Raw genomic sequence first — 86,107 nt, forward strand, 5'->3', positions numbered from 1 at the left:
AGGCTCGACAAAGACCATGAAAAGACCACTAAAAGCGCAGAAGCATGGGTACTATGGCAGAATTGTCAGCTCATTCTTAACCGGATTGACTAAAAATCAGAACGTTACAAATTTAAACATGCTCTAAGAATCAAATTGCTTTAAAATGAGAACGTCTTATATTTTCATTGCGCTGGCGGCTCTTCTGGGTCTAGTTGTATGGGGCTTTTTGCAATATGATTTCAGAGGTGAAGCCAATGAGCAAAAAGAAAGAACAGCAAGTGTAGCCAGTGGAACACAGGTTGCTTATGAAAACGACAGTATTGCGGATAAGCTACAAGCCTACAACCTGGCTACTGATTTTGTGATAGCGTCTCTTCAGGAACCTTCCACAGCTGAATTTCCAAATACAAAAGAAAGGCTAAAACATGTAAAGCAGTTAGGGGAAAAAAGGTACCAGATAGATTCCTGGGTCGATAGCCAGGACACCTATGGCGCCATGAGAAGAAGAAGCTTTAGCTGTACCATTAGGATGCAGGATTCCAGCGCAGTAAAAGAAAAATTTACGATAGAAGAACATGGCTATATACCCACTAATAAACTATAAGCCTGGTTTGGGAAAGGATGAACTCTTTGAATAAAGTTTCAGTACCTGTTTTGCCTTTATCCTAATAAAGCTTTATCTGGTTCTCACAAGAACAAGTTTGTATTTTCAAAACGACACGATAGCCAAACAAGAAATATGCTTCAGGGCTTTAAGGCATCATGAAAGAGAAGCTGCTGAAATACGATCAACCTTCATGGGATAGTTCATACTTCAACAGCTTCATGACAAAGACAATAAGTTAGCCTAGGCTTCTCCTAACACTGGCTCCTGTCCTGTTTTCTGCTTTTTATTCCACTCCACACCCGTGTTTTTCCAACTTCTTTCAGCTGCCGAGTCTAAAACTGCCTGGCATACCTTCTGCGTTTCAAGGGCCTCTCTGAAATTCGGAGAGCATGGTTCTCCTGTCTCCAGGCTCTTCAGGAAATCGGCTACATGGTGAAGGAAAGTATGCTCGTATCCAATGCTTGTGCCGGGTATCCACCACCTGTCCATATAAGGCTGGTCGCTGTCAGAAACATGTATGGAGCGCCAGCCGCGGACAATGGATTCATCCGCATGATCAAAGTATTCGAGGCGGTTCATATCGTGCAGGTCCCACCGGATGGAAGCATGTTCGCCGTTGATTTCAAAGGTATACAAAGCCTTATGGCCGCGGGCATAACGCGTAGCTTCAAAGAGGCCCAAGGCTCCGTTATCAAAATGGCAGTGGAAGATGCAGGCATCATCGATGCCCACTTTCTGCACCTTTCCCGTTTCCTGATGCATACGTTCTTTGATAAAGGTCTCGGTGAGGGCAGATACATCCTTTATACCACCGTTCAACCACATGGCGGTGTCGATACAATGGGCAAGGAGGTCTCCTGTCACACCAGAACCGGCTGCTTCCGCGTCCAAACGCCATGTCGCGGTGCCACCCTGCGGCACATTGGCATTAATTGTCCAGTCTTGCAGGAAGTTAGCCCGGTAATGAAAGATCCGTCCGAGTTTGCCTGAATCTACTATCTGTTTCGCCAACGTAACTGCCGGCACACGACGGTAGTTGTACCATACCGTGTTGTTAACTCCTGCCTTTTCAATGGCATCCACCATTTGCTGTGCTTCGGGCAAGGTTCGGGCAAGAGGCTTTTCACAGAGAATCATTTTACCGGCCTCAGCAGCTGCAATCGCTATTTCTGCGTGCATATCATTCGGTGTGCAAATATCCACGGCATCAATATCATCACGCGCGATGATAGCCTTCCAATCTGTTTCGATGGATTCGTATCCCCACTGTTCGGCAAACGCCCGTACTTTGTCCTCGCTGCGGGAGCAAGCAGCCTTCAACACTGGCCGGTACTCCAGCTCAGGGAAGAAGTCATTCGCGCGTTTATACCCGTTGGTATGGATGCGCCCCATCAGGCCACAGCCAATCAACCCGATTCGTAGTTCTTTATTTTTTCCCATTTATCCGCTATTTGAAGGTTATCTAACAGTTGCCGCTACAGGCTTTTTCTCCGGCTCGTACCAGCCATGTAACTGGCGAACTTTTATCATAGTAGCCAGAATGTCGTTCCAGGTCTGCTGCTGTTTCATCACGTCATTAGAGAACATGCATCCGTCCCAGCAGATGTGTTTGAACGCCTTTGTAAGCTCCCCCTTTTCATCGCGGAGCCAGTGACCTGCGTCTTTCGCAATGTCCAGCTTTCCGTTCGGATCAAGTGCCTGGCAGTGGCGTCCTGTTTTATCATGTGAACCTGTTCCATGTACGGTGCCATCGTTCTGGGCAACGTGGAAATCTATCGTCCAGGGGCGGAGTGCATTGGTCAGCGTTCTGAGTCCATCCGTTAAAGCTTCGCGGTCGCTCCACTCGAAGTTCTTCGGCAGAATACGGTCTTCTGGCCTGTTATAGCCCAGCAGGTATAACAAGGTATGCGACATGTCGGCTTGGAAGCCAATGTTTGGTCTCTCAACGGCTTCTAAGGTATCGATCATCGTCTTCCAGCTGTGCATGCCTCCCCAGCAAATCTCACCCTCTGCTGCCAGCTTTTCGCCATAATCGGCAGCTACATCGCAAGCTTCCCGGAAGGTCTGGGCAATCAACTTTGTGTTAGCAACCGGGTCAAGGGCCCAACTCTCCGGCGTACTGGCAGAATCGATGCGAATAACCCCGTGCGGACGGACACCCATTTCGCGCAGCTTGCTTCCAAAAATGCAGGATTTACGCACCTGTTCGATGAACTGGGTCCGCTCTTCTTTACTGCCCATGGCCGGGCCACCCCAAATAGGCGCTACCAGCGTGCCAATGTTCAGGTTAAATGATGATACTTTATCTGCCAGCCGTTTTATACCATCATCCATGTTATTGATATCAACATGAGGCTCTAAAAGCCCAACGTCAACACCATCAAACTTTACCCCGTCTACCTCAGCAGCAGATGTCATCTCGAGCATGGAATCAAAAGAAATGGGTGGCTCTGAATCAGGACCTTTTCCCACGATACCAGGCCAGGTTGCATTGTGAAGCTTCGGATAATTATTCTCGTTCATAAGCCAATAAATTTTATCAGGTTTAAAAAACAATTATAAATAGTGAAGAGGAGTTTTATGCCTCCTTCTCTTTTGGGTTTGCCAGCTACAACACCAGATCAGGATTGCCTGGGCCAAAGTGCTTCAGCATCACAATCGGATCAGTCGAGGACGTGTTCACTATTTTAACACCCTCTCTGGCAGCTTTTTCACTTACAAAAAACTCGTCGTTGGTTAACTGCCCGTAACGAATCAGAGCAGGAGTCTCTATGTCCCAGACGCCCATTTTACCGTGCCCCTGCATCATGATAAGGCCGTAAGCAGCGCTGTCTTTTATTTTTACCGTAGCTCCCGGAGAAACAGTAAGCTCTTTGGCACTGAAAGCGTCTGATTTATAGCACACCCAGGTTTCGGTGTATCCTTCGGCTTCCATTTCTTCTACAGGTCTTACAGGCTTGGGAGCCATAAACCTGTTTTCCATCATGTAAGGATCCACATTCAATTCCCAATCGAGCACCTCCAGTAGCTGGTCAAAGTCTCCTACTCTATCCTCTGGAGTACCATTCCACAATAGTTCTTCCGGTATGATGGCTTCATTTACCAGCGATTGGTACATCGCAAATACATCAGAAGCTTTCTGCGGCTCGTAGGTGCACATACTTCCAGGGGCGTGAAGCAGTCCTGGCGGAACATCCCAACCTGTGCCCGGCTCCAGGCGGAAAGCCTGCGAGTAGTTTGTTATTTTGTTGTCGCCTTTAGAGAAGTTCTCCAGGCACTCGCGAATTTTTCCTTTTGTTGTGCCCGGCGAGATGCCGAAAAAGGTATAAGGGAAATCACCTCCATGGTTATTCAGCTGTGGGGGGAAGTAGTAAGCTTCCGGTTTACCCATCTGGCCGATGAGCTTGGCATGTTCGTCGTTATGATGCACGTGATGCGGCAGGGGACCCATGTTATCAAAGAACTTGGAATACATGGGCCAGCTGCCATGCTCCTTCCATAAGCGGTCTCCAATCAGTTCGCCCTTCAGTTCATCAACGGCATCCTTTAAAAGTATTTTCTCTTCGTTGGCACCATCATTGAAAACGATGGCGCTTAAGCCTTCATTTTCTCCGGTTAACGGACCATTTTTCGCTGGCGTGGTGGATGAAAGCCAACGCTCGTCGATACCGCCGCGCTCCCCTCCCAATACATAGTAATCGTCAGGGTGCAGCTTTATTCTTCGACCCGGTACACAGAATGAACGTGGCACCCAAGTGGGGGCTAAACGAAGAATACCTTTTCCTTGCTCTAATGCCTTTGCAGCTAGGCTTACTTTTTCTACTGTTTCCATTTTTTCTATTACAGTTAGCTTAAGTTGTTATCTAAAAAATCATTGATTTTTTCTTCATGGTTAAGTACTTCAATTTCCAGGTTGTATGTCCTGCTTTCTCCCGGTGACAGGTATATGAGTTCGTTTTGCTCCCTTGCCTTTGCCTGCCCTATGGGTGGGTTTGTACCTGGTTCCAGGCCTGTCACGTACTCGCCCCTTCCCCAATGCTGCCAGTTCGTTAACCAGGGCAGTTGCTTTTTCTGAAACCGCAGCGCAAGCGCAATACCGATTTGAGCGTTGTACAGCCCGCACACGCAAGCTCCCGCATTATCAGGTGTCACATCAATGAAAGCTGCTTCCTCTCCTCCTCCAGTATGTTCTTCTAAAGGAGCGGAGCATTTCCGGAAGTTGTTTCCCTCCCGGAAAATTTTGTTGTATGGTTCACCCTCCCGCGATTCCCATGCTCCCTGCCAGATAATATCCGTGCCTTCATCTACTAATGGCCAACCAAAGTTGAAATGATATAGCAGCATATGAGGAGCAGGCGTGTTGCCCCGGTTTAGCACTTCATCATGAATACTGATGGATGCTTCTCCAATCCTTCCTGATATTGTTCGTCTCAGCTCCAGGTTCGGCCCAAACAACTGGGTTTGCTTGATTCTCCCTGTGATGCTCATCTCCATTTTACCGGCTATGGGATCAGGCTGAAGAATCGATTCGATTTCAGCAGGTGTGTTGCTGATTTGCCCGTGCAAACCACGCTCACCATAAGCGTCTGCCTCCGGACTACCCACATGCGTTAAGCCACACGTAACCAGCAAGCCTCCCCCAAACGTTCTGATCCAATCTATCCCCTTATCAGAAAATGGTTCGGGAGGGGTAATACCCGAGTGGCTCAACCAGGCAAGGCTATGCTGGTTGTAGAAAGCATCCGCTATATCCATGGCCCGGTCGATTACCACCTTGTAGCGCAAACCTGTACCCGTGTTGATCCAGGCAATACGGGTTCCGCGTCCAGCACCGTTGTCTATCACCGAAGTCTCTATGCCTCCCAGTTGTGCAGGGTTACAAATCTTGTTTTCCCAGGTTTTATGAGCCAATGTGTTATTAAGGATTAGGATGATGAAGTAATTTTGATTCGACTTCTGCTGCTTTGCTTTTCCTTGTTGTTATGATGCTTACTGAACTTTAGCTACACACCAGGTACAGACAAAAGCTACAGCTGCTTCAAGCGCAGGTTCCGGTATTCGACCTTCATGGGTGGGCCTACGTGCACCTGCACCCCCAGCAAACCTGAAAGCTTCCGGTTGATGGTGTCATTGTCCGTTACATCGCTCATCAGCACATCATTCACATAGTGCTGCATCCTGTTACCCTTTACAACTAAATGCACCTCGTTCCAGTCATTGCTTTTGATATGGGCTTTTAAAGAGTCGGAAGCACCCAGCGATTCTGTTACCGTAGTAGCTGTCCAGGCATTGTTTTTAACGTTGTCTCTCAACGACTTTGACTGATTTCCAGGAGAATTTACCTCCACTTTCTGTCCCCGGTACGCCAGCGTTGTTCTCCCCCGTTCTTCGTAATTCTGGCCAGTGTAGCGCTTGCGGCCATCTATATCTGCCTGGTACCCACTTAGTGCGTAGGGAATACTATCTACCTCAACACTTCTGTAATTAATGCCGCTGTTACCGTTTTCTGTCAGGCGGAACTCCCCTTTCAGTTCAAAATCCTCTGTTTGCCCTCCCCGCCAGATAATGAAAGTATTGTTCTTCAAAAGTTTATCCGGCGTCACCTCCCCTACTAAATTGCCATTTTCTGCTCTCCAATAGGCAGGATCTCCCTCCCAGCCTTTCAGTGTTTTACCGTCAAATATTTCCACAAAGCCATCTTCATCTTTAAGACTTCCCTGAGCCAGCACCCACACAATAGTAAAAAGAATAAAAGGAGGCAGCAGCGCCCACATCTTCTTATTAATTAAGAGTTTATTCATATCAGTTGTTTTTATTTCAGGACTGAGTTGGTCATAACAAACTAAACACCTTGCAACATTTCACCTCCTTTATACTTGCTTGTCAGTTAAATCTACTGTAATCCCGGCAGCTAACTGTCATGGTCTGTGCTGACCCTATGCAGTTCTTTCGAAGTGCTAAAGCAATTTGCCGTTTCACCGAGTTATTAGTCAGAAAGTATACTTATGACTTTAGAAATATTGATTAAACAAAAAAATTCTATATTGCTTTTTTAAGATACTTTTCTTAACTCGAAATAAGGCATTTACTAATCTTCCTGAGCGGCTGCCTTGAACGTATGCCTTCACGAACGTGGAGCACATAGAATCAACTTTAGAAGGTAGGAAAGGCGGAGGGCATGCAAAAACTATCTATTTTAAGCGAAGTATGACATAGTAGTACCCAGCTTAAACTGATCGGAACTAATTCAGTCTAGCAATAAGCTCTTCTACTGAAACAGGAGCTACAGATATCCTGCAGGTTCTATAATGAAGTGCGCCGAATCATATAAAAAGAGTTTTTTACCTTTATCTGCTTCTTGTTTAACAGCAAGTTAGCAGCAGTCTGCCCCATAGCCTCAAAATCAGTGGTAATTATGGTAACAGACAGCACCTCCTTTAAAGCAGTATCATTAAATGAAATAATGCCTAGATCCTTACCTGGAGTAAAATTCAACTGTTTAATCTTTTTAAATAAATCCCCGAGATCCGATTCCTCTATGGTTATATAAACTGTACCTATATGCGGCACTTCTTCAGCAAGGTTATTGATGATAGAAAAATTCTTATTATAACATAGGCAGAAGTAACGAAATCCATTCAGGATCTCAATTGGATATTGCCCGTCAACGGGAAATATTAGTGTTAACTTTTGATATTTATTCAATAAATCTAAAGCTGACTGAAGGGCGTTAAAAATATCCTTCTCAAAATCCTGGTATACCGCCAGATACTTTGAGTTTAAAGAAGGAAGGTCTTTATCCAGTAGAACTAGTTCCTCACTTGGGATACTTTTAAGTATTCGCTTGTATTCATTCTGATCTGCGTCATAAGAGAAGTGAGGCATAATGACATAGTAATTATACTTGCCCAAATTCTTTTCAATGATATCCTTAAACACCTGAACATCATAATGGTGAATATGCAGATCCAGCGTGGCTTTATCACCAAGTGTTTTCAGAAAGGAATAGTAGATAATTTTTTTGTAAGAACTCAGTTTGTTAAATACCAACAGTATTTTTAGCTTTTTGGCACCAGTACCAGCAATGAAGTTACCCTTCCCCTGAATTGAGGTAATAATGCCCTGCCCCCTTAACTCCCGATATGCTCTCTCTACAGTATCACGTCCTATCCAGAGTTCTGCACTTAAATCATTGATAGAAGGTAGTCTCTGATCTTTTTTCAGAACACCTTTTTCTACATCGTCGATAATAGCCTGAAGGATCTGCTTGTATTTCGGGGTTTTACAAGTACTGCTTATTTTAGGATAATACATAAATATTCAGGGGCTTGTAGTATATAAAAAGTTATTTTATATCAAGCTGTAGACTCTCTCGGCTACTTAGTCTTGCAGCAACAATGACTTAAACTCCACTACAATCAGGACCTTTGAGTTGATATCACGTTACCCATAGGATTGAGACTCCCAACAGACATGAGCTATTAATTTGCTTTCATCGCCATAAAACACATGGTCCAATGCATTTCCCGCCCTAGCTTGCTTAATATATCTATCTAAATATAAGACCTCTACCTATAAATAAAAATATCCAACATAAAAAAGTGACTAATTACTCAAATGACGTTGCGGAAGAGTCTTAGCGGGAATCAAAATTAAATGTGCTCTGGTGTTGCGTAACGTCAGTTACTCCAGTTGCTACAACTAGTTGTGCAAAGCATATTCGCAATTGACTGTAGTAGTGAGCAGATGTAAGATGTCTCAGGGGTGGTTGTTCATTAATTTTGAAAAGATGATGCGTTATGCATCAAAAGACCGCTTCGCCCCTATCGCCGCTAATAACCTGCTTGTTAATCCGGCTATTAATTGCTTTAGTTTATCACTTTCTTTAATTATGTGTTTGATACACGCTTCTATTAGATCATGAGATACCAACCTTTTTCGATTCTCTTCTTTCTGATGCTCACCAGCTTTGCCAGCATGGCACAGACAAGGGAATTACCTAACACAACCGTTTCCCTTCAAAACCTGGAAGACTTCAGGCCTGCAGCAGCCAACTGGCAGCTGGCCGGGGATGTCTATTATGACCTGCGCAAAGCCGGAAGGGGGCAAATACAACAAGGCACCGGCGTGCTGGTAAACGAACTGTCAGCCCGGAACAAAGACAACCTGTTCACTAAAATGGAGCATGGCGACATAGAACTGGAGCTTGACTTTATGATGGACAAAGGGTCGGATGCCGGCATCTACCTGCAGGGGCGCTACGAGGTGCAACTGTTTGATAGCTGGGGCGTGCAAAACCCGACAGCCGCTGACTGCGGTGCCATCTATGAGCGCTGGGATGAAGACCGCCCCGGAGACAGAAAAGGGTATGAAGGCCACCCGCCCGCCGTAAATGTCAGCAAGGCCCCGGGGCTGTGGCAGCATTACAAAATTGTTTTCAGAGCACCCCGTTTTAATGCGCAGGGTCAGAAAACGGCCAATGCTGTATTCGTGCAGGTGATTCATAACGGTGTAACCATTCATGAGAACGTGGAAGTGACAGGGCCAACGCGTGCCGCTGCTTTCCAGGATGAGCAGCCGCTTGGCCCACTGATGATACAGGGCGACCATGGCCGCGTCGCCATCCGTAACATCAGCTACAAAGCATTCGGTACAGAGCCTGTCACCTTGACGGGCTTGACCTTGAAAGCCTATGAAGGTGAGGTGAATGAGGTATCTGCCTTCGACACCCAAACGCCTGTGAAGGAAATGGACATTCGGGCACTGGCCCACCAGGGTTCCGGCACCCGCGACAAATTCGGCGGAAAAATAAACGGAACCCTTCATATACCGCACACCGGCGAATACCTGTTCAACCTGAAGCTGGACTGGATACCGGAAGACAACAACTACCCTGAAAGGCCGAACGGTGCCGGGGAGCTAGTCATAGGTGGCAAAAAAGCAATTGTGATTGACGGCGAGCACGGAGATGCCACGGCCATGGTACAGTTGGAGGCAGGCGAGCACCCGGTAGAGCTTTCATACCTGAAGAAATTTGGTTATTGGTATGCCCAGAGCAACGACTTCACACTTTCTGTGGAAGGCTCAGGCGTGCCTTATACCACGCTGAACACTCCGCTGCGTGCAGCAGAGCCGGTAGGTGCCATTATGGTGTTGGCTGAAAACGAGCCGGTGATGCTCCGGAGCTTTATCATGCATCATGGAGAGAAAAGAACACATACCATCTCTGTAGGAGAACCCGGCAATGCGAACTACACCGTAGACTTAGGTACGGGTGATTTCCTGCAGTTCTGGCGCGGCAATTTTCTGGAAACCACCCCGATGTGGCATGAGCGGGGCGAGCCCCAACTAGGCGTACCGATGGGAAGCGTGATCGAACTTGCCGGCAACCCCACGCTTGCTTTTCTATCAGATGCAAATATGGCATGGCCTGACTCTAATACTGCTTATAACTACATCGGTTATGAAGTGGATAAGAACGGCCGGCCATCCTTTAAATACGATTTGGGCAGAGCCAGTGTAAGAGAGGCTTTTGAAGTAATTGAAGGAGGAAGGAAACTGGCCCATTCACTGGCAGTAATACCCGGCCAGCAGCAGGAGGCACTGTGGTGCAGAGTGGCAGAAGGAAACGAAATCACAAAACTGCCTAACGGGCTTTATGCCATCAACGATAAAGAGTACCTGATAGAATTGCCGCGCAGGGTAAGGCCTATTATCCGGACCACGGCAGAGAACAGGAAAGAGCTGCTACTGCCCGTGAAGGCCAGAAGAGGCATCGCAACGGCACAGTATAACATTGTTTGGTAGGCGTAAGCGCAACAGAAGGAAAGACATCATCATGAGAATAAAATCACATTTAATACATCTTACAAAGGCTACGCTTGTTGCGCTCTGTTTGCTTTCCCTGGGTGGGCAGGCAGGTATGGCGCAGGAAAATGTCGAAACAGGAAGTATCCCAACCACATCTGAAGACGCTATTCCGGAAGTGGAAGACGATTTTTATAAGTTGATTTCGCTGCCGATACCGGAAGGGGTGATACTGGAAGTCGGGGGCCTAGCCACATTACCGGATGGCAGCATCGCGGCCTGTACCCGGCGAGGAGAAGTATGGATTATCTCTAATCCGAATGTTTCAGGCAACATCAAACCAACCTACAGGCGTTTTGCCTACGGGCTGCATGAACCGCTGGGACTGGCTTATAAAGACGGCGACATCTACGTAACACAGCGCAGCGAAATCACGCGTCTCCGCGACATGGATGGCGACGGAGAGGCGGACGCCTACGATAAAGTATACTCCTGGCCGCTGTCAGGCAACTACCACGAATACTCCTACGGCCCCCTGTTTAAGCCAAACGGAAACATGCTGGTAACCCTGAACCTGGGCTGGAGCAATAGCCTCGGACATGGCGTCAGCCTGGTCCCGTGGCGCGGCTGGATGTTGGAAATTACCCCTGACGGGCAAATGACGCCTGTAGCTGCCGGGCTGCGTTCGCCTTCCGGATTCGGGTTTAATGAAGCCGGGGATGTTTTCTACACCGAGAACCAGGGCGATTGGGTTGGCTCCGGCCGTATCTCGCACATAGAAAAGGGTGACTTCCTGGGTAATGCCGAAAGCCTTCGCTGGACGGACCTGCCAGGATCACCTCTCAACATCAAACCACAGGACATTCCTAATACCGGAGAGCCCCTTTATGATGTGGCGAAACGTGTAGAAGCCCTGAAGCCGCCCGCTGTATGGTTGCCGCACGGCATCCTGGGTATCTCTACTTCCGGCATCCTGAATGACAACACAAACGGAAAATTCGGTCCTTTCAGCAACCAGTTCTTTGTGGGAGACCAGGGGCAGAGCAAAATTATGCGGGTGGCCCTGGAGAAAGTAAAAGGCCAGTACCAGGGTGTTGTATTCCCTTTCCGGGAAGGCTTCTCTTCTGGTATCCTCCGCCTAATCTGGGGCAGCGATGGAGCCATGTTCAGTGGCATGACCAGCCGCGGCTGGTCCTCTACCGGAAAAGAACTGTTCGGCCTGCAGCGCCTTGTCTGGACCGGCAGAACGCCTTTCGAGATGAAAACCGTGCGTGCCATGCCCGATGGTTTTGAAATAGAGTTTACACAACCTGTAAACCGGACACTAGCAGCAGATCCTTCTGTTTATCAGATTACAGGTTTCAATTATAAGTATCAAGCCGAATACGGAAGCCCGGTTATCAACAATGAAAAATGCACGGTGCGTGGCGTCGTCGTGTCGGAAGATGGATTAAAGGCCCGCCTGGTGGTAGATGGCCTGCGCGAAGGCTACATACATGAGATTACGGCAGAAGGTGTGCGTGGGGCAGACGGCAAACCCCTGCTGCACCACGTAGGCTACTACACGCTCAACCAGTTTCCGGACGGAGAAAAACTGGCTATTGCAGCGCCTGCTCACAGCAGTCATGCTGCTATGGCCTCCTCTGCCAAACCAGCTGCAACTAAATCTGCTGCTGCAAAGCCAGCCGCTGGCACAATGGCCAAGCGTATTACCAAAAGGCCTGCTTCCTGGACGAAAGAGTCTGATATTACCATTAACGTGGGCACTAAGCCCGGGCTTAAATTCGACCCTTCTCAGATACGCGTAAAAGCGGGCAGCAAGGTAAAAGTGGTTTTCCACAACAATGACGACATGCTGCACAATTTTGTAGTGGTGTTACCGGGCACTGCCATAGAGGTAGGTGAAATGGCAATGAAACTGGGGCTGGAAGGACAGGAGAAGGACTATATTCCGCAAACAGACAAATTGCTGTACCACACAAAGTTGCTGCAGCCCGGTGAAACGGAGGCAATTTATTTTGAAGCACCTGATGAGCCCGGCGATTATACTTTTGTCTGCACAGTGCCCGGACACTTTTATGTGATGCAGGGTACATTTAAGGTAGTGCAATAGCTTAATGAATATTGAAAGTACGCTAATTCAGCATCAGAAGATAAGAGCTATAATTTAGCTTCACTTTTACCTCATAAAAAAGCCCATACTGAGACATTTCAGTACGGGCTTTTTTTGGGCCTACACAGGCTTTAATGTATTTCTAATGCAAGGCATGGTCTGCAGGAAAATCCTGACCTGTCCAGGCCTTTACGGCTGTCCAGGGAGCTGCCGGCGCTGACCAGAAAGGGTCTGATTGCGGCAAGCCGAGTGGGAGGAAAATCGTGGCGCAGAGGTAGAGGCTGCCGGTGGTAATGTAAAAGTCCGCTGCATCCGGCTGGTAGCCATACAACCCTATATTAAGCCAGCCATCTTTTGTAAAGGAAGAAGGTGCATCCAGTGTTTTCTTGTTAACTGCTGTTAAAGCACTCCGTACCTGCCCGGGGGTAAGAGACTCCGGCAGTTGCTTCCGCATCGAAATATCTGCCAGATGATGAAATGCCCCGCCACGGTAGGCAATGGATCGGCCGATAACAGGGAAAGAGCCATCTGTGTTGATGTATCTTTCCTGTATCTCGGCGTAACGCTTGCTGATCTTGTCGAACTTGGGCGCATAGCGCTCATACCTGTTGTTTTGTTTGGCAGCAACTTCGAGTATGGTTGCCATGTAAGGCTGAATAACATAGCTGTTGTAGTAATCCAGCGCGAAATTCATTCCATCAGAGTACATGCCATCTCCTACATACCAGTGCTCTGAAAACTCCCTGATTCCGTATTCAACCCGGACGGCATCATATTCTATTCCATAGTTAGCAAAGAAGGCTTCTATCATTCCTGAAAACAATATCCAGTTAGAGTAAACCGGAACGGTGTTTCGTGTCGTTTTGAAAGCTGTAATCACCTGATCCTGCACTTTGCTATCCAGGTTTTCCCACAACCAGGGGCACTTTATCAGGCCCAGGGCCAGGAAAGATGCATCCACTAAGGGTTGTCCGCCATTCCACTCCATGTAGTCTTTCGCAGCCGGATTTACAGCGTTGGCCACAGCTTTCAAAGCCCATTGCCGGTACTGGTTTCGTAAGGCTACCTCTTCTTTCGAACCGCCTTCGAGGTTGAGCCATGGGCCTATGCCGCTCATGACCCTGCCAAAAGCCTCCAGGTAAGCTACCTTCTCCCGCGACGCCTTATTGTCAATTTTCTCAGACAGGGCTACGGGCATTTTCTCTTTTAACTGATCCGCTGCCAGATTAAACATAACCGGCCTGGCTACTTTGTCCATATACTGCAGCCATACTTCTCTTTCGTTGGCAGCGGCTGCTTTCTTTTTCTGTGCCAGTGCTGGCTGCGTCAGGCAGCATAGCAGTAGCATTAAAAAGGTAGTGTATAATTTCGAACTCTGTTTTAATGATATCATGGTGAGTTATATCAACTATAAAATAAAGACGCTCCATAAAGTAAATCTCTAAAAATGCTTTGGAGATTTGCTTTATGGAGCGCCAAGTTAAAAAATTATCTGCTCCGTAACATTCCTGGTTTAGTAACCTGGGTTTTGCTCCAGCACAGCATCTTTGTTCAGGTCAATTTCATTCTGCGGAATTGGCATCAGCAAGTGCATTTCTGACAGCCCGGTGATTTGCCTGTTTTCTGGCAGTCCTGGCACATTAGTGTTTAGCCTGTTAGCTCTTTCTACTAGCGTACCCGTGCGCATTAGCGTGAAGCGGCGGTTTTCCTCACCTAGCAGTTCCCTTGCTCTCTCGTCTAATATAAAGTCCAGTGTGATGTCGGCGGCAGAAACAAGCGGCGCATCAGCTCTTTCCCTCAACATGTTGATAGACTCAGCAGCTTCAGCCAGTTTACCTTGTTTGAACTGAGCCTCTGCTCGGAGCAGGTACGTTTCGCCCAGGCGCATCAGGATAAAGTCTTTCCACATACCATATCCAAACACATCCTGCGGATCAAAATGGCCCCATTTCATGGTATAAGGATTGATGATGAAAAGCGTATCCGGACCTTCATAAGGTACTCTTGTTTTGTAAATATTACTGTATTTCGGATCAGGATCGTTATAATACAGCTTTCTGTTGATGTTATATTCTGAGTTGCGGATATCATTCTCATCATACAGGTCATACAACACCCAATTGTTCAGCCTGATTCTGGCAATTCCCCTGCCGCCAAGTGAATCAGCCGGAGTCATTCCTGGCCTGCTATGGTAAGAAGCTACCCACACACGGCGCTGCTGCGGATTATCTGTCATACCGCCTGGCACGTTTCTCGGGTTCTCAGCTTCCATTACCCAGATTGCCTCCGTGTTTCCTTGTCTTCTGCGCTGGTTTCCATACTTAAACATATCAGAAAAGGGATCACCTGGTTGGTTTGCCACCACACCATAACGTTCCGTTACCAAACTGAACGCGCCGCTGTTAATGACAATGTTTGCCTGCTCTTCGGCTTTGGCAGGCTCTCCAATTCTAAGGTAAACCTCTGCCAGTAGCTGGTTTGCCATATATTTGTTGGCTCTGGCTTGCATCGCTGCGGGTATATTATTTATATCCGGCAAATGCTCTGCTGCAAACAGTAGATCCGTTAAGATCTGGTTGTTCACATCCTCCAGCGGAGCACGCACAAAGTCTGTTTTAGGAGCAGTTAGTGGCTCTGTCACCAGCGGAACGCCACCAAAAGCAGTGGCTAAGGTGTTGTAGGCAAGCCCTCTGAAGAAACGTGCCTCTGCACTAATCCTGTCTTTTTCAGTATCTGGTACGCCTGTAAGATCAGGGCTTTCAACGTTCTGGATTATAACGTTGGCGTTATTGATCATGGCATAGCCCCAGTTCCAGGTATGGTCTGCGGCCCCATCCAGAGGTGTCAACGTATTATAGTTATAGTAGGGGTTTTCAATACCTTGTGGTTGCGCAGGCCATGCCACATCAGTACCTACATGCCAGACTGACGGCCACCCCTGCGCCCAACTTACGCTGTAAAACGTGCTGTTATGGTTATAAAGGCCTACCAGAGATGCTTCTAAACCTGGTAAGTCCCGCAACGTTGTTGGCGAGTAGGAGCTTAATACTTCTTCATCCAGGAAAGAATCATCGCATGCTGTAAAGGCTGGCAAGCCAACACAGGCGCAAACAAATATCTTTATGTATTTTTTCATCTGTATCAAAAGTTAGTGTTTCGTTAAAGTGTCAGGTTAAGTCCGAAAGAAACTGTTCTGACAAGGGGGTAATTGTTTGCCCAGTTTCCTGAGCCTCTGGAAGACTGGTTGCTTTCCGGATCCCATCCTACCCAGTCTGTGAAAGTATGAAGGTTTCTGCCAGCTGTGTATATTACAAGCCCATTGATACCATATTTATCCAAGAAGGCCTGCGGCACTGTATAGCTTAAGCGCACGTCTTTTATCCTTACATAACTGTTATCTCTGGCGAAATTATAGCCATGCGGATTTCTGTAACTCAGTGACGGAAACTCGGTGCTTCTGTTTTCAGGGGTCCAGTAGCCAACCGCAGCCGGGATGTTTCTTCTGCCGGCTTCATCACCGTAGTAGATGTCAGGGTTGCCTTTCATCGATCCTTGTTGAGTCTGCAGGAAAACACTCAGGTGAAAGTTGCTGTAATGAAACGTGTTAGTAAGACCTCCATACCACTTTGGTAGCGTAGTTCCTAAGTATACTCTGTCATCACCGGTTATTCTGCCATCACCGTCAATATCTTCAAATCTCAGGTCACCTGGTACAGCATTCAAAGACTCCGGGATGTCATCTCCTTCCTGCCATACACCTAACCAGTTATAAGAAAACACAGCTCCCAGTGATTTGCCTATAAACCACCTGTTGTTTATGTCATCCTCTCCATCGCCATACAGCTCTACAATTTCGTTTATGTTTCGGGTAAAGTTCAAGTCAGTTTCCCATCTGAATTTACCAGATTCCACGTTCACGGTGCTTACAGAAAACTCAACTCCTCTATTCCTTACTTCACCCAGGTTGTAGAAGACACTGGAGTACCCTGTAACATTTGGAATATTCCTGCTAAGCAGCAGATCATTTGTTCTTGAATTGTATACTTCCACAGTACCTCTGATTCTGTTCCCCAAGAATCCATAATCCAGGCCTAGGTTTGCCGAAGTAGTCGTCTCCCAGTTCAAATCAGCATTTCCGAGTCTTCCGGCCAACACACCAATGGTACTTGCTCCACCAAACGGAAAGCGAACCGGGTTGTACAAGGTAGCAGTCTGGTTCACGCCGATAGCCTGGTTACCTGACTGACCGTAAGAAAACCTTAATTTAAGCTGGTTTACAAAGTTGGCATCCTGCATAAAGCTTTCATTGGCAATATTCCAGCCTAAAGCCATAGACGGGAAAAGACCGTATTTATCTGTGTTTGCTCCAAAAGCAGAATATCCGTCTCTTCGGGCAGTTAACGTTAATAAGTAACGGCTATCATAAGAGTAGTTCACTCTTCCCATCTGAGAAAGCAGCGAAGTCCTGTCTCCATAGGAAGAAGAGGTTCTGTTTTCAGCTGCCCCAAGATTATAGAAGGACAACTGATCATTGATAAAGGTATTAGCATCCGCACCAGACCGGAAATAATCTGTTTCCTGCGCACTGTAAAGCCCGGTTATGTCTATATGATGCCTGCCAAAGTCTTTCGTGTAAGTCAGGATATTCTCAAGCACCCAACTGTTGGTTTCATTATTATTGGCATAAGCACCACCTACCCTGTTGTTGGCTGGTCGCCCTGCATAGCCTGACTGCCTGCCGATTTCATAGGTGTAGGAAGCATTCAGACGGTACTTCAGGCCTTCTGCGAAACCAGGCGTTAACTCTGTATAAGCCGTACCCGTTATGTATTTGCGTCTGTCCACTCTATCAGTTGTCAGGCCTAGCAGCGGGTTTTCAAACAATAGCTCGGGATTCATCGGGAAAATCTCATAGTTGCCTGCCTCGTCATATACTTGTCCATAAGGGCTCATAGCTGAGGCGAACAATAAATTAGCCCGGCCACCGTCAGAGTTATGATCTGCAAAGTATAATGAAGTACCCGCTTTCAAATAGCTTGTAAGCGTAGCGTCTAGGTTAGAACGAATGCTTGCCCGCTGAAACTCATATCCTTTCACTACACCATCTTGGTTAAGATAGCCACCTGTAAGGTAATACTGTACCTTGTCGGTACCACCAGATATACTCAGGTTGTGCTCTGTAATCTTGCCTGTTTGTGAAGCCGCATCCAGCCAGTCTGTCGTAAGGCCTGCGTTATAGTTGTCTACTTCGTAAGTATTCGGCAGTATCTGTGTTTGCGCAAGTCCCTGCGCTATCATATAGTCTTCGTATTTCTGCACATAGGCTTCCGGAGACATTGGCTCTAACCTATTAGCCAGACCTTCTACTCCATAGTAACCATTGTAGCTGATTCTTGGCTGCCCGGTCTTACCTCTTTTCGTCGTGATCAGAATCACACCGTTGGAACCTCTCGTGCCATAAATCGCTACCGCAGAGGCATCTTTTAAGATTTCAATTGATTCAATGTCATTCGGATTGACGTCATTGATTTGGCCAAAGAAGGGAGCGCCATCCAATACAATAAAAGGAGAGGTGTTTGCACTAATAGAGTTTACACCCCGTATGCTTATACCACCGGAGCTACCTGGCACGGAAGAGCCCTGCGTAATATTCAATCCTGCCGTTGTACCCTGTATGGCCTGCGTTATGTCCGTAACGGGAAGATTTGAGAGCCTTTCCTTTGGAACAGATGCTACGGAACCCGTTACATCAGAACGCTTCTGCGTTCCGTAGCCTATCACCACCACTTCTTCCAAAGCCTTGGCGTCGGCACCCATTTGTACATCAATGGTGGTTCTGTTGTTAATTTCTACCTCCTGTGGTTCAAAACCGATATAAGTGAAGACCAATGTTCCTTCACCAGACGGAACATTAATGGAGTATCTGCCTTCTGCATTAGTAGGAGCAGCCGTGGAAGTGCCCTTCAACAAGACAGTAACACCTGGCAGGGCCGCCCCGCTATCGTCTGTTACCCTACCTTGCACCGTCAGGCCCTGGGCTAATGCCCCGACAATTGATAAGAGAAAAAGAGGAAGAACCAGTACGAATCTTAGCTCTTTAAGTAAATAATGTTGCATAAATCATTAATTAGTTTTGGGTAAAATGAATTATTAAGATTAGTCAGTGAAATAGTAACTTCTTATTTTGTCCTCTTTCAGTTCAGGCAAACCCAGTGTACTTGCAGGTTGAGCCTTCATCAGTGTTAAGAGTTACAGCCAGGCTCGACCACTCACTCATATCTACAAAGAGACAGCCTCAGAGCCAATTGGACACGATGTTCAAACTTTTTTCAAAAAAGAACCAGCTATATAAATATTAGGATGTAAGCCATTTATTTAAAAGCTACAAGACCATGGCTAAGCTTTGTCTTTGGTTTGCAAGGGTGCCTTACCAGAACCTGAGGTGAACTTTCTTTTTTGCATGAAGGCTGCTAAAAAGAAAAGCCTGACACGTGTCAGGCTCCTCATTCTCTACATGTATGAAATAATTTTAAATTCTTCTTTGCGAAGGGATGCTCGGAAAGCATAGCAGCACCCTTACGCCGTAAGTCAGCAACCATGAACTACGCCTGTCTTATCCATCACCGCATTAATTCTATTGACTGCCTTGCTCAAACTTATAGTTTTCCTGTCGCCGTTCCGGAATAAAACTTTTATTCCGCAGGACGGGCAGCTGGAGGATTGCTATAACTAGTATTAGTTTTTGTCCACGTAGCGGTACATCTCAGAGGCTGCCAACAGAACTGCTCCCACTCCAAATCCAGAAGTAGAGTTCACATCCACCACCTGCCCCGGAATGGCCCTTTCCCCTATGGGCTGCACATAGCCGATCTTGCCGCTTGGCTGCAAAGCCACGGTGGTGAGGTAATTATATCCTTTGGCAGCAGCCGGTAAGTAGGCTTCTTTATTTAGATAGCCGTTGTTTATACCCCAAAGCAGGCCATAGGTAAAGAAAGCAGTGCCGCTGGTTTCGGGGCCGGGCGCATGCTCCGGGTCCAGGATGCTGCGGGTCCAGTAGCCTTCCGGTTGCTGCGATTTCACGATAGCCGCTGCCATGTCTTTATACCTGCTCATATAGAACTCCCGGTGCGGGGCGTTCTCTGGCAGGTCCTGCAGCACTTTGGCCAGGCCGGCAAACACCCAGCCGTCGCCACGCGCCCAGAAGTCTTTTTTCTCGTTTGCGCTTTTGTGTTTCGGGTAAATATATTTGGCGTCGCGGTAATACAGCTGCTCCTCCTGGTCATACATCACAGAGTCGGCATAGCTGTAGTAGTCGTAAAGCTTTTCCAGATACTGCGCATTGCCGGTTACCTTGTAGAGCTTCGTCATCACAGGCATCACCATGTACAGGCCATCCGCCCACCACCAGTAGTCGTTGTTCGGGGTGCTCATCTGGTACTCCATCACCTCCCGGGCACGGGCAATCTTTTCAGGGTCCTTTTCCTTATCCAAGTTGTATAAATCGATGTAGGTCTGGAAGGCAATCTGCCAGTCCCCGAACAGCACGTAGTCATCTTTCTCGCCGTAAGAGTATTTCCAGTTTTCCTTGTCGGCAGACTTGGCCCCCATCCATTTGTTTTTTTCGGCCCACGCTTCAGAGTACTGCCTGTACTGCTCGTTCTGCGTTATCTTATAAGCTTCCATGTTGCCGGTGTGGTAGGCGGCAACATCCCAGAAAGCCCATCCGTGGTTCGGGTTTGACTCCTGCCAATAGTTGTTCACCTTGTTTATGACATGGGCAACCGCCTCTTTTGAATTGGGTAGCAGCGGGTTCTTTGATGCCGTTTTGTTAGATGTTGCGCAGGATAGGAGCAACACAACCAGCAGGGTATAATAAGCAGACGTTCTGGTCTTCATGTTTGTCTATAGTACTGAGATTATCGTTTTCTTTTATCTTGATACAAACCCTCCTCTTTTCAGAAGGCAGGCTTCCACTCCACTACCTGTATCGGCTGCGGCGGAATATTGGCCTGGCCTTCGCCATCTACCTGCTCTACTTTCTGCACAAACAGGTTCAGGATACCTTTTTCTTTCCAGAGCTCTGTATCGTAGGTGGGCTCCCATGAACCGAGTGACTCCTGCGTCAGGTCCACGATGCTCCACTCGCGGTCTGACAGCTTGTCGATGACCACGGCAGAAGCTTTGTTGCCTCTTTCCTCATCCCGGAAAAGCATTAGCACGGATGCATCTTTGCCGGTGTTCTTTACCATCACCTGCGGCCTTGCAATGGGTATGCGCTTGGTCCCTACCCCGCTCAGGCTGAAGGGAGTTTTGCGGAAGTCCAGTTGGAGCGCTTCCCAGGTGCTGCCGTTATGGTACACCAGGTGGTACTGCGGAATATCGGAACCTGCCTCTCTCCAGTAAGTAGCAATGAAAGGATTGCCTTTGGCATCGGCTCCCATCGATGTCTGGTTGATCAGCTCACTGTTCTGTGGAATTGCCCATGCCTGTTCTCCTGTGGCTTCTGTGATGGGCAGCGTATACTTTTCTCCGGTAGATTTCTCCCAGGTTATGCCCCCGTCGGTGGAGCGGGCATAGCCCAGATCGTGGTTACTGGCCACATCGGGGCTCTCGCGCCATACCCACGACACATGGATTGTGCCCTGCTCATCGATGTAGGACTGCCAGTAAGCGTTGCGCTTCCCTTCGCCGTCAATTAGGTTGCTGTGCAGTTGAGTCCACTGCCGTGCATTGGTGTCGTAGCGGTTAATGACCATGTTACCCTGCCCGGAGCCTCCGTCGCGGTAAAAGAACAGGAGGTTGCCGTTTTGCAGCCGGTAAAACTCCGGGTAAGAAACGACCTGCTCGTTTTGGCCCGTCATGGGCATTTTCTCGCTCATCTGCAGGGCGCCGGGGCTCACGCTGCGGGCATAGTTCAGCTTGTTATTATGGTGGTCCCAGGAGAGGTGCAGGTAGCCTTTGCCATCCACCATGATACTGATGGTATTGTGAGCATCTGCTGCATTGCCTTTGAAGTCTGTCTTGCGTATTTCCCAATCATCGGTTCCGTTTCTCCTTTTGGCCAGCATCACCGAACGGTCTGCATCATACCAGGCAGTGTACTGCGTATCCTGAAAAGTAACAAGTGAGTTCTTGCGAAACACCACTACATTTACTGAATTATTCGCCCAGCCATCTGCCACGGTTGAAGTGGTAGGTTCAGACAAGCGGGTTGTTGTGCAGGAGGTGCTTAATAAAAGGGCAAAGACGGCAACGGCAGCATGCCTCCATACCATAGCAAGGTTCTTATATGTCATGTAATTAGGTCCATAGACTTACCTTAGTTGCTGTTCCGGAACTCTTCGCGTTACCGAAGCGGGATGTTTTATGGTTTTAATGAATTTACCGGAAGTCAAAGCTTCCGGCTGCGCCTTCAAACCACAGGATACCACCCTTTCTATTTCTATAAGAGTTCTGCCTCCCGCCTTTTGGACAATTTTGCAGACATTTTTACAAATCTGTTGCTTCTAAGCTGAGAGAATGGCACCAGAACGGCTGAGGCATCAGCCGTTAAAAAAGCCACACCTCATACAGCGTATTCTAAAACTGCCTCTAAAGTTTATTGTCACCATTGCTTTTCAGGTCCACGGCCTTCACCCCCTGGTGCGTCGGTGTCACTTGCCTGATACTGCCGTCGTTGTTAAACTCTAGTTTATCAATACTGACTTCCCGGTTGTATCCGGCAGCATCCCCCATGGTGATTCCCTTCGGATAATTAAACCGGTGATAGACAATATACCACTCATCCTTGCCAGGCACCTGTAAAACAGAGTTATGGCCCGTCCCGTAAATACCAGCCGCTGTGTCCTTGGCGATAACCAGGTTATTCTCCGGAACCTTTATTTTCCCCATAGGAGTAGTAGACGTGCCATAACGCACCCGGTAATTTTCGCTTCGCGTATCATCCTCAGACCATAAGAAATAATAAGTGCCGTTCCTGTAAAACACGGTGGCACCTTCTCTGAAAGTGGCATCTGGCGTCATGACTTTCGTTGTACCCGGCTTAATGGAAACCATGTCTTCATTCAACTCGGCACCGGCCATATAGCCGTTGCCCCAATACAAGTAGTTCTTCCCTGTTTTCGGATCTGCAAACACCTCCGGGTCAATCTGCTGTCCACCCGTCACGCCCTCCGGAAAAGCATCAATTAAAGGTTTTCCAGAATCCACAAAGGGACCTGTCGGATTATCGGCCACAGCAACACCTATCTTTTGCGCGGCTGTGAAGTAATAGAAATACTTGTATTCGCCGTTTATCTCTTTTTCAATGATGCTGGGCGCCCAGGCGTTTCTGTCTGCCCAGCTCACGTCCTTATGCAGGTCCAGTATCACGCCTTCATCCTTCCAGTCAACTAAATTCCCGGAAGAAAAGGTTTTAAAGTATGTGCCAGACCAACCGGTAAAGCCGTCACTTGTCGGGTAGATATAGAATTTGCCTGTTTTTTCAGAATACAGCACATCCGGGTCCGCATAAAAGCCTTCCAGTACCGGGTTGTGGGCCTCTCTTGCAGTTACCTGGTAGTTCTGTGGCTGCTGTCCTTTTATTTCGACCGTATAAGTTACCGGGCCGGAGGTAAAATCCTGTGCAGACTGGGGAGCAATGGTTACACCGGGAAAGGCGATGAATTCAGGGTCAAAAGCACTTAGATTGGTGCCCGGTTTTACAGGCAGGTAGAGCTGCTTCGCGGCCGTGTCTAAAGCGATGTTTGTCTTTTTCAGACCGCTTGCCCTGGCAGACCCAATAACATCATCTGCCGTTCCCCATTTGCCCATCAGCCTTGCCGCTTCCTCTGCCGTAACAGGCAGCACAGTGCCGTGGCGCGGATGGAAATTCATACTTACCTCTTGATCTATGATTTCGAAATGTTGCAGATCTCTGCTTTTCGTAAACTGGTATTTGCCTTTGGTATACACATCATACATCAGGATGTAGTCGTCGCTGTTGTTGAGTTTGAAAACACCAGAGCCTTCTACCGGGTCTTTCGTTTGCTGCACATACTTGTCCTGCAATTCATATCCCTCTGTCAGCTTGTCGGAAGTGGCGATTTTTATACCCGATCCTTCCCCTTCCGTTTTAAAGAACAAGTGATATTTGCCGTTCCTGAAAATGATGTCGCCATCAATGGCGGCGCCGCTGGTTGGGCTGAAGAAGAGTTGCTTCGGCGTAGTTTCCAATGCGGTGAACTCCTCATTGGCATAGGCATAATAGATTTTGTCCGGATCCTCTCCGTGTTTCATCGAAAAGTATACCATGTATTTTCCGGCTTCGGGATCGTAAATGGTCTGCGGCGCCCACACCCTGAGCAGGTCTTCGTTTCCAGGAAATTGCTCCTGGATGTTAACAACACTGGAAGTCCAGTTGATCAGGTCAGTGGACTTCAAAAGCACCATGGCCCTGTTAGAACTCCAGCCGTTGGCCGACACCATATCGGTCACCACCATGTAGAACGTCTTCCCGTCGGCGCCGCGCAGAATATGCGGGTCACGCACGCCTCCGGTAGAGCTAATGTCTGCTGAGCTAATAACTGACTTGTTGTTATTCAGTGCTCTATAGTTATACCCGTCGGTGCTCAGGGCAAAGCGAATCGCTTCTTCGTCGTTGCTGTTGCCGGTGAAGTAAGTAAATAAATACGCGCTATACTCTTCCTCCGGAGCCTTTTCCTCAGTTCCACTACTCCCACTACTTGTTATTTGCTGTCCGCAGCTTGATAAGAGTATACACGATACTACTCCAGAAAACAAGCATCTTTTTATGTAAGCTATTTTATTCTGATAACAATGCTGTTTTGTTAAAATACTATATCTCATATTTATCTGCTTCTATTACCTGGATGGCACAGCCTGTTTCATCAGAACTTGCGGTATCTGCCTGTAAATTATAAGCTGAGCGTACAGCTCTTTATTCCTGATTGATTCTTTAGTTCTTCTTCCCGGCAGCATCTTTCAGCGTCCACTCATCCTGCCATTTTAAAACAGGCTTACCGTCTTCAAAGGTCAAAGGCAACCAGATGTAACGACCATCTATGGGGTTTTTCGGACGCCACCTGTCAGCCATGAAAATAAAAGTGTCTTTTTTCCCCTGAACCGGGAGTATGAATGTGCTCTGCGACTCAAAGGTTGTACTCTTTTGCTCCTCGGTTCCCCGAACTGGGTTTCCAAGCTGTTTCCACCCTTTCATCATATGGTCACTCACAGCAGAACGTGCCGGGTTGGGTGCCCACCCTGTCAAACCCGACGTTATCATATAGTACTTGCCATCTTTCTTGAGAATGGCAGGAGCTTCATTTCTTCCTCCGGGAAATACACGGACATACTCATCGGTAAAACTTAGATAATCGTCCGTCAGCTTACTGATATGAAGCGTCCTGTTTTCTTCAGAAGAGGCAATGTGATAGGCGGTACCATCATCATCCACAAACAGTGTCATGTCGCGGGACATTTGTCCGCCTTCAAAATCTCTTTGCAAAAAGGCGCCTGCTGCTACTTTCTGCTCCCACTCCGGATCATTTTCAGTGACTTCGATAGGTTCTGTTTTATGCGACTCGGTAGCATTTTCAGGCCACACCCCTGGATGCGGGCGCAAACTTTTCAGAAAGGTATAAGGCCCTGTTACGTTGTCTGCGGTAGCAACAGCGGTGCGGGCGGCCGCATACCCCTGCCCTTTTAACTCCAGGTGAAACCACATCACAAACTTGCCTGTCTTCTCATTGTAAATCACCTTGGGGCGCTCAATCACAGCCCCTTTCTCTATGTCAGAGCCGCTTCCCTCTGCGGCAACAGGAAGCGCAATGCCTTCGTTTTTCCAGTTATACAGATCAGAGGAGGAGTAGCAGTTCACGCCCACCATGGCCTTGTTTCCGTCTTTGCCCTCTACCTTGTGTTCCCCGAACCAATAGTACTTGCCGTCGTGGAAGATAATGCCGCCCCCATGCGCGTTAATGTGCTTACCATCCGTATCCGTCCAGATTTCGCCTGGTTTAAAAGAGGTATGCGCTTTCGGTTGCTGGGCGAACGCTGGTATGCTCAACCAGAGCAGCATTACGAACAAATGGCTTAGTCTCTTCATCTACTTATATCTTTTATCAAAAAATGAAATTGGCAATCTGCTTTATCATTTATCGGCAGGCCCAAACATTACTCAGGAGGATTTGCCACTCTGTTTTTAGCTACCAGTGCTATGTTTTATCTCAGGCTTTCTTAGTTCTTTAAATAGCTGCCCTCTGTTATGTTCCTTTAAAAGTTCAGCGTTATCCTTTGCATCAGACTCCTCTTTAGACTTCTGGATTTTCTCCCAAAGTGTGTTCACCTTTTTGTCCTCCAGTTTGTACTTACCGACATTTACCTGCAGCACCAGAGCCCTTGCCTGCTCTATTTCTTTCGCTTTGTCAGGGTTATCTGCTATAAACTGCATCCAGAAAGTCTCTTGTTCCGCGTCTTCTTTGAGCACCCAAAGCCAGAAATCTTTATCATCTGCAAACTCCTCTGAAGAGTATTGTTTGTATTTTAGATTATTCATCTCCAGCTTTCCATATACGTTCATGTTTCTTATAACCAAAGAGGTCCCTTTTGTACAATTTGGACATTTTTGGCCGGATAATTTATAAAATTATACAAAAACAATAAAATTGGGAAAGCAGACACTGAAGTATCTCAATAGGAAAGGATAGCTGTCGTTGTAAACAACGTTATTACTGCTGTGTTCCACAAGCGAGCCCGAGGGAGCGGCCTGCCAATAGAAGTAAGCTTTATATACATTCACTCCAGCGGAGCAGCCTGTTTAAGGTAGACTCACCGGCCGCACCGCTGGAGTTAAGGGTGCTGATAGAATTTGGCTAGCAACAGTTCATACCGTTGTGATTTAGACCGCAGCAAACGTGGTGCTATGCAATAGCAGTTAGTAAGCAATATTGAAATTCTTCACGTTCTTTTTAAGCGCCGCCAACCCTCTGCTGACCAGTTTATAGATATTGTCGGTGCTCATGTTCATTACGCCGGATATCTCCTGGAAAGAGAGGTTCTTGTAAAACTTCAGGAGAATTGCTTTCCGCTGGTTTGCAGACAACTGCCGCAGCCCCTGCTTCAGGTAGGCCTTCTGTTCTGCTTTTCCCTGTCTGCTGATGAGTTGGTCTTCTATGGAGGCGTTAGTTTCTTTTAAAGCCGCTTCAAGATTCGAGTAGTCGTCAAACAGGATGTCTTTTCTTTTCAGCACCTCTTTGTAAATTCTCCTTTTGATACAGGCATACAAGTAAAAACGAACAGAGGTAGGCAGAGACAGGTTTGTCCTGTTCTTCCACATATCCAGAAACAGGCCGTGAATACAGTCTTCTATCAGTTCCTCGTCATCAGAGAACTTTCTGGAGTAGTTGTAGATTACCTGCACGTAGTTTTTGTAAATTGTAGCAAAGGCATCCTCATCTCCAGACTGGAACAGTTTCCAAAGATTTTTCTCTGCCTCACTTTTTGATATGTTGCCTGCTACTCTTATCTCGTTTTCTGTTTGTAAAGCTACTCTCATTGTTAAACCTGTTTTATAGATCCGAAACTTTAAACACACCCCTAAGTCCTGCTGCGGCGCTTTTTATAGGGTAATTATTTGTAGTATTTTCCCGCGGCCGGCTAAGGCTCAGGCCCTGCTTCGTACTCCGGAGCAGCAGCAGTTAGCTACCAGCCCTCTCCATGTGGCTTACCGATAGTGGCCGGTATGCCGCCGTCCATATACAGTATCTGCCCGTTTACAAAATCACTGGCTCTTAATGCCAGTAACACAGTGGCACCGCCCAACTCATCCGGGTCACCCCATTTGCCTGCAGGTGCCCTGTTAATGATGAACTCGTTGAAGGCATTTCCCTCCACTCGCAGGGGCGCTGTCTGGCTTCAAAATAGACCAGCCCTTTGGTTTGTCTTCTTTCGATTATCTTAATTCTGTTACCTGGCACTTGTCCATGTCATTGTAGTCCAGGTTCTCGCCTGCCATTCCCCAGATAAAGGTATAGTTGGTCGTTCCGGCTCCCGCATGAATAGACCACGGAGGAGAAATCACCGCCTGCTCGTTTTGCATCCAGATATGCCTGGTCTCGTTTGGCTGCCCCATAAAATGACAAACCGATTGCCCCTCTGTCACATCAAAGTAAAGGTATACCTCCATTCTCCGGTCGTGGGTGTGCGCTGGCATGGTGTTCCAGACGCTTCCGCTCTGAAGTTCTGTCATGCCCATCTGCAGCTGGCAGGTTTCGATGACGCCTGAGATGAGAAGCTTCGTGATGGTCCTGCGGTTGGATGTTTCAGTGCTTCCCAACTCCACCACTTCAGCCTGTTCGCGAGTTACTTTTTTAGCAGGATAGGCATGATGCGCCGGTGCCGAGTTGAGGTAGAACTTGGCGGGATTCAGTGAGTTTTCGCTTGCAAAGCGCACCTCCTGCGTTCCCCTGCCCAGGTACAAAGCCTCCTTGTTCTGCAAATTATAGGTAACCCCATCAGCCTCCACTGTACCAGCACCGCCTACGTTAATAATGCCCAGCTCGCGCCTTTCCAGGAAGTAAGAAGCTTTCAGAATGTCTGTTGCCTGCAGGGAGAGAGATTCTCCAACCGGCATTGCCCCGCCTGCCATATAGCGATCGTATAGGGTATAGGTAAGGCAAATGCGGCCCGGGCTGAAAATCTCTTCAATCAGGAAGTTTTCCCGCAAGGCCTCCGTATCCATTTGCTTTGTCTCGGATGGGCTTACTGCGTAGCGTATGTCTTTTTCTTTGTTCATGTGGATTTGTTTGATTTCCATATCATTCAGCTCCTGCAAACGTTTGCAGAGGCTTATTAAAAATAACTACAAACGTTTGCATAGAGGCTACAACAGCAGGCACTGCAAACGTTTGCATAGAACCCATAAAATCAGTATTACCCGCTATGGTAGTAGCAAAAAGTTTGATGGCTAACATATAGGTCATACAATATTTTGTGTTAGATTTCCCTGCCTTGAGTACTTACTTTTAATGTAAATACACTGATCTTGTGAAGGATTACTTTCTAAAAGTATTAAATGTTTTCGCGACACCAAAAAAAACAGCTGCTTTTTTCAGTAAAAAAAATGAGCACACACTCACTAAAATCTCAGAAAATCATCCTCCGGCTAAAGAGAAAATTGCACTCACTAAGGAGCCTTTGTAGCACCTGATAAACAATAATTAGCTATCGAACTATAGCAAAACCGCATATATGCTAATTAATTAAACATACTGCTACAGCACATAGCTAAACTGCACAGGCAGGAATTGTATGTTCAGAACACGGTCGCACTGAAAAAACAGGCTCTGAGTATGGCTATTGATAACTGACGTTACGCAAGAGTCCCAGCGGGACGACCTGTGGATAGAAAAAGAGTCGCACTATTCTTTAGCTCCAGCGGAGCGGCCTGTTGGGAATAGGTTAACAGGCCGCTCCGCTGGAGCTAAGGGTGATTTTAAACATCGGGATATTAACAGGTCGTCCCGCCGGGACTTGAAAGAATTACGATCTGGTGTTGCTTAAAGTCATTCAATAACTGCTGGAAGGAAAAGTTTGGCAGTTCACTTGTTAAAAGACACGGCAAGGGCGTTGGGAGATGCTATTAGCAAATGTTTCTTTCAAGTTGACAGCTTTCGGGATTAGGAGTGGGCCTACAGCATCAGGTGATAGTCCGATACTGGATAACGCAACTATAGCTACCAATAAATGAGCTTACCTAAACCACCGCATTTTACTAGCGGTTTACCTTTGCCTGTTTGATGATAGCAAGCTGGCATTTTCAGCTAAGCCTGACTCGCTTATGGCTTTACTGGAAGCTCGCGTTATCAACTCAACCGGCGTGGTGATGGAAACATAGTTGCTGTCTTCCTTCATTTTGTGCTGAAGCAGGTCCATCATCAGGGTGGCTGCCTGATCCCCCACTTCATAAGGAAACTGCTCCACAGAGGTAATAGACGGCGTGATGATTTCTGAGCGTGGGTCATTTGAGTATCCTGTAAGCTTTAAATCCTCTGGAATGTGAACCTGATGCTTTTTAGCGTACTCCAATACAGCAATCGCAGTGGTATCGTTACAGGCAAAAATGGCGTCTGGCAGAGAGACACGGGAGAAAATAGCCTCACATGTCTTCAGGGCGTTTTCTTTTGTCAGTTCATGAAAGAAAACAATCTCTTCATCTACCGGCACATTATATTCTTTCAAAGCATCCAGGTACCCATTATACCTGTTCTGATAGATGCTACACGTTAACGGACCGCCGATATGCGCAATCCTTCGGCAGCCCTGTTGAAGCAGATGCAGGGTAGTCTCGTAACCGCCGGAATAGTCATCGCCTTTCACTTTGTGGGCATCGTAGTTGGTAGGCACCCTGTCATAAAAAACGAGCGGGATCCTGCTCTTTGAAAAGATATCGAAATGCGAAAAATCAGCGGTATGCATGGCAGACGACACAATAAGCCCCTCCACCCTGGAGGCATACAGCACGTTCACCAGTTCCTTCTCCATGGCCGGCGAATCGTTCGACTGGCAAATCATCAGGTTATAGCCGTACTCATGCAGTTTGTTCTGGATGGCAGTTGCCACCGTAGACGGAAAGTATTGTGACAGCCGGGGTAGAATCAGCCCAATGGTGTTAGACCTGCTGTTGCGCAGGCTGGCAGCCAGGGCGTTATGCCTGTAGTTATGCTTCTCCACCAACTCCCGCACGCGCACTTTTGTGTCCTCGCTTATGTGCGGGTGGTTATTCAATGCTCTGGAAACAGTAGACACAGACACGCCCATCTCAGCTGCTATATCTTTGATCGTGTACTCTGGCTGTTTGCTCATTCTAGTGGATAACGTTTACTCAATCTAAACCTAATGTATGACGCGTGTTGCACTACATAATAATTCTTATTGTACGGCTTCAGGACATGCAATGTATACAAAAGCAGCACCACACCCTAAAAAGGCACTTTTTACCTTCTTCTATCTGCGAAAATAACAGCGCTTGCAGCCTCTTTGTTTGTATACTCTTAAAAGCTGACCTCTAATGGCGAAGCTATCCGTTTTGCAAAGTCAGCCAGGTACTGATCCCACGCTTCTTTTGATTTGAACTGGCCGCTCTTTTCCCAGCCGAATCCGGCATAGTATGCCAGCTTGTTATTTTCCGGGTTGGTGATAACGTACAGGTGGCTCTGGTCTTTCGTTTCCACGCGGTGGTCTTTATAATCCTCCACTACATCCGGGGCAAGCACAATACCTGTGCCTAGGTTAGAGTCATCCATCGGTTCCCAGTAGCGGAACCAGCCTTGCTCCGGGTTGGCTTTCACTTCGCCTTTCTTCTCGTGCAATGTAATTCCGATGGTGGCGTTTGGCAGGGGCCCGTCCGCCTCCAGGTGATTTTCGAAGCGTGTCATGTTACTGCCTAAGTCCAGGCTGATGCGTTTCTTTTCAGTAATGGTGCGGCCGTTCGCCTCCCACGGCGCATACGTTAGCTCAAAGACAGTGCGGATTGGGCCCTCTGCAATGGTGGTATACCCAGTGAAGTTTTTGGACACGTACAGCGAGTCGTTCTCCAGCACACCAGTGCCTCCAATGCCCCTGCTGGCCCCTACGTGGTATGGGTCATACCCTTCGCCCTTGTCTACGTGATAAAAGTTGGGGTCTTCCTTATACCCCTCATACCACTTGTTGATGATAGGGTAATTCACACGCTTCAGCCAGACATCCATACCGCTGGTGAGTGTACCGCCTGGCCTCCCTTCCTCTACCATCTGCTGCGCCACAGGCCCATAAGTCCGGAAAGCGACCCGGTCGTTTTCCCAGGTATAGTCGTCGGTGCGCTCCGGCACAAAACGGGAGTAGGTGGTTAGTTTGCTCTTTGGTTTTTGTGCGGCACCGTCCTCAGCACCTGCCAGGAGAAACGTCTTTTCCTCATTTGCTTTGATGTTTGTCTGGAAAAGAATTTCATCGACCGTACCGTCTGCATCGCTGTCCAGCACCTGCGTCACCAGCAGGCTGTCTGTCTCCCCGTCCCTGATCAGGATGTTCTCAGCACCGAATTCATTTACCAGGGCCTCCACCTCACTGGCAGGAACACTGACAGTTTCAGCTTTCCGGTCCATATCCAGGTTATTCTTCACCGTAAAGGTTTTCGAGCTACGCTCTTCCTGCTGGCAGGAGGAGAACATTACAGTTGCAAGTGCGATACCTGCCCACGCTATTTTTCTTTTTTTCAAAGTGTAAATCATTTTAATTGAAAACTTAAGGAAATACAGTGTTGGTTTTATTTAGCCTTACAGGCTATGCACGCGTATGTAATGGCCTTTACGTCTTCTAAAACATAATACTTTTAGCAACGGTTAACTGCTCCAGAACCTGACGGCATTGACCTTTGCAATTAAAATTTATATTCAAATATACTATTATTATTGGCAAGGTTTTCATGGTTAATGAGCCAAAGAAAAAAGAGAATTCAGCACCCTATTAGTAAAAGCCTTGATCATCCCATTTTTGGACATGTTCACAGCATATCTAAAGTAAAATTACTTTGCATCACCCAACAAACTTTAGCCCCAACAAATGGTTTTTAGCTAAACCCCACTTCTGACCTTACTGAGGAAGGGAATGTTGCCTTTAAAGACTGAATGAAATTCGCTAGATTGAATGAGTGATGGTATTACTCAGGGAGGTGCCTGTTAAGATATCATGTAAGCAAACAAAATAGCCGCAGAAGAAAGCATCTCCTGCGGCTATTTGAGTATGATGTAGTGTTATGATTCAAAATCCCAACACTAACCGGCAACCCTAATTCACTTAAACACCAGAAGGAACGTATTCATTCTGCCTGTTCAGCACGCTGTTAAACAGCTCCTCCCCGAGCAGATCGTTGACTGATTTGATGATGAAGTCCGGGGAATAGGCGTACTGCGTAAGATGCTTTTCTTTTGTTACGCCCGATAAGGTGAGCACTGTTGTAAAACCCATGGAGCCTGCACCCAGTATATCGGTACTCATCGTATCGCCAATCATAATGGTTTCAGCAGTAGTGAGCTGCAGCGTTTTTCTGGCCATGCGCATCATTACAGGACTTGGCTTGCCAACGCTGAATGCCTGTTTGCCTGTTGCAAACTCAAGCATGGCGACAAAAGCGCCACATCCCGCCCTGTATTTCCCGTTTCCGACCGGGCAGTTAGGGTCCAGGTTGGTTGCGATGAGTTTTGAGCCGTTCATCACCATATTAATCGCTTTGTCTACCGACTCCAGCATTATGGTTCTGCCTTCACCAATGATGACATAGTCCGGGTTATCATCCACTATGGAGTAGCCCACCTTGTGCAACTCGTTGAGCAGCCCGCCTTCCCCGATAACGTAGGCAGTGCCAAGTGCCTTTTTCGAAGCGAGAAACCTGGCTGTCGCCATTCCACAGGTAAAGATGTCTTCATCGTCTACATTAAACCCCAATTGCCGGAGTTTATAACATACATCCCGGCTTGTCCGCTGGCTGTTGTTGGTTAGAAACAGGAAAGGATAGTTTTCGCTCCGCAGCTTATCTATAAACTCTACTGCGCCGGGTATGGGCTCCTTTCCTCTGTATATCACCCCATCCATGTCTATTAAAAATCCCTTTTTCATACCTTTAAGATTAAATTTTACTTATTGATGGTTACTTGGCGAAACAATCGCTTTTGCAGCAGCCTTGTCACTTTCTGGATTAATAGGAGCCGGTTCGCTCCTTCGTTTGAATTGTTTTGAGTTAGCATGTTACGACAGGAAAAAGAAACCACCCCTGAGCTTCACACCAGAGAGAAAACTCCATACACCGGAGGAGCCAGGGGTGGGTTACCATTGTCAGGTTTTATCTGATATTAGAGGATTTCATTATTTTACCTGCACCTGCGACAGCTTTGTGAATGCCTGGCCTTTGTGGGTCCCGGACCACTCTAACCGTACAGAATTGCCTGGCTGGGGAGAGGGGAAGCCTAGTTCGGCCCAGGTCTTTGTCAGGTTCACTTTTCCTGCGGCGTCAGTTGTCAGCACTCCCATTTCCACACCGTTCGCCAGTATGGCAAGGGGAAAATTCGAGAGCGGTATAGAGTCTACTCCTACCGTGTGGTCCAGAATTCCGCTCTTGTCTAGCTCAAAAACAGTGGCCGTTACGCTTACCGGCTCACTTGCCTGGAAAGACGCTCCTTCCACCGTAATCAGCACAGGCGACTCTACCCGGTCTACGACCATGTCCTCTTCTTCACAACCCATCAGGAAAAAGCTCAGGAAGAACAGCCTGGTAAATGTTTTAATGATATCGTTAACTTTCATCTCTTTCTAATTTTAGTTGTTACATATTCAGGATGCTTCGCCACTTATTCAGCCCACCACATCTCTGTTTTCTTATCGTCTGCTCCACCATTCAGCTTAATCCCTTCCTCCAGCTGCACTGCATTTAAAGAATACTCGGAGCCAGGGTATTGCAAACGGGTTGGCAGAACGCCATCGTTCATAAAAATAGCCCTGGTGTCAGGCGCTGGTAGCGTAGGGTAACCTGTTCGGCGGTATTCGGTCCAGGCTTCTACACCCTGGCCAAACAAGGCAATCCATTTTTGGGTGATGATGTTTTCCTTAGTAGCCGGGCCGGCGGCAGCCAGGTATTCGTCTGGCATACTGAGCTCATACTGTTCAAAAGAGGCGGCAATGGCTTGCTCATAGTATTCCTGTGGGTCGCCAGCTATATCACCATCCAGGGCGGCTTCAGCCAACACAAAAAGCAACTCTGCATACGTCATCACGACACTAGGCGTAGTAGGCTCGGTAAAATAAGAACCTAGTTTGGCGCTGCCCGCGAGATAGGTCGTGGCAATGGCATCCGGTAAACCGTTGGGTACGCCAATGTACTCGCCACCCACTGCTTCTCCGTAAACAGCTAAGCGCGGGTCATCCAGGGCCTGCAGCTTGTCTACCAGGGTTTTGCTCAGGTTCCAATCTGTACGGCTTCCCTGCACCATTACCTCATGCCATTCGTTATTACTGGGCCTCACATCGGAATGCTGTAGCGCAACAATGTCGCTGTTACTTTCAAAAATAGGGTATGTCGCCGGGTCACCTAGTATCTCAACCATCACAGCTCTTGACTCGGCAGGTTTTTTGGCAGCCTGCCGGTTGGCCAGTTTTAGCCGCAGCGAGTTGGCAAATTTCTTCCAGCGGAGAACATCGCCATCAAACAGGATATCGCCTGAAATCGCCGGACCGCCCACTACCAGTTTCTCATTCGCCAGCTTCAGGTCGTTGAGCAAACCCGCATACACAGCTTCCTGAGAATCATAAGCGGGGGTATAAACAGGCGTTTCTGCCGTGCCCTGCAGGGCCTGGCTATAGGGTATCGCCCCGTACAAATCTGTGAGCAGCGAAAAAACCCAGGAACGCATCACCAGCCCGACTCCCTCGTAATTCGTGTTCGGCAAGGCTCCGTCAGGGCCCGACTGCACGATAATGCGCTGAAAGTTTAGCTGCGCATCGTTATAAAAGCCCTGCCAGTTATTTATGTAATAAGCTGGACTCATGTTGTAGTTGTCGCCTTCGTCGGAATAGATGTTGCGGGCCAGGTACTGCACCCACAGCATGCCGCCATCCAGGTTAATACGCTCAAAACGACTGCGGTGGCCCCAGAAGCGGTCGACGCTTGACTCTATGCCGGCAGGCAAAAGCACTGCCGAGCTTACCACATTCGGTTTGTTGGGGCTGATGTTCATTTGCTCAAAGTCTTCCGTACAGGCACTTGCCATAAAGACCCCGGCCGTTATACATACCGCTTTGATTAGTGTGTTATATACCTTCATATCTCTGATTCTGATGAAAATTGAAATTTAAACATGCGCCTCATTAGAACTTCACATCCAGGTTTACTCCCAGGCTTCTGCTGTTTGGCAACTGGCCGTAAGTAAAGCCCTGCGCATTGCCGCCCTGAGAGTCTATTTCCGGGTCGATGTGCGGATTGTTCCTGAAGAGAATCGCCAGGTTGCGGCCTACAAAGGATATCCTAGCCGACTGGGCTTTGATTTTACTTGTCAGGAAAGTGGGTATTTCAAAACCGAGGCTCACCTCCCGCAGCTTCACATAAGTGGCATCAATGATAGCGGATTCATGGTAGGTGCGGGGGTTGTTGTAGCTGTAGAAAAGCTTGGCATCCACTATTACATCGTTGGGCACATACACAGGCGCTTCCTCCGAACCCACGTTCTTCACTCCTTTCCCTATAACGCCTTCTTCACGGCCTACGGCTGTTTCAGCGTACTGGCCTGTCCAGCGGGCCGTTCCGGTTCCTTCATCGTAAATATCCCCGCCCGCTCTCACATCAACCAAAGCACTTAAGGTGATTCCTTTGAAAGAAAGGGTGTTGGACATACCACCGATCCAGTCGGGTTGGATGTTGCCTAATACCTGCTGTCCTGACGCTACCTGAGGCCGGCCATCCTTGAAAACAAGCTCTCCCTCCGGTGATCGCAGGAAGGCAGTGCCGTAGAAGGTGCCGTACGGCTGCCCCACACGCGCCTCCGAAGACATGCCGCGGGTAGCGTGAAGGGTATAGGTTGTCAGCCCCTCAGCCAGCTCCACTACCATACTGCGGTTGCGGGCATAGTTTAAGGCCACATCCCACTGCAGGCCATTACCCAACTGAACGGGCGTGCCCGATACCATCACCTCCACCCCTTTGTTTGTCACTTCTCCAGCATTCAGGAAACGGCGGTTGTAGCCGCTTGCTTTGGATATCTCTACCCCCAGAATCTGATCCTCTGTAGTTTGGCTGTAGTAGGTGGCGTCCAGGCCAATCCTCCCGTCCAGGAACCGCAGATCAACTCCGAGCTCTTTGCCGGTTGTTATTTCCGGCTTCAGGTTGGCATTGTTGATATCCGTGCTTTCGCCGAAGGCAGGCAAAGAACCATTCCAGGGGGTTTGCGCATTGTAAAGCTGGTAGAGTTGGTAAGGGTCCGCATCGTTTCCTACCTGCGCCCAACTAGCCCTTACTTTAGCAAAAGAAAGCAGGTTGCTGTTCAGGTTCAGCAGGTCTGTTACCACGCCACTCACCGACACAGAAGGATAGAAGAAAGAGTTGTTGCTTGCCGGAAGCGTACTCGACCAGTCGTTGCGCCCGGTCACGTCCAGGAACAGGGCATCGCGGAAGCTAAATTGGGCTGCCCCAAAAAGGCTCTGCACGTTAAACTCTTCGATGGCACTTTGATTCGTGTTCGGAACGGCATTGTTGTCAAGCGTGTACAGGCCGTCGATAACCAGCCGCGTGACAGCAGCATAGTTGCGTTTGAAGTAGTTGCTGCGGTACACGCCACCTGCCTGCGCATTGAAAGAAAAGTCCGGCGTTATATCCTGCTTATAGCTTAGGATGGCGTCATGGTTTGTCTCCTGGTTACGGATCACTTCCTCGCTGTAAGCCCCATACAAGGGGTTGCCGTTCGATACCCGTTCCCATGCATTGACATTGATGCGCGTGTCAGTCCAGAAATCAGTGCCGCTTCTGACCATCAAACTTAGTTTGTCATTAAAGTCATAGGTCAAGGACGCATTTCCCCGTAGCCTGTCCTTAGCATTGCCATATGTGAGGAACTCCTGCGAGTAGAAAGGATTTGTGAAGAAAGTGTGCTGCCAGTTGGGAGGCAAATTGTCTGATGGCCGCTGGATGTGCGCATCCTCGTAATCACGCCAGTTCTTTAACCGCTCCCACGACACATGCCTGTGCGACCATATAAACTGCTGCCCCGACTGGTAAGAGCGGTTGTCAGACCCCGACTCTACGTATTCGCCACTCACTACTGCTTTCAGCTTAGAGGTAAGGTTGTAAGCTGAGTTGATGCTGAAGTTATTGCGCGTGAAGTCGTTGTTATACATAATCCCTTTTTGGTCTAAGCGGCCAAGAGACAGGCGGAAACTGCCTTTGTCGTTGCCACCTGTAAGCGCCACTGAATTGAAGAAGGTCTTACCTGTATCCCAGAACTCGTCCCAGTTATCCGGTTGGGGCGTTAAGGGGGCTACGTCTGTTCCAGTCCACCACTGCCGCACCAGGCGTCCGTCCATCGGAGCACCCCAGCTTTCATCCGTACCCGCTGTACCGCTTAGCGGCGCATTGGGGCCGTATGCCGCACGATACTGGTCTATCTCCAGAGGGTCTGTAATGGCACCGCTTCTGCCGTTGGTATACCAGGTGCGATACCCGTTGCCGCCACCGTAAATATCCTGGAAGTCCGGCTTCACCAGTGGTCTTTCAAAAGTGGCGCTGGAGCTTAGCTCTACTCCTATTCCCTGCGTACCCGAACCGTTTTTGGTGGTAATCAAAATAACGCCGTTGGCAGCCCGCGAACCGTAAAGGGCAGCGGCGTTTGGCCCTTTCAGGATAGACATGGAAGCAATGTTATCCGGGTTGATTTCCGAGATACCGCCGCCATACCGGTTGTCGTTCGATTGCTGCAGGGGCACACCATCCACTACTACAAGGGGCTGGTTGTTGCGGCTAACGGAGCCCATGCCCCGGATAATAATGTTGGAACTGCTGCCCGGACCGCCGTTGCTGCTCACCTGAACCCCAGCCACGCGGCCAGACAGGTTGTTCACCACGTTCGATGTCTTTACCTCCGTCAGCTCTTCCCCGCTTACTTCCTGCATGGTATATCCCAGGGCCTTTTTCTCCCTTTCGATACCGAAGGCCGTGACCACCACTTCAGAAAGCTGCCTGGAATCAGGCGCCATTACAACATTATAAGCCGACTGGTTACCAATGAGCACCTCCTGCGCCAACATGCCAATAAAGGAGAAGACAAGGGTACCGCCCTCTTCAGGAACGGAGAGATTGAATTCCCCTTCCACGCCCGTGACTGTTCCTTTTGTAGTTCCTTTTAAGACAACGCTTACACCGGGTAGCGGCAGGTCGTCTTCCTGTGAGGTTACCGTACCGGAAACCATTCTACTTTGTGCTACTGCATAGCTGCTATGCAGTAGCCAAATAACCATTACAGCTAGTAAAGTTTTGTTCATACGTGGTAAAATTTAAAGTGGAAAAGAAAATATATCCAGAGCAACAAACAGGTAAGCGCAGGGGAGTCAGAATCTATCTCATATAAATTATCCTATTTATATGATGCGATAGTTTTGATTGTTGTTGTATCAATATTAAACTAACAAATTAACAAACACAAATTAAATTTTAAATTATTTTAAACTAAATATACTTTTCATTAAAAATATGTTAATTAAATAGCTGAATTACTGTATTGTTTATAATAAAACAGCAAAATGTTTGAAAATACAAAGTGACCACTTACCTTTTATGATGATTACTCAATTACCCCCCTATAAAATCAGGGGGTAATATTACCAAACTACTTATATAATATATAAACAGATTAAAAATTCATACCCTATAATATATATTATTAAAAATTTATCACTATTATTGATATAAACATACATCAATCATTATTTTAATCTAAAAGAAATCAGTTATGAGATCTAAAATCAACAACCTTGTTTATTTTATATTATTGCTATTTAGAAGACTTTACACCTGTATTTGTCTTCTGGCAATTGGATTTACCATCCTGGCTGCACCTAGCAGTTATGGTCAGAATGATCCGGCTTCACTCACGATGGAGGATTACAAGAAATTCTCATCTTATAAAATTGATAGCCCGGAGGAAGACACTTACATCAAGTTTGAGAACACTTATGTATTGGATCGGGAGGCAAAGCCATATGTATTCAACTACAGCGATGGGGTTGAAAGAAGAATTTATGTATACAAGATGCTGAAAGGAGCAAATAGAGATGAGGTTGGCACTATGGCCATGTATGCTGCACCGAAAAGTGGCAAGACTATCAAGGTCTGCATTCCGGGAGCCGGGGCTGACAAAAAGGTTTGGGACTATTACATAGATGAACTGAAACTGAATGGTGAGCAGGAACAGGGCTTCCTGTCTACACTGGCGTTTGTGCTCTCCAGAGAATACTCCCGCGAGCATGCCAACGCAGGCAAAGGCCCCAGCACTGCGGCAAAGGAAAACACGGACTATGACTTCTGCTTTCCGGCAGGTGCCCTTGTAGCCTTAGCGGACGGCACTGCCAAACCCATTGAGCAGGTAAAGGCAGGTGATGAGTTACTCGCGTTTGATTCAGTTTTGCAAGGCACCCGCGAGACAACTGTAACAGGCGTACAGTCGCATTATAAAGAGCAGGGCATACAGATAACTAAGCTGGTGCTGTTGCCAACCGAGGAGCTTTTTGCGTCTGTTAGCGCCTGGGCACCGTCAGCACCTATCGAACTGGAGGCCACAGGGAACCACCCGGTTTACACAAAAGAAGGCAAAAAAGAGATGCGCCAGGTAAAGGAAGGCGACATCCTGTATCACTTCGACAGCGCGATTCATGGGTTCAGGGAATACAAAGTAACCGCGAAAGTGCAGCAAGCGCAGCAACTGGTAAAGCAGGTTTATAACCTGGAAACAGAAGCTGGCAATTATCTTGTAAACGGCACAGTGGTGTTGGATAAGTAATAAAGTCCTTTCTACAAACAGCTTCATAAACAAAGGCGCCGCGGGCGTAATTTTACCCGCGGCCCCTTTGTTTTTAAGGAGAATCATACTCCTTTCAGCTAGGGCTAACGCAGTTTTAACATAAAAAACCTCCTGATCTCGCCATTAATTGGCACGCGCTACTACTCCATTCACAAGATATCTATTATCAAAAATACGGCAGCACAAGGCTTAACAAGTAAAAAAAATCCACCATACACCCTATGTTATCAATAAACTATTAAGTGAGTATGCACTCAAAAATACACAATACTTTCTTTGCTGTGTTACATACACTCTGTTTAACTCGGAGCCATGGCAATGAGAAAGCCCTTTCCTGATTAAAAGGAAAGGGCTTTGCATTTACTCCCAAAAAAATTATTCAAAAAAAAAACAGGTAAAAGATAATCTATATACTAACACTGGTTAAGATATTTGCTTGAAGGCATCGGCGAACAGCTTCATATCCTCCATTGTGCCCAAACTTACCCGGCACCACTGCTGATCGTAGAACTCCCAGTTCCGCAGCCCGACACCTCGCTTCAGCATCTCCTCACTAAATTTCTTACCGTTCATCTTCAGCGGGAACATGATAAAGTTAGTGTGAGAAGGCAAATAAGTATATCCCTCTTTTTTGAGCACACCGTAAGTGAAGTCTTTGGCTTCCTGGTTCTTCTGCACACAGAACTTTGTAAACTCTTTGTCTTGCAGGCTCGCAAGGGCAGCGCTGGCTGAAGTGGCACTCAGATTACCCGCACCGTTGGTATACTTGCCAAGTTCTTTCACCATTTCAGGCTGGGCTACCACATAACCAACACGCAAACCGGCGAAACCGTGTACTTTGGAGAAGGTTCGCGCTATAATCACGTTCTGGCCTTTTTGCACCAGGTCTACCATAGACTGCTTCTTCGGATCTGCCACGTAGTCAATGTAAGCCTCATCAATGAATATAGGCTTGCGTTTTGATACCGATTCGCAGAAAGAGCGGAGTTTATCTGATGGCGTGATAGTGGCTGTGGGGTTATTGGGGTTCACAATATACACAAGGCTGATATCGTCGTTCACTTTTTTCTCCATGGCGTCCAGGTCGTGGGCGAAATCCTTGGTAAGCGGCACCTTTACCCAACCAGCACCAACATCTACCGCCGACCGCACCAGAGACGCATAAGTGGGGTCGGCAGACAGAATAGAGCCTCCCTTGCTGGAATACTTAAGAGCGGCAGCTAATAGCAGCTCACTTGAGCCTGCTCCCAGGAGGATATGCTCTTCTGACACGCCCTCCTCTTTGGCAATAGCAGCCCGCAGTGCCATCACGCTATCCCGTGGGTAGCGGTTGCCCGAATTAACGGCTTCCATCAGCGCCGCTTTGGCTTTTTCAGAGGGCCCAAAGGGATTCTCGTTGGAGGTAAGCCGCGCCTGCATTCTCGGCAGGTCGGCCAGAATTTTGTGCATGTCCGCTCTTGGAGGAACAAGTAAGGAAGCAGGAGCTGCTTTCGCCAGCTTAGGCAAACCAACTGCGTATAAGCCTGCTGCGATCAGTGCACTAGACCTGATCCAATCTCTTCTGTTTAATTCTGTTGCCATGTTTGTAAAGATTTAAGATTCATAAAATCTGTTGAAATGTTAATAAGTATAGAGGACAGTGAATCGGCCTGACTGGCAGGCAGTGGAGAGCAAGTGTACTTTTATCTACTGGTGTATCTAGTTTAGCCTTTTCGCCCCACCTGCGCCTGCTGCGTATGCATTACCCGCTCATGCAGGTCGCGCACAGAGCGCCTGGCCGACTCAAACGCCCCGGCCATCCATGCCGTGAGGTAGGTGGTGTGTTCCCCGGCAAAATAAACCGGGCCGTCGGGCTGCAGAAGCGCCGGGTAAAAGCGCTCCCTGCTCTCTGCGGTGTAAGTGGCAAAAGCACCCTGGCTGTACCTGATCTTGTGCCAGGCAAGCGAGAAGGAAGACTCAAACTCCTGCTTATACTGCGGATGGATTTTGCTTCCCTGTTCAAGCGCCAGCTTCTCGCGCTCAGCGTGCGGCAGGTTCCCCACTTTTACTGCCTTGTCTCCGAAGTTATAGTAACCTACCAGCGTGCCCTTTTTGGACAGAAAGCCGTTTGACGGATAGAAGATCTGGTGAATGTCCATGTTGGTGCGGGAAATGCCGCCATAGATATGATCATCCTCTTCCCAGAAACGGCGCTTAAACTGGAGGCCTATCTTTCCGGCCTCATAATAGGAGACACTGTCAATAGCGCGCAAAACAGCAGAAGAAAAGTCTGACTTAATACTGGAAAGCACGGGCAGCGGAATGGTACAGATACAGAAATCACCTTCTAATTCTTTTGTCTTGCCTGCACTGTCGGCATATACCACGCGGGCACCTTCGGCTGTTTTCCGGATCTCGCGCACTTCCGCTTTGTACTGAATGTCCTTGCCTACCTTGCGCTCAAAGGCTTTGGTTATCATATCCATTCCGCCTACCGGCTGCAGCATCGTCATTTGCTGCTCGTATATGTAGTCGCCGATGTTGTAGAAGGAATGCCCGATTAAGCCAGACCGCATAATTTCTGAAAGCTCGTAGGGGTCCGCCAGTTTACCCGGGGCGTCGCCTGCCCCCGGTGGTGTAACATACCCCCGGCGGGATGTTCCTTTGTATAGCTTGTCCGGGTCCAGTTCCCCTTCCGATCGCAGGTATTCAATCAGTATCTCCTTGTCTTCAACCGTCATGGGTTTATCCAGCGCATCTTGGTCCACAGCCTTGGCCAGGAGCTCACTGGTGTAGCCCCGCATATCGTTGTGTATCTCCCGTATCCGGATTGGCTTGTTGGCAAGTGCCCCCTGCCCATCGTTGTAAATAAAGCCTGCTTCGTTTATGTTGTTGTAGGTCTCCAGCTGCACGCCCAGTTCCCGGCAGTAGTGCATCGAGAGTTCGTGGTGGTGCGGGATGCGGGCGGCTCCAGCGTTAAAGTACATCCCCTCATCGAACTTTGCCCGCTGCTCCATACCATCCAACTCAATTTCCCTGGTGTTATTCCGAACTGTCCAGATGCGCCCCCCGGAACGGTCCCTGGCTTCTAGGATGGTGCATTTATAGCCTAGCTTTTTCAGCTCATAGGCAGCTGCCATGCCAGCCAGCCCTGCACCCAGTATGATAACATGTTTTCCGGTGCCTTTTCCCTCCAGATTAAATGCCTCTGCGGGTGCAGCTTTCAGAAGCCCTAAAGCCATCATAGCCGGATAACTTGAACCAGCTAACAGAGAGGCTTTCGATATAAAGTCGCGACGTGATATACCTGCCATAAACAATTATAATTTGATTGAAACTGCTTAAATAATATTTACAAAAAACACTATAAATCAGAAAGTGATTAACAACTTACTAATAATATAAGCTATCTATTGAAATATAGTTAATATAATTGACATAATAAACAAATTTTGATAATTCATATTATTCAGAGAGATTTGCTAACACAGCGGAGCCTGTTGGTAGTGAATTGCTCCCGCTATAGCCTGTTTTTTGTAAAATGAAAAGGAACGGAGATATTGCCTGTTGCGGTGGGGCTCCACTGCAACAGGAGGAAATGCAACAGACCTAGCTCATTTGAACACAAGCAGAAGCAGTGATAGGTTAATATTCAAGGAGCTTGAAAAGCTTAGTATGCCAACTGTTCTTTATCCGGATTAAGTCGCATGCACGTGTTTCACTTACAGTCAAACGGAGGTGCGCTTTTAAATAAATCTTTGTCCAGAACCGGCAACTGAGTGCCTTGCTTGGTTTGGAGGGCTGTAAGTTTATGAAGTATAAGGTGGGTATTATCAGGTTCTTTCAGGTTTAAAAGAACTCAGCATTGATGATGCATGAACGGTAGTACCAGCAAAACTTTCTGGCACAACACGAGCACCAATGTCATGGCTGCAAGCTAAGAGGAAGTATAAAGACGCTTATTCTTATTCAACCGCCCTTCTCTGAGGCGTTTTTTATACGCCATGTATACCATCAAGGCGATACTCAGAAACATCACCGCCAACAGCACCCGCGATGCATTTACATAAAACAGGGTATCCTGTAGCCGCTCAATCTCTAACGGATCCACAGCGTTGGCTAATTGCTCTTTTAAGCCACTGTTCATCAGTTTCCGGACGATAGAACTGTTGTCCAGTTCCCAGTTTCCACTGAACGCAGCAGTCCAGTTATTGTCCTTCGGGGTGAACAGCGACCCCAGAAAGACCCAGAGCAAGAGCAGTGGCGTCACATACTTTATGATGTACTTGTAGATATGGGGCACCCGTATGTCGGCACCGGAGGTAATTTCACGCCAGCCTTTATCCATGCCGAACACCCAGGCAAAAAGGATAGACTCGAATAAAGCAAAGACAACCAAAGAGACAGTACCCGCCCAGTAATCGTATTCATCGAACACACCGTAGTTAAAGAAAAACACAGTGGGCAAACCCAGCACCAGCACAATCAGGCCAAACGACCAGGCAGATGGCTTCAGCTTCCAGTTAAACTCATCCTGCAGAAAGCCTATCCAGGGCGTGCCCATCGACAGCGAGGAAGTGATTCCTGCGAAAAACAAGAGGCCGAACCACATGAACCCAGCGATGGCACCTAACACATCCCCCCACTGAAAAAACAGGTAGGGTAATGTCTTAAACCCCAGCCCAAGTCCGCCCAGCTTTACCAGTTCCGTAACGCGGTCAATCCCAAGGTAGCCGATGGAGATGGGGATAAGGATGGCGCTGCCCAGTACCACCTCCACAAATTCGTTCATCCAGCCGGCAGACATCGCGCCCAGTGCAATGTCATCCTTTCCACGCACATAAGCTGCATAGCAATGGATAGTGCCCATACCCACGGCAAGCGTGAAGAAAATTTGCCCGGCTGCTGCCAGCCACACCGTCGGCGACCACAGCTCATCGAAGTTTGGTGTCCACAGGTAGTTTAGCCCAACAGCGCTATCGTTTATGGCCCCGTTTTCACCGGCAGTAATAGTGACACCTTTATAGGCTAGAAATATACCGAACAGAATCAGCAGCGGCATCCCAATCTTGGCCACACGCTCCACTCCCTTTGCCAGCCCCAGCGACAGAACATAAGTGTTGAGTAGCAGGCAAAGCACAAAGAACACGATGGGCTCATAAGGCAAACCCAAGGTAGAGGTACCTAAATTCACATACGCATTAAAGAAATTTGCAACGCCGTCCTGGTCGAGGTCGCTGAAGGTGCCTATCAGGGAGTGCATCATGTAAGACAGTGTCCAGGACTCCAGGTAACAGTAGTAAGCAGCGATGGCAACATTGGTCCAGATGCCGAATACGCCAACGTATTTCCAGAGGCGGTTCTTACCCATGGTATCCACAATAAACGGGGTGGAGTGGTGCCCATATTTGCCACCAAAGCGCCCCATCGCCCATTCAATCCAAAGAAGCGGAATGCCTATCACTAAGAAACAGATTAAGTAAGGAATTATGAAAGCTCCGCCGCCATTCTGCACTGCCTGCACAGGAAAGCGTAGGAAGTTACCCAGCCCAACCGCACTCCCCGCCATCGCTAATATGAGGCCCATGCGGGAGCCCCACGATTGTTTGTTAGTACTCATAGTGTATGAGATTATCAGTAATTTCAGATTAATAGTGGTTCCGGACAGAAGTGCTATCCTGTTATTTGTAAGCTTTAGGATACTGTTCTGTGCAAGGTTGAAAGAAATATACTGAATATATGCTATCAGATTATCCTATCGTAGTACTATACTATATTGAAAATAAGGCTACCAAAAAAAGTCTCTAAGCTAGTTGAGGCAGAACCATGGTCACAGCGGCAAAGTAAGAGAAGCCTTATCGGCGGGCGGGTCTTACGTTGCGCCCATAGTACACGTCTGCGGGAATATGGTGCCCTGGGTAAACGCGTTCTAAAATATTGTAGAGCGTCGGGTCGTATGCTTTCAAATCAGCCGGTGACTGTACGCGTGTCTCCCCGTCGTAAAACTCATAGTTAGACCAGAACCACCACTGACTTCCTTCTGCCCAGTACTCTGCTACTGTGTTGATAGCATACTGGCCCTCGTACAACCCTTTGGTCCTGGCCGCCTGGTAAGCCGGCTCAATTTCCGCATAAAGCGCCGGATCTGCCTGACGAAGCGCGCCCATAATGTTGTGGCTAAACTCGTGCACGAGAATGTTCTCTCCATAGTAGCGCGTATCCGGGTAGCCAAGCAGATTTTCTTCCGCGCAGGAGGTAACGGTGCCTCCCATTCCGCGGGCGCGCTTGTTCCAGTATTCCTTGTCCGTCATGCTGGCAATGCCACCTGGCTTATCATAGTTTTCGCGCTCGCCCGGGGTGAGCCGTCTGTCATCTTTTGCAGGTTTCTTCCAGTCGCTCCGTTCCGGCAGGTCCGTCTCCATCTCTGTCTCCGCCATCACCAGCACACGAGCGCCACGATCAATCAAGGCGTCCCGGATATCCATCCGCTTCATGAGCATATAGTTCACGATGTCGCGTGCCATAAGCAGTGAGGTGTTGGGCACTTTTTCAGAAGAGGTGATTGGAATTCCAAACGCATCGGCATACTTCCGGTAAAACGGATCCAGGTTCAGCGAATCAGGTGGCGCGGTGACCATGGCCTGCTCATATTCCTGCACCAGGGCATTATCCGGAACGGATACATTTTCAGATGGCCCACCAGCTGTTTCTGGCTGTGTGGTTGTGGTAGCCTGAACCTGTGGCTGTGTGTTAGAGCAGGAGAAAAGCACCAGGGCCACTGCAGGAATGGCAAAGACTTGTTTTACTTTCATATCTGGTTTCCTTTAAACTGCCTGTCCTTGTTTCCAATCATCCCATCCGGTACCTACTGCTGTTCTCTTAACCTGCCTCCGGGCGGGCAATGTTGCTTCAGGTAATTTGTGAACAAAGTAGAAAGATGCTCGTTAGTGCCTTCCCCTTCCGATATACCATGCGTGCGGTTGGGGTAGGGCATCACCTGAAACTGCTTATTATGCTTTATCAGCTCGTTGATGAGCTGCTCCGCATTGTTGTAGTGCACGTTATCGTCGCCTGTGCCGTGGATGTAGAGCAGGTTCCCCTGCAGGTTCTTGGCATGTGTGATAGGCGAGCCTTTTACAAAATCCTCCAGGTTCTCCTGCGGCAGCCCCATGTAGCGCTCTTGGTAAATATTGTCGTAGGTGAGTTGGTTCGCTACGGCCGCAACGGATATTCCTGTTTTGTATATGTCCGGGTGCTGAAACAGCAGGTTGAGTGTGGCAGAACCGCCGCCGCTCCACCCCCATACTGCTACCCGGCTGGTGTCTACATAAGGCAGTTTCAGGATTTCCTGCGCTGCCATGGCCTGGTCCTGTATGTTGAGCATGCCCACTTTCCGGTAGATACTCTTGCGCCACTCCCTTCCTTTGGGAGCAGGAGTACCTCTGTTGTCGATGGAGGCATAGATGTAGCCGTCTTCTGCCATGTTGCCTTTGTAAAGGTGATTGATACCCATACCGTACCTATCCAGCACTGTCTGCCCGGCAGGCTCGGTGTATACCTGAAACACGATGGGGTATTTCTTATTCGGGTCAAAGGGAACAGGCTTCACCATCCAGGCATCCATTTCCACACCTTCACTGGTCTTCACTTTGATGAATTCTAAGGAGGATTTTGATTTATCTGCCTGTGCTATTGCCTGCGCTACAGCACTGTTGCCATCCAGGGCATTGTGCGCTGGCAGCGACACCCACTCAGATGCTGGCCTTGTGTAGTAGTTGGAGAACCGGTGAAAGGCAAACTTTGTGTCGGGAGACAGTTCATATGTGTGGGTACCGGCCTGCGTGTTGGGCGACAGTCTCTCTGCGTTTCCTTTGCCATTCAGCCGCACGCGGTAGAGGTACTGCTGGGTGGCATTGTCTGGTGAAGCCAGAAAGTATATGTAGCCAGTCGCTTCGTTTACGGCTGCAATATCCATGACATCATAATTACCCTTGGTGATGAGCGTTTCTTTTTTGCCGTCGCGGCTAACCCGGTATAGGTGCCGCCAGCCATCTTTTTCACTTGCCCACAGAAATTCTTTGCCGCCGTTCAGCCAATTCCAGCCGCCAAACCGGTAGTCGCTGTCCCAGGTTGGCATGATATCTATCCAGGCTGCGTCTTGCTCAGCGTAAACCTGCTTTGCCTGTCCGTTGGTGATGTTACAGAGGAATAGCTTGCTCTCGTTCTGCTTACGGTTTAGTTGCTGCAGTATCAATTCATTTGCATTGGCAGCCCACTCCATACGGGGCACATAATGCTGCTGCGGGTCGCCTGGTACCTTCATCCAGTTTGTCTGTGCTGTGGCTACGTCAACCACGCCGATTTTGTAAGGAGAAGGCGCTTCCCCTGCCACAGGGTACTCCACCGGTATCACCATTGGATAAATGGAATCGGTGTGGTTTATCATCAGGTAGTCTTTTACCTCGGTGGCATCAATCTGCCAGAACGCAATGGCCTTACTATCCGGACTCCAGCGGAAGCCGTCGCGGCTGTAGAATTCCTCTTCGTAAGCCCAGTCAAAAGTGCCGTTGATGCGTTTTCTCGTACCGTCTTTTGTGAGTTGCTTTACCTCTTTGTTTGCCAGGCTCTCTGCATAAATATTGTTCCCGCTCACGTAGGCCACCTGTGCTCCGTCCGGGGAGAACTTGGCAAACATAAGGGAGGAGGCAGGACGGTTTTCACCTACCTGAGACAAGGCTTGCTTTTGCAGATCATATACCCAATAATCGCCCTTTGTATCGAGACGCCATACTTTAACCGCGTTGGTATAAAGGATCAGTTTCTGCTCGTCCTCTGAAAAAGCAAAACTACGCACATCCAGTGGCTCCGACCTGCCTGCAGGCACTAGTTTTTCCTTTGCCAGTATAACCTGCTTCTCCTGGGATGGCAGCGTGTTTTTTACAACGTCGCCGTTTTCCTGCTGCGCATAGGCATTGCCGGCCTTTAGCCAAACTATTCCACCTCTGCTTTGTGCCGTACTTGAATAAGAAAAGAACGAAAGCTGCAGCAAGAGCAGCAGCAGGAACAAGGATTTGAAAGCTTTCACAGGCATAAGGCAGTTACGGTTATTTGTTGCTTATCTACTTTTTGTGGAGGTAGCTTTTCGGCTTCTTTCCGGCGATACCGGCGCATTGTAAAACTTCCAGCTGGTTTGGTAATTCTTCGGAAGCTGCTGGTCTGTTAGTATGGCTCTGACCATTTCTACAGGCAAGCTATTTTGATGCAACACAGCATCATGGAACTGCTTGTTTGTCATTTTGCCGCTGCCAACCAGTTCCTTTTGCAGGGCATAAAACTGCAAACCGCCCATCATGTAAGCGACCTGGTACAGTGGGCTGTAGCGGCCCTCGAAAGAACGGCGTACTTCGCCTTCCGCGTTTGCGCGCTCATGCCCTACACGCTCTACCAAAAAGTCTATACTTTCCTGAGGGGTCCATTTGCCGAGGTGGTAATTGAGCGAGAAAATGATGCGGGCACAGCGGTGCATGCGCCAGAACAGCATACCAATCCGGTCTTCTGCCGAACGCGGGAAACCCTGATCCCACAGCAGCATCTCCCAGTACAAGGCCCACCCCTCTGTCCAGAACGGTGTTCGGAAGTTGCGGTACTCTTTGTAGCGGTTATTCATGAATCCCTGCAAATGATGTCCCGCAATCAGCTCATGGTGCACAGTGGCTCGGGAAAAGTGCGGGTTGTTGCCCCGCATGCTCATCAGCTTATCTTCTTGTGCCATGGTATGGGTTGGATAGGAGATGCTGAAAACCTCCCCTCCGGTAAAAAACGGATTTATGAGCTGCCGTTCAGGCGTCATCATTTGCATACGCCAGGTCTCTTCGGCTATAGGCGGTATGGTTAGCAGGTCTTTCTGCTTCAGAAATTCGACTGACTGGTCATATAAATCCAGCATAGCCTCCGGCTGCTGCCCTTCCGGCACATAAGTGTTCTTCACTTTCTCCAGCGCCTGGTGCCAGTCATCGCCAAAACCAAGCTCACGAGAGGCCTTGAGCATTTCACGGTCGCACCAGGCATATTCCTTGTTGGCGATTTCAATGAGTTCCTCCGGGGTATAAGGAATCATCTCGTACTCGAGTTGTCTGATGAGCTCTTCTCTCCCGATGGGGCTGCCCACTATACCGCTCTGGTCTACTTTCTGGTTTTTGCCGGGCACCCTGCCTTTCTTTTCAGCCAGGGCAGCATAGGTTGTCAGCAAAGTATCCACGCGCTTATAAGGCTCCGGCACCCACCAGGTAAAGCTTGGCTCGTACTGGTTATAAAAAGTATAAACGCTTTTTAATCCTTCCTGCAGGTTTTTCACAGTACCCTGCAACCGGAACCCCAGGTCCCTGTTCAGTGAGGCTTCTTTTTCCAGGGCTGCCTTCGAGGCGATAAGTTCTTTCTCGATGCTGGTCAGTTCAGCCGCTATCTGCTGACCGTTTATGTTGAGACCTCGCCTGCGCGGCTTTTCGAGTGCGTAAATCTTTTCCGCGAAAGGTACCCATTTGCTTATCTGTCTGTACTCGTCTGCCGCTACATTCAGCAGGCGCAGTTTATTCTCCAGGTCCCGCTTTGTGAGCAGGTAATCTACCCGGCTGCCTGCATTCATACCCTCATAGTCCAGGCTGTTCAGTTGTTGCAGGTAGTTGTTGTACAGTTGCTGAAAACGCGTTGTGTACTCCGGCGTGTTTTTCATGAAGTAGAACCGGTTCAGGCTGCCTTCATCGGCCTGCAACTGCACCATCAGGTGATGTACATCGCTGGTCTGGCTATATAAGCTTTTCTCCTGGGCCTGGCTGCTTGTGGAGGGGGCAAGGCAACAGCATAACAGCAGAAAAGAAAGTTTCAGGAAGTTTATATCAGGAAGTTTCATACATCATTTTTTTGTAGCGTGAACTCAGTTAGCGTATGACTTGAAAGTATGAACTTAACTTTGTCTAAGCTTTGTAGCGATAGTTCATCCAGCGACTCATAAATGGCCTTTTGCATTGAGATAACTTAGCGCTCCACGTCCGCGGGGGCGCGTTTTCATATTCAGCGCTGTGTACATTCCCTGCCTAACGGCTGCCACTATCGTGGCACCGGAAATCTACAAGGCGCTTCACATGAAAACTGGAAATACTTTTTGCTTCGAGCTACCTAATTACTATTTATTTGATAATAGGTAATCGTCGCTGTATTAGTTGCTGATTACACCTCATTTCTGCTTCTAACTACTTCTTCCTTGTACTATGCTGTAGAGAAATCAATTGTATCTATCAGGCGAGAAGGCATCGATTAGAACAGATGCTTTCCTGTTCATCAGTTCTTCCGCCAGCAGTTTCCCTGTGGCCGGGGCCAGGCTGATGCCCATCATGCTATGGCCGGTTCCGAAAAGCACGTTGTTCCAGCGCTCGGTAAAGCCAATATAAGGCAGACCGTCTGGTGAGCAGGGGCGCAGCCCGCTCCATACTTCCTTCTTTTCCGGAAACTCACACCCAAAGCCTCCATAGTACTTTGAGATAGAATCGTGGATGCCTTTTACGCGGTTCATGTTGATTTTTTCGCTGTCACTCGTGATTTCCATCGTGCCTCCAAACCTTACTTTATCGCCGAAAGGCGTTACGGCTACACGCGCCTCCGTGAGTATGGCCGGGCGCTGAATAGCTGGTGTGTTATCCGCCAGAAAGCTGTAGCCTTTGCCGCCCAGCATGGGCATGCTTATTTTTAGCTTCCGGGCCACTTCACCAGACCAGGAACCAGCCGCAATAATGACGTAATCGCCGGAATAGTCTCCCTGGTCTGTTATAACAGACGTAACTTTTCTGCCGGAGAAGGCAAAATCGAGCACCTCGGCATTGGCTACAAACTTCACTCCTTTACATTTCAGGTGCATCACCAGAAAAGTGTTCAGCTTGGCAGGGTTCAGATGCGCATCACCCGGAAAAAACACCCCGCCCAATACATCCATGCCTGCGTTGGGCTCTAGCTGCTGTACTTCCTCTTTCGAAAGCACTTCTGCCTCCAATCCATGCCGGCTCGCCAGTTGTGCGAACTCCACCTCCTCATGTGCTGCCTCCTCTGTTTTGTAAAGCATGAGCAGGCCTTTCTCTTCCAGCCCCAGATCAACTGCATTGTGCTGTTCTCCCAAGCCCACATAAAGGCTTTTACTGAGCAGGCTCAGGTTCTTCAGGTACGGTATACTATACTCTACATGCTTTTTGGTGGCAGACTTATAGAAAAGCAGGCACCACTGTGCCAGGCGCATGTCAAGCTTTGGGTGAATGTAAAATGGACTCGTAGAGGAGAACATCCACTTCAGTCCTTTTGTAATAATTCCGGGAGAAGCCAACGGGACAATATGGCTGGGCACAATCATACCTGCATTCCCGATGGAGCAACTGTTCGATAGGTCGCCTTTATCCAGTACGGTTACTTCAAAGCCCTCTTCTGATAAGTAATAAGCGGTAAAAAGACCAATAATTCCTCCTCCGATAATCGTAACTTTGCTCATATTATATCACTTGAAACCCGTGTACATAAGGGTCTTCCTCATCCAGGAAAATGGTGTTCAGACCCGTTACGATGGCCCAACCCTCAATGCCCGGAAGTATAGCGGGCTTGCCTCCTACGTTGGTTTCTGCCTCTATTGTACCTTTAAAAATGGAGCCGATATAGCTTTCGTGTATAAAATCCTGCCCCGGCTTTAGCAAGCCCTTTGCATACCATTGCGCCATACGGGCCGAAGTACCGGTGCCGCAGGGCGAGCGGTCGATGGCTTTATCGCCGTAAAAAACAGCATTACGGGCAGTAGATGTAGGCTGTAGGGTGTCGCCAGCCCATAGAATGTGTGACAGACCTCTTATCGTTTCGTTCTCGGGGTGCACGAAGGTATACTTTTCATTCATGCGCTTCCGAATGGTACGGCTCCAGGAAATCAGCTTGTCTGCCGTGAAGTCCTGCAGGCCCGGGAAGTTTTCCTGTGGGTCGATGATGGCATAGAAGTTGCCGCCGTAGGCCACATCGAGTGTCAGTTCACCTAACTCAGGGCACTCAATTGTAAGCGCCTCGGCCTCTAAATAGGAGGCAACATTCGTCAGCTTCACTGTCTTTACTTTACTGCCCTCCTGTGTGTAACTCACTTTTACCAGGCCGGCGGGTGTTTCCAGGCGCAGTTGCCCGGGTATTTTAGGAGTGACCAACCCTTCTTCCAGCGCAATGGTCACCGTGCCAATAGTGCCATGGCCACACATCGGCAGGCAGCCACTCGTTTCTATAAAGAGTACAGCGACATCATTTGCCGGGTCGTCAGGCGGGTAAAGGATACTGCCGGACATCATGTCGTGGCCGCGTGGCTCGAACATCAGACCTTTTCTAACCCAGTCATACTCCCGCAGGAAGTGCTGCCGCTTTTCACTTATATTGGCTCCTTTCAGAATTGGACCACCTCCTGCCACCAACCGGACTGGATTACCACAGGTATGGGCGTCGATACAAAAGAACGTTTTTCTTGCCATCGTTGAGTTCGAGTTCTGACTACAAGCTGTCCTTAGTTAACTGTCCGTTTATAGTGCGCCAGACAGACAGCGTATTTGCATCTTTTAACTCTTCAGGCAGCAGCTCCTGCGGTGCCGATTGAAAGGTAACAGGTCGTGCAAAACGCTTGATGGCGTAAGTCCCGACAGAGGTGCTGCGACTATCAGTTGTAGCAGGAAAAGGGCCGCCGTGTGTCATGGCATGCGACACTTCAACTCCTGTAGGAACGCCTTCAAAAAGTACCCGTCCGCATTTTTCCCGAATAATGTCCGTCAGTGTTTCTGCCTGACTAAGTTCTGATTTACTTCCCCAGATGGTACAGGTAAGCTGCCCCTGCAATTGCTCTGCTGCCTGCTCCAGTTCTTCCAGGCCATTATAGGTAACCACTAAAGTAAAAGGCCCGAAAACCTCCTCCTGCATCTCCGGGTTCTGCAGCCACTCCTGTACAGATGTTTTGGCCAGCGCTGCTTTGCCTGTCAGCACATCCTCATCTGGTGTTACCAGCTTTTCGATGCCGCTGTGAGCTGTTAATTTGTTGAATCCTTTGTAATAATTCTCGCAGATGCCTTCGTGCAGCATTTTATCACCTGCAGCTTCTCCCAATTTTTCAGAGAGCCTTCCCAGAAACAATGTTGTAGTGTCAGACTCCGGATAGAAGATAAGACCAGGATTTGTACAGAACTGCCCTACGCCGAGCAGAACGGACTGTGCCGCCTGATCGGCTAATTGCTGGCTTTCTGCTTCGGCTTTTTCGGGTAAAACTAAAACAGGGTTTATACTTCCCATTTCGGCATAAACAGGAATGGGCTGCTCCCGCTGGCATGCCAGATCAAAAATAGCTTTCCCGCCTTTATAGGAACCTGTAAAAGCAACAGCCTTTGTTTTCGGATGCCTTACCAGTTCCTGGCCAGTTTCTATACCGCCACTCACATGCTGGAAAACACTTTCTGGCAAGCCGCAAGTCTGCAGTGCTTTTTTAATAGCGCCATATACTAGCTGTGATGTTTTAGGATGCCCCGGGTGCTCTTTGTATACCACCGTGCAACCCGCTGCCAGCGCAGAGGCAGTGTCTCCACCTGCAGTAGAAAAAGCTAGTGGAAAGTTACTGGCTCCAAACACGGCCACTGGTCCGAGGGGTATCAATATTCTGCGCAAATCCGCTCTTGGCAAAGGAGTCCGTTCAGGCAAGGCAGTATCAATGGTCGCCTCTAGCCAGACTCCCTCTTCCAGCAATTCAGCAAAAAGTTTTAACTGGTTCATTGTCCTGCCGCGCTCACCCGTCAGGCGGCCTGCAGGCAGGTTAGACTCCATACTTGCTGTCTGTATCAGATTATCACCAAGCGCTTCTATCTCGGCAGCAACTTCTCTTAGTAAACTAGCCTTCGTACTGGCTGAAACTTTTTTATATACCTTGAATGCTTCTTCTGATTGTATAAGAACTTGTATAATTGGCATATTCCGTGATGTTAAAATGTTGGTTCATATTTATACTATGTAGGCTTAAGCAACCCCTACATTACTTAAGCCTACAAAATATACTCAAAATATTTTACCTTTAAGAATACAGGAATATTCTATAAGCTTCTTTTAATGTATTATTGGGCAGCAATTTAATCTTTCAGAACAGCTTGTTCCTGCAGTCTTTCCATTATCTGCTCTAGATTAGGCCTTGTTTTTAAGGCCTGTTGGATGATGGTGAGCACCTGCTCGCGCTCCTCGCCTTCCAGTGGCATCCTCGGAAGCCGCACCTGCTCAGTGCCGATGCCCGTGTGCACCTCGGCCAGTTTGATGTTCTGCACCAGTTTGGGGTGCACGTCCAGTTCCAGCAGCGGGAAGAACCAGCGGTTTATCGCCACCGCCTCTTCCAGCCTATTGGCCTTCACCAGTTCATATATCGCCACTGTCTCAGCAGGGAAGGCGCATACCAGGCCCGCTACCCAGCCGTCAGCGCCCAGCACCAGGCTCTCCAGCGCCAGCGTGTCCACACCTGATAGGATGCTGAACCTGTCGCCAAACCGGTTGCGCATGCGCGTGATGTTGCCTACCTCCCGCGTCGACTCCTTCACCGCCTGGATGTTCTCACACTCCACCAGCTCGGCAAACATATCCAGCGTTACCAGGATGCGGTAGTCGATGGGGTTGTTGTATATCATGATGGGCAAATCAGTGGAAGCGGCTATAGCTTTGAAGTAAGCCACCGTCTCCCTGTCATCGGCCTTGTAGCGCATGGGCGGAAGCAGCATCAGTCCGCTCGCTCCGTTCCTTTTGGCAGCGGCGGCCGCCTCAATGGCACCTGCCGTTGTCTGCTCGGCGATGTTGAGGATAACCGGCACTCGGCCCTCCACATGCGCCACCGTCTCCCGCACCAGCACGGCCTTCTCCTCATCGCTCAGTGTGCTGGCTTCTCCCAGGGTGCCCCCCAGTATAATGCCGTTCACGCCGGCAGCGAGCTGCGCGTCAATGTTTTTAAGAAAGGCGTCGATGTCGAGCTTGTCGTCTGATGTGAACTTGGTGGTCACTGCCGGGAAAACTCCCTCCCATTGTACTTTCATAAGTCTGAATGTTTTGTTGTAGATGATATATTTCTCCCTCCCTTGTTTAACTGTTTAAGCTTTGGGAATGTATGGTTTCAGATGATGCGAAGCGTATGTTCGAAGCTCAGCTTGTTAGCGGGCACATGTGCTCCTGATTTAGGCAAAGCTAGGCTGAAACCCGCTCTCATATTTTCAGTATTTCACCCTTTCGTAACACTATACTACCTCCTTTTACCTTTCTTACCTTCATTATCAGGTAATATTGTTGCAAATCAACATAACCAGGAGAAGGGGTTCTATCTTAAGTTACCATTTTTGAGTAAAGAATCCGAATTACTAGTCTTCAGTTTGGCATGGAAAAAAGAAAGACTGTGCTCCCACAAAAGAATTTTAGTGTATGCAGTAGCTACTAATTCCTTTCTCTCCCTTTGTCTTAGAGCATGTTAACTCAACACCAGTATATTACTTTATAACTCAAGTTGCGCTATGCACATTTCATTGTTCCGCTACCGTTAAAGACCCACCCCTGCCCCTCCCAAGAGGGGAATTTCGAACTAGAAGAAAGATTAGCCCCGGAAGGGTTAAGCGTGGGTTCATTTCAGATGCGAATAACAAATCACAACCTGATTTTTATAATTTAGCGGATGAATCATCGGCAGCTTTTTCCCACTCCGGCGGCTCTACCCCAAGCAGGTGCTTCACGAAGAAATCCCGTCGCTTTCGCTCACCGTAATCTCCGCCAGAGGTATGGCCTGCCCCAGGTATCATCAGGAAATCGAAGTTCTTGTTTGCTTTGATGAGCGCATTGACCAGTTGCAGCGTGGAAGCCGGGTCTACGTTGTCGTCCAACTCTCCCAGTATCAGCATCAGCTTGCCCTCTAGCTTGTTTGCGTTCTCCACGTTGGAGGAGGAGGCGTAGTGGGGCCCAAGCTTGCCCATCCACTGCTCATTCCACCACATCTTGTCCATGCGGTTGTCGTGGCAGCCAGAGGAGGAGACGGCTACTTTATAGAACTCGGGGTGGAAGAGCAGCGCACCCGCTGAACTCTGCCCACCGGCAGAAGTTCCGAAGATGCCGACTCTTTCGGTATCCAGGTAAGGGTACTTTTGTGCCGCGTCCTTTATCCAGGCTATCCTGTCGGGTAAGCCGGCGTCTTTGATATTTCTCCAGCACACGTCCTGGAAGGTCTTTGAGCGGTTGGAGGTGCCCATTCCGTCCATTTGCACGACAACAAAGCCTAGTTCAGCTAATTCATGCAGGTGGCGGGCACTTCCAAACGATTTAGGCACAAAGGAGCTGTGGGGGCCGGCGTAGATATATTCAATAACCGGGTACTTTTTTGCAGGGTCAAAGCTGCTGGGCCTGATAATGATGCCCCAGATGTCTGTCTCCCCATCCCTTGCCTTGGAGGTGAATACCTCCGGGGCCTTCCATCCTGCCGCATACAGCCCTGCGGTATCGGCCTTTTCCACCTCCAGCACAGCCTTGCCGTCGGCAGCATTTCGAAGCACCGTGACAGGGGCTTTATCTACCCTGGAGTAACTGTCTACAAAATATTTGTGGTTTGGTGAGAAGGTGGCTGAGTGGTTGGCATTCTCCGTGGTAAGCGGCGTCAGGCCGCTGCCGTCAAAGCTTATCTTATAGTACTGCACCAGGTATGGGTCCTGCCCTGCTTCCCGGCCGCTGCCGGCAAAGAGGATGCTCCGCTGCGCCTCATCTACGTGCACCACCTCGCGCACGACCCAATTGCCTTTGGTTATCTGGTTCTTCACTTTGCCCGTCTCTCCGTCGTAGAGGTAGAGGTGGTTCCAGCCGTCGCGCTCCGAGGCCCAGATGATTTCCTTGCCGTCTCCTACATCGTGGCGGTATTTCTTGCCGCTGTAGTCGATAAAGGTTTTGCTTTCTTCTTCGATAAGCTCCTGCACCTCCCCTGTCTGCCCGTCCACCTCCAGCACCTTATAAGCCTGGTGGCCCCGCTGGTTATACTCCACCGTGAAAGCGCGTCCATCTTTGCGCCAGCTTGGGTTGGAGAGGCTGTATTGTTCTCCGGGGCCGAAAGGCGCAGGGTTTACACTTATTTGTTTCTTTGAATCGAAGAGGAAGAGCTGCGGGGACTTCTGCGGCAATGCATCGCCTGGCTTCAGGTAATGGCGCGTTTGTAGTTTAGGCTGCAGCTGGTCTTCCGGCGAAGACTCCAGCAGGTAGAGCAGGTGCTCCTGACCCGGCCGCACTTTATTGGTGGCAAGCTTCTTTGAGTCAGGGGACCAGGAGATGTAGGAGGAGTAGTGTTCTCCAGCAGAGCCATCGTAGCTCAGCTGGTATTCTTCCTTGCTCTTGTTGCTATCAGAATACTTAACGTAAACGTTGTAGTTTTTGATAAAGGCGACCCACTGGCTGTCGGGCGAGGCAACAGGCTTGTTGCCTAACTCATCCCTGGCCCCGCCCCAGTACCTGTTCGGCCGTTTCTCCGCCTCTCCCTTTTCGCGCAGCTTGTAGGACCCCAGTGACAGGCCCCATGCTTTGCCCCCATACTCGAAGTCCAGTTCTTTTCCTTTATCGGAGAAAGTGATAGAGGAGAAAGGCAGTTTGTAGGGAGACACCTCTTTGCCCGTAGCCGCGGAGAGCAATTTGGCCAGCCGCTCCTGGTTGAAAGCCGACTTTCTGGTACGCTTCGCGGCGTCCACCAAAACAAATTCTTTGCCGCGCGGAGTGGTGTTGATGTACCAGAACTTCTCTTCTCCTTTAATCCAATGAAAGCTCCTGGGAGCATTATAGATTTTGCTCTCCATGGCCTCCTTCTGCGCCTCGGCCCGTCGGTAATCCGCCTTCGTGCCCTGCCCCATCAGAGAGAGTGAGCAGCATAACAACAGCGCAATCAGCAACCAGGAATGAAGCGTCATAGCACGTGCCAGTGCCGTGATAGAAAAATTTACGCCAGTAGAAGTGCCAGGTGTATCCATAGGTTTTCTGCTTATGGGTTAATGCTCTGGCAATAAGCACCTAAAACAGCAAAAACACCTTCTGCATACTAACCAATCATGATACTATGTTAACCTCCAGCGGAAAAATGGTGCACCTCTATGGGAGGTGCCTGCTTATGATTCAGGGAACAAGAGACACGTCTGCGGCTTCTACATAAAAGTTAGGGTCTACTTGTAAAGCGTTCTTCCCTTTGTAGCCTTTGAGTTCCTGCCAGTTTGTGGTGGGCTCCAGCCATTTCTCTTTGCCGTTCACGGATACCTTCACCGGCATATGGAAGCCTGCTACGCTGTTACCCCATCTATACCTGAGTTTATTGCCGGCAAACTGGTACTCCAGCTTTGGGATTCTGGTATCGCGCAAATACTGGTCAAAGAAGGCAGAGAGATCGCGGCCGGTGTGTTTGCTGAGGTAGCTTTCAATTTGCTGCGTCGTCACGGTCTGGTGGTAGAAGTCGCGGTTGAGGCCGCGCAGGATACCACGCCACTTTTCATCGTTGTTCACCACCTGCCGCAGCGTGTGCAGCATGTTGCCTCCCTTCGGGTACATATCGCCGGAACCACGGTAGTTCACTTCATACTGGCCTATGATGGGCTTGTCGTTTTTAATGCCTTGCCTTGTACCTATCACGTATGCATTGCCCGCTTCCTTACCATAATGATAGTCTACAAATAGGCCTTCTGAGTAATTTGTGAAGCTTTCGTGGATCCACATATCGGCAATGTCTTTGTAGGTGATGTTGTTGGCAAACCACTCATGCCCGGACTCGTGGATAATGATGAAATCAAACTTCAGGCCCCAGCCAGTGCCGCTTAAATCTCTCCCTCTATACCCATTCTGATACCCATTGCCGTAGGTAACGGCACTCTGGTGCTCCATCCCGAGGTAAGGAACCTCTATGAGCTTGAAGCCGTCCTCGTAAAAGGGGTAAGGGCCGAACCAATGCTCAAAAGCCTGTAGCATGCGCGGTGCATCTTTGAACTGAGCTTTGGCTTTGTCGAGGTTTTCTTTCAGCACATAATAGTCCAGCTCCAGCTCCCCCTTCTCGCCTTGATATGTTTCTGAGAAATGAGCGAAATCGCCTATACTGATGTTCACTCCATAGTTGTTAATAGGATTAGAAACAAACCAGTGAAACGTTTTCGTGCTGTCGTTCCTTTCTTCCACTCCCCGGAGTTTACCATTCGACACATCCATTAAATGCTTCGGTACAGTTACACTGATGAGCATGCTGTCCGGCTCATCATACATGTGATCCTTGCAGGGCCACCACAAACTCGCCCCATCGCCCTGGTTGGAGTTCGCGACAAAGGGATTTCCCTGCGCGTCTTTTTTCCAGGTCAGGCCACCACTCCAGGGCGGATTTTCACTTACCACGGGCTTTCCTCCAAAGAAAACATCCAGCTTGTTCACTTGTCCTTTTTTTTGGTCTTCGCTTATTTGAATAAAATAGGCATTGCCGTCTCTTCTGAAGGCTAACTCCTTCCCGTTCTGCACCACTTTATCAATACGCATAGGCGGTTGCAGGTCCACCTGCATCAAACGGCCTGGCTCCAACACCTTGTACTGTATGGTGTTGGTTCCCCGGATGGTGCTGTCGCCAGGGTTTACATTCACATCCAGGTGATAATACGCCAGGTCCCACCACGCTCTTTCCTCTGTAATAGAACCACGCAGCGTATCCTGGCGCGTAAACGCAGGAGTCTGGGCATAGGCACCAGCCGTGACGGCTATGAACAGCAGCATGCCGCATGCTTTAAACATCGTTTTAACTATCATTGACTTTATCATTCTATAAGCATTCAGGTTCTGATTGAATTTTGTGTTTTATTATGGAGCCGTACTGATGCACCGCCCGTTTTCCAGCTGAATCACCCTGGTGACACATTCCGGAATCTCATGCTGGTAGTGGCTTACATAAATCAAGGTCACGTCACCAGCTTCGCATATGGCATTGATCACGCTTTTGAAATGCCGCTGCTGCCCAGCATTAAACCCATGGCAGGGTTCATCGAGGATGAGCAGGGGCGGGTTTTTCACCAGTGCACGCGCAAGCAGGCAGAGCCGCTGCGTAGTTGCTGTTACGTTGCTGAAGGGTTTCGCGGCCAGCGCCTCTATCCCGAACAATTCCATCCAGCGCAGCGCTACGGCTCGTTTTTCAGGATCACTTTCCTGGTATAGCCCTAAGGAATCATAAAAGCCTGACTCAATCACGTCGCGGCAGGATTGCCCGCCAGGAAAATACTGAAACAACTCAGGAGAGACAAAGCCTATGTTTCGCTTTATATCCCAGATACTTTCCCCGCTTCCCCTTCTCCTGTCGAAGAGCGTGATGTTATTGGCATAGGCCTGCGGATTGTCTCCGTTTATCAGGCTTAATAAGGTAGACTTGCCTGCGCCGTTATGCCCCACCAGCGCCCACTTCTCCCCTTGCTTTACTTCCCAGGAAATATCATCCAGCACCGTTTTGTCGCCGTACTTAATGGAAACATTTTCCATCTTTACTATCGCTTCAAAAGACGGAGTGGCCGTTGCAGAAAGAAGCGACGCTAACCCGGCTCTGTCCAGCGTTACCGGCTGCTCATTCTTTTGTTTGCCGATGGTCAGTTGGTCTTTTAACATGGCTACCATCTCCTGCCCCTTGTTCCAGACAGCGACATGCGTGATGGCATCCGGTATCTCATCCGGGGAGGTGACCATCACGACTGTTATTCCGGAATCCGTAATCGCTGTTATCAACTGGTTAAAGCTTTGCCTTGCCCCGACATCCAGCCCCGACAAAGGATTATCCAACAGAAGCACAGACGGGTTGCGCAGCAGGGCAGTCGCCAGAAGTACCCGCTTTGTTTCCCCGTTCGAGAGCTTTATCAATTCTTTGTCCAGCAGATGCTGCAGGCGCAACGCCACCACCACTTTATCTAACGTCCAGAAAGGGTTATCAGGAAAAGGAATGATCTCGGAAAGGTGTTGCGTTACGGTAGGTGCGTCCACGGCATAAGCGGCATTGTACCGTTGCTGGTAAAAAAGCGTCTCTTTGCCGGACAGGCTTGAGAAACAATGGCGCGAAGAAACAATGCTTACGGGCTTTTGCCATAAAAAGCGGGGCGACTGCACCGGGTTCTGCTGCTGGTAGTGCTCATAAAAGCCAAAGTGCGCCTTCCCGCTTACAATAGGAACATTACCGGCAATCGCGTCTAACAGCAAGTGTTTTCCTGTTTCGTTGTCGCCTGTTAGTACCCAGTGTTCCCCTTTCTTTATTTCGAAAGTAGTATTGTTCAGAACAGTCTGCCCCATAGAACGAACTGCTATGTTTTCGAAAGACAAAATAACGTCAGTCACTATAACTCTGCTTTTTTAAAGTATTTCGTTTTTAATGATGGCGCTATGGCGGGAAACTTGCGCATCATGAATTTATATTACTCCCTCCACCTTAATAAAGGCATAAATATGCAGGAAACCTACGAAACCTGTACGGTGAATTTAACTGAGCGGCAGGTTTTGTTTTGATTTTCCTAATGTATACCTGCTATTCTTCATCGTTATTTACCCATATCGTCTTCGGTTCTGCCTCAGGAAAAAAGCCCAGCATGCGCATGACAGCCTTGCCCGTATTTCGTACCTCGTGTACATTCAGGGGTGTTATCACAGCTACACTTCCTGCCGGGAAGTCATAAAATGTATCGTCCATAATCACCACCCCATGCCCTTCCAGGCATACCAGTAACTCTTCCGTGCGATGATAGTGCGGTGGCACGAACCCTCCCTCCTCAAAGTAGTTTTCTATCAGGGCCGTACTTGCTGTACCAGATTGCCCGTTGGCGAGCCACTGCCGCGTTCTACCGGTACTTAACTGTTCAAGTTCCAGCGCTGATTTAGAGATGATGAAGCCCATGGCTGTTTCTTATTTGTATTCTGCGCCCGTTTTCTTTGCTCTTCTTTAAGGTGTGCGGGATGGTAACCGTGGCATTTACTTGCATCTTGGGTGCGCAGAAATCATCGTGCACATGCACATGTGTGAAGGGCACCGGCTGAATGGGATAATCATGATGCTGCGCAACGGACGCAGTCTGCGTGAGCAAAGACACCCCGATGGCACAAGCCAGTATGCTATATAGTTTCATATTATTCTAAATCTATGCTGGAGATACACTGGCAAACAATACCTATTTTATCTATACAAATATACTTTTAATCCAAGCCTCTTCCTGACTATATATTAACATATAATGCTACCATATTAACACGGTAGCATTATCAGCTGCTTTTGCGCCATGCTGTTATTCTTACAGAAGCATAGTGGTGGTTTGTGCAGAAAGGCAAACACAGAGGATTCTAAATATTGTTTCTTAATGCTTCTATACCTTCCACTGTTTTAGGCAAGGGTTTGCCCAGCAGGCGGCTTCCTTCCGGTGTAATCAAAAAATCCTCCTCTATTCTAATTCCCCCGAAATCCCGGAAAGCTTCCAGTTTATTGTAGTTGATGAATTGAGTGAATTTGTTTTCCGCTGCCCACATGTCCATCAGGTTCGGGTTAAAGTACAGTCCTGGTTCTACTGTGAGCACAAAGCCTTCCTCCAACGCACGCCCCAGGCGCAGCGACTTCAGACCGAATTGGGTGCTTTTCTTAAGGTCTTCTGTATAGCCGACATACTCTTCGCCCAGGTTTTCCATGTCGTGCGTGTCCAGCCCCATCATGTGTCCCAGGCCGCAGGGGAAAAACTGGGCATGCGCGCCCTGGGCCACCGCCTCCTGCACGTCTCCCTTCATCAGGCCAATTTGCTGCAGCTCCTCTACCAGCTTCTCGCATGCCTCCAGGTGCACATCTTTGTACAGCACGCCTGGCTTCAGCATGTCAACGGCAGAAGTATGGGCATGTAAAACGATTTCGTATAGCTCCTTTTGCTGATTTGTAAACTGCTTGTCCACAGGAAACGTGCGGGTCAGGTCGCCGCCATAGTGCATGGCCGTTTCTGCGCCACTGTCACAGATTACCAGCTGTCCTTTCTGTAGCACTGTGCTTGTATAATGGTTGTGGAGTATCTGCCCATTTACAGTTAGAATAGCCGGGAAAGCTAGCTTGCCTCCTGCACGCACGGCCGTTTCATACAGCTGGCTGGCTACTTCGGCCTCAGTCATTCCTGCTGCGGCAAAACCGGCAGCTGCCAAATGCATGTCAACCGATATATTCACGGCTTTCTCAATCTCTGCAACCTCTTCCGGAGATTTGATAGAGCGCTGCGCCACCACCGCCTTGATAAGGGGAACAGATGCCTTCTTCTGCACGAGATGAGGCGGAACACCCAGCCAGGAACTTAACTTCAGCAGGTGCTCCGGCCTGTAAGGCGGAAGAAAATGGACAGGTTGCTGTCGGCTAACTGCGTTTTTTACTTCAGAAGCCAGGACGCCTGAAGGTTTTGTTACAGACACACCGGCTCCTTCTGCCTCTTCCCGTAGCGACTGTTGTACACCAATCCATACAATATCGTCTACTGTGGCTTCATCGCCATATATGGTCACGGTGTCTTTATCGATGTCTATAACAGCGGCTAAGCCGGGCTTGTCCAGCCCAATGAAGTAGAGAAAGGAGCTGTCCTGCCGAAAATGATACCAGTTGTCTTTATAGTTCATGCTGCTCTCTTCATTCCCTAAGAGCAGAATAAGGCCGCTTCCTACCTGCTTTTTCAGTTGTGCTCTTCTTTGTACGTAATCTTCTTTATGAAACATTGTTCGGATTTGATTTTTGGCACGTGTTTGCCGCTCTGGAGACAAGGCGTAAGCAGCGCTTGTGAATAAACAAAGCTAATCTTTATACACTTTTTTTATTTCCTCTATTTCACCCTTTCGTAACACTATACTACCACCCTAGCCTGTTTTATGCTTAACTTATGGGTAACATTGTTGTGGATCAGCAAACTGGGACTATGAAACCTGTATACTTTCAAATACCAAAAACTTCAGGCGAAACCATACGCGTGCAGTATGAGGAACAGCCTCATTTTTACGATAACCTTCACTTCCACCCCGAAGTACAGATTATGTTTATCTGCGAGGGCTCAGGAACCCGGTTTATCGGCGACAGCATTGGCAGCTTCAGTTCAGGGGATATCCTGCTCCTGGGCCCTAATCTTCCGCACGTGTTCCGTAACGACAAAAAGTATTATGAGGAAGACGCTGGCCTTCAGGCCCGGAATATCTCCTTGTTTTTCCAAGTAGAATCATTCGGAGAGGCTTTCCTTTCTTTACCTGAAGTCTTCCCTATTCATAAACTGCTACTCAGCAGCAAGCGGGGCATTCATATCAAGGGCGAAACAAAGAAGAAAGTAACTGCCTTAGTCCAGCAGATGCTCCACCTGGAAGGCTTCGACAGATTCATTCAGCTTTTCAATATCCTCAACCTGCTATCGTTGTCTAAGGAACTGGAGCCACTCTCCTCCGTCGGCTTCGACGGACCTCAGAATGACACAGACAGCAAGAAGATCAATGATGTGTTCAAATACATTATGAATAACTTCTCGGAAGAGGTGAAACTGCAGGAGGCCGCTAATATTGCCAATATGAGTGTTAATGCCTTCTGCCGCTATTTTAAACAGCACACCCGTAAGACCTTCTCCAGCTTCCTGAACGAAATTCGCATCGGCCACGCTTGCCGGCTGCTGATAGAGGACAAATGGAATATTCGGGAGACAGCCTTTGAGTGCGGATTTGACAATATTTCCTACTTCAATCGCCAGTTCAAGGACATTACCTCCTACACCCCCTCAGAGTATGTGAAGCTGTACAGGGAGAAGTATTCATCTCCGCTGCCCCTGGTTTAATTTATTGTGTTGCCTGAAGAAGAAGCCTCTATAAAGAAAAACTGCTCGCCGTTTTACCTCCTTTGCGAAAGGAGGCACCAGCGAGCAGAATCAATCTCACAAATTAACATGATGCTTTAATATCCTGGATTTTGTTTCAGGTTCGGGTTGGTGTTTCGTTCAGCCTCTGGTATCGGGAACAGAATCTTGTAAGGTTCACTTGGTCTGTGGTTGAACCACGCTTTTGTTGTAAATACCCCGAAGCGAATCAGGTCCTGCCAGCTGTAGCCACCCAGCACAGTAAAGCGGTGCTTGTCTATTGTTTTTGCATTCCATACAGTGTCTGAAATAAAATGTAAGGCAATAATGCACACACTATGATTATCTTGCTTTGAGAGTAGTCCTGAAGACGCAGTTTTTATGCAGGAGGGGAGAATCCTAGGGATTGAAAATTCTATTAAATCATTCTTAGGTGCATTATACAGAGATAAAGTTGATAAGTTTTCGCATGGGTTACATGCTACTTGTTTTTCAGCAGCAGTACTGATGCAACGCTGATAGATAAAGAGTTTTTCGAGGTAAAAGCATAAAAAAATGAGCAGTGGCCACTCATAAGATGGTCGCTGCTCATGGAGGGTCTAATTTTAAATTGTTCCCTGCTTCTGTCCGGTTCTTTGTATCATCTAAAACATATGAAACCACAGTAGCAAATTTACCAGGTTAGCCTCAGCAATGACACTCCCTGTCGGGGTAGCAGCATTTGTATGGTAGCTTCTCCATCTTTTGCCTTTACCCACTGAGGCGAAGTCAGCAATTTTAATTGTCCCGCTTTTTCAAGTTCTGCTATTTGTTCAGCGCTTGGTTTTTGAGGCGATCCCATTTTTTTCCAGACCTCATAAGAATTACTGTTTTCCTTATCAATGCGGTAATGATGCAGCAATACCTGGCCCGATGGAAGACCTTTCATGCTCACTTCCACTGGCGAGGCAGGTGCTTCCACATTATCATCGTGATAATTCCATACCATGACGGTGGCGGAATTTTTATCTTTGGCAGCAAGGGCATTTATATCTGTTCTTTCTCCTCTTACACTTGAGTCACGAACCTCCTTGAAATCGTAAGCTAACCCACTGTTCTTATTTGCACTTGCAGTTAGATTACCGTTGGCTGGCGCTGCTGTTTTATTACTGCTCACTTCCACTCTGTTTCCCTGCATCATGCCAAACATCCTGAACACATTCAAGACCGGCTTGTCCACGCCATTAGTGGCCATATCCCGAAAGCCTGCAAACCATGGCTGGTCCTCAAATTCAAATCCCCAGGTTACTGCCCCAAGCAGGTTGACACCGTGGTGATCAGCCAGCTCGTATTTCCTTGCAAAAGAAGCCGCTGTATAGCTGGAGTACATCGTCCCGTTACGGTAAGCGTTATGTGGATAGTCTGCCTCTGAACAGGCAGCGCATCCTTCAGGATCAGATTCTCCGATAACAATAGGCAAATTCTTTAACTGAGGATAGGAGGCCACTATCTCGAAACCTTTGTCAATGTCACGCAACTGGGCTCCCATATTCATTTGTACGACTCCATTCACCACTTTTGGACTTCCCTTGGCATGGAAGGTGATGAAATCAAGAGGAGCACCCGTTTTACCGGTGGCATAATTCTTTCCACTGACAACATGATCCAGAAAAGTTTTGAGAAAATCGGCTGCCTTATCCCATCCCGGTCCGGTAGTTTCCGGTCCGCCAATTCTGGCAGTCGGCAAAGCCCGTTTTACCGCATCAGCAGTATAATCGTATAGTTTAATGTATTCTTCCGTTGTTCCCTGCCAGTAGCCAATATTTGGCTCATTCCATAGTTCCCAGTACCAGCTTTCTACCTCCTCTTTCCCGTAACGGTCCACGGAATGCCTCACCCATTGGTAAACCAGTTCTGCCCATTTCTTGTAATCATTTGGAGGGTAAGCCCAGCCGAGGTATATATCGCTGTATTCAGCACCTGGCTTCCAATTATGCCGGTAGGGCTCAGGCTTCGTGGATAGCGCTTTGGGCATGAAACCTATCTGTGCCATGGGTTTCATGCCTCTTTCAATATATGTGTCAAATATTTGATCAATGATGGTCCAGTCGTATACCGGTCTTCCTCTTTTGTCTTCTGTGTAGGCATTGGTGGAGCCCCATTTAAGGGCAGCGCGAGGTCCCTCGTCCGTCACCAGAAGGCTGTGTGCCCGCACATAAACTGGCACCGGACTTAAATCGGCAATTTCAGAAAGAAGTTTTTTCCCATCTTTCATGTAGGTATAGTTGGGCTCATCATAGCCCCACCAGGCCCAGATTGGCTTCATCTCTCCTTTTTCTTTAGAAAAGTCTATCTGGATAGCAACTGGTTCGGCCATTGCCACCGCCTGCTGCGCCCGCACATTTGAAAGCAGGAATACCTGACATAAAAGAAGCGTGAAAGCAGAAAATGCTAAATACCTACCGTCTATTTTTTGCCCCATTATTATGAATTTAATTGTATTGCTCGCAGTCAACCTAATTCAGGTGATATAACAGTTTCCTATAGAGTTTGCACCTGAATATTTGCCTTTCCTATTGCCAAACCTGATTTTACAGGTAATCTGTATTAGCTTAACGTCAACACAAAGCTGCTTTATCTTTACTGCGTCTGTCACCTCTAACATTTGGCAATACTTCAGCAGGTTCTTGCTACGCGGTAAGAAGAACCGTTGGAGGTGTGATAGCACCTGCCATACATCATCTTAAACAAAGTAATTATATTTGAATGTGATGTATGGCAGGTGATCTAAACACAAAGTGATATTTTTGTTTATTCTGCTATTCTTGTTAATGCTATACCAGTATTCGCTTCGTCTCTAATTGGAGACGACATTCCCTGCCTTCTCCATTGTGAAGTCAGGCATCTGCATGATCTTTCCTCCCTGCATGGCCGACTCGTGCGCCAGGATGCCCACGCAGGTGATGTTGGCCGACTGCCGCGCGTTCGGGTAAGGCTCCCGCCCCTCTGCCAATGCGCTCACAAACTCGTGCACCAGGTGCGGGTGCGAACCGCCGTGCCCGGCGCCCTGGATGAAGGACAGGTGCTGGTTGTCGTCTGAGTCGTACACCCCGGCCTGCGTGAAGTGCTGTATCTCCTCGGGCAGCAGGTGCGCGTAGTCTGGTATCTTCACCCGCTCAGGCGTCTCGCCCGTGTGTATCACGCTGTCCTCGTGCTCTATCTGCGTCCACTCAAAGCTCTTCTTCGAGCCGTACACGTCGAAGCTCTCCCGGTACTGCCGCGCCGTGTTGAACAGCGAGCGCGTCACCTCAGCGGATAAATCAGAATCTTTGAACTTGATGTGGCAGGTCTCGATGGCGAACGGCGAGCCGTACTTCGGAATCAGCTCCTCGTCTATCCTGCCCGAGCCCAGGCAGGAGACGTACTCGGCCTCCGCCCTCGGCAGGGCCAGCACCGGCCCCACGCAGTGGGTGGCGTAGTGCATCGGCGGCAGCCCCTCCCAGTAGCCCGGCCAGCCGGCCATCTCCTGCTGGTGCGAAGCCCTAAGGAACTGGATTCTGCCCAGGTCTCCCTTCTCGTACATCTCCTTCACAAACAGGAACTCGCGGCTGTAGATGACCGTCTCCATCATCATGTAGGTCAGCCCCGTCTCCTGCACCAGCTCCACTATCTGGCGGCACTCCTCTACTGTGGTGGCCATGGGCACGGTGCAGGCCACGTGCTTGCCCGCCTTCAAGGCGGCGATGGATTGCTCAGCGTGGCTCTGTATCGGAGTGTTGATGTGCACGGCGTCCACGTTAGGGTCCTTTAGCAGCTCCTCGTAATCTGTGTAGCGCTTCTCTATGCCGAAGGCGTCTCCTATCTCGTCCACCTTGCTTTGCGTGCGCTGGCAGATGGCGTACATGTTGGCGTTTGGGTGCTTCTGGTAGATGGGAATGAACTCGGCCCCAAAGCCCAGCCCAACGATTGCCACATTTATCTTCTTTTGGCTCATAGTTTATATGTTTTACAGTTGATCAGATTCTTTACTTGGTATAGGTACTTGCTTTCTCCGCGTTCTTCCGCTGCTCGCTCTCTTCACCTTCGGCCCACTGCCGCAGGAATTGCAGCCCCTCACGGGCGAAGCCGTCCTGGCTGGGCACCAGCGGGCGCCAGATACACACCGCTCCGGCTAGCTCCTTCACCTCTGGGGTGAAGCTCTCAATGGAGACGGCGCCTTTATAGTTTATCGCCTCCAGCCCACGCTTATAAGCGTCCCAGCGGGTCTGGCCCGTGCCGGGTGTGCCCCGGTAGTTCTCCGAGACCTGCAGGTGGATGAGTTTATCGCCGGCAAGGCGGATGGCCCGCTCAATGTCGGGCTCCTCGATGTTCATGTGGAAGCCGTCGAGCAGCACGTTGGCGGCCGGGTGGTCGATGTCCCGCACCAGGCGCATCACATCCTCGGCCGTATTCACAAGGTCCGACTCAAAGCGGTTCAGGGGCTCGAGAGCAATTTTCAGCCCGCGTTCCTCCGCCATGTCGCATACCTTGCGCAGGTTCGTCACCGCCCGCTCCCACTCTGCTTTCTTCTGCTCCGGGGACACCAAACGAGCCTTGCCCACAGCAGAGTACATCGGCCCGGCCAGGAAGCTGGCCCCTAACTCCACGCAGATGTCCATACAGGCCTCTATGTAGTCAAAGCTGGTCTGGTGGTAGGTGGGGTCCTCGTGGGTCAGGTCGCGGCTGGGGCCGAAGGCGCCGCAGATAACCGGCCGCAGCCCGTTCTCCGCCAGCGCCTGCTTCACCTTCTCTACGTCCAGCAGGGCCGGGTCCTCCACCGGTATCTCCACCACATCGTAGCCCATCTCCTTTATCTTCGGGAAGAGGGAGACGGTCTCGGTGCTGAAGGGCGAGGTCCAGAGCCAGGTGCTGACGCCGAATTTTATGTCTTTCAAACTCATTGATTTTTCCTTTTTGCTGTTAGTGGGGGGGAGTAATATTTCTTACTCCCCCCCCACTACATTATTTTACTTGCTACAGATTACTTGCCTCTACTTTCATGATGCCGTTCATCAGGCGCCAGTGGCCTGGTACAGTACACACAAAGGGATACTCGCCCGGCTTATCAGGGGCCGTGAACACCAGCGTTTCCCTTCCCTGCGGGTCCACTAACGGCGTGGCAACGATTACCTCTGTCATATTCGGGATGTAGTTCTTCGCAGCTCCCTTCGGATCGCGAGCCAACGCATCGGCGGCCTTACCAACCTTCTCCAGCGTACCTGGCATAATAACCAGGAAATTGTGCTGCATGAAATCAGGGTTGGAGAAATGAAGCGTTATCTTCTGGCCTGCCTTCACAGTGAAAGACTCCTTGTCGAACTTCATTTCGTGCTCCACCACCTTGATGTTGATGGTTGCCCCTTTTTCAGTAGGTTTGGCAGCAGGCTTTGCGGCGGCCGTTTTTGTTGCAGGCTTGGTGTTGGGAGCAATCGCCCTCACATTTCTGTCTCTGGTTACCGCAGCCACAGTAGAGTTGCCTTTTGCCCTTGTAGTTTCAGTAGGTTTCTTGAGTTCCAGGCTGGCATCTCTCCTTAACTGGCCTTTGAAATAAAACCTGTCCGGATAGTCGCCTACTTTGTTTTCTCCTTCTCTTACATCACGGCCTACACGTACTTCTTCCGTTGCCAGTGGCTCAGTGAAAAGAGATGGGGCCTGGGCTTCGGCCACGGTTTGATCGTTTACATTGATAGTCATCAGGCCTCCGGAAGACAACCTGGCTACCGCATCAAATCTTTCGGTGGGCAAGGCTGTCGTGGAAGTTGCCTTGTAAGCCTTTCCGTTCTGCTTCACTAACCAGTGTAACTTGTTGTCCTGCACGTACAGGCTATACCCGGCGTCTTTGTCGCCATGAGACATTACCACGCCCTCAAAGCCATCGTCTGAAGCCCCTATGGAAGCGCGCACCGTGATTTCCTTTCCGGTCACATCCGGAGGGAACAGAATAGGAGTCCACCTGTCCAGTCTGTACTGCTCCTGCCCCATACTTTTAACGAGGCGCTCTGAGAGTGTCAGTACAGAATCGGGTCTTTCAAGGGAAAGGTTGGTAGGGGCCGCTGCCATGAATCCTTGCTGATGGGCAAGCGCAGCGGCGAAGAACGCCTGCGGCAGGTATTCATCCTCTGCGTTCTCAGGCTTTTGGCTTTCCTCGTACACCAGCTTTCCTAATTCAGGAGAGGCAGGCATGTCGGCAATGGCCAGTACGGCGGCCATTCGTGTCTTCAGATCCTTGTCATTGATTAGATTTGCATTCTGGATGGCGGCCAGGGTGTTCTCATTTCTCGGCAGCACCTGCACCGCGTTTTTCCGCACACCGGCAGCCGGGTGAGACAGTGCCTTGGTCACCACCTCCAGCGCCTGAGCATTAGAACCGTCCAGGGCACCCAAGCCGTGCAGCGTCCACAGTGCGTGTACAGCAGGGCTGTTAAGGCCAATCTCGTCTACGCTTTGGTCGTTGATTAGGGCATACAGGCTTGGTATAACTTCCGTCTTCTGGTTCTCTACAATCAGGCGCTGCGCTGTTGTGCGCCAGAACATATTGTCGTTGCTTAATGCTGCCACCAGTCCTTCTGCATTGCTGGCACTCAGTTGCATTGGCTCATGAGGCTTCGCGCCTTTATATACCAGCCGATAGATGCGGCCGTGCTGCTTGTCGCGCCATGGGTTCACGTAGGCGTTGCCCTCCCCGTTCTCGAAGCCGCGCGGTGTCGGGTTGTGCTGGATAATGAAGTTGTACCAGTCTGCCACCCAGATGGCACCGTCCGGTCCCACCTCTGCATGCACAGGGGCAAACCACTCATCCGAGCTTGAAAGTAAATTGAAACCGTTTTTTTCTATATAACCGGCACCTTTTCGGCTCAGTACCGCCTTGTGCAGCACGCGCCCGGTCGGTTCAGTTACAAGGCCCACGCTGTTCCAGAAGGACTTTGGATAGTCTCTGGCAGTATAGATGTTGTGTCCCGCCGCAGCCGTGTACCCGCCGTGGTAGTCTACCTGGCGCAGGTATGGTGTAATGTGCGGCATGTCGTAGTGTGTGTCGATACGGTAAACCGTGTTGCCGGAACCACCAGCCATTGCCCGCTTGGCATATTGGTTCGGCATAGCGAAGTAAGCGCTGTGCAAGCCGTTGGCAGTGGACACGAACACATCAAACTCTTCGGAGAAGCCAAGGCCCCAGGTGTTGTTCGTGGTTCTGCCCAAGGCCTCTAGATTCTCACCATCCGGGTCGAAGCGGTAGAGGGCCTGGCTGAAAGCCAGGTCTTTGCCGTTTACCGTTCCGTTGTAACCAGCGTAACCTACCACACCCCATACTTTGTTGTCCAGGCCATACTTCAGGTTGGAGGGACCTGCGTGTGTATCCGTCTTGCCCCAACCTGTGATGATGTTTTCCTTTACATCAGCCTTGTCATCCCCATCGGTGTCTTTCAGAAAGACAAAGTTGGGAGCCATGGAGATGATCACACCACCGTTGGCAAATGTAAGGCTGGTAGGGATGTTCAGGCCATCCGCGAAAACAGTAAACTTGTCTGCTTTGCCGTCGCCGTCTGTGTCTTCCAGTATTTTTATGCGGTCATCGCCTGTATTGTCATCCGTTCTAACTTCGTTCGGGTAATCAACTGTTTCTATCACCCATAATCGCCCTCTCTCGTCCCAGGCCATGGCGATAGGATTGATGATGTCCGGCTCAGAGGCAAAGAGCTGCAACTCAAAATCAACCGGAACCTTTATCAGCTTCTGGGATTCTTCCGGCGAAAGCGCGTGCTGGAACCGGGGAGCCGGATCGCGTTTTTCGTAGTTAGGGATATCTGCATCTTCAAAGTTGGGGGTAGGAATATTTAGCCGCGCCAACCGGTCTTTTGCCTCGTCGCTAACGGCCCACTTCACGCCGCTTGCCACGAGTTTGTGGAAACCGGGATTGTTCCACGTCCGCTCGTCATGTCCGTAGGCGGTGTAAAATACCTTTCCCTCGCCTTGCTCTCTAACCCATGTCCACGGCTCACGGTGGTCTCCCTCCACGCGCTCCATCAGCACCGTCATGTCCGGGTTTATCTTATGATGCACATAGGTTTCGTCCCAAGTCTCGAAATCTGAGAGCCCCTGCATCACAGGATGCTCCGGCTTTACGATGGGGGCTGTAAAGGTGCCCACCTTATGTGACTTGAACTGCCCACCCACTGCGTTAACGTACCAGTCGGAGTTCCTGAACATATAAGTGGCGCTGTGAATCGGGATAAGTGCTTTGCCTCCTTCCACAAATCCTTTCACCGCCTGCTCCTGCTCCGGAGTGATTTCCTCGTGGTTGGCGTAGATCATCAGGCCGTCGTAGTCCTCCAGGTTCTCTGCCGTCAGGTCATCCGGGTCTGCTGTGTAGTGCAGGCTGATGCCCTCCTGGAATAAGGGAAGCGCCAGCATCGGGAAAAACTTTTCGGAATCGTGGTGCCTGCTCTCGTGTCCCAGGAAAAGGATATCGATTCTCTTGGCTGGAGCTTCGGATTGAGCGCTCTGCCCCGTCTGCGCCCTCTGGGAACAACCACCTATCACCAAACTATAGACAACAATAATGCACAGTAACTTCTTCATATAAGCGTTCCTATTATTACTTTTTATAAATCTCTGACTTCTATTAGCACTATAAGTATAAAAACACATTAAGGAAAACATACTAATCAGAATCTAAAGCGCCTTTAAAGGCTTTGCTGATTTCTTTATGACTTCTTAGCTATAGCTGTTGGCATTAGCCATGATTAGTAGCAGTGATTAATCACTCCGTATAATGGGTCATTAATGTGATTTCTAAAATTATCTGGACTTAAAGACCTTAATCTAAGGGTTAAAGAAGCGAGACAAACTGCTCAATTCTCCAATAAATAACTCCCTCAGTCTATAGCCAACAGTATTTTAAGTAAGATGCTCTGCCTCCAGAATAAAACTATAACTGAAATATAATCAATTTCATTGAAAGCTCCTTACGCAAACGTAATAAATACACTTATCCTTTGCCTCTTCAGAATTAGCAAATACCAATACTATATTAACAATAGCTCCAGGACAAGGCCAAAGCCCTTTGCTACTGGCTTCGAAATAAGCATCCTGAGGAAGACCAAGTTACTGGAAGTGCCAGATGAAATACATGGAGCAGGCCGAGGCGCAGTCTATTGCCCGAAGGTCTGGTAGGGCACGTTCTCCTTATCGCAGGAATCACGGGAGGCAGGGCCGTTTCATTCTACATTTTGTCATCCTGTAAAGGATCTTGTGGGCCAGTAGCGAGAGCTTAACCTCCCGGGGGTAGGGGTCTTCTATATATACCAAGTTTCTTAACAGAATGACAGTGAAATTCTTAGAATGAAACGGCCCTACCCTCAAGGAGACAATTTCTCAAGAAGAGATGCGTTTGCAGAAAAGTTATGGAACAAGATAAGGTTTGAAGACTTGCGCTAGTGGAATGGTCAATAGAGCAACCCTGCCTTTACAAGCTACAGTACAACAGGCGCTCCTCCTTCTACCCTGCTCCTGCTAACGTCGTTGCTGCTATGCGCCAGGCAGTCATCCAGCAGGTATAGGATGGATTGATAGTTATTTCCGACAGCTTCTGACATAGCCATCTCGCAGGTTCTGGCGCTGGAGTAATAGCCGTCGTAGATTTGCTGCTTTACTTCCTGCGCTTCCGGGAAGGTGGCAGATTGTGTGAGTTCCGGCACCAAAAAGCCTCTGTCGCCGGCCATGCCACAACAGCCTGCCTGCACCGGCACGGTTACCTCCTGCGCCAGTTGCTTTGCGATATTCACGAACTTTGCCTCCAGCCCCATCTTCTGCAGCGAGCAAACCGGATGCAACACCACCCGTCCTTTCTTTTTTAGCGCTTTAGCCTGCGGCAGCAGAAAATCGGCTATATAGTCAATGCTGTCGATGATTCGGAGCGCGTCGAACTTTTGCTGGTTTTCCGGCGAAAGCGCTGGCCGGCAGTTTTGCAGGGTATGCGTGCAGGACGTTATATCCAGCACAAGCGGCAGCCTTCCGGCATCCGTCCACTGCCACACCTTTTCAATGGTGTCGTTCACTGTGAACGTATAGGCTTTGCTATACCCTTTAGAGGAAAAAATCTGGCCGCAGCAGCCCCCATTTATATTCTGTGGAATCAGGAAGCGGATACCCGCTTTCTCTGACACACTGCTGAACGTCTCCACAATACTTTTTTTGTTTCCTTCTGAGTTTCCCATGGTCCGGGAAATGCAGGTAGGGAAATACACGACCGCAGCATGTGCTTTTGAGCCAGCTGCTTTGGCAATATGCGCTGCTATGTCCGGAGCAGGAGCGAGTTGGTCTGACCACAGCGGGAAAGCAGGAAGCACGTCTTTTACGCCCTTTGTCAGCTTTGCCAGCGTATGCGCCCCCAGCAGTTTGTTGACTCCGGCACCTGCCTGTAACCCAACTTTAACCACCCAGGTTATGGGTTTAAAGTTTTTAGCCACCAGCAGCGCCACGTTATTCGCAAAATCGCTGTGGTTCTCCCTCCGAAGCCGCTTTACCAGGTCGCCTGTGTTGATGTCGACGGGGCAGGCGGTGGCGCATAAGCCGTCCACGGCGCAGGTGTCCAGCCCGTCGTACTGGTACTGCTGCAGAAGTTCTTTATGCTGCTTTTTATCTCCCTGCCTCTTCAGCTTCAGCAGCTCTCTCCTGACAACAATCCTTCTCCTGGGCGTAAGGGTTATGTTCCGGCTGGGGCATTTATGCTCGCAGAAGCCGCATTCCATACACTTATCCACTTCCGGCTCCACCTTGGGCAGGTCTTTTAGGTTTTGGATGTGTGCGTTTTTGTCGTGGTTGATTATCACACCAGGGTTAAGCAGATTATCAGGATCAATGATCTGCTTGAGCGTTTTCATGATTTGATACACCTCACTCCCCCACTCTGTCTCCACAAAAGGAGCCATGTTACGGCCTGTGCCATGTTCTGCCTTTAAAGCACCGTTATATTTCTTCACCACCAGGGCCACAACCTCCTGCAGGAAGCGGTCATACCGCTCAATTTCGGCTGGCGTGTCGAATGCCTGGGTGACCACAAAATGGATGTTGCCGTCTTTGGCGTGGCCGAAGATGATGGCTTTGTCATACCCATGCACCTTAAAGAGCGCCTGCAGGTCCAGAATGGCATCGCCGAGCTTTTCAACCGGGAAAGCAATGTCTTCGAGTATAACGGTTGTGCCGCTTGCTCTGACAGCTCCCACCGCCGGGAACATGCCTTTACGCACTTTCCATAAAAGCGCCTGCTCACTGGGATCCACAGTAAACACAGGCTGGTTCAGCAGCGAAAGCTCCGGGGAAACTGAGATAAAAACAGCTATCTTTTCCTGCACCTCCTCCTGGTTGTTTCCTTGGTATTCCACCAGCAGGGCAGCCGCCGTTTCAGGCAACGTACTTATCTCTGCTGGCACGCCTGCCATGTGCTCTACCGACCGCAGCGAAGCTCTGTCCATCAACTCTACCGCTTCCGCTCCGGATACTGTCAGAGGCACAATCGCCTGGCATGCCGCGTAAATATCAGGGAAGTACATCAGGGCAGTAGACTTGGCCGGGTAATCCGGCACTGTGCGCAGAACGGCTTCTGAGATAAAACCCAGCGTACCTTCGGCACCAATTAAAAGATGCGCCAGAATATCCAGCGGATGTTCATAATCAATAAAAGCATTTACGGAATAGCCAACCGTGTTTTTGGTTTTATACTTGTGCCGGATAATCTCGTGCAGTGTGGGGCTGTTTCTCACCTGGTCCCGCAACGCCTGAAGCTGCCGGTACAGCTCCGGGCACTCGGTGCCGAACCGGTCGTAATCCGCGGCTGCTTCGGTGGAGAAGGCGTTGCCGTTCGGCAGCATAAACCGGATATACCTGGTGGTATGGTAAGAGTTCTTGCTCACGCCACAGCACATACCACTGGCGTTGTTCGACAGGATGCCGCCCATCATGGCAGAATTGATACTGGCAGGGTCCGGGCCAATCTTTTGTTTATACTTCCGCAGGAACGCGTTTACAATAGCCCCTATCACACCAGGCTGCACCCGCACCAGCGCGCCCTCTTCCTCCACCACCACCTTATTCCAGAACTGGCTCAGGTCAACCAGTATACCATCTGTTATAGACTGGCCAGAAAGGCTTGTGCCAGCCGCACGAAAGGTAACTGGTATTTTGTGTTGATGAGAAAGTGCAAAAAGGGCCCTTACCTCTTCCTCCGAAACAGGCTGCACCACAGCTTCTGGCCTCAGATAATAAAAGCCCGCATCAGAAGCGTAAGACACGACATCGATGAGCCGTGATTTAATCCGCGCTTTTGGCAGAATAGTTTCCAAAAGCTTATCTATCTTCATAAAGGAAGGTAAAGATTAATAGGTTGTTTGTTTTTGTTTTGCGCCTTGTTCATCTACGTTTAGCAGCATCTCGGTCAGGCCCACGCTGCCCGGCTTGCTGGTGATGAGCAATAGTATAAACGTAATGGCCGCGTTCAATATTATAAGCTCAAAGCCCAAGGCATAGCCTGTCCAGGCAACGGAGTTACTATCGATGACATACGTGATAGCAGGGGAAATAAGGCAGATAAAGGGCACGAACCTGTCTTTCACTGACCGCTTGTTTGCCATTCCGAAAGCAAACAGCCCGAGCAGCGGACCATACGTATAGCCGGCTGCCCTGAAGATTGCATTGACGACCGAGTCGTCGTTTATCACCCGGAAAACAAGAATCACCAAAAGCATGATAACAGAGAAAGCCACGTGCACAATGTGCCGGGTACGAATCAAACCTGCATCATTTTTATCTTCTTTTTTATCAAAACCCAAAAAATCGACACAGAAAGAGGTTGTTAAAGCCGTTAAGGCAGAGTCCGTGGTAGCAAAGGTTGCAGCAGTTAAGCCCAGCATGAAAACAATGGCCGGGATGATGTTCAAGTGGTTCAGCGCGATTTCCGGGAACAGGTGATCGGGTGTTCTAAGGGCAGTAACATCAATACCATTGGCTCCTGCATACTGGTAGAGGAGTGCGCCTACGCTCAGGAAAAAGATGTTGATGAAGACGAACACCACCGTGAACGTCAGCATATTCATTTGGGCTTCGCGGATATTTTTGCAGCTCAGGTTCTTTTGCATTAGGTCCTGGTCCAGCCCGGTCATGGCGATTGTCACGAAAATGCCCCCGAAGAAATGCTTCAGGAAATGGGTTTTGTTCCCCATAAAGTCTTCCCAGAAAAACATCTTAGAGTATGAGCTTTCCTTTACAGCTTCAAAGGTTTCCATCAGGTTCATGTTCAGGCTCCTGGAAATAAACCAGATAGACAGAAGCACCGAGGAGAGCAGGAAAACAGTCTGAAGTGTATCTGTGATAACAATCGTTTTGAGGCCGCCCCGATGGGTATAGAGCCAGATAAGCACCAGGCAGATGGCAACGGTAGCCACAAACGGAACATTCCAGGCATCAAAAATAAACTTCTGCAATACAATGGCTACCAGGTAAAGCCTGAAAGCAGATCCAATAACACGGGACACCAGGAAGATCATGGCGCCGGACTTATAACTCCAGTAACCCAGACGTTTCTCCAGGTAAGTATAGATAGAGATCAAGTTTAGGCGGTAGTAGAGCGGCAGCAGGATAGTAGCTATCAGCACAAAGCCAACGGCATTGCCCAGCACAAACTGAAAATACCCAAAGCTGCTGTTGGCCACAGCCCCCGGCACCGAGATAAAGGTAACGCCAGACAAAGCGGTACCAATCATACCAAAGGCAACGAAGTACCATTTGGAATTACGGTTGGCAATAAAAAAGCTGGAGTTATCGGACGCGCCTCTGGAAGTGAGGTAGGAAATACCTATCAACACGACAAAATAACCTATCAGGAAAGACAGAAGAACTATTGGAGACATAGGTTTATTTATTCAAAAGGAAATTAGAAACTCCTGCTGCAGGCAGCGTTCGTTCCAGGTAACAGACGTTTTAGCAAGTATAAACAGATATAATTGGCTTACCTACTCTACTGCCTTAGAAATTAGCCCAAGAAGCCTAAGGTGAAATAGTCATGATACAATCTGACAGTTTGATTAATTTGAGTGTGACGCATTTCATTAACTAAACCCGATTATATCATGACCACTTAAGACAAAATTATCAAAAACAAATAAGGTTTGCTATACCTGGCCGAGATGCTTGGTAACGTGTCCAAAGCATGTAAGGAGATGGGTTACAGCAGGGACTCCTTTTATCGTTTCCATCAACTCTACGAGCAAGGCGACACTGGAATTATTACGTTTTGCTGGAGAGAAGGTGCCGGATAAGCGGCCTATAGATAAAACAGAAAACATATCCGCCTGCTCATACCTTCGGCAGCTTCATGGCAACGGTGATGTATATTATGTGCAGGTGGCTCTTGCTTTTATGAACCAATTTTCTGAGCGCAACGGTAAAAGGTAGAATAAACCAGGAAGTGTATGATAATGAAAGCAAATGTTCAACACCATGATTTCTTTGGCTCTGCCGCTGCCGACATAAGCAACAACACAAACCTTCAGAAGTTTCTAGAATCAAAGAGAGTGGATACAACAAGATATGAAGCAGTCGGGGCTGGATTCAACGGCGGGCATGAAGGCTCTTTCTCAGGCTTTATAATTTGCAAAGACAAGCAAAAGTCTACTGAGGACAGAGATCATATTATAAGGCTGTCTTTCGAAGAGGCAATAAGCAAAGATGAGTTCTTTTCTTTGTTTAAGCGATTCGAAGTGCTCATTGCATCGAAGGATGGCGGTTATGGTATAGCAGAAGTTAACGGAGAGTTAATTGTTTCTAAGGATGAAGCATAAGTTTAAGGAAGGGCAGCACCTTCCTTAAACTTATGCCACCTTGCCATCAGGAGGCAAGCAGTAGCTTATCCAAAGCAACAAGATTAGAAATCACTGTCACTTTCATCGCTGTGTTGCGCTAACGTTAAAAATTTACCCAATCAGCCTCCGCATTAGACTCGATCAGAAAGTCCAGGTATTCATTCAGGGATAGCTCAATAAACTCGTTGATGTCGAGGCTGTTTGTCAGGGGGTCATACCATGCCAGGAAATTGAAGTACCTTCCCTTCAGCCTTTGGCTGCCTGTCATCTCCACCAGCGCATTAGGCTTTCCCATCTCGGCCCATGTGGCCTTGCCCCGGCTTATCAAACCCGCGATATCCGTTTCTAACTGTAACCGCTGCCCCTCTGTCAGACGGTGCCGTTCGGCTAATGTGCCGCTTGCTTCTATTCTATCCATTTTTTATTCAGTTAATATGCTGAATATATAATATAAAAATCAATACAGAAAGCTTATTATATTAAATATTTTTCAACCATATAAATATTTGTTTGCGAAACAAGTAAAAATAGAAAGAATACAAATAAAAACGCCCTCTCAGAAGAGAAGGCATTTTGTTACATGAAACAAATTGCATGTGTTGAGATAGAAATCAATTCCTCCAGGTTCATCACATCAGGATACGGCTACAGGAGCACCCTCCGCTCAATTTCATAGACTAAGCCAATCCGGGTAACTTCCGGAAATCGTTATACTTCAGTAAAGAGCCTGCCTGTGTAACAGAGAATTACAATGCACCCCATTTCAGTACACCAGAAAAGTTCTGTTCTCTGACCCTTTGGCTATGACTGTATTAATTTCTGATTTCCCACGCCAGGGCACTGGCACCCAGGATAGCAGCATCCGCTTCTTTTAGTTCGCTGAAATTTAATGCTACCTTGTTCTTAAAGACAGCCAGCAGGTTCTTTTCCATGTGTTCCCGCACGGGGTCCATAATTAAGTTGCCGGCCTTGGTCACACCGCCAAAGAGGATAATGGCTTCCGGGGATGAAAACATCACAAAATTGGCCAGTGCTTCACCCAGTATCTGGCCGGTAAAGCGATAGACTTCTTTTGCTACTTCATCGCCTTGCATGGCACATTCATATACTGCTTTAGAGTCAATAGCCTCTAGGGGGTATTGTTGCAACAAGCTTTCCCTGCCTGTTTCTGCCATCATTTCCCTTGCCGTAAGGGTTATGCCTGTGGCCGAAGCATAAGCCTCCAAAGTACCAAGCACTCCGGTAGACCAATGCTCCCTTCCGCCGGGGCGTATAATGGTATGGCCCAATTCACCGGCAAAGCCATCATGTCCATAAATCAATTGCCCGCCAGATACAATGCCACTGCCCACTCCGGTACCCAGGGTAATAACAATAAAGTCTTTCATGCCTCTTGCCGCGCCATACATCATTTCGCCTACTGCAGCGGCATTAGCATCATTGGTGATGGAACACGGCAAGCCAAACTGTTCGCTAATCATACTGGCGAAAGGAACAACGCCTTTCCAGTTCAAATTAGGAGAGTACTCAATAGAACCGGTGAAGTAGTTAGCATTGGGAGCTCCAATACCAATTCCTTTGATGTTTTCCTTACCTACCTCATCAATGATCGGAGAGAAAACAGCGTATAAGGCATCTACGAACGCTTCTGCTGTTTCGTATTTGCTGGTAGACATTCTGCCGCTGTGGGTAATATCTCCGCGGTGGTTTACGATGCCGTATTTGGTGTTGGTACCCCCAATATCCACACCTATGGCGTATTGTTGTAAGTTATTGTTCATTAATTTAATATTGATGCTAGCTGCAACTTCTTAATGTTTATTTCAAAAATACTGTTTTATTTAATTCTGCTGACTCTTTAGCTGCCTCTAATATTTCTACGGCAGTAACATTGACGGGCAGTCCATAGAGGTCGTTATCACCCAGCGTCAGCCTGCCACTTACTACAGACGCCAGTAAAGAAAACGGGTCGGCATAGGGTTCAGGGCGTGGCTCCAGCTTCAATACCGCTTCAGGTGACTTCTCACTCAGACGCTGACGAACTGTTGTTGCATCTACGGCAACAGCATAGCCTTTCTCTCCATAAACCTCCATATCCTTTCTGGAGAAAGGCCAGTTCCAGGAGCCCTGAATGATGCATTGGGCTTTGGGATATTGCAAGATGAGGGACGCTTCATCATCCACTTCTTTGTAAATGCCAGGCTTATTCTGATGGACTACCGCTGTTACAGAAACCGGTCTTTCTCCTTTCATAAGCCATGTCATCAGGTTTGCACCATAACACCCGAAATCCATCAAGGCCCCTGCCCCATTCTTCTGAGGGTCCGTTAGAATGTCAAGAAACTCTTTACTGACCCCGATTTCCTTTGGCCCCTGGTGCCCGTCATTTACCATAACTTTCCGCACCTCTCCCAACCTCCCCTCCTCAACCAAATCATTAACATACTGATTGCTCGCATACCAGGACGTTTCAAAATTTGTAAGCACATGAATGGAGTACTTCGATGCAAGGGATTGGATTTCTTTTGCATCAGCGAAGGTGGTAGCAAGTGGTTTTTCCACCATCACATGAATTTTCCTCGGAGCACATGCCCTTACCACGGCAATATGCTCACTGGTTGCTCCGAAGGTAGAAACAGCTTCCGGTTTTGCCTGGTCGAGCATTCTGTTCAGGTCACTAAAAAACAGACCTTGGTTTAGCTTATATCGCTTCGCATACTTATCCGCTAACTCCTGATTAGGCTCGTAGATCCCTACCAAAACGATATCCTTTTTATCAGCCCTGTTGAAAATCCAGTCCACATGACCATGACTCAGACCTGCTACAGCAACTCTCACCGGCGCTTGGGCAAAGCTTTGTGTGAGAAACAGAACACATAGAAGGGTAATAAGGTAAATTTTCATGGCCTGCTATTTTCCTGTACAGTAAGGTAAATATAGGACAAATAAATTAATGAGGTAACAGCAAACCCTGCAGTAACGGTAGAATTAGGTATCAAACCCAACTTTTGTCCTGACGAATAGCTCCTGTTTCTACTGTGGCAGCATGATATAAAAGGAAAATGAGCCAAATACTGCTGCTAAGTATTCCGTGGCCTAATTGGGTTGGGAATATGGGTATGTTGCTGGTCGTCTTCGGGCTTGTACTTTACAGTATACCTGCACGGCAGAAGGCACTGCAGATAACTAAAGTTATGGGTATCAGGCATCGTATTTAGCACATGTAATACTCCTAAAGTAAAGTCACAAACATGTGGATAAGGCTGCAAACCTAATCAAGATGCTAGACGAAAGGCCACTTCTGTATACATAACTAGACCCAAACACTGCCTCTTCTGCTGTTTTAGTTTTGGGTGCCGCAGCTACCTGATTCTTACTCGCCTCACAAAGCCAAGAAGCGTTTTATTTGTGCATGTCTGTGTCAGCTAAGCTATATCCACAACTATTAAGCAAAACTAAGAATCTTAGAAAATATCACTACAATAACCCCGAGAGTGTGTACAATATTTTAGCAATCTGTTGTATAGGAAAAGGTATTATTAAATAAAACCCCTGTGTATCAATCAGAAACACAGGATTTTTTTATTGTACTATGTGTAGATGCAGGGATTAACTACCTTCCTAAAAGAAGCCTATACACTACATGTAGGCGGTTTTTAAGAATTGGTATAACATATAGTGTAACGCAGCTTATACAACTCATGCACTTTAGTACCGATTTTGCCTTTATCTTTGCACCATGCTGATAGACCTGAACATGCGTAACAAGAACTGGTGCAGATTCCAGCGCAACGGAGAAGATATAGAGTTTAAAGAGGAAAAGTTTCAAGAGCTGGCTTGTAGCATATGGAGTATGTTGACCTAAACACCGGCTTCGCGCTGATGGGGTTCCTCGACTGCTGGGAGTTTAAAAGAGTAAAGCAGCAGTGTATCGATAAATTTAAGTTGATAGCCTATGATGGTGAGTTCAGCAACATGCGAGAAATCTAGGCGAAGCATTGGACTAAGACCGTCCACAACGGTTATCAGATCTATACCATCCCCCTGAAGAAGTATGATAACCACACGCCAAGTGTAATAACTCCGGATGGTGTAGGTTCACATGGCCGTACAGGAGTTGGAGCGTAAGGCAAGATATAAGGTAAAGATTGTGTTGATTGTCAGAAAATGAAGGCTATATTTAGAAAATAACGATTCTCACGCCGTACCTGACAGCATGAAACCATACGACGGAATCACATTCCGGCAGAAGTTTTACAGAAAGAACACCCCCGTTTAATCATCTACGGGAGCTTTGTGATTGTCCTTGTCTGGAGTATGTCTCAGATGGTAGAGCAGCAGGAGCAGGTAAACGCTTCAGCTCAGCATGTGGAAGATGCTTTGATAGACTTCTACAACACACACACTTCTACAAAACACACGGAGAGCAGCAGGATACAGTAGGTAGGCTATAATACTCCCTTGATTTAGGTCCACTATTTTAATTGAGGTATAACTTTTAACTTAGTGAAACAATGAAAGGGAAAAGAAGAAAATTCAGCGCGGCCTTCAAGGCCAAGGTAGCCCTGGAGGCTCTCAAAGATCGGGAGAGCCTGGCGGAGCTGTCCAAACGCTTCGAGGTGCACCCGAAGATGATCAGCAAATGGAAGCAGGAGTTTGTGGAGAACTCTGCGGCAGTTTTTGAAAAGGAGAAGGGGCCTTCACAGGAGCCTGACACCGAGAAGCTCTATGCCCGCATCGGCAGGCTGGAGTTGGAGAAAGAGTTCCTAAAAAAAAGCTTAGGGAGGCTCGGACTCTAACAGAGCTGAGAAAGCTGGTGGAGCCGACGGGCCAGCTCAGCGTCCGGACCCAGTGTGACTTGCTGGGCATCCACCGCAGCGGCCTCTACTACGCGCCGGCTCAGGAGAGTGAGGAGAACCTGGCGATCATGCGCCTGATGGACGAGCGTTACCTGGACAAGCCCACGCACGGGGTGCTGCAGATGCAGGATTACTTGCGGGATGAAGGGTATGGGGTGAATCACAAGCGGGTCAGAAGGCTCTTGAGGCTCATGGGCCTGGAGGCCATCTACCCCAAAAGGAACCTGAGCCGGCTGGGCCAGGCTGAGTATATCCGCCCTTACCTGCTGCGGGGCCTGGAGATAGCGCACCCAAACCAGGTTTGGGAGGTGGGCATCACCTATATCCCGCTGGAGAAGGGGTTTATGTACCTGACGGCCGTCATCGATGTGTATAGCCGCTATGTGGTCGGCTGGGGCCTGTCCAACA

At 48.7% G+C, this 86,107-nt stretch carries 59 protein-coding genes and 1 pseudogene; 11 read left to right on the forward strand and 49 right to left on the reverse strand.

Annotated features, from left to right (window positions below):
* The first annotated feature begins 145 nt into the window (after positions 1-145).
* Positions 146-586: a hypothetical protein gene (locus tag E1919_RS19430; RefSeq protein ID WP_162055087.1), complete on the forward strand. Its 441-nt coding sequence runs from the start codon at positions 146-148 to the stop codon at positions 584-586.
* A gap of 243 nt (positions 587-829) precedes the next feature.
* On the opposite strand, the gene E1919_RS19435 is transcribed toward E1919_RS19430, so the two are convergent.
* The 6 genes from E1919_RS19435 to E1919_RS19460 all read right to left on the reverse strand — a co-directional run bounded on the left by E1919_RS19435 (position 830) and on the right by E1919_RS19460 (position 7,903).
* Entirely contained in the window at positions 830-2,029 is a 1,200-nt protein-coding gene (locus E1919_RS19435; protein WP_162055088.1) for a Gfo/Idh/MocA family protein, read from the reverse strand.
* Between the two features lie 18 nt (positions 2,030-2,047).
* Positions 2,048-3,112 (reverse strand): sugar phosphate isomerase/epimerase family protein, encoded by a 1,065-nt coding sequence (locus tag E1919_RS19440; RefSeq protein ID WP_162055089.1) that lies wholly within the window; start codon positions 3,110-3,112, stop codon positions 2,048-2,050.
* An 85-nt stretch (positions 3,113-3,197) separates the two neighbouring features.
* Complete coding sequence (locus tag E1919_RS19445; protein WP_162055090.1) at positions 3,198-4,421, reverse strand: class I mannose-6-phosphate isomerase; 1,224 nt, start codon at positions 4,419-4,421, stop codon at positions 3,198-3,200.
* 14 nt (positions 4,422-4,435) lie between these two features.
* Complete coding sequence (locus E1919_RS19450; protein ID WP_162055091.1) at positions 4,436-5,500, reverse strand: aldose 1-epimerase family protein; 1,065 nt, start codon at positions 5,498-5,500, stop codon at positions 4,436-4,438.
* Between the two features lie 116 nt (positions 5,501-5,616).
* Positions 5,617-6,390: a 3-keto-disaccharide hydrolase gene (locus E1919_RS19455; protein WP_162055092.1), complete on the reverse strand. Its 774-nt coding sequence runs from the start codon at positions 6,388-6,390 to the stop codon at positions 5,617-5,619.
* 502 nt (positions 6,391-6,892) lie between these two features.
* Complete coding sequence (locus E1919_RS19460; RefSeq protein WP_162055093.1) at positions 6,893-7,903, reverse strand: GntR family transcriptional regulator; 1,011 nt, start codon at positions 7,901-7,903, stop codon at positions 6,893-6,895.
* Between the two features lie 606 nt (positions 7,904-8,509).
* On the opposite strand from E1919_RS19460, the gene E1919_RS19465 reads away from it, so the two are divergent.
* A complete protein-coding gene (locus E1919_RS19465; RefSeq protein WP_162055094.1) occupies positions 8,510-10,396 on the forward strand; it encodes a 3-keto-alpha-glucoside-1,2-lyase-like domain-containing protein in 1,887 nt (628 codons plus the stop codon).
* Positions 10,397-10,427: 31 nt separating this feature from the next.
* A complete protein-coding gene (locus E1919_RS19470; protein WP_162055095.1) occupies positions 10,428-12,509 on the forward strand; it encodes a plastocyanin/azurin family copper-binding protein in 2,082 nt (693 codons plus the stop codon).
* Between the two features lie 142 nt (positions 12,510-12,651).
* Here E1919_RS19470 and E1919_RS19475 read toward each other — a convergent pair whose 3' ends face one another.
* The 17 genes from E1919_RS19475 to E1919_RS19555 form a co-directional block, all read right to left on the reverse strand.
* Complete coding sequence (locus tag E1919_RS19475) at positions 12,652-13,857, reverse strand: DUF2264 domain-containing protein (RefSeq protein ID WP_162055096.1); 1,206 nt, start codon at positions 13,855-13,857, stop codon at positions 12,652-12,654.
* A gap of 165 nt (positions 13,858-14,022) precedes the next feature.
* Entirely contained in the window at positions 14,023-15,645 is a 1,623-nt protein-coding gene (locus tag E1919_RS19480; protein WP_162055097.1) for a RagB/SusD family nutrient uptake outer membrane protein, read from the reverse strand.
* A gap of 23 nt (positions 15,646-15,668) precedes the next feature.
* Positions 15,669-18,626, reverse strand: a complete 2,958-nt coding sequence (locus E1919_RS19485; RefSeq protein ID WP_162055098.1) for a SusC/RagA family TonB-linked outer membrane protein — start codon at positions 18,624-18,626, stop codon at positions 15,669-15,671.
* Between the two features lie 618 nt (positions 18,627-19,244).
* Positions 19,245-20,405 (reverse strand): glycoside hydrolase family 88/105 protein, encoded by a 1,161-nt coding sequence (locus E1919_RS19490; protein ID WP_162055099.1) that lies wholly within the window; start codon positions 20,403-20,405, stop codon positions 19,245-19,247.
* Between the two features lie 59 nt (positions 20,406-20,464).
* Positions 20,465-21,805 carry a BNR repeat-containing protein gene (locus E1919_RS19495; RefSeq protein WP_162055100.1) on the reverse strand — a complete coding sequence of 447 codons (1,341 nt, stop codon included), beginning with the start codon at positions 21,803-21,805 and terminating at the stop codon, positions 20,465-20,467.
* Between the two features lie 295 nt (positions 21,806-22,100).
* Positions 22,101-24,290: a glycoside hydrolase family 43 protein gene (locus E1919_RS19500; RefSeq protein WP_317168247.1), complete on the reverse strand. Its 2,190-nt coding sequence runs from the start codon at positions 24,288-24,290 to the stop codon at positions 22,101-22,103.
* 175 nt (positions 24,291-24,465) lie between these two features.
* Entirely contained in the window at positions 24,466-25,614 is a 1,149-nt protein-coding gene (locus E1919_RS19505; protein WP_162055102.1) for a glycoside hydrolase family 43 protein, read from the reverse strand.
* A gap of 96 nt (positions 25,615-25,710) precedes the next feature.
* Positions 25,711-26,088, reverse strand: a complete 378-nt coding sequence (locus E1919_RS19510) for a hypothetical protein (protein WP_162055103.1) — start codon at positions 26,086-26,088, stop codon at positions 25,711-25,713.
* A 354-nt stretch (positions 26,089-26,442) separates the two neighbouring features.
* Positions 26,443-27,063 (reverse strand): RNA polymerase sigma factor, encoded by a 621-nt coding sequence (locus E1919_RS19515; RefSeq protein WP_162055104.1) that lies wholly within the window; start codon positions 27,061-27,063, stop codon positions 26,443-26,445.
* Between the two features lie 146 nt (positions 27,064-27,209).
* The gene (locus E1919_RS19520; protein WP_317168248.1) at positions 27,210-27,401 is read right to left on the reverse strand and encodes an SDR family oxidoreductase; all 192 of its coding nucleotides are present in this window, start codon (positions 27,399-27,401) and stop codon (positions 27,210-27,212) included.
* A gap of 58 nt (positions 27,402-27,459) precedes the next feature.
* Positions 27,460-28,323 (reverse strand): 5-dehydro-4-deoxy-D-glucuronate isomerase, encoded by an 864-nt coding sequence (kduI, locus tag E1919_RS19525; protein WP_237144655.1) that lies wholly within the window; start codon positions 28,321-28,323, stop codon positions 27,460-27,462.
* A gap of 965 nt (positions 28,324-29,288) precedes the next feature.
* Complete coding sequence (locus E1919_RS19530; protein ID WP_162055105.1) at positions 29,289-30,371, reverse strand: LacI family DNA-binding transcriptional regulator; 1,083 nt, start codon at positions 30,369-30,371, stop codon at positions 29,289-29,291.
* A 188-nt stretch (positions 30,372-30,559) separates the two neighbouring features.
* The gene (locus E1919_RS19535) at positions 30,560-31,765 is read right to left on the reverse strand and encodes a DUF4861 domain-containing protein (protein WP_202915945.1); all 1,206 of its coding nucleotides are present in this window, start codon (positions 31,763-31,765) and stop codon (positions 30,560-30,562) included.
* 577 nt (positions 31,766-32,342) lie between these two features.
* A complete protein-coding gene (locus E1919_RS19540; protein WP_162055106.1) occupies positions 32,343-33,161 on the reverse strand; it encodes an HAD-IIA family hydrolase in 819 nt (272 codons plus the stop codon).
* A gap of 246 nt (positions 33,162-33,407) precedes the next feature.
* Entirely contained in the window at positions 33,408-33,845 is a 438-nt protein-coding gene (locus tag E1919_RS19545) for a hypothetical protein (protein WP_162055107.1), read from the reverse strand.
* 44 nt (positions 33,846-33,889) lie between these two features.
* The gene (locus tag E1919_RS19550; RefSeq protein ID WP_162055108.1) at positions 33,890-35,359 is read right to left on the reverse strand and encodes a SusD/RagB family nutrient-binding outer membrane lipoprotein; all 1,470 of its coding nucleotides are present in this window, start codon (positions 35,357-35,359) and stop codon (positions 33,890-33,892) included.
* Between the two features lie 43 nt (positions 35,360-35,402).
* Positions 35,403-38,561 carry a SusC/RagA family TonB-linked outer membrane protein gene (locus E1919_RS19555; protein ID WP_162055109.1) on the reverse strand — a complete coding sequence of 1,053 codons (3,159 nt, stop codon included), beginning with the start codon at positions 38,559-38,561 and terminating at the stop codon, positions 35,403-35,405.
* A 467-nt stretch (positions 38,562-39,028) separates the two neighbouring features.
* On the opposite strand from E1919_RS19555, the gene E1919_RS19560 reads away from it, so the two are divergent.
* Positions 39,029-40,075, forward strand: a complete 1,047-nt coding sequence (locus tag E1919_RS19560) for a Hint domain-containing protein (RefSeq protein WP_162055110.1) — start codon at positions 39,029-39,031, stop codon at positions 40,073-40,075.
* Between the two features lie 444 nt (positions 40,076-40,519).
* Here E1919_RS19560 and E1919_RS19565 read toward each other — a convergent pair whose 3' ends face one another.
* The 16 genes from E1919_RS19565 to E1919_RS19640 all read right to left on the reverse strand — a co-directional run bounded on the left by E1919_RS19565 (position 40,520) and on the right by E1919_RS19640 (position 64,861).
* The gene (locus E1919_RS19565; RefSeq protein ID WP_162055111.1) at positions 40,520-41,677 is read right to left on the reverse strand and encodes a pyridoxal phosphate-dependent aminotransferase; all 1,158 of its coding nucleotides are present in this window, start codon (positions 41,675-41,677) and stop codon (positions 40,520-40,522) included.
* Positions 41,678-41,799: 122 nt separating this feature from the next.
* The gene (locus E1919_RS19570) at positions 41,800-43,389 is read right to left on the reverse strand and encodes a flavin monoamine oxidase family protein (RefSeq protein ID WP_237144657.1); all 1,590 of its coding nucleotides are present in this window, start codon (positions 43,387-43,389) and stop codon (positions 41,800-41,802) included.
* 623 nt (positions 43,390-44,012) lie between these two features.
* On the reverse strand, positions 44,013-45,695 hold the full coding sequence (locus E1919_RS19575) for an SLC5/6 family protein (protein WP_162055112.1): 1,683 nt from the start codon (positions 45,693-45,695) through the stop codon (positions 44,013-44,015).
* 235 nt (positions 45,696-45,930) lie between these two features.
* Positions 45,931-46,887 carry a hypothetical protein gene (locus E1919_RS19580; RefSeq protein WP_202915946.1) on the reverse strand — a complete coding sequence of 319 codons (957 nt, stop codon included), beginning with the start codon at positions 46,885-46,887 and terminating at the stop codon, positions 45,931-45,933.
* A gap of 53 nt (positions 46,888-46,940) precedes the next feature.
* A complete protein-coding gene (locus E1919_RS19585) occupies positions 46,941-49,166 on the reverse strand; it encodes a S9 family peptidase (RefSeq protein ID WP_162055113.1) in 2,226 nt (741 codons plus the stop codon).
* Positions 49,167-49,190: 24 nt separating this feature from the next.
* A complete protein-coding gene (locus E1919_RS19590) occupies positions 49,191-50,981 on the reverse strand; it encodes a DUF885 family protein (RefSeq protein WP_162055114.1) in 1,791 nt (596 codons plus the stop codon).
* 372 nt (positions 50,982-51,353) lie between these two features.
* Entirely contained in the window at positions 51,354-52,601 is a 1,248-nt protein-coding gene (locus tag E1919_RS19595) for an NAD(P)/FAD-dependent oxidoreductase (RefSeq protein WP_162055115.1), read from the reverse strand.
* A gap of 1 nt (position 52,602) precedes the next feature.
* On the reverse strand, positions 52,603-53,604 hold the full coding sequence (locus E1919_RS19600; RefSeq protein ID WP_162055116.1) for a 4-hydroxyproline epimerase: 1,002 nt from the start codon (positions 53,602-53,604) through the stop codon (positions 52,603-52,605).
* Positions 53,605-53,623: 19 nt separating this feature from the next.
* Positions 53,624-55,078, reverse strand: coding sequence for an aldehyde dehydrogenase (NADP(+)) (locus E1919_RS19605; RefSeq protein WP_162055117.1), 1,455 nt, complete (start codon positions 55,076-55,078; stop codon positions 53,624-53,626).
* A 155-nt stretch (positions 55,079-55,233) separates the two neighbouring features.
* Entirely contained in the window at positions 55,234-56,175 is a 942-nt protein-coding gene (locus tag E1919_RS19610) for a dihydrodipicolinate synthase family protein (RefSeq protein ID WP_162055118.1), read from the reverse strand.
* 612 nt (positions 56,176-56,787) lie between these two features.
* Positions 56,788-59,118, reverse strand: coding sequence for a S9 family peptidase (locus E1919_RS19615; RefSeq protein WP_262888740.1), 2,331 nt, complete (start codon positions 59,116-59,118; stop codon positions 56,788-56,790).
* A gap of 142 nt (positions 59,119-59,260) precedes the next feature.
* Positions 59,261-60,901, reverse strand: coding sequence for a M1 family metallopeptidase (locus E1919_RS19620; protein ID WP_202915947.1), 1,641 nt, complete (start codon positions 60,899-60,901; stop codon positions 59,261-59,263).
* 66 nt (positions 60,902-60,967) lie between these two features.
* Positions 60,968-62,476, reverse strand: coding sequence for an ATP-binding cassette domain-containing protein (locus tag E1919_RS19625; protein ID WP_162055120.1), 1,509 nt, complete (start codon positions 62,474-62,476; stop codon positions 60,968-60,970).
* A 187-nt stretch (positions 62,477-62,663) separates the two neighbouring features.
* Positions 62,664-63,029 (reverse strand): cupin domain-containing protein, encoded by a 366-nt coding sequence (locus E1919_RS19630; protein ID WP_162055121.1) that lies wholly within the window; start codon positions 63,027-63,029, stop codon positions 62,664-62,666.
* Positions 63,010-63,258, reverse strand: a complete 249-nt coding sequence (locus E1919_RS19635; RefSeq protein ID WP_162055122.1) for a hypothetical protein — start codon at positions 63,256-63,258, stop codon at positions 63,010-63,012. Before E1919_RS19635 ends, E1919_RS19630 begins: the two co-directional genes overlap by 20 nt.
* Positions 63,259-63,469: 211 nt before the next feature.
* The gene (locus E1919_RS19640) at positions 63,470-64,861 is read right to left on the reverse strand and encodes an aminopeptidase P family protein (protein WP_162055123.1); all 1,392 of its coding nucleotides are present in this window, start codon (positions 64,859-64,861) and stop codon (positions 63,470-63,472) included.
* A gap of 197 nt (positions 64,862-65,058) precedes the next feature.
* On the opposite strand from E1919_RS19640, the gene E1919_RS19645 reads away from it, so the two are divergent.
* A complete protein-coding gene (locus E1919_RS19645; protein ID WP_162055124.1) occupies positions 65,059-65,952 on the forward strand; it encodes an AraC family transcriptional regulator in 894 nt (297 codons plus the stop codon).
* 116 nt (positions 65,953-66,068) lie between these two features.
* Here the strand turns inward: E1919_RS19645 and E1919_RS27640 are convergent, their stop codons facing one another.
* The 7 genes from E1919_RS27640 to E1919_RS19680 all read right to left on the reverse strand — a co-directional run bounded on the left by E1919_RS27640 (position 66,069) and on the right by E1919_RS19680 (position 79,889).
* Positions 66,069-66,305 (reverse strand): RagB/SusD family nutrient uptake outer membrane protein, encoded by a 237-nt coding sequence (locus tag E1919_RS27640; RefSeq protein ID WP_237144659.1) that lies wholly within the window; start codon positions 66,303-66,305, stop codon positions 66,069-66,071.
* Positions 66,306-66,643: 338 nt separating this feature from the next.
* The gene (locus tag E1919_RS19655; protein ID WP_237144661.1) at positions 66,644-68,326 is read right to left on the reverse strand and encodes a GH39 family glycosyl hydrolase; all 1,683 of its coding nucleotides are present in this window, start codon (positions 68,324-68,326) and stop codon (positions 66,644-66,646) included.
* A gap of 480 nt (positions 68,327-68,806) precedes the next feature.
* A complete protein-coding gene (locus E1919_RS19660) occupies positions 68,807-69,943 on the reverse strand; it encodes a Gfo/Idh/MocA family protein (protein ID WP_162055126.1) in 1,137 nt (378 codons plus the stop codon).
* A gap of 31 nt (positions 69,944-69,974) precedes the next feature.
* Positions 69,975-70,889, reverse strand: a complete 915-nt coding sequence (locus E1919_RS19665; protein WP_162055127.1) for a sugar phosphate isomerase/epimerase family protein — start codon at positions 70,887-70,889, stop codon at positions 69,975-69,977.
* A gap of 73 nt (positions 70,890-70,962) precedes the next feature.
* Positions 70,963-74,565 (reverse strand): PVC-type heme-binding CxxCH protein, encoded by a 3,603-nt coding sequence (locus tag E1919_RS19670; RefSeq protein ID WP_162055128.1) that lies wholly within the window; start codon positions 74,563-74,565, stop codon positions 70,963-70,965.
* An 893-nt stretch (positions 74,566-75,458) separates the two neighbouring features.
* Entirely contained in the window at positions 75,459-78,344 is a 2,886-nt protein-coding gene (locus E1919_RS19675) for an FAD-binding and (Fe-S)-binding domain-containing protein (RefSeq protein ID WP_162055129.1), read from the reverse strand.
* A gap of 15 nt (positions 78,345-78,359) precedes the next feature.
* Positions 78,360-79,889, reverse strand: a complete 1,530-nt coding sequence (locus E1919_RS19680; RefSeq protein WP_162055130.1) for a sodium:solute symporter — start codon at positions 79,887-79,889, stop codon at positions 78,360-78,362.
* A 258-nt stretch (positions 79,890-80,147) separates the two neighbouring features.
* On the opposite strand from E1919_RS19680, the pseudogene E1919_RS19685 reads away from it, so the two are divergent.
* Positions 80,148-80,252: pseudogene (locus tag E1919_RS19685) on the forward strand (helix-turn-helix domain-containing protein); the annotation flags it as partial.
* Between the two features lie 198 nt (positions 80,253-80,450).
* Positions 80,451-80,819, forward strand: a complete 369-nt coding sequence (locus tag E1919_RS19690) for a hypothetical protein (protein WP_162055131.1) — start codon at positions 80,451-80,453, stop codon at positions 80,817-80,819.
* Positions 80,820-80,943: 124 nt separating this feature from the next.
* Here the strand turns inward: E1919_RS19690 and E1919_RS19695 are convergent, their stop codons facing one another.
* The 3 genes from E1919_RS19695 to E1919_RS19705 form a co-directional block, all read right to left on the reverse strand.
* The gene (locus tag E1919_RS19695; RefSeq protein WP_162055132.1) at positions 80,944-81,258 is read right to left on the reverse strand and encodes a hypothetical protein; all 315 of its coding nucleotides are present in this window, start codon (positions 81,256-81,258) and stop codon (positions 80,944-80,946) included.
* A 394-nt stretch (positions 81,259-81,652) separates the two neighbouring features.
* The gene (locus E1919_RS19700; RefSeq protein WP_202915948.1) at positions 81,653-82,621 is read right to left on the reverse strand and encodes an ROK family protein; all 969 of its coding nucleotides are present in this window, start codon (positions 82,619-82,621) and stop codon (positions 81,653-81,655) included.
* A gap of 37 nt (positions 82,622-82,658) precedes the next feature.
* Positions 82,659-83,744: a Gfo/Idh/MocA family protein gene (locus E1919_RS19705; RefSeq protein WP_162055133.1), complete on the reverse strand. Its 1,086-nt coding sequence runs from the start codon at positions 83,742-83,744 to the stop codon at positions 82,659-82,661.
* 942 nt (positions 83,745-84,686) lie between these two features.
* Here E1919_RS19705 and E1919_RS19710 point away from each other — a divergent pair.
* The 4 genes from E1919_RS19710 to E1919_RS19725 form a co-directional block, all read left to right on the forward strand.
* Positions 84,687-84,830, forward strand: a complete 144-nt coding sequence (locus E1919_RS19710) for a hypothetical protein (protein WP_162055134.1) — start codon at positions 84,687-84,689, stop codon at positions 84,828-84,830.
* A gap of 306 nt (positions 84,831-85,136) precedes the next feature.
* The gene (locus E1919_RS19715; protein WP_162055135.1) at positions 85,137-85,283 is read left to right on the forward strand and encodes a hypothetical protein; all 147 of its coding nucleotides are present in this window, start codon (positions 85,137-85,139) and stop codon (positions 85,281-85,283) included.
* A gap of 71 nt (positions 85,284-85,354) precedes the next feature.
* Positions 85,355-85,639 (forward strand): transposase, encoded by a 285-nt coding sequence (locus E1919_RS19720; RefSeq protein ID WP_162055136.1) that lies wholly within the window; start codon positions 85,355-85,357, stop codon positions 85,637-85,639.
* 17 nt (positions 85,640-85,656) lie between these two features.
* On the forward strand, positions 85,657-86,107 hold a 451-nt coding region (locus E1919_RS19725), incomplete at its 3' end, for an IS3 family transposase (protein ID WP_162055137.1).

It is taken from the genome of Pontibacter pamirensis (genome assembly GCF_010015475.1).
Lineage (GTDB): Bacteria > Bacteroidota > Bacteroidia > Cytophagales > Hymenobacteraceae > Pontibacter > Pontibacter pamirensis.

Excerpts from the sequence above, each read along its gene's own strand:
- E1919_RS19505 (WP_162055102.1), bottom strand. The coding sequence starts at position 25,614 with ATGAAGAGACTAAGCCATTTGTTCGTAATGCTGCTCTGGTTGAGCATA.
- E1919_RS19580 (WP_202915946.1), bottom strand. The coding sequence starts at position 46,887 with ATGAAAGTAAAACAAGTCTTTGCCATTCCTGCAGTGGCCCTGGTGCTT.
- E1919_RS19510 (WP_162055103.1), bottom strand. The coding sequence starts at position 26,088 with ATGAACGTATATGGAAAGCTGGAGATGAATAATCTAAAATACAAACAA.
- E1919_RS19630 (WP_162055121.1), bottom strand. The coding sequence starts at position 63,029 with ATGGGCTTCATCATCTCTAAATCAGCGCTGGAACTTGAACAGTTAAGT.
- E1919_RS19610 (WP_162055118.1), bottom strand. The coding sequence starts at position 56,175 with ATGAAAGTACAATGGGAGGGAGTTTTCCCGGCAGTGACCACCAAGTTC.
- E1919_RS19655 (WP_237144661.1), bottom strand. The coding sequence starts at position 68,326 with ATGGCCGAACCAGTTGCTATCCAGATAGACTTTTCTAAAGAAAAAGGA.
- E1919_RS19475 (WP_162055096.1), bottom strand. The coding sequence starts at position 13,857 with ATGCTACTGCTATGCTGCCTGACGCAGCCAGCACTGGCACAGAAAAAG.
- E1919_RS19645 (WP_162055124.1), top strand. The coding sequence starts at position 65,059 with ATGAAACCTGTATACTTTCAAATACCAAAAACTTCAGGCGAAACCATA.
- E1919_RS19700 (WP_202915948.1), bottom strand. The coding sequence starts at position 82,621 with ATGAACAATAACTTACAACAATACGCCATAGGTGTGGATATTGGGGGT.
- E1919_RS19480 (WP_162055097.1), bottom strand. The coding sequence starts at position 15,645 with ATGAAAAAATACATAAAGATATTTGTTTGCGCCTGTGTTGGCTTGCCA.
- E1919_RS19565 (WP_162055111.1), bottom strand. The coding sequence starts at position 41,677 with ATGGCAACAGAATTAAACAGAAGAGATTGGATCAGGTCTAGTGCACTG.
- E1919_RS19600 (WP_162055116.1), bottom strand. The coding sequence starts at position 53,604 with ATGGCAAGAAAAACGTTCTTTTGTATCGACGCCCATACCTGTGGTAAT.
- E1919_RS19460 (WP_162055093.1), bottom strand. The coding sequence starts at position 7,903 with ATGTATTATCCTAAAATAAGCAGTACTTGTAAAACCCCGAAATACAAG.
- E1919_RS19670 (WP_162055128.1), bottom strand. The coding sequence starts at position 74,565 with ATGAAGAAGTTACTGTGCATTATTGTTGTCTATAGTTTGGTGATAGGT.
- E1919_RS19585 (WP_162055113.1), bottom strand. The coding sequence starts at position 49,166 with ATGCCTGTGAAAGCTTTCAAATCCTTGTTCCTGCTGCTGCTCTTGCTG.
- E1919_RS19710 (WP_162055134.1), top strand. The coding sequence starts at position 84,687 with ATGGAGTATGTTGACCTAAACACCGGCTTCGCGCTGATGGGGTTCCTC.
- E1919_RS19530 (WP_162055105.1), bottom strand. The coding sequence starts at position 30,371 with ATGAGCAAACAGCCAGAGTACACGATCAAAGATATAGCAGCTGAGATG.
- E1919_RS19555 (WP_162055109.1), bottom strand. The coding sequence starts at position 38,561 with ATGAACAAAACTTTACTAGCTGTAATGGTTATTTGGCTACTGCATAGC.
- E1919_RS19445 (WP_162055090.1), bottom strand. The coding sequence starts at position 4,421 with ATGGAAACAGTAGAAAAAGTAAGCCTAGCTGCAAAGGCATTAGAGCAA.
- E1919_RS19440 (WP_162055089.1), bottom strand. The coding sequence starts at position 3,112 with ATGAACGAGAATAATTATCCGAAGCTTCACAATGCAACCTGGCCTGGT.
- E1919_RS19690 (WP_162055131.1), top strand. The coding sequence starts at position 80,451 with ATGATAATGAAAGCAAATGTTCAACACCATGATTTCTTTGGCTCTGCC.
- E1919_RS19605 (WP_162055117.1), bottom strand. The coding sequence starts at position 55,078 with ATGCCAATTATACAAGTTCTTATACAATCAGAAGAAGCATTCAAGGTA.
- E1919_RS19635 (WP_162055122.1), bottom strand. The coding sequence starts at position 63,258 with ATGAAACTATATAGCATACTGGCTTGTGCCATCGGGGTGTCTTTGCTC.
- E1919_RS19665 (WP_162055127.1), bottom strand. The coding sequence starts at position 70,889 with ATGAGTTTGAAAGACATAAAATTCGGCGTCAGCACCTGGCTCTGGACC.
- E1919_RS19705 (WP_162055133.1), bottom strand. The coding sequence starts at position 83,744 with ATGAAAATTTACCTTATTACCCTTCTATGTGTTCTGTTTCTCACACAA.
- E1919_RS19640 (WP_162055123.1), bottom strand. The coding sequence starts at position 64,861 with ATGTTTCATAAAGAAGATTACGTACAAAGAAGAGCACAACTGAAAAAG.
- E1919_RS19620 (WP_202915947.1), bottom strand. The coding sequence starts at position 60,901 with ATGTTTAAAGCATGCGGCATGCTGCTGTTCATAGCCGTCACGGCTGGT.
- E1919_RS19490 (WP_162055099.1), bottom strand. The coding sequence starts at position 20,405 with ATGAAGACCAGAACGTCTGCTTATTATACCCTGCTGGTTGTGTTGCTC.
- E1919_RS19455 (WP_162055092.1), bottom strand. The coding sequence starts at position 6,390 with ATGAATAAACTCTTAATTAATAAGAAGATGTGGGCGCTGCTGCCTCCT.
- E1919_RS19570 (WP_237144657.1), bottom strand. The coding sequence starts at position 43,389 with ATGGCAGGTATATCACGTCGCGACTTTATATCGAAAGCCTCTCTGTTA.
- E1919_RS19435 (WP_162055088.1), bottom strand. The coding sequence starts at position 2,029 with ATGGGAAAAAATAAAGAACTACGAATCGGGTTGATTGGCTGTGGCCTG.
- E1919_RS19550 (WP_162055108.1), bottom strand. The coding sequence starts at position 35,359 with ATGAAGGTATATAACACACTAATCAAAGCGGTATGTATAACGGCCGGG.
- E1919_RS19485 (WP_162055098.1), bottom strand. The coding sequence starts at position 18,626 with ATGCAACATTATTTACTTAAAGAGCTAAGATTCGTACTGGTTCTTCCT.
- E1919_RS19575 (WP_162055112.1), bottom strand. The coding sequence starts at position 45,695 with ATGAGTACTAACAAACAATCGTGGGGCTCCCGCATGGGCCTCATATTA.
- kduI (WP_237144655.1), bottom strand. The coding sequence starts at position 28,323 with ATGGAAATCAAACAAATCCACATGAACAAAGAAAAAGACATACGCTAC.
- E1919_RS19675 (WP_162055129.1), bottom strand. The coding sequence starts at position 78,344 with ATGAAGATAGATAAGCTTTTGGAAACTATTCTGCCAAAAGCGCGGATT.
- E1919_RS19495 (WP_162055100.1), bottom strand. The coding sequence starts at position 21,805 with ATGACATATAAGAACCTTGCTATGGTATGGAGGCATGCTGCCGTTGCC.
- E1919_RS19545 (WP_162055107.1), bottom strand. The coding sequence starts at position 33,845 with ATGAAAGTTAACGATATCATTAAAACATTTACCAGGCTGTTCTTCCTG.
- E1919_RS19430 (WP_162055087.1), top strand. The coding sequence starts at position 146 with ATGAGAACGTCTTATATTTTCATTGCGCTGGCGGCTCTTCTGGGTCTA.
- E1919_RS19680 (WP_162055130.1), bottom strand. The coding sequence starts at position 79,889 with ATGTCTCCAATAGTTCTTCTGTCTTTCCTGATAGGTTATTTTGTCGTG.
- E1919_RS19560 (WP_162055110.1), top strand. The coding sequence starts at position 39,029 with ATGAGATCTAAAATCAACAACCTTGTTTATTTTATATTATTGCTATTT.
- E1919_RS19540 (WP_162055106.1), bottom strand. The coding sequence starts at position 33,161 with ATGAAAAAGGGATTTTTAATAGACATGGATGGGGTGATATACAGAGGA.
- E1919_RS19615 (WP_262888740.1), bottom strand. The coding sequence starts at position 59,118 with ATGGATACACCTGGCACTTCTACTGGCGTAAATTTTTCTATCACGGCA.
- E1919_RS19720 (WP_162055136.1), top strand. The coding sequence starts at position 85,355 with ATGAAAGGGAAAAGAAGAAAATTCAGCGCGGCCTTCAAGGCCAAGGTA.
- E1919_RS19660 (WP_162055126.1), bottom strand. The coding sequence starts at position 69,943 with ATGAGCCAAAAGAAGATAAATGTGGCAATCGTTGGGCTGGGCTTTGGG.
- E1919_RS19595 (WP_162055115.1), bottom strand. The coding sequence starts at position 52,601 with ATGAGCAAAGTTACGATTATCGGAGGAGGAATTATTGGTCTTTTTACC.
- E1919_RS19590 (WP_162055114.1), bottom strand. The coding sequence starts at position 50,981 with ATGAAACTTCCTGATATAAACTTCCTGAAACTTTCTTTTCTGCTGTTA.
- E1919_RS19465 (WP_162055094.1), top strand. The coding sequence starts at position 8,510 with ATGAGATACCAACCTTTTTCGATTCTCTTCTTTCTGATGCTCACCAGC.
- E1919_RS19695 (WP_162055132.1), bottom strand. The coding sequence starts at position 81,258 with ATGGATAGAATAGAAGCAAGCGGCACATTAGCCGAACGGCACCGTCTG.
- E1919_RS19515 (WP_162055104.1), bottom strand. The coding sequence starts at position 27,063 with ATGAGAGTAGCTTTACAAACAGAAAACGAGATAAGAGTAGCAGGCAAC.
- E1919_RS19470 (WP_162055095.1), top strand. The coding sequence starts at position 10,428 with ATGAGAATAAAATCACATTTAATACATCTTACAAAGGCTACGCTTGTT.